115 protein-coding genes, 3 tRNA genes and 2 pseudogenes (2 of these 120 cut by a window edge) are annotated in these 108,592 nt (G+C 62.6%); 54 read left to right on the forward strand and 66 right to left on the reverse strand.

Annotation, left to right across the window (positions count from 1 at the left end; translation table 11 throughout):
* The 8 genes from ACWNZ3_RS09725 to ACWNZ3_RS09760 all read left to right on the forward strand — a co-directional run.
* Window positions 1-689, forward strand: partial view of a substrate-binding domain-containing protein gene (locus tag ACWNZ3_RS09725; protein ID WP_269366187.1) — the 3' portion only. 352 nt of this gene lie to the left of the window's left edge; only the last 689 of its 1,041 coding nucleotides appear in the window; its start codon lies beyond the left edge, outside the window; it ends in the stop codon at window positions 687-689.
* Between the two features lie 91 nt (window positions 690-780).
* Window positions 781-2,253, forward strand: coding sequence for a phosphate ABC transporter permease subunit PstC (gene pstC, locus ACWNZ3_RS09730; RefSeq protein ID WP_496899830.1), 1,473 nt, complete (start codon window positions 781-783; stop codon window positions 2,251-2,253).
* Complete coding sequence (pstA, locus tag ACWNZ3_RS09735) at window positions 2,253-3,587, forward strand: phosphate ABC transporter permease PstA (RefSeq protein WP_269366183.1); 1,335 nt, start codon at window positions 2,253-2,255, stop codon at window positions 3,585-3,587. The genes pstC and pstA overlap by 1 nt, the downstream gene beginning before the upstream one ends.
* 12 nt (window positions 3,588-3,599) lie before the next feature.
* Complete coding sequence (gene pstB / locus ACWNZ3_RS09740; protein WP_496899831.1) at window positions 3,600-4,397, forward strand: phosphate ABC transporter ATP-binding protein PstB; 798 nt, start codon at window positions 3,600-3,602, stop codon at window positions 4,395-4,397.
* A 4-nt stretch (window positions 4,398-4,401) separates the two neighbouring features.
* The gene (phoU, locus tag ACWNZ3_RS09745; protein WP_114277132.1) at window positions 4,402-5,109 is read left to right on the forward strand and encodes a phosphate signaling complex protein PhoU; all 708 of its coding nucleotides are present in this window, start codon (window positions 4,402-4,404) and stop codon (window positions 5,107-5,109) included.
* A 2-nt stretch (window positions 5,110-5,111) separates the two neighbouring features.
* The gene (gene phoB, locus ACWNZ3_RS09750; RefSeq protein WP_114277133.1) at window positions 5,112-5,801 is read left to right on the forward strand and encodes a phosphate regulon transcriptional regulator PhoB; all 690 of its coding nucleotides are present in this window, start codon (window positions 5,112-5,114) and stop codon (window positions 5,799-5,801) included.
* A gap of 217 nt (window positions 5,802-6,018) precedes the next feature.
* Window positions 6,019-6,459: a type II 3-dehydroquinate dehydratase gene (aroQ, locus tag ACWNZ3_RS09755; RefSeq protein WP_496899832.1), complete on the forward strand. Its 441-nt coding sequence runs from the start codon at window positions 6,019-6,021 to the stop codon at window positions 6,457-6,459.
* Window positions 6,456-7,211 carry a helix-turn-helix transcriptional regulator gene (locus tag ACWNZ3_RS09760; protein ID WP_269366178.1) on the forward strand — a complete coding sequence of 252 codons (756 nt, stop codon included), beginning with the start codon at window positions 6,456-6,458 and terminating at the stop codon, window positions 7,209-7,211. The genes aroQ and ACWNZ3_RS09760 overlap by 4 nt, the downstream gene beginning before the upstream one ends.
* Window positions 7,212-7,617: 406 nt before the next feature.
* On the opposite strand, the gene tsf is transcribed toward ACWNZ3_RS09760, so the two are convergent.
* Window positions 7,618-8,493, reverse strand: coding sequence for a translation elongation factor Ts (gene tsf, locus ACWNZ3_RS09765; protein WP_269366177.1), 876 nt, complete (start codon window positions 8,491-8,493; stop codon window positions 7,618-7,620).
* Between the two features lie 87 nt (window positions 8,494-8,580).
* Window positions 8,581-9,468 carry a 30S ribosomal protein S2 gene (rpsB, locus tag ACWNZ3_RS09770; protein ID WP_269366175.1) on the reverse strand — a complete coding sequence of 296 codons (888 nt, stop codon included), beginning with the start codon at window positions 9,466-9,468 and terminating at the stop codon, window positions 8,581-8,583.
* Between the two features lie 229 nt (window positions 9,469-9,697).
* On the opposite strand from rpsB, the gene ACWNZ3_RS09775 reads away from it, so the two are divergent.
* On the forward strand, window positions 9,698-10,261 hold the full coding sequence (locus ACWNZ3_RS09775) for a PA14 domain-containing protein (RefSeq protein WP_496899833.1): 564 nt from the start codon (window positions 9,698-9,700) through the stop codon (window positions 10,259-10,261).
* Between the two features lie 21 nt (window positions 10,262-10,282).
* On the opposite strand, the gene olsA is transcribed toward ACWNZ3_RS09775, so the two are convergent.
* The 3 genes from olsA to ACWNZ3_RS09790 all read right to left on the reverse strand — a co-directional run bounded on the left by olsA (window position 10,283) and on the right by ACWNZ3_RS09790 (window position 12,213).
* The gene (gene olsA, locus ACWNZ3_RS09780; protein ID WP_496899834.1) at window positions 10,283-11,116 is read right to left on the reverse strand and encodes a lyso-ornithine lipid O-acyltransferase; all 834 of its coding nucleotides are present in this window, start codon (window positions 11,114-11,116) and stop codon (window positions 10,283-10,285) included.
* Window positions 11,113-11,877 carry an L-ornithine N(alpha)-acyltransferase gene (gene olsB, locus ACWNZ3_RS09785; RefSeq protein WP_114277140.1) on the reverse strand — a complete coding sequence of 255 codons (765 nt, stop codon included), beginning with the start codon at window positions 11,875-11,877 and terminating at the stop codon, window positions 11,113-11,115. The genes olsA and olsB overlap by 4 nt, the downstream gene beginning before the upstream one ends.
* A 150-nt stretch (window positions 11,878-12,027) precedes the next feature.
* Window positions 12,028-12,213, reverse strand: a complete 186-nt coding sequence (locus tag ACWNZ3_RS09790; protein ID WP_114277577.1) for a DUF3553 domain-containing protein — start codon at window positions 12,211-12,213, stop codon at window positions 12,028-12,030.
* 30 nt (window positions 12,214-12,243) lie between these two features.
* Here ACWNZ3_RS09790 and ACWNZ3_RS09795 point away from each other — a divergent pair, with 30 nt between their 5' ends.
* Window positions 12,244-12,843: a histidine phosphotransferase family protein gene (locus ACWNZ3_RS09795; protein ID WP_269366166.1), complete on the forward strand. Its 600-nt coding sequence runs from the start codon at window positions 12,244-12,246 to the stop codon at window positions 12,841-12,843.
* Between the two features lie 123 nt (window positions 12,844-12,966).
* Here the strand turns inward: ACWNZ3_RS09795 and ACWNZ3_RS09800 are convergent, their stop codons facing one another.
* From ACWNZ3_RS09800 to ACWNZ3_RS09845, 10 genes are all read right to left on the reverse strand, one after another.
* Complete coding sequence (locus ACWNZ3_RS09800; protein WP_496899835.1) at window positions 12,967-14,232, reverse strand: glutamate-5-semialdehyde dehydrogenase; 1,266 nt, start codon at window positions 14,230-14,232, stop codon at window positions 12,967-12,969.
* 33 nt (window positions 14,233-14,265) lie between these two features.
* Window positions 14,266-15,372, reverse strand: coding sequence for a glutamate 5-kinase (gene proB / locus ACWNZ3_RS09805; RefSeq protein WP_269366162.1), 1,107 nt, complete (start codon window positions 15,370-15,372; stop codon window positions 14,266-14,268).
* Window positions 15,360-16,394 carry a GTPase ObgE gene (gene obgE / locus ACWNZ3_RS09810; protein ID WP_496899836.1) on the reverse strand — a complete coding sequence of 345 codons (1,035 nt, stop codon included), beginning with the start codon at window positions 16,392-16,394 and terminating at the stop codon, window positions 15,360-15,362. The genes proB and obgE overlap by 13 nt, the downstream gene beginning before the upstream one ends.
* 22 nt (window positions 16,395-16,416) lie before the next feature.
* On the reverse strand, window positions 16,417-16,947 hold the full coding sequence (locus ACWNZ3_RS09815) for a GNAT family N-acetyltransferase (protein WP_443069617.1): 531 nt from the start codon (window positions 16,945-16,947) through the stop codon (window positions 16,417-16,419).
* A gap of 32 nt (window positions 16,948-16,979) precedes the next feature.
* Window positions 16,980-17,585, reverse strand: a complete 606-nt coding sequence (locus tag ACWNZ3_RS09820; RefSeq protein WP_114277146.1) for a LysE family translocator — start codon at window positions 17,583-17,585, stop codon at window positions 16,980-16,982.
* Window positions 17,585-18,142, reverse strand: a complete 558-nt coding sequence (locus ACWNZ3_RS09825) for a GNAT family N-acetyltransferase (RefSeq protein ID WP_496899837.1) — start codon at window positions 18,140-18,142, stop codon at window positions 17,585-17,587. Before ACWNZ3_RS09825 ends, ACWNZ3_RS09820 begins: the two co-directional genes overlap by 1 nt.
* A 93-nt stretch (window positions 18,143-18,235) precedes the next feature.
* Window positions 18,236-18,505, reverse strand: coding sequence for a 50S ribosomal protein L27 (rpmA, locus tag ACWNZ3_RS09830; RefSeq protein WP_067295692.1), 270 nt, complete (start codon window positions 18,503-18,505; stop codon window positions 18,236-18,238).
* A gap of 11 nt (window positions 18,506-18,516) precedes the next feature.
* Window positions 18,517-19,245, reverse strand: a complete 729-nt coding sequence (locus ACWNZ3_RS09835; protein WP_496901898.1) for a 50S ribosomal protein L21 — start codon at window positions 19,243-19,245, stop codon at window positions 18,517-18,519.
* Window positions 19,246-19,439: 194 nt separating this feature from the next.
* Complete coding sequence (locus tag ACWNZ3_RS09840) at window positions 19,440-20,252, reverse strand: DUF2059 domain-containing protein (RefSeq protein WP_496899838.1); 813 nt, start codon at window positions 20,250-20,252, stop codon at window positions 19,440-19,442.
* The gene (locus ACWNZ3_RS09845; RefSeq protein WP_496899839.1) at window positions 20,252-21,097 is read right to left on the reverse strand and encodes a DUF2059 domain-containing protein; all 846 of its coding nucleotides are present in this window, start codon (window positions 21,095-21,097) and stop codon (window positions 20,252-20,254) included. Before ACWNZ3_RS09845 ends, ACWNZ3_RS09840 begins: the two co-directional genes overlap by 1 nt.
* Before the next feature lie 144 nt (window positions 21,098-21,241).
* Between ACWNZ3_RS09845 and ACWNZ3_RS09850 the strand changes: the two genes are divergently transcribed.
* Window positions 21,242-21,331: transfer RNA gene (locus ACWNZ3_RS09850), tRNA-Ser, on the forward strand.
* A 745-nt stretch (window positions 21,332-22,076) separates the two neighbouring features.
* On the opposite strand, the gene ACWNZ3_RS09855 is transcribed toward ACWNZ3_RS09850, so the two are convergent.
* The 3 genes from ACWNZ3_RS09855 to ACWNZ3_RS09865 all read right to left on the reverse strand — a co-directional run bounded on the left by ACWNZ3_RS09855 (window position 22,077) and on the right by ACWNZ3_RS09865 (window position 24,220).
* Window positions 22,077-22,649 carry a hypothetical protein gene (locus ACWNZ3_RS09855; protein ID WP_496899840.1) on the reverse strand — a complete coding sequence of 191 codons (573 nt, stop codon included), beginning with the start codon at window positions 22,647-22,649 and terminating at the stop codon, window positions 22,077-22,079.
* A gap of 134 nt (window positions 22,650-22,783) precedes the next feature.
* Entirely contained in the window at window positions 22,784-23,506 is a 723-nt protein-coding gene (locus ACWNZ3_RS09860; protein WP_496899841.1) for an RlmE family RNA methyltransferase, read from the reverse strand.
* A gap of 57 nt (window positions 23,507-23,563) precedes the next feature.
* Entirely contained in the window at window positions 23,564-24,220 is a 657-nt protein-coding gene (locus ACWNZ3_RS09865; protein WP_496899842.1) for a winged helix-turn-helix transcriptional regulator, read from the reverse strand.
* 94 nt (window positions 24,221-24,314) lie between these two features.
* Between ACWNZ3_RS09865 and ACWNZ3_RS09870 the strand changes: the two genes are divergently transcribed.
* Window positions 24,315-24,662 (forward strand): DUF1428 domain-containing protein, encoded by a 348-nt coding sequence (locus tag ACWNZ3_RS09870; RefSeq protein ID WP_269366143.1) that lies wholly within the window; start codon window positions 24,315-24,317, stop codon window positions 24,660-24,662.
* Window positions 24,663-24,794: 132 nt separating this feature from the next.
* Here the strand turns inward: ACWNZ3_RS09870 and ACWNZ3_RS09875 are convergent, their stop codons facing one another.
* The 3 genes and pseudogenes from ACWNZ3_RS09875 to ACWNZ3_RS09885 all read right to left on the reverse strand — a co-directional run.
* Complete coding sequence (locus ACWNZ3_RS09875) at window positions 24,795-25,916, reverse strand: Ppx/GppA phosphatase family protein (protein WP_496899843.1); 1,122 nt, start codon at window positions 25,914-25,916, stop codon at window positions 24,795-24,797.
* Window positions 25,917-26,278: 362 nt separating this feature from the next.
* The gene (locus tag ACWNZ3_RS09880; RefSeq protein ID WP_496899844.1) at window positions 26,279-27,043 is read right to left on the reverse strand and encodes a Stf0 family sulfotransferase; all 765 of its coding nucleotides are present in this window, start codon (window positions 27,041-27,043) and stop codon (window positions 26,279-26,281) included.
* A 597-nt stretch (window positions 27,044-27,640) separates the two neighbouring features.
* Window positions 27,641-27,742: pseudogene (locus ACWNZ3_RS09885) on the reverse strand (integrase core domain-containing protein); the annotation flags it as partial.
* Window positions 27,743-27,927: 185 nt separating this feature from the next.
* On the opposite strand from ACWNZ3_RS09885, the gene ACWNZ3_RS09890 reads away from it, so the two are divergent.
* The 10 genes and pseudogenes from ACWNZ3_RS09890 (at window position 27,928) to ACWNZ3_RS09935 (ending at window position 35,493) form a co-directional block, all read left to right on the forward strand.
* Window positions 27,928-28,224 carry a virulence factor gene (locus tag ACWNZ3_RS09890; protein WP_114277156.1) on the forward strand — a complete coding sequence of 99 codons (297 nt, stop codon included), beginning with the start codon at window positions 27,928-27,930 and terminating at the stop codon, window positions 28,222-28,224.
* Window positions 28,225-28,252: 28 nt separating this feature from the next.
* Entirely contained in the window at window positions 28,253-29,182 is a 930-nt protein-coding gene (locus ACWNZ3_RS09895) for a methylenetetrahydrofolate reductase (protein ID WP_496899845.1), read from the forward strand.
* Between the two features lie 21 nt (window positions 29,183-29,203).
* Window positions 29,204-30,283 (forward strand): methyltetrahydrofolate cobalamin methyltransferase, encoded by a 1,080-nt coding sequence (locus ACWNZ3_RS09900; protein ID WP_274578124.1) that lies wholly within the window; start codon window positions 29,204-29,206, stop codon window positions 30,281-30,283.
* 198 nt (window positions 30,284-30,481) lie between these two features.
* Entirely contained in the window at window positions 30,482-30,757 is a 276-nt protein-coding gene (locus ACWNZ3_RS09905) for an STAS domain-containing protein (RefSeq protein WP_269367860.1), read from the forward strand.
* Complete coding sequence (locus ACWNZ3_RS09910) at window positions 30,754-31,119, forward strand: response regulator (protein ID WP_114277159.1); 366 nt, start codon at window positions 30,754-30,756, stop codon at window positions 31,117-31,119. Before ACWNZ3_RS09905 ends, ACWNZ3_RS09910 begins: the two co-directional genes overlap by 4 nt.
* A 13-nt stretch (window positions 31,120-31,132) precedes the next feature.
* Window positions 31,133-33,373 (forward strand): chemotaxis protein CheA, encoded by a 2,241-nt coding sequence (locus ACWNZ3_RS09915; protein ID WP_496899846.1) that lies wholly within the window; start codon window positions 31,133-31,135, stop codon window positions 33,371-33,373.
* Entirely contained in the window at window positions 33,370-33,825 is a 456-nt protein-coding gene (locus ACWNZ3_RS09920) for a chemotaxis protein CheW (protein ID WP_269367858.1), read from the forward strand. The genes ACWNZ3_RS09915 and ACWNZ3_RS09920 overlap by 4 nt, the downstream gene beginning before the upstream one ends.
* On the forward strand, window positions 33,822-34,670 hold the full coding sequence (locus ACWNZ3_RS09925; RefSeq protein ID WP_496899847.1) for a CheR family methyltransferase: 849 nt from the start codon (window positions 33,822-33,824) through the stop codon (window positions 34,668-34,670). The genes ACWNZ3_RS09920 and ACWNZ3_RS09925 overlap by 4 nt, the downstream gene beginning before the upstream one ends.
* Window positions 34,671-34,729: 59 nt before the next feature.
* Window positions 34,730-35,116 (forward strand): annotated as a pseudogene (locus ACWNZ3_RS09930) (response regulator).
* Window positions 35,117-35,130: 14 nt separating this feature from the next.
* Window positions 35,131-35,493, forward strand: a complete 363-nt coding sequence (locus tag ACWNZ3_RS09935) for a hypothetical protein (RefSeq protein ID WP_496899848.1) — start codon at window positions 35,131-35,133, stop codon at window positions 35,491-35,493.
* A gap of 46 nt (window positions 35,494-35,539) precedes the next feature.
* Here ACWNZ3_RS09935 and ACWNZ3_RS09940 read toward each other — a convergent pair whose 3' ends face one another.
* From ACWNZ3_RS09940 to ACWNZ3_RS09960, 5 genes are all read right to left on the reverse strand, one after another.
* Window positions 35,540-36,052, reverse strand: coding sequence for a chemotaxis protein CheD (locus ACWNZ3_RS09940; protein WP_269367855.1), 513 nt, complete (start codon window positions 36,050-36,052; stop codon window positions 35,540-35,542).
* On the reverse strand, window positions 36,049-37,149 hold the full coding sequence (gene cheB / locus ACWNZ3_RS09945; protein ID WP_496899849.1) for a chemotaxis-specific protein-glutamate methyltransferase CheB: 1,101 nt from the start codon (window positions 37,147-37,149) through the stop codon (window positions 36,049-36,051). The genes ACWNZ3_RS09940 and cheB overlap by 4 nt, the downstream gene beginning before the upstream one ends.
* A gap of 200 nt (window positions 37,150-37,349) precedes the next feature.
* Window positions 37,350-39,551, reverse strand: a complete 2,202-nt coding sequence (locus tag ACWNZ3_RS09950) for a hybrid sensor histidine kinase/response regulator (RefSeq protein ID WP_269367853.1) — start codon at window positions 39,549-39,551, stop codon at window positions 37,350-37,352.
* The gene (locus ACWNZ3_RS09955; RefSeq protein WP_443288732.1) at window positions 39,541-40,707 is read right to left on the reverse strand and encodes an FIST N-terminal domain-containing protein; all 1,167 of its coding nucleotides are present in this window, start codon (window positions 40,705-40,707) and stop codon (window positions 39,541-39,543) included. The genes ACWNZ3_RS09950 and ACWNZ3_RS09955 overlap by 11 nt, the downstream gene beginning before the upstream one ends.
* Window positions 40,708-40,735: 28 nt before the next feature.
* Entirely contained in the window at window positions 40,736-41,416 is a 681-nt protein-coding gene (locus tag ACWNZ3_RS09960; protein WP_496901899.1) for a response regulator, read from the reverse strand.
* A 201-nt stretch (window positions 41,417-41,617) separates the two neighbouring features.
* Here ACWNZ3_RS09960 and ACWNZ3_RS09965 point away from each other — a divergent pair, with 201 nt between their 5' ends.
* Complete coding sequence (locus ACWNZ3_RS09965; protein WP_269367851.1) at window positions 41,618-42,127, forward strand: SRPBCC family protein; 510 nt, start codon at window positions 41,618-41,620, stop codon at window positions 42,125-42,127.
* Between the two features lie 826 nt (window positions 42,128-42,953).
* Here the strand turns inward: ACWNZ3_RS09965 and ACWNZ3_RS09970 are convergent.
* From ACWNZ3_RS09970 to ACWNZ3_RS09990, 5 genes are read right to left on the reverse strand one after another with little or no spacing between them, the layout of a single operon-like run.
* Window positions 42,954-43,535, reverse strand: coding sequence for an amino acid synthesis family protein (locus tag ACWNZ3_RS09970; RefSeq protein ID WP_496899850.1), 582 nt, complete (start codon window positions 43,533-43,535; stop codon window positions 42,954-42,956).
* Complete coding sequence (locus ACWNZ3_RS09975) at window positions 43,528-44,358, reverse strand: UPF0280 family protein (RefSeq protein ID WP_496899851.1); 831 nt, start codon at window positions 44,356-44,358, stop codon at window positions 43,528-43,530. The genes ACWNZ3_RS09970 and ACWNZ3_RS09975 overlap by 8 nt, the downstream gene beginning before the upstream one ends.
* Window positions 44,355-45,788 (reverse strand): 6-hydroxynicotinate reductase, encoded by a 1,434-nt coding sequence (locus tag ACWNZ3_RS09980; RefSeq protein WP_496899852.1) that lies wholly within the window; start codon window positions 45,786-45,788, stop codon window positions 44,355-44,357. Before ACWNZ3_RS09980 ends, ACWNZ3_RS09975 begins: the two co-directional genes overlap by 4 nt.
* Window positions 45,785-48,532 (reverse strand): molybdopterin-dependent oxidoreductase, encoded by a 2,748-nt coding sequence (locus tag ACWNZ3_RS09985; protein WP_496899853.1) that lies wholly within the window; start codon window positions 48,530-48,532, stop codon window positions 45,785-45,787. The genes ACWNZ3_RS09980 and ACWNZ3_RS09985 overlap by 4 nt, the downstream gene beginning before the upstream one ends.
* Window positions 48,529-49,377 (reverse strand): FAD binding domain-containing protein, encoded by an 849-nt coding sequence (locus ACWNZ3_RS09990; protein ID WP_496899854.1) that lies wholly within the window; start codon window positions 49,375-49,377, stop codon window positions 48,529-48,531. Before ACWNZ3_RS09990 ends, ACWNZ3_RS09985 begins: the two co-directional genes overlap by 4 nt.
* Before the next feature lie 68 nt (window positions 49,378-49,445).
* Between ACWNZ3_RS09990 and ACWNZ3_RS09995 the strand changes: the two genes are divergently transcribed.
* Window positions 49,446-49,877 (forward strand): MarR family winged helix-turn-helix transcriptional regulator, encoded by a 432-nt coding sequence (locus tag ACWNZ3_RS09995; protein ID WP_269362061.1) that lies wholly within the window; start codon window positions 49,446-49,448, stop codon window positions 49,875-49,877.
* Window positions 49,878-50,331: 454 nt separating this feature from the next.
* On the opposite strand, the gene ACWNZ3_RS10000 is transcribed toward ACWNZ3_RS09995, so the two are convergent.
* From ACWNZ3_RS10000 to ACWNZ3_RS10025, 6 genes are all read right to left on the reverse strand, one after another.
* Entirely contained in the window at window positions 50,332-51,027 is a 696-nt protein-coding gene (locus ACWNZ3_RS10000; RefSeq protein ID WP_496899855.1) for an ABC transporter ATP-binding protein, read from the reverse strand.
* Window positions 51,027-51,719 carry an ABC transporter ATP-binding protein gene (locus tag ACWNZ3_RS10005; protein ID WP_274575674.1) on the reverse strand — a complete coding sequence of 231 codons (693 nt, stop codon included), beginning with the start codon at window positions 51,717-51,719 and terminating at the stop codon, window positions 51,027-51,029. The genes ACWNZ3_RS10000 and ACWNZ3_RS10005 overlap by 1 nt, the downstream gene beginning before the upstream one ends.
* The gene (locus ACWNZ3_RS10010) at window positions 51,716-52,660 is read right to left on the reverse strand and encodes a branched-chain amino acid ABC transporter permease (protein ID WP_269362056.1); all 945 of its coding nucleotides are present in this window, start codon (window positions 52,658-52,660) and stop codon (window positions 51,716-51,718) included. Before ACWNZ3_RS10010 ends, ACWNZ3_RS10005 begins: the two co-directional genes overlap by 4 nt.
* Entirely contained in the window at window positions 52,657-53,583 is a 927-nt protein-coding gene (locus tag ACWNZ3_RS10015; RefSeq protein WP_269362055.1) for a branched-chain amino acid ABC transporter permease, read from the reverse strand. The genes ACWNZ3_RS10010 and ACWNZ3_RS10015 overlap by 4 nt, the downstream gene beginning before the upstream one ends.
* Window positions 53,584-53,629: 46 nt before the next feature.
* Complete coding sequence (locus tag ACWNZ3_RS10020; protein ID WP_496899856.1) at window positions 53,630-54,910, reverse strand: ABC transporter substrate-binding protein; 1,281 nt, start codon at window positions 54,908-54,910, stop codon at window positions 53,630-53,632.
* 115 nt (window positions 54,911-55,025) lie between these two features.
* Entirely contained in the window at window positions 55,026-56,402 is a 1,377-nt protein-coding gene (locus ACWNZ3_RS10025) for a hypothetical protein (RefSeq protein ID WP_496899857.1), read from the reverse strand.
* A 29-nt stretch (window positions 56,403-56,431) separates the two neighbouring features.
* Between ACWNZ3_RS10025 and ACWNZ3_RS10030 the strand changes: the two genes are divergently transcribed.
* From ACWNZ3_RS10030 to ACWNZ3_RS10040, 3 genes are read left to right on the forward strand one after another with little or no spacing between them, the layout of a single operon-like run.
* Entirely contained in the window at window positions 56,432-57,202 is a 771-nt protein-coding gene (locus ACWNZ3_RS10030; RefSeq protein WP_496899858.1) for a copper chaperone PCu(A)C domain-containing protein, read from the forward strand.
* A gap of 56 nt (window positions 57,203-57,258) precedes the next feature.
* Window positions 57,259-59,316 carry a hydantoinase/oxoprolinase family protein gene (locus ACWNZ3_RS10035; RefSeq protein ID WP_496899859.1) on the forward strand — a complete coding sequence of 686 codons (2,058 nt, stop codon included), beginning with the start codon at window positions 57,259-57,261 and terminating at the stop codon, window positions 59,314-59,316.
* On the forward strand, window positions 59,313-60,962 hold the full coding sequence (locus ACWNZ3_RS10040; protein WP_496899860.1) for a hydantoinase B/oxoprolinase family protein: 1,650 nt from the start codon (window positions 59,313-59,315) through the stop codon (window positions 60,960-60,962). Before ACWNZ3_RS10035 ends, ACWNZ3_RS10040 begins: the two co-directional genes overlap by 4 nt.
* Window positions 60,963-60,969: 7 nt before the next feature.
* Here the strand turns inward: ACWNZ3_RS10040 and ACWNZ3_RS10045 are convergent, their stop codons facing one another.
* From ACWNZ3_RS10045 to ACWNZ3_RS10060, 4 genes are read right to left on the reverse strand one after another with little or no spacing between them, the layout of a single operon-like run.
* A complete protein-coding gene (locus ACWNZ3_RS10045) occupies window positions 60,970-61,701 on the reverse strand; it encodes a proteasome-type protease (protein WP_269362048.1) in 732 nt (243 codons plus the stop codon).
* Window positions 61,702-61,733: 32 nt separating this feature from the next.
* Window positions 61,734-62,534, reverse strand: a complete 801-nt coding sequence (locus ACWNZ3_RS10050) for a transglutaminase family protein (RefSeq protein WP_274575667.1) — start codon at window positions 62,532-62,534, stop codon at window positions 61,734-61,736.
* Window positions 62,535-63,476, reverse strand: a complete 942-nt coding sequence (locus ACWNZ3_RS10055; RefSeq protein ID WP_274575666.1) for an alpha-E domain-containing protein — start codon at window positions 63,474-63,476, stop codon at window positions 62,535-62,537. It lies immediately after the preceding gene.
* A 1-nt stretch (window position 63,477) separates the two neighbouring features.
* On the reverse strand, window positions 63,478-64,902 hold the full coding sequence (locus tag ACWNZ3_RS10060) for a circularly permuted type 2 ATP-grasp protein (protein ID WP_496899861.1): 1,425 nt from the start codon (window positions 64,900-64,902) through the stop codon (window positions 63,478-63,480).
* Window positions 64,903-65,190: 288 nt separating this feature from the next.
* Here ACWNZ3_RS10060 and ACWNZ3_RS10065 point away from each other — a divergent pair, with 288 nt between their 5' ends.
* Window positions 65,191-65,676, forward strand: coding sequence for a flavodoxin family protein (locus ACWNZ3_RS10065; protein ID WP_496899862.1), 486 nt, complete (start codon window positions 65,191-65,193; stop codon window positions 65,674-65,676).
* A gap of 41 nt (window positions 65,677-65,717) precedes the next feature.
* On the opposite strand, the gene ACWNZ3_RS10070 is transcribed toward ACWNZ3_RS10065, so the two are convergent.
* Window positions 65,718-66,161, reverse strand: coding sequence for an SRPBCC family protein (locus ACWNZ3_RS10070; protein WP_496899863.1), 444 nt, complete (start codon window positions 66,159-66,161; stop codon window positions 65,718-65,720).
* 130 nt (window positions 66,162-66,291) lie between these two features.
* The gene (locus ACWNZ3_RS10075) at window positions 66,292-66,777 is read right to left on the reverse strand and encodes a winged helix-turn-helix transcriptional regulator (RefSeq protein ID WP_114277186.1); all 486 of its coding nucleotides are present in this window, start codon (window positions 66,775-66,777) and stop codon (window positions 66,292-66,294) included.
* Window positions 66,778-66,865: 88 nt separating this feature from the next.
* Between ACWNZ3_RS10075 and ACWNZ3_RS10080 the strand changes: the two genes are divergently transcribed.
* The 4 genes from ACWNZ3_RS10080 to ACWNZ3_RS10095 are packed head-to-tail and all read left to right on the forward strand — an operon-like array spanning window position 66,866 to window position 68,789.
* Window positions 66,866-67,210 (forward strand): VOC family protein, encoded by a 345-nt coding sequence (locus ACWNZ3_RS10080; RefSeq protein WP_274575661.1) that lies wholly within the window; start codon window positions 66,866-66,868, stop codon window positions 67,208-67,210.
* A gap of 38 nt (window positions 67,211-67,248) precedes the next feature.
* A complete protein-coding gene (locus ACWNZ3_RS10085) occupies window positions 67,249-67,890 on the forward strand; it encodes a dihydrofolate reductase family protein (RefSeq protein ID WP_496899864.1) in 642 nt (213 codons plus the stop codon).
* Window positions 67,891-67,906: 16 nt separating this feature from the next.
* Window positions 67,907-68,230: a YciI family protein gene (locus ACWNZ3_RS10090; RefSeq protein ID WP_496899865.1), complete on the forward strand. Its 324-nt coding sequence runs from the start codon at window positions 67,907-67,909 to the stop codon at window positions 68,228-68,230.
* A gap of 28 nt (window positions 68,231-68,258) precedes the next feature.
* Window positions 68,259-68,789 (forward strand): dihydrofolate reductase family protein, encoded by a 531-nt coding sequence (locus tag ACWNZ3_RS10095; protein WP_496899866.1) that lies wholly within the window; start codon window positions 68,259-68,261, stop codon window positions 68,787-68,789.
* Window positions 68,790-68,878: 89 nt separating this feature from the next.
* On the opposite strand, the gene ACWNZ3_RS10100 is transcribed toward ACWNZ3_RS10095, so the two are convergent.
* A complete protein-coding gene (locus ACWNZ3_RS10100) occupies window positions 68,879-69,358 on the reverse strand; it encodes a carboxymuconolactone decarboxylase family protein (RefSeq protein ID WP_496899867.1) in 480 nt (159 codons plus the stop codon).
* Between the two features lie 129 nt (window positions 69,359-69,487).
* Between ACWNZ3_RS10100 and ACWNZ3_RS10105 the strand changes: the two genes are divergently transcribed.
* From ACWNZ3_RS10105 to ACWNZ3_RS10130, 6 genes are all read left to right on the forward strand, one after another.
* Window positions 69,488-70,375 (forward strand): sigma-70 family RNA polymerase sigma factor, encoded by an 888-nt coding sequence (locus tag ACWNZ3_RS10105; RefSeq protein ID WP_496899868.1) that lies wholly within the window; start codon window positions 69,488-69,490, stop codon window positions 70,373-70,375.
* 270 nt (window positions 70,376-70,645) lie between these two features.
* Complete coding sequence (locus ACWNZ3_RS10110; RefSeq protein ID WP_496899869.1) at window positions 70,646-71,347, forward strand: TetR/AcrR family transcriptional regulator; 702 nt, start codon at window positions 70,646-70,648, stop codon at window positions 71,345-71,347.
* Between the two features lie 194 nt (window positions 71,348-71,541).
* Window positions 71,542-71,973 carry a VOC family protein gene (locus ACWNZ3_RS10115; RefSeq protein ID WP_496899870.1) on the forward strand — a complete coding sequence of 144 codons (432 nt, stop codon included), beginning with the start codon at window positions 71,542-71,544 and terminating at the stop codon, window positions 71,971-71,973.
* Window positions 71,970-72,446: a VOC family protein gene (locus tag ACWNZ3_RS10120; RefSeq protein ID WP_496899871.1), complete on the forward strand. Its 477-nt coding sequence runs from the start codon at window positions 71,970-71,972 to the stop codon at window positions 72,444-72,446. Before ACWNZ3_RS10115 ends, ACWNZ3_RS10120 begins: the two co-directional genes overlap by 4 nt.
* A gap of 182 nt (window positions 72,447-72,628) precedes the next feature.
* The gene (locus ACWNZ3_RS10125) at window positions 72,629-73,006 is read left to right on the forward strand and encodes a DUF1428 domain-containing protein (RefSeq protein WP_496899872.1); all 378 of its coding nucleotides are present in this window, start codon (window positions 72,629-72,631) and stop codon (window positions 73,004-73,006) included.
* A 145-nt stretch (window positions 73,007-73,151) separates the two neighbouring features.
* Window positions 73,152-73,577 (forward strand): SRPBCC family protein, encoded by a 426-nt coding sequence (locus ACWNZ3_RS10130; RefSeq protein WP_269362017.1) that lies wholly within the window; start codon window positions 73,152-73,154, stop codon window positions 73,575-73,577.
* 293 nt (window positions 73,578-73,870) lie between these two features.
* Here the strand turns inward: ACWNZ3_RS10130 and ACWNZ3_RS10135 are convergent.
* Window positions 73,871-73,947: transfer RNA gene (locus ACWNZ3_RS10135), tRNA-Arg, on the reverse strand.
* Between the two features lie 336 nt (window positions 73,948-74,283).
* On the opposite strand from ACWNZ3_RS10135, the gene ACWNZ3_RS10140 reads away from it, so the two are divergent.
* On the forward strand, window positions 74,284-75,810 hold the full coding sequence (locus tag ACWNZ3_RS10140) for a peroxidase family protein (protein ID WP_496899873.1): 1,527 nt from the start codon (window positions 74,284-74,286) through the stop codon (window positions 75,808-75,810).
* A gap of 37 nt (window positions 75,811-75,847) precedes the next feature.
* Here ACWNZ3_RS10140 and ACWNZ3_RS10145 read toward each other — a convergent pair whose 3' ends face one another.
* The 9 genes from ACWNZ3_RS10145 to iscR all read right to left on the reverse strand — a co-directional run bounded on the left by ACWNZ3_RS10145 (window position 75,848) and on the right by iscR (window position 84,351).
* Complete coding sequence (locus ACWNZ3_RS10145; RefSeq protein WP_496899874.1) at window positions 75,848-77,068, reverse strand: cysteine desulfurase; 1,221 nt, start codon at window positions 77,066-77,068, stop codon at window positions 75,848-75,850.
* Window positions 77,068-77,646, reverse strand: coding sequence for a YIP1 family protein (locus tag ACWNZ3_RS10150; protein ID WP_274575585.1), 579 nt, complete (start codon window positions 77,644-77,646; stop codon window positions 77,068-77,070). The genes ACWNZ3_RS10145 and ACWNZ3_RS10150 overlap by 1 nt, the downstream gene beginning before the upstream one ends.
* Window positions 77,643-78,131 carry a YIP1 family protein gene (locus ACWNZ3_RS10155; protein ID WP_496899875.1) on the reverse strand — a complete coding sequence of 163 codons (489 nt, stop codon included), beginning with the start codon at window positions 78,129-78,131 and terminating at the stop codon, window positions 77,643-77,645. The genes ACWNZ3_RS10150 and ACWNZ3_RS10155 overlap by 4 nt, the downstream gene beginning before the upstream one ends.
* Complete coding sequence (gene sufD, locus ACWNZ3_RS10160; RefSeq protein WP_496899876.1) at window positions 78,131-79,411, reverse strand: Fe-S cluster assembly protein SufD; 1,281 nt, start codon at window positions 79,409-79,411, stop codon at window positions 78,131-78,133. Before sufD ends, ACWNZ3_RS10155 begins: the two co-directional genes overlap by 1 nt.
* Window positions 79,411-80,166, reverse strand: a complete 756-nt coding sequence (sufC, locus tag ACWNZ3_RS10165) for a Fe-S cluster assembly ATPase SufC (RefSeq protein ID WP_269362007.1) — start codon at window positions 80,164-80,166, stop codon at window positions 79,411-79,413. The genes sufD and sufC overlap by 1 nt, the downstream gene beginning before the upstream one ends.
* Before the next feature lie 54 nt (window positions 80,167-80,220).
* Window positions 80,221-81,141, reverse strand: a complete 921-nt coding sequence (locus ACWNZ3_RS10170) for an FkbM family methyltransferase (protein ID WP_496899877.1) — start codon at window positions 81,139-81,141, stop codon at window positions 80,221-80,223.
* The gene (gene sufB, locus ACWNZ3_RS10175) at window positions 81,141-82,676 is read right to left on the reverse strand and encodes a Fe-S cluster assembly protein SufB (RefSeq protein WP_496899878.1); all 1,536 of its coding nucleotides are present in this window, start codon (window positions 82,674-82,676) and stop codon (window positions 81,141-81,143) included. The genes ACWNZ3_RS10170 and sufB overlap by 1 nt, the downstream gene beginning before the upstream one ends.
* A 15-nt stretch (window positions 82,677-82,691) precedes the next feature.
* Window positions 82,692-83,789 (reverse strand): cysteine desulfurase family protein, encoded by a 1,098-nt coding sequence (locus tag ACWNZ3_RS10180; protein WP_496899879.1) that lies wholly within the window; start codon window positions 83,787-83,789, stop codon window positions 82,692-82,694.
* 103 nt (window positions 83,790-83,892) lie between these two features.
* Window positions 83,893-84,351, reverse strand: a complete 459-nt coding sequence (iscR, locus tag ACWNZ3_RS10185; RefSeq protein WP_269362003.1) for a Fe-S cluster assembly transcriptional regulator IscR — start codon at window positions 84,349-84,351, stop codon at window positions 83,893-83,895.
* 187 nt (window positions 84,352-84,538) lie between these two features.
* Here iscR and ACWNZ3_RS10190 point away from each other — a divergent pair, with 187 nt between their 5' ends.
* The 4 genes from ACWNZ3_RS10190 to ACWNZ3_RS10205 all read left to right on the forward strand — a co-directional run bounded on the left by ACWNZ3_RS10190 (window position 84,539) and on the right by ACWNZ3_RS10205 (window position 87,393).
* Window positions 84,539-85,192: an alpha/beta hydrolase gene (locus ACWNZ3_RS10190; protein ID WP_067291253.1), complete on the forward strand. Its 654-nt coding sequence runs from the start codon at window positions 84,539-84,541 to the stop codon at window positions 85,190-85,192.
* Between the two features lie 13 nt (window positions 85,193-85,205).
* Window positions 85,206-85,445, forward strand: coding sequence for a hypothetical protein (locus ACWNZ3_RS10195; protein WP_274575578.1), 240 nt, complete (start codon window positions 85,206-85,208; stop codon window positions 85,443-85,445).
* Window positions 85,442-86,035, forward strand: coding sequence for an HD domain-containing protein (locus ACWNZ3_RS10200; RefSeq protein ID WP_274575577.1), 594 nt, complete (start codon window positions 85,442-85,444; stop codon window positions 86,033-86,035). The genes ACWNZ3_RS10195 and ACWNZ3_RS10200 overlap by 4 nt, the downstream gene beginning before the upstream one ends.
* A 143-nt stretch (window positions 86,036-86,178) precedes the next feature.
* Window positions 86,179-87,393, forward strand: a complete 1,215-nt coding sequence (locus ACWNZ3_RS10205) for an NADP-dependent isocitrate dehydrogenase (protein ID WP_114277216.1) — start codon at window positions 86,179-86,181, stop codon at window positions 87,391-87,393.
* Between the two features lie 88 nt (window positions 87,394-87,481).
* Here the strand turns inward: ACWNZ3_RS10205 and ACWNZ3_RS10210 are convergent, their stop codons facing one another.
* On the reverse strand, window positions 87,482-88,276 hold the full coding sequence (locus ACWNZ3_RS10210) for a class II glutamine amidotransferase (protein WP_269361996.1): 795 nt from the start codon (window positions 88,274-88,276) through the stop codon (window positions 87,482-87,484).
* A 3-nt stretch (window positions 88,277-88,279) separates the two neighbouring features.
* The gene (locus ACWNZ3_RS10215) at window positions 88,280-88,486 is read right to left on the reverse strand and encodes a DUF6356 family protein (protein WP_269361995.1); all 207 of its coding nucleotides are present in this window, start codon (window positions 88,484-88,486) and stop codon (window positions 88,280-88,282) included.
* Between the two features lie 112 nt (window positions 88,487-88,598).
* Between ACWNZ3_RS10215 and ACWNZ3_RS10220 the strand changes: the two genes are divergently transcribed.
* The 3 genes from ACWNZ3_RS10220 (at window position 88,599) to typA (ending at window position 91,346) form a co-directional block, all read left to right on the forward strand.
* Window positions 88,599-89,057 (forward strand): Lrp/AsnC family transcriptional regulator, encoded by a 459-nt coding sequence (locus ACWNZ3_RS10220; protein ID WP_269361993.1) that lies wholly within the window; start codon window positions 88,599-88,601, stop codon window positions 89,055-89,057.
* A 9-nt stretch (window positions 89,058-89,066) separates the two neighbouring features.
* Window positions 89,067-89,402, forward strand: a complete 336-nt coding sequence (locus ACWNZ3_RS10225; RefSeq protein ID WP_269361992.1) for a DMT family transporter — start codon at window positions 89,067-89,069, stop codon at window positions 89,400-89,402.
* A gap of 126 nt (window positions 89,403-89,528) precedes the next feature.
* Window positions 89,529-91,346, forward strand: coding sequence for a translational GTPase TypA (gene typA / locus ACWNZ3_RS10230; protein WP_114277221.1), 1,818 nt, complete (start codon window positions 89,529-89,531; stop codon window positions 91,344-91,346).
* Window positions 91,347-91,413: 67 nt separating this feature from the next.
* On the opposite strand, the gene ACWNZ3_RS10235 is transcribed toward typA, so the two are convergent.
* From ACWNZ3_RS10235 to recA, 3 genes are all read right to left on the reverse strand, one after another.
* The gene (locus ACWNZ3_RS10235; protein WP_269361989.1) at window positions 91,414-91,701 is read right to left on the reverse strand and encodes a DUF1330 domain-containing protein; all 288 of its coding nucleotides are present in this window, start codon (window positions 91,699-91,701) and stop codon (window positions 91,414-91,416) included.
* A 1-nt stretch (window position 91,702) separates the two neighbouring features.
* Window positions 91,703-94,360 (reverse strand): alanine--tRNA ligase, encoded by a 2,658-nt coding sequence (gene alaS, locus ACWNZ3_RS10240; protein ID WP_496899880.1) that lies wholly within the window; start codon window positions 94,358-94,360, stop codon window positions 91,703-91,705.
* 143 nt (window positions 94,361-94,503) lie between these two features.
* The gene (gene recA, locus ACWNZ3_RS10245; RefSeq protein ID WP_269361985.1) at window positions 94,504-95,574 is read right to left on the reverse strand and encodes a recombinase RecA; all 1,071 of its coding nucleotides are present in this window, start codon (window positions 95,572-95,574) and stop codon (window positions 94,504-94,506) included.
* Between the two features lie 202 nt (window positions 95,575-95,776).
* Here recA and ACWNZ3_RS10250 point away from each other — a divergent pair, with 202 nt between their 5' ends.
* Complete coding sequence (locus ACWNZ3_RS10250) at window positions 95,777-96,370, forward strand: gamma-glutamyl kinase (protein WP_496899881.1); 594 nt, start codon at window positions 95,777-95,779, stop codon at window positions 96,368-96,370.
* Between the two features lie 93 nt (window positions 96,371-96,463).
* Here the strand turns inward: ACWNZ3_RS10250 and ACWNZ3_RS10255 are convergent, their stop codons facing one another.
* The 4 genes from ACWNZ3_RS10255 to ACWNZ3_RS10270 all read right to left on the reverse strand — a co-directional run bounded on the left by ACWNZ3_RS10255 (window position 96,464) and on the right by ACWNZ3_RS10270 (window position 102,059).
* A complete protein-coding gene (locus ACWNZ3_RS10255; RefSeq protein ID WP_496901900.1) occupies window positions 96,464-98,668 on the reverse strand; it encodes an ATP-binding response regulator in 2,205 nt (734 codons plus the stop codon).
* A gap of 247 nt (window positions 98,669-98,915) precedes the next feature.
* Complete coding sequence (locus ACWNZ3_RS10260) at window positions 98,916-100,082, reverse strand: RsmB/NOP family class I SAM-dependent RNA methyltransferase (RefSeq protein WP_496899882.1); 1,167 nt, start codon at window positions 100,080-100,082, stop codon at window positions 98,916-98,918.
* A 56-nt stretch (window positions 100,083-100,138) separates the two neighbouring features.
* Entirely contained in the window at window positions 100,139-101,587 is a 1,449-nt protein-coding gene (gene guaB, locus ACWNZ3_RS10265) for an IMP dehydrogenase (RefSeq protein WP_274575570.1), read from the reverse strand.
* A gap of 106 nt (window positions 101,588-101,693) precedes the next feature.
* Window positions 101,694-102,059 (reverse strand): hypothetical protein, encoded by a 366-nt coding sequence (locus ACWNZ3_RS10270; RefSeq protein ID WP_496899883.1) that lies wholly within the window; start codon window positions 102,057-102,059, stop codon window positions 101,694-101,696.
* Window positions 102,060-102,146: 87 nt separating this feature from the next.
* Here ACWNZ3_RS10270 and ACWNZ3_RS10275 point away from each other — a divergent pair, with 87 nt between their 5' ends.
* The 4 genes from ACWNZ3_RS10275 to ACWNZ3_RS10290 all read left to right on the forward strand — a co-directional run bounded on the left by ACWNZ3_RS10275 (window position 102,147) and on the right by ACWNZ3_RS10290 (window position 105,930).
* Window positions 102,147-102,680 carry a hypothetical protein gene (locus tag ACWNZ3_RS10275; protein WP_496899884.1) on the forward strand — a complete coding sequence of 178 codons (534 nt, stop codon included), beginning with the start codon at window positions 102,147-102,149 and terminating at the stop codon, window positions 102,678-102,680.
* Complete coding sequence (locus ACWNZ3_RS10280) at window positions 102,680-102,886, forward strand: helix-turn-helix domain-containing protein (protein ID WP_274575566.1); 207 nt, start codon at window positions 102,680-102,682, stop codon at window positions 102,884-102,886. Before ACWNZ3_RS10275 ends, ACWNZ3_RS10280 begins: the two co-directional genes overlap by 1 nt.
* A 159-nt stretch (window positions 102,887-103,045) precedes the next feature.
* The gene (locus ACWNZ3_RS10285) at window positions 103,046-105,091 is read left to right on the forward strand and encodes an ASKHA domain-containing protein (protein WP_496899885.1); all 2,046 of its coding nucleotides are present in this window, start codon (window positions 103,046-103,048) and stop codon (window positions 105,089-105,091) included.
* Window positions 105,088-105,930 carry a class I SAM-dependent methyltransferase gene (locus ACWNZ3_RS10290; RefSeq protein ID WP_269361971.1) on the forward strand — a complete coding sequence of 281 codons (843 nt, stop codon included), beginning with the start codon at window positions 105,088-105,090 and terminating at the stop codon, window positions 105,928-105,930. The genes ACWNZ3_RS10285 and ACWNZ3_RS10290 overlap by 4 nt, the downstream gene beginning before the upstream one ends.
* A gap of 108 nt (window positions 105,931-106,038) precedes the next feature.
* Here the strand turns inward: ACWNZ3_RS10290 and ACWNZ3_RS10295 are convergent, their stop codons facing one another.
* The gene (locus ACWNZ3_RS10295) at window positions 106,039-106,413 is read right to left on the reverse strand and encodes a VOC family protein (protein WP_496899886.1); all 375 of its coding nucleotides are present in this window, start codon (window positions 106,411-106,413) and stop codon (window positions 106,039-106,041) included.
* A 70-nt stretch (window positions 106,414-106,483) separates the two neighbouring features.
* Between ACWNZ3_RS10295 and ACWNZ3_RS10300 the strand changes: the two genes are divergently transcribed.
* A tRNA-Gly gene (locus tag ACWNZ3_RS10300) sits at window positions 106,484-106,557 on the forward strand.
* On the opposite strand, the gene ACWNZ3_RS10305 is transcribed toward ACWNZ3_RS10300, so the two are convergent.
* On the reverse strand, window positions 106,524-107,006 hold the full coding sequence (locus tag ACWNZ3_RS10305) for a MerR family transcriptional regulator (protein WP_496899887.1): 483 nt from the start codon (window positions 107,004-107,006) through the stop codon (window positions 106,524-106,526). The genes ACWNZ3_RS10300 and ACWNZ3_RS10305 overlap by 34 nt on opposite strands.
* A 42-nt stretch (window positions 107,007-107,048) precedes the next feature.
* Between ACWNZ3_RS10305 and ACWNZ3_RS10310 the strand changes: the two genes are divergently transcribed.
* Together ACWNZ3_RS10310 and ACWNZ3_RS10315 are read left to right on the forward strand one after the other, a co-directional pair.
* Window positions 107,049-107,687, forward strand: a complete 639-nt coding sequence (locus tag ACWNZ3_RS10310; RefSeq protein ID WP_496899888.1) for a GyrI-like domain-containing protein — start codon at window positions 107,049-107,051, stop codon at window positions 107,685-107,687.
* 18 nt (window positions 107,688-107,705) lie between these two features.
* Window positions 107,706-107,966, forward strand: a complete 261-nt coding sequence (locus ACWNZ3_RS10315; protein ID WP_274575560.1) for a zinc ribbon domain-containing protein — start codon at window positions 107,706-107,708, stop codon at window positions 107,964-107,966.
* Window positions 107,967-107,969: 3 nt separating this feature from the next.
* Here the strand turns inward: ACWNZ3_RS10315 and ACWNZ3_RS10320 are convergent, their stop codons facing one another.
* On the reverse strand, window positions 107,970-108,592 hold the 3' portion of the coding sequence (locus tag ACWNZ3_RS10320) for a long-chain-fatty-acid--CoA ligase (protein WP_496899889.1). It continues 997 nt past the right edge of the window; only the last 623 of its 1,620 coding nucleotides appear in the window; its start codon lies beyond the right edge, outside the window; it ends in the stop codon at window positions 107,970-107,972.

The following is a 108,592-nucleotide window of genomic DNA, read 5'->3' on the forward strand; positions in this document are numbered from 1 at the left end:
AGATCAGCGGCCCGGCCTTCGAAGCCTTCGAGCCTGCCGACATTTTCAACGCCATCGGCGCGAAGGTTCTGAAAGACGGCGCCATCGTCGACAACGATTACAGCAGCTGGGCCGAGTTCAACAGCGACCTGCCCGATGCCGAAATCGCAATGTTCATCCCCGGCACCAAGCACGGCACACGCGAAGTCTTTGAAGACAAGGTGCTGCTGAAAGGCTGCGAAGACACCGGCGCAATGCAGGCCATGCTGGATGGCGGCATGAGCGAAGACGACGCCGAAGACGCCTGCCTGGACGTGCGTCAGGACGGCCGTTCGGTCGACATCGACGGTGACTATACCGAGACCCTGGCCCGTATCGACGCCAACACCAATGGCATCGGCGTGTTCGGCCTGGCCTTCTACGAGAACAACCAGGACAAGCTGAAAGTGGCGACCATGGGCGGCGTGGCCCCCTCGACCGAAACCATCGCTTCGGGTGATTACCCGGTGTCCCGTCCGCTGTTCTTCTACGTCAAGAAGGCACATATCGGCGTGATCCCCGGCCTTAAGGAATATGCACAGTTCTTCATCTCCGACGAACTGGCAGGTCCTTCCGGCCCGCTGGCCAACTATGGCCTGGTGTCCGACCCGCAGCTGTCCGACACGCAAAAATCCGTCAATGAAGAAGCGACAATGGGCTCCGGCTCCTGAGCCTGTCGCTGACCTTACGTAGCCGGGGGCGGCCCGACGCCGCCCCCGCGCAGTTTCGATAAAGAAATTCCACCCACAGGCGGGGCACGACATGCCGATACTCTGGCTCTTTCTCATCGTTTCAGGCATCGCCATCGCCGGATATTACATTGGCACGGCGCGGGTGATGCGCAGCGCGGGCGGTGACCGGCGTCACATGCATTCGCTGCCTTCCTACTACGGGGGCAATGTGGCGATCAAAGCCGCCGTTCCCGCCCTTCTTCTGATGCTGGTCTGGCTGCTGGTGCAGCCGATGATCGTGAACAATTCCGTCTCTGCCCTGATCCCGGACAGCGCCATTGCCGACAGTTCTTCGCGCGGGCTGGTCCTGTCAGAGGTACGCCGCGCGGCTGACGGCATGGACCGAGCGCTGGCCCAGGGCACCATGGATGCCAATATGGCAAATGACCCGCAGGCCGACCCGGATGAGGTCACCAGCCGCCTGCAGGACGCGGGCGCCATCGTGACATCGCAGATCACCCAGCCGGTTCTGAACGCCGCACAAAGCTACCGGATGCAGAACCAGCGCGGCAACCAGTTCATGAGCGGTGTTGTCATTATCCTGGCATTGTTGGGCGCGCTTTGGGGCCTGCGCGGTGCTCAGGCCGATTTCCGGGCGCGCAACGTGGTTGAATCGGCGGTAAAGATGCTGCTGATCGGTGCCGCCTCCATCGCGATCCTGACGACACTGGGCATCGTGCTGTCGCTGGTTTTCAACACCATCGAATTCTTCCGCCTTTACCCCGCCAGCGACTTCTTTTTCGGCACCAACTGGGCACCGAGCTTTTCGGGCAGGGGGGGCAGTTCCGACCTGGGTGTGCTGCCGCTGCTCTGGGGCACCTTCTATATCTCGCTGGTGGCGCTGGCGGTGGCGATCCCCATCGGGTTGTTCGCGGCGGTCTACCTGTCGGAATATGCCAGCAACTCCGTGCGCTCCGTCGCCAAGCCGCTGCTGGAGGTGCTGGCCGGCATTCCAACCATCGTCTACGGGCTTTTCGCGCTGCTGACGGTTGGTCCGCTGCTGGTCTCGGTCTTTGGCCGCGACGGGCTGGGGATCATGCAGGCGGGCACCGCCGTGATCACCGCCGGTCTGGTCATGGGCGTGATGCTGATCCCCTTTGTCAGCTCGCTGTCCGACGACATCATCAATGCCGTGCCGCAGGCGATGCGCGATGGCTCATATGGCCTTGGGGCGACCAAGTCGGAAACCATCCGCCAGGTGGTCCTGCCCGCCGCCTTGCCCGGCATCGTCGGTGCGATCCTGCTGGCAGCCTCACGTGCCATCGGCGAAACCATGATCGTGGTGCTGGGGGCAGGGGCCGCCGCACGGTTATCCCTGAACCCCTTCGACGCGATGACCACCGTCACCGCCAAGATTGTCAGCCAGCTTACCGGGGATGCGGATTTCGTCAGCCCCGAGGCGCTGGTGGCCTTTGCGCTGGGGATGACATTGTTTGTCATCACCCTCGCCCTCAATGTTTTCGCGCTCTACATCGTGCGCAAGTACCGGGAGCAATATGACTGATGTCTGATGCAAGCCTCAGCAGCGGCGCTGCACCCAAACCGCGCGGAAAATCCCTGCTGGTGCAGGATGCGCGTACCCGCAAACGCAACGCAGCCGAAAAACGGTTCCGGGCCTATGGCATGACCGCCATCCTGATCGGGCTGTTCTTTCTGGTGGTCCTCGCGGTTTCGATCATCCGTTCCGGCGTGCCGGCCTTTACCCAGACGGTTGTGGATGTGGACTTTACCCTGACGCAGGAACAATTCACCGCCGCCGAAGGGGAATTGTTCAAGACCAAGGCCTATGAGGGGCTGCTGATCGAACAGATCCGCGACACCCTGGAGGCGCGCGGCCTTGAGGTGGCGTTCGACGCGGGCGCGATTGAACGCCTGCTGGGCAAGCCCGGCGGCACCCTGCGCGAACATTACCGCGCAAACGAACAGGATCTGGGCAGCCCGGTGAACTTCAAGCTGGCGGCAGCATCACGGGTCGACGGCTATCTGACCGGCCGCGTCACCCGCGAGGCACTGCAGGACAGCCGTTTCATGCAGGCCTCCGACCTGGACCTGATCGACGCGCTGGTCAGTGCCGATATCATCACCCGTGCCTTCAACTGGAACTTCATCACCGGGGCGGATTCGGGCGTGGACAACCCCGGCGGTGCCGGCATCGGCGCCTCGGTCATCGGCTCCTTCTTCATGATGCTGGTGGTGCTGGCGCTGTCGCTGCCGATCGGTGTCGCGGCCTCCATCTATCTTGAGGAATTCGCGCCGCAGAACCGGTTCACCGATCTGATCGAAGTCAATATCTCGAACCTCGCGGCGGTGCCTTCCATCGTCTTTGGTATCCTTGGTCTGGCGGTCTTTATCCAATTCATGCATCTGCCGCAGTCGGCACCGCTGGTGGGTGGTCTGGTGCTGACGCTGATGACACTGCCGACCATCATCATCTCCACCCGCGCCTCGCTGAAATCCGTGCCCCCCTCGATCCGGGACGCGGCGCTGGGGGTCGGGGCCTCAAAGATGCAGGCGGTGTTTCACCACGTGCTGCCCCTGGCCATGCCGGGCATCCTGACGGGCACCATCATCGGCCTGGCGCAGGCCCTGGGAGAGACGGCACCCCTGCTGCTGATCGGCATGGTCGGCTTTGTCGCGCGGGGCTATCCCGATGGCGTGCTGGCCGGTTTCACCGAACCGAACTCGGCCATGCCCGCGCAGATCTACACCTGGGCCGCCCGTGCGGACGCCAGTTTTTACGAGAAAGCATGGGGCGGGATCATCATTCTTTTGATATTCCTGCTGACCATGAACATCATCGCCATCATCCTGCGCCGCCGTTTCGAGCGCCGCTGGTAAGGAGACAGTCCGATGAAAGACAATCATATTGCGGAGAATGAAGTGGCCACCAAGAACATCAAAATCGCGGCCCGGGACGTTCAGGTCTATTATGGCGACACCCATGCGATCAAGGACGTCAACGTCGAGATCGAGGACAAGAACGTCACCGCCTTCATCGGGCCGTCGGGCTGCGGCAAATCGACATTCCTGCGCTGCATCAACCGGATGAACGACACCATCGACGTCTGCCGCGTGGTCGGCGACATCCTGATCGACGGCGAGGACATCTATGACCGCAAGGTGGACCCGGTGCAGCTGCGTGCCAAGGTCGGCATGGTGTTCCAGAAACCCAACCCCTTTCCCAAGTCGATCTACGACAATGTGGCCTATGGGCCGCGCATTCACGGGCTGGCCCGCAACAAGGCCGAACTGGACGACATCGTGGAACGCGCCCTGCGCCGCGGTGCGATCTGGAACGAGGTCAAGGACCGGCTCGATGCGCCGGGCACCGGCCTGTCGGGCGGCCAGCAACAGCGCCTGTGCATCGCGCGCGCCGTGGCCACGGAACCCGAAGTGCTGCTGATGGATGAACCCTGTTCGGCGCTGGACCCGATTGCAACCGCACAGGTCGAAGAGCTGATCGACGAGCTGCGCCAGAACTATTCGGTGGTGATCGTCACCCACTCCATGCAGCAGGCCGCCCGCGTCAGCCAGAAAACGGCCTTTTTCCACCTGGGCAACCTTGTGGAATTTGGCGAGACCGACAAGATCTTCACCGCCCCCGAAGACCCGCGTACCGAAAGCTACATCACAGGCCGGATTGGATAATATCATGCAAGATCAACACATTGCGTCAGCCTTTGATCGCGATCTGGAAGCGGTTCAGGCCCAGATCATGAAGATGGGCGGATTGGTTGAAGATGCCATCCGCAACGGGGCCTTGTCCCTTGAAAGCCGGGACGAGGAACTGGCCGAAAAGGTCAGGGCAGGGGACAAGGTTATCGACAACCTTGAAATCATGATCAACGAAAGCGCCGCCCGGGTCATCGCCCTGCGCGCGCCCACCGCGATTGACCTGCGTCTGATCCTGAGCGTGATCAAGATCAGCGCAAACCTTGAGCGGATTGGCGATTACGCGAACAACATGGCAAAGCGGACCGGCGTGCTGTCGCAGATTGCCCCGGTCAACGACAGCGCCGGTGCCATCCGCCGCATGGCGCGCACGGTCGAAGCCATGCTCAAGGACGCCCTGGACGCCTATATCCAGCGCGACGCCGAACTGGCGGCCGACATCATCGAGCGTGACCAGGAAGTGGATCAGATGTACAATGCGCTGTTCCGCGAATTCCTGACCTTCATGATGGAAGATCCGCGCAACATCACGGCCTGTATGCACCTGCATTTCATTGCCAAGAACGTCGAACGCATGGGTGATCTGGTGACCTCCATCGCCGAGCAGGTGATCTATCTGGTCACCGGCCAGCACCCCGATGAAGACCGGCCCAAGGCCGACCACACATCCATGCCAGCCGGGAGTTGAAGATGTCCGTGACCCAACCCCAGGTCCTGCTGGTCGAAGACGAACCGGCGCAGCGCGAGGTCCTGGCCTATAACCTGGAAAGCGAAGGCTTTGCCGTGCGCCGTGCCGAGAACGGCGAAGAAGCGCTGCTGATGGTGTCAGAGGCGCGTCCGGACCTGGTGATCCTCGACTGGATGATGCCGCTGATGAGCGGCATCGAAGTCTGCCGCCAGCTCAAGACCCGGGACGAGACCCGCGACATTCCGATCATCATGCTGTCGGCACGCTCCGAAGAAGTCGACGCGGTGCGCGGGCTTGAAACCGGGGCGGATGATTATGTCGTGAAACCCTATGCGCTGCGCGAGTTGATGGCGCGCGTGCGCAACCAGCTGCGCCGGTCACGGCCGGCAGCCAGCGGTGCCGAGCTGACCTTTGACGACATCCGCCTTGATCCGGAACGCCACCGCGTGAACCGCGCCGAAAAGGAACTGAAGCTGGGGCCGACCGAATACCGGCTGCTGGTGACCTTGCTGGAGAAACCCGGCCGCGTGTTCAGCCGCGATCAGCTTCTTGACCATGTCTGGGGTCGCGACATCTATGTCGACACGCGCACGGTGGATGTTCACATCGCAAGACTGCGCAAGGCGCTGACGGTCCACGGCGGGCAAGACCCGATCAGAACCGTACGCGGCGCAGGTTACGCGCTGGGCTGAGCCGCTGTTTTCAGCGGCCAGTTGCGCGCAAAGGCATGTTTTGCGGCCTCAGGGATAATCATTTATTTACATAATACTGATTATAGGATTTGTGGACACCGTTAAAGGACCGTCAGAAGACATCTGTTCGATCCCATCCTGACCTCTCCGCTTGTTGAATGCTGGACTTTTTGACGCTTCCATCGTTAATAATGCACATCTCATCAAGGGTTTGTGTATGCCGTCTGTCCTGATCCTCAATGGTCCGAACCTGAACCTGCTGGGCACACGCCAGCCGGACGTCTACGGCGCGACGACCCTGGCCGACATCGAGAAGATCTGTGCCGAGGCGGCAGCGGCACTGGGGCTTGAGGTCGCCTTCCTGCAAAGCAACCATGAAGGCGCGCTGCTGGACGCGATCCATGCCGCCAAGGGCGTTCATGGCGGCATCGTGCTGAATGCCGGTGCCTATACCCATACCTCTGTTGCGCTGATGGATGCCATTGCCTCTGTCGAATTGCCGGTTGTGGAGGTTCACCTGAGCAACATCCACGCCCGCGAGACCTTCCGCCATCATTCCTACATCGCCCCCGTGGCCATCGGACAGATCTGCGGCTTTGGCGCCAAAGGCTATCTGATGGCACTGGACGCAATTTCAGAAAGGCTTGTAACATCATGAGTTTACGCGAGTATCTTCATGCCGTTGCCCGCTGCCCGAGCCTTGAGGAGCTTTGGGATCTGCACACCAGCAAGATGGACAGCTACGGTTTCGACCGGCTGATCTATGGCTTTACACGCTACCGCACCTCGACATCCCTGGGCGATCCGGAAGATTTTGTCATCCTGACGAACCACAGCCGCGCCTATACCGATGAATTCCTTGGCGGTGGCCTCTATTTCCACGCGCCCATGGTGCATTGGGCGCTCAAGCATGAAGGTGCCTGCAGCTGGACCGTCCTGCACGACATGGCGCGCGAACGGGCCATGACCCCGGCAGAGGAACGCGTGATCGAGTTCAACCGCCGCATGAACGTCACGGCGGGCTATACCGTCAGCTTCAAGTCGATCTCGGCCCGCTCCAAGGGGGCCATCGCCCTGACCGCGAAACCGGGCATCTCGCAGGATGAGGTTGATGCGCTTTGGGCCCAGCATGGCAATGACATCAAGCTGATGAACGAAATCGCCCATCTGAAGATCCTGACCCTGCCCTACCACTCGCAGCGCCGCGCCCTGACACCGCGCCAGCGCGAGGCTCTGGAATGGGTCGGTGACGGCAAGACGATGCAGGACATCGCGGTGATCATGGGGCTGACATCGGCCACCGTGGAAAAACACCTCAGACTGGCCCGCGAGGCGCTGGCAGTGGATACGACGGCCCAGGCCGTACTCAAGGCGTCATTTTCGAACCAAATGTTTGTTCTGGACGCATAGATTCTGACGAATCTGACGCGTCGCGTGAAATATTCCCCTTGATTTGACCACAAGGTAAGGAATCCCTGACTGGCTCAAAGTCACGACTTGACCCAAAGTAACATTGTTCCTGGCAAACGGTTTGACCGCAGGGACAAGGCCTGTAAACCCTTGTTATAACAAGGCTCTTTGCAGGTGCCGGTTACAGTCGGGCGTATTCTTCCGCCCGGCTGTCCGGGGTCATAACGCCCCTGCTCCTCCCCGAGCGTTCCGTCACCGGGCGTTGGGCGGACCTTGAACATCAAGGTCCGCCCGCTTTCCCTCAGCAGCTCCGCCAATCTCCCGCACAGATGCAAAAAGGGCGGCACCCTGCGGCACCGCCCTTTTCAATTCCGATCGCTTCGCCGTCCATCTCGGGACGCGGTGCTTAGCCTTTGGCGGCCTTGGCCACTTCGGCGGCAAAGTCTTCCTTGACCACTTCGATGCCTTCGCCCACTTCGAGACGCACGAAACCGGTGATGGTGGCGCCAACTTCCTTGGCAGCGTCGCCCACGGTCAGATCCGGGTTCACAACAAAGGACTGGTTCAGCAGCGTGACTTCGGACATGTACTTTTTCATCCGGCCCACGATCATCTTTTCGATGACCTGCTCGGGCTTGCCGCTTTCGCGCGCAATGTCCATCTGAACCTGCTTTTCCTTCTCGACCACGGCCGGGTCCAGATCGTCTTCGGACAGGGACGCGGGGTTGACCGCCGCGATGTGCATCGCAACCTGCTTGCCGAACGCATCGTCGCCGCCGGTCATCGCGACCAGAACGCCGATCTTGCCCATGCCGGGTGCTGCCGCGTTGTGGACATAGGAAACCACGGTTTCGCCGTCCACGGTCGCCATGCGGCGCACGGACATGTTTTCACCGATCACGGCAACCGCGTCTGTCACGGTCTGCTCGACGGTCTTGCCGCCCATGTCCGCCGCTTTCAGCGCGTCGACATCGGAAACGGAAACAGCGACATCGGCGATGCCCGCGACCATTTTCTGGAAATCCGCGTTCTTGCCGACGAAATCGGTTTCGGAGTTCACTTCAACCGCGACGCCATGGCCACCCTCGACCTTGACCGCAACCAGACCTTCGGCGGCGGTACGGCCCGATTTCTTGGCGGCTTTCGCCAGACCCTTGGTGCGCAGCCAGTCAACGGCGGCTTCCATGTCGCCGTCGTTCTCGGTCAGTGCCTTCTTGGCGTCCATCATGCCTGCGCCGGTGCTGTCGCGCAGTTCTTTTACCATAGATGCTGTGATTGCCATCTTTGGGTGCTCCTAATTTCTATCAAACGATTGGGGCAGGTTTCCCCTGCCCCATATGTCAGGCGTATGTCAGTCTCGTGACAATACTCAGCCTTCGGCTTTCTCAGCGGCCTTGGCTTTGGTTTCCTGCTTGGATTCCAGATCCAGCGGCGCGTCCTTGGCCATTGCGTCGTCCGACACGGTCTCGGAGGAGGCATTGCCGACCTCGACACCGGTGCTTCCCTCGGTCAACGCTTCTTCGGCCGGGGCTTCTTCCATGGCGCCGATGTCGACACCTGCGGCACCCAGCTGGGCCGACATGCCGTCAAGTGCCGCGCGCGATGCCAGATCGCAATAAAGCGCGATGGCACGGGCCGCATCGTCGTTGCCGGGGATGATATAGTCGATCCCGTCGGGCGAGCAGTTGGTGTCAACCACGGCCACAACCGGGATGCCCAGCTTGTTGGCTTCGGCAACCGCCAGCGCTTCTTTCTTGACGTCGATGACAAAGATCAGGTCAGGGCGACCGCCCATTTCGCGGATACCGCCAAGCGAGGCTTCAAGCTTTGCCTGATCGCGTTCCATGCCCAGGCGCTCTTTCTTGGTCAGACCTTCAAAGCCACGCTCGGATTGCTCGTCGATGGACTTCAGACGGTTGATCGACTGGGACACGGTCTGCCAGTTGGTCAGCGTGCCGCCCAGCCAGCGGTGGTTCATGTAGTATTGCGCGCATTTCTCTGCCGCTTCCGCGACGGGCTGCTGCGCCTGGCGCTTGGTGCCGACGAAAAGAACGCTGCCGCCCTTGGCGACGGTATCGCGGATCGCCTGCAGCGCCTGGTCCAGCATCGGAACAGTCTGCGTCAGGTCCATGATGTGGATGCCGTTGCGCGCGCCATAGATGAAGGGACCCATGCGGGGGTTCCAGCGCTGCGTCTGGTGGCCGAAGTGTACGCCTGCTTCAAGCAATTGGCGCATGGAGAACTCAGGAAGAGCCATGTCTTTATACCTTTCCGGTTTAGCCTCGTCGGGGGTATGACAGCACATGCTGACAACCGGCGGACGCTTGAGGATGTCTCCCTCAAGGGCCCAACCCCGACTGCGGGATTAAGTGGCCGTGCTATAGGCCAGCAGCGCGTGCTGTGCAAGGGATAAACTCTATGTCATCGGCATAGACAGGCCATGTGCTTTGCCGCAAACTCAAATCAAAAAATCAAGGGAGTATCCAATGTTGAAATCCACCGCGCTGCTGGCAATTTTCGCCCTGGCCGCACCCGGCTTTGCCCAGACGCTGACCCTGACACCCGCGTCTCCGCAACCTGCCGACGGGTCCCTGAAACAGGGGCTGGCCGTTGATTATGCCTATTACAGCGTCCGGTCGCTGGACGAGGCAAGGGGCAAGCTGGACCATGCCAAGGCCGGGCCGCCGCTGGCCGGGTTTTCCTATCTCGATACCGATCCGGGCGATAACGCCCTGACCTCGACCAGCGCCGAAAAGGTACTGGCCGCCATCCAGGGCTATATCCGGTTTGACGCCCCCGGCACCTTTGACATCGAATTCATCAGCAACGACGGGCTGCAGGCCAGCATCGGCGGACAGCAGGTGGCCCTCTTTGACGGTGTGCATGGCTGCGAATCCGCTGGCGTGACCTCGGTCGCGGTGCCGCAGGCCGGCTGGTACGAGGTCGAGGCCACCTATTTCCAACGCAAGGGCTCTGCCTGCCTGCTGATGGACTGGGGCCAGTCGGGCAATATGGAACCGGTGCCGGACAGCGCCTTCGCCCACAAGTAATTCACCAGCGGCAATGCGGTATCAGCCGCGGCCCAGAAGAACTTGATGGCCCGCGCGCACCGCCTGTTCACAGGCCAGGGCAAGCGCCTTGCGGTCCGGCATCTCGCTGACGCGCAGCGCCGGGTGAAACACCACCTGCACCCTGCCCTGCTTTGCGGGCGCCAGGGTGTGGATCAGATGGGTCCCGAAATCCATGTCGCCCCACCAGCCGTAGAACCGCGCATCGGTGCCCTGTGGCGCATGATAGACCACGCTCACCGGCTGCACCTGGATCTGATCGCGCAATTCCGGCGCGAAAAAGCTCTGGAACAGCGTGGTCTTGAACGGCAGCACCTGCCTGCCATCGGTGCTGGTGCCCTCGGGAAAGAACAGCAGCTTGTGACCCGCCAGCAGGCGTTTTTGGAACAGCACGGTCTGTTCGCGTGCCCGTGCCGGATTGCGTTCGATGAAAACGGTCCCGGTGGCGCGCGCCAGCCAGCCGATGCCGGGCCAGCCTTCCACCTCTGACTTGGACACGAAATAGACCCGTTTGGCCGAATTCAGCACAAAGATGTCCAGCCAGGAGGCATGGTTGCACACCACCGCCCCGCGCCCCGTCATCGGGTGTCCCGAGACCTCGTGACGCAATCCGATGATGCGCAGCGACATGCGACAGACCCATTGGGTCACATGGGGGGTCACGGGCCGGTTCGCCCCGCAGACCGGCCGCTCCACCGCGCGCAGGATCAGTTTGATCAGCAAGCCGCCGAAAACCACCACGATCAGGGCGATGACCCGCAGCACCACCCGAATCCAGCCCGATATCGTGATCCGGGGATAGGCCGGCGGTACACCGCTGTCCCATGCGGTTGTCATGCGCCGGTGGCCCCATAGATGCGGGCCTGCCGGGTGTTGATCTGGGTGGTGTCCATGATCAGGCAGACATCGACCGTGTTGAAGGCATGATCCACAAACGCCCCCTCGCCCACGCATCCGCCCAGCCGCAGATATGCCTTGATCAGACTGGGAATCTGGCGCATCGCCGCCTTGCGATCAAGTTGAGCTTCGTCCAGCAGGTTCATGCTTTGAAAGGATTTCTCCAGCGCACGAACCCGCAGTTCCGGCGGCGCCAGATGGCGTTCATGCAGCAGGCTCAGCGGTGCGGCCAGCCGGTCCATATCGGTGCCGTGAAAGCTGGCCACCCCGAACAGGATCTCGACCCCGTTCGCCTTGACGTATTGCGCAAGTGCGGACCACAACACATGCATCCCGACCCCGCCACGATAGTCTGGATGCAGGCAGGAACGACCCAATTCCAACAGGTTACGACCCGAAGCTAACAAAGGCGACAGATCGTATTCCGCGGCCGAATAGAACCCGCCAGCCTCGACCGCCTTTTCCGCCCGCATCAGGCGATAGACGCCCACCACCTTGTCCGAGCGGATGTCCGTCAACAGCAGGTGTTCAAAGAACGGGTCCAGGTGATCGCGCTCAAGCTTCTCATCATGATCGACCAGCGGGCCGCTGCCGCCCAGCTCGGTGACAAAAACATCATAGCGCAGGCGCTGTGCCGCATGCAGATCTGCAGGCGTTTTCGCAAGACTGACCGAAAAATCCGCCGCATGTGCCTGAGCCATCTGCCTGCCGTCGCTGTTGAAATACCCTGGCCGTCTGATAGGCAATGCGCAGGCCAAGCGCAATCCTTGTGCCCTGGCAGCAAATGCCGCATCATTAACTTGTGGTTGCAGGACTTGTTATGTGTTCCCGCGTTAACCTTTTGAAAAGGATCATGGGTCATCAAAGACCGGCATCAACCCGACCCGAAAGCTGTCTATGACGATTTTGCCCACATCCCTGAAATTTACCGTCACTTTGCCGCCGATGTTGCTTTGCACCTGTCCGATCCCCCAATCGGGCCGCTCGGGATGGGTCACCAGCATGCCGGGGGTCAGAATGGCATTCAGATCGTCCATGGTTCTGCCCCTTTCGGAAAGGCCGTCATGATGTCCGACACGCATTTTGATCTTGTCGCTTTGATCGGCAGCCGGATCTGCCATGATCTGATATCGCCTATCGGCGCGATCAACAACGGGCTGGAACTGCTTCAGATGGCGGGCAGCGCCACCTCGGGCCCGGAAATGTCCCTGATCGGTGAAAGTGTCGGCAATGCCTCTGCCCGGATAAGGTATTTCCGGGTCTGCTTTGGCGTGGCGGGCGATCAGCTGATGGGCCCTTCGGAAATCACCTCGATCCTGCGGGATCTTTACGGCGCAACCCGGCTGAGCGTGGAATGGCAACCAGATCAGGCACAGGCCCGCGCTGCGGTGCAGCTGGCCTTTCTCGCGATCCTCTGCCTGGAAAGCGCCCTGCCCTATGGCGGGCATGTCACGGTCGCGCAGGATCAGGGGAACTGGACACTGACAGCCCTGGCCGACAAGCTGAAGGTCGATCCGGCGCTTTGGTCATTGCTTGCCCCGGGCAACGCACGCAACGGCCTGCAGCCCGCACATGTGCAATTCGCGCTGCTGCCCCTGATTGCTGCCGACGCGGGGCGGCAGGTGGCGCATCAGGTGACCGACACCAGACTGACCATCAGTTTCTAAATCGTCATGCGAAAAACCTGGCTGACGTAACGCTGCCTGAAATCGAAGATTTCAACGCGTTACGCAATGCCTGATGGTTCTGGTATTTCGTCAGAGGCTATTGGCAGAGCCGCCCGAAACGCCTTAGCTTCGCACGGTTCCGTCGCCGGTGACGATGTATTTGAACGAGGTCAGCTGCGCCGCGCCCACCGGGCCGCGCGCATGCATCTTGCCGGTTGCAATGCCAATCTCGGCCCCCATGCCGAATTCGCCGCCATCCGCAAACTGGGTGGAGGCGTTGTGCATCAGGATCGCTGAATCGAGCCGCTCCATAAAGGTCTGAAGCGCCGCCGCATCCTCGGTCACGATGCAATCGGTGTGGTTCGACCCATAGCTGCGGATATGGGCGATGGCATCCTGCACGTCATCGACCACGCGGGCGGCCATGATCATGTCCAGGTATTCGCGGCCCCAGTCGTCTTCCTGTGCAGCGATGGTGCCCGGGATCCTGGCCAGTGCCGCATCCACACGCATCTCCACCCCGGCATCCACAAGGGCGCGGATGATGCCCTGGCCGATGGTGTCGGCGACATCGCGGTGGATCAGCAGGCATTCGGCAGCGCCGCAAATGCCCGTGCGCCGCGTCTTGGCGTTCAGGACAATGCGCAGCGCCTTCTCCGGATCCGCCGCCGCGTCGATGTAGATATGCACGATCCCTTCAAGGTGGGAGAAAACGGGCACACGCGCCTCTCGCTGGACCAGCCCCACCAGCCCCTTGCCGCCACGGGGCACGATCACGTCGATGGTGTCGGTCATGGTCAACATCTCGGACACCGCCGCGCGGTCCCGGGTCGGCACCAGTTGCACCGCATCTTCGGGCAGTCCCGCCGCGCGCAGCCCTTCCTGCAGGCAGGCATGGATGGCGCGGGCGGAATGAAAACTTTCCGAGCCGCCGCGCAGGATCACCGCATTCCCGGCCTTGAGGCAGAGCGCACCGGCATCCGCCGTCACATTGGGCCGGCTTTCATAGATCACGCCGATGACACCCAAAGGTGTCCGCACCCGTTTGATATGCAGGCCAGAGGGCTGATCCCACTCCGCAAGGGTCTCTCCCACGGGGTCGTCCTGTGCGGCAACGCTGCGCAGCCCCGCCACCATGCCCTGAATGCGGGGCTCATCCAGCATCAGCCGGTCCAGCATCGCCTCTGACAGGCCTTTTTCCCGGCCAAAATCCATATCCCGGGCATTGGCCGCCAGAATCTCCGCCCGCGCGGCCCAGACCGCATCCGCAGCGGCATTCAGCGCGCTTTGCTTGGCCGCAGAGGGGGTCGAGGCCAGCTCTGCCGCCGCCGCCTTGGCCCGCTTGCCGATATCCGCCATCAGTTCAGAGATGTTTTCCATATCTTTCATGGCCTTACGCCCATACCCTAAAGTAACGCACCATCACAGTGCCATATCGTCACGATGAATCAAAGCAGCCCGACCGGGATAGCCCAGAATTTCCTCGATCTTTGCGCTTTGATGCCCCTTGATCTGCGCCGCCTCAAGCGCCGAATAGCGCGTCAGACCGGTGCCGATGCTGTGGCCCCGTGAATCCAGCATCGAAATGCTGTCCCCCCGCTCGAACGTGCCGGTTACCCCCGTGATGCCGGCAGGCAGCAGGGATTTGCCGCGTGACATTGCCGCCACCGCACCCGCATCCAGCGTCACGGAACCACGCGGTTTCATCGCGGCAATCCAGCGCTTGCGGGCCGCCTGCGGGTCGGAATGGGCGGTAAACCAGGTGGCATTCGCCCCGTTCTGCAGGGCCAGCAGCGGGCGCTGCACGGAGCCTTCGGTGATCGCCATGGCACAGCCCGCCGCCGTGGCGGTGCGTGCCGCCATCAGCTTGGTCTTCATCCCGCCCTTGGACAGGCCCGACCCGGCATCGCCGGCCATCGCCTCGATCTCCGGGGTGATCTGTTCAATCGTGTCATAGCGCGTGGCCTTGGGATCATCGGCGGGATTGCCGCTATAGAACCCATCGACATCCGACAGCAGGATCAGCTGATCGGCGCCAACCGTCACCGCGATCTGCGCCGCCAGACGGTCATTGTCGCCAAAACGGATTTCATCTGTGGCCACAGTGTCATTTTCATTCACGATCGGCACAACACCCAGGCCCAGCAGGGTTTCCATGGTTGCGCGGCTGTTCAGATAGCGCCTGCGGTCGGCGGAATCCTCAAGCGTTACAAGGACTTGCGCCGTGGTGATGCCATGGGGCTGCAACGCCTCCTCATAGGCGCGGGCAAGGCGTATCTGGCCCACGGCCGCCGCCGCCTGCGATTGTTCCAGCGCCAGCGTCGTCAGGGGCAGGCCCAGCACCCCGCGCCCAAGGGCGATGGAGCCGGAGGAAACCAACACAACATCGGCCCCTAACCCTTTGAGCCAACGCACATCTTCCGCAAGGGCATGCAGCCAGTCGGCGCGCAGCTGGCCGGTGGCCCGGTCCACCAGGAGGGCCGAGCCGATTTTGATTACCACACGTCTGGCAGCGGTCAGGGTTGCCATGGCGCGACCTCTTCCGCGGGTTTGTGCCGCAGGCGGTCATCGTCGATCTGACCCCGCAGGCTGCGCAGCACCTCTGTCACGCCTTCGCGGGCCACACCGGACATCTGCATGACCGGCCCGCCGCTTTCTTTTTCCAATATTTTACAAGCCTCTGCGCGCTCTTCTTCATCCAGCGCATCAATCTTGTTCAGCACGGTGACGCGGGGTTTATCCGCCAGATCGCCGCCATAGGCCTGAAGCTCGGTGATGATGGTCCTGTAATCCTCCGCAAGGGTGCCGGAGGTGCCGTCGACCAGATGCAGCAGCACCGCGCAGCGCTCGACATGGCCCAGGAACAGATCGCCCAGCCCCCGCCCTTCGGAGGCCCCTTCGATCAGGCCCGGAATGTCGGCCACAACGAATTCGGTGTTGTCCACGCCCACAACCCCCAGATTGGGATGCAAGGTGGTAAAGGGGTAATCCGCAATCTTGGGCCGCGCGTTGGAGGTGGCCGCCAGAAACGTCGATTTCCCCGCATTGGGCAGGCCCAGCAGCCCCACGTCCGCAATCAGCTTCAGCCGCAGCCAGAGCGTGCGTTCGACACCATCCTGCCCCGGATTGGACCGGCGTGGCGCCTGGTTGGTGGCGGATTTGAAATGCAGGTTGCCCCAGCCGCCATTGCCACCGCGCGCCAGTTCGACGCGCTGGCCCAGTTCGGTCATATCGACCAGCACCGTTTCCTGATCCTCGTCCAGGATCTCCGTGCCCACGGGCACCCGCAGCACGATGTCCTCGCCATCCTTGCCGGTGCGTTGCTTGCCCATGCCGGGCTGGCCGTTCTTGGCAAAGAAATGCTGCTGGTAGCGAAAGTCGATCAGCGTGTTCAGCCCGTCCACCGCCTCGGCCCAGACCGAGCCGCCACCGCCGCCGTCGCCGCCATCCGGCCCGCCGAATTCGATATACTTCTCGCGCCGGAAAGACACGCAGCCCCCGCCGCCCGCGCCGGAACGGATATAGACTTTGCACAGGTCGAGAAATTTCATGGCGGGGCCTTTCGGGACGACGCTACAGCTTGCGGCTATAGGTCCATGTGGGTACGGCAGCATCGCGTGCCAGACAATAGGTTTCGGCATCGCCGAGATAGACAAATCCGGCGTTGGTCAGCACCTTTGCCGATGCCGGGTTGTCATGGAAGACAGAAGCAAACATCGCCTGATTGCCCTGCGGGTTTGCGGCAACCAGCGCCTGCACCGCTTCGGAGGCCAGATGGCTGTTCCAATAGGCCGGTGCCACCCAATAGCCGACCTCGGACTGGCCGCGGTCCAGATGGGTGAGCGATATCAGCCCCATCACCTCTGCGCCGCCGGTCTTGAGACCATCCATCGCCCAGACATCCTCGACCCGCGGGATCGCCAGCGACCGCGTGATGAAGGCATCAATCGCGCCGGGGGGCAGCGGATGCGGGATGCTGGACGTGGACAGCGCCACGCGCGGATCACCCGCAAAAAGCTCGATCAATCCCTTGTCGGACCGCCGCAGCGGACGCAGGTCAAACCGCGCCGTTTCGATCACGGGTTGGTTGATGATGGGTTCCATTTGCACAATCATGTTCCTCCTCCGAACATCACTCAAACTGCCCGGCTTGCGAACAGAACAAAGAGAACAGAAGCAACGGTCAGCGCTGCCAATGTCCACATCAGATAGGGTTCCGCAGGGCTGCCTGCCAGGGTTCTGGCAATCCTGTCGCCCGCCAGGGTCCACAGCGGGTGCAAGATGACCTGCAGCGCCAGCAGTATGGCCGCAATGGTTAACGTCGCATTAAGCGGTGGCGTGCCGGGACCGACAAAGGCGGTAAATCCGCCGATGATCATCGCCCAGGCCTTGGGATTCAAAGGATGCACGATCAGCCCGGCGACAAAGCCCGGCGGCTTGCCCAGATCACGCCCCTGCCCCAGCCGCAGGTTGGCGACCTTCCAGGCCAGCCAGATGATATAGGCCGCCGAAACATACTTGAGCACCTCAAAGACCCAGGGCGCGCGGGCGCTCAATTCCATCAGGCCAAAGCCGACGGGCCAGATCACGAATTGCTTGCCCAGGGCCACACCGGCGACAAAGGGCAAAGCGGCGCGAAAGCCAAAGCGCGCGCCGGTGCCCATCAGCGCCATGTTGGCAGGCCCCGGGGTGCCGATCTGGCTGGCGGCAAAGACGACAAAGGAAGTTACAGCAACAGACATCAGGCCGCCGCCCCCTTGGAAAAGTCAGGGGCCAGGACCCCCATGATCACGTCATCGTGCCAGCTGTCGCCCACCCGCGCGGCCTGACGCTCCCGGCCTTCTTCGACAAAGCCGGCCTTGCGATAGGCAGCGATGGCACGGGCGTTATAGGCCAGCACACGCACCGACACCCGGTGCAGCGCCAGCGCGCCAAAGGCATGGGTCAGCAGCAGCCTGACGGCCCGTGTCCCCAGCCCCTTGCCCAGCAGTTTCGGGTCCAGAATCCCGATCGCCAGGCTGGCCCGGCGGTCGTGGTGGTCCAGCGAATGCAGACGCAGCGCGCCGATCATCCGGCGTTTGTGCTCGATCACCCATGCCAGCGGCTCAACCTCTTGGGCATAAAGCCACTTTTCCGCATGTGCCTTGGTGATTTTCGGCACATTTTCAGGATCGGCACCGAACATGTGATGGATTTCCGGCGTGTTGCCCAGCTTCAGCCGGGCCGCAGCATCCTGCGGCCGGGGCGGCCGCAGCCGCAGAATGCCATCGCTCAGAACGGGGCGTTGTGATGTGGTCATGACACCGCTCCTTTCTGGATGGCGGTCAGAGACAAAAAAGGGACCGGCGTTTCCGCCGATCCCTGAAATTTTTTCAAACCTTGCGGGTACGGCTTATTCAGCGGCCTCGGCGCGTGGCAGGACCGAAATGAACGTGCGGTTTTTCAGACCCTTGTGGAAGGTCACGGCACCATCGACGGTTGCAAAGATCGTGTGATCCTTGCCCATGCCGACACCGGCCGCCGGCCAGAACTTTGTGCCGCGCTGACGCACGATGATGTTGCCGGGAATGACGGCTTCGCCGCCGTATTTCTTGACGCCAAGGCGACGACCGGCTGAGTCGCGCCCGTTACGGGATGAACCGCCTGCTTTTTTATGTGCCATTTGGTCTCTCCTTAGCCTTTGGTCAGTTCGTTGGCCTGTGCGATCCAGTCTTCACGACCGACACGACCCTTGAACGACAGTTTCTCTTCAATAGCTTCAACGTCCGCTTCTGTCCATGCGGCGATCTGCGCGAAGGTTGTGATACCTTCACCGTGCAGCTTTTCGACAATCACGGGGCCAACGCCGGAAATCTGCGTCAGGTCATCGCCTGCCGCTTCGGCTTTCTTGGCCTTGGGCGCGGCTTTCTTCTCTGCCTTGGCAGGTGCCTCTTCCTTGGCCGCTTTGGCCGCCTTGGCGGGCGCATCGGCTTTCTTGGCTTTTGCGGGCTTTGCAGCCGCGTCTGCCGATTTGCCGGAGAGCGCTGCAACAGCTGCTGCCGAAACAGAACCGGTGCCGACCGCTGCCATCACCTTGGATTTGCCAGCGCCGGAGGCCATGATCTCGGTGATCTTGACCAGCGTCAGCTTCTGACGGTGTCCCTTGGTGCGCTTGGAAGAGTGCTTCCGGCGACGCTTGACGAAGTGGATGACCTTTTCGCCCTTGATCTGATCAACGACTTCGGCCTGAACGGCAGCGTCCTCGATCAGCGGCGCGCCAACCTGGGGGGAATCGCCGCCCAGCATCAGAACATCATTGAATTGAACAGTTTCACCGGCACTTGCCGCAATACGTTCCACCCGAAGCATATCGCCAGAGGCTACTTTATATTGCTTACCGCCAGTCTTGATGACCGCAAACATCGCGTCTTCCTTCATTTTGCCGCGTCCTGTGGTCCCCGGCTCCGGGTGTTTCGGACCGGCATCGCAGCCGCATCCACCTCGAACAGCGCGCCCTTGGGGCGTCATTAAAACAGATCCCACGCGAGAACCCTCGCCGGGATGCGGGCTTATCGGTGGATCGGGGCCTCAAGTCAAGCGGGTTTTTACCGCCGACGTCAAAGCTCCTGCGCCGTCATGTTCAGCGCCACCGCGCGTCCCAGCGCATAGGAAATATCCTCATAGGCCGCACCGAATCCGTCGAACAGACCACGGTTCATCGCCTGGCCTGCGGCGGTGTTGCCAAAGTCGATATAGGCCTGCATCTGTTCGTCCGTCAGCGGCGAATAGGACATCAGCAGATAGCCGAAAAGCCAGCCTTCGGTATCCTCGCGGATCGCCTCGGCCTCGCCGTTGACATCGGCCAGCATCTCCTCCTCTGACATATCCAGCCCGTTGCCATCCGCAAGGCCACGCATGAACTGGAAGTTGGAGTTCATGGCGGTGGTCACGTTACGCTCCAGCATGTCGCCATCGGCCACCAGGCGGCGCAGCATCGCGAGGCGCGGGTCATCGGTCTGTGAAAGCTCGGCAAAGCGCAGGCGCGCGGCCTGTTCGACATCCGGGTCCCGGATCGTCACGCGGGCAGAGTTTTCAAGCGCAATGATCTGGCTGCCCAGGTCGGAGGCGAAAAAGTCTATCGCCTGCTCCAGCTCCTCACCTGACAGCTCTTGCCCCAGGGCCTGCCGCACAGCCTCCACGATGCGGGCCGGGTCATAGATCGCCTCGACCTGCACCTGCCAGCCCGCGCCGCCCTGCCCGTTCAGCATGTCGGCATTCAGGTCTTCGGCGCTGTCCAGCCCTTCGTCGCGCAGGATCACCGCAATTTCGTCCAGGCGCAGCACATCGACCAGCACCGACAGGCGCGCATCCGCATGGGCAGGCAGCGCCAGGGCCAGAAGCAGCGGCCAGAGCAGGAAGGCGCGGCGCATCACAGGTCCGTGCTCGGCTGCATGCCGGGCAGGCGCGCGGCCACGGCCTCGAACCGGTTGGCCATGATTTCATACTGGACCGCGTTCATCAGCGCATAGACCTTTTGCATCCGCGCGTCCTCCAGTGCCTCGGCATAGGCTTCGACCTCGGCGTCGGAAAAGGCCTGATAGGTATAGGCGGCATTGATCAGCGCGCTGGCGGCGAGCGACTGGCGCATCTCGTCTTCCTGGCTGCGCATGGCTTCGCGCAGGTCGGCCTCATCCATCTGCAATTCGATCACCCCGGCACCGGCCGCGGCCATCAGGAAACGCACCTGCACCTCCTGGATCGCCCTGAGCGAGGCGCCTTCGGCATCCGTCGCCTGTGTCAGCCGTTCCAGCAACGCGATGCGCGGGCTGTCGATTTTCCGCAACCCTTCCATGATCGCGGCACCGCTTTCGGTTTTCAGACCGTCCTGTTCCTCCATATGGCTGTCGTTTTCGACCGCAACCAGACGCTGGCCCAGGTCACTGGCATAGAAATCGGCGGCATGGGTCAACAGATCGTCGCTGAGCGTCTCGCCCAGGATGTCCATCGCCATCTCCTGCATGGTCTCCGTTGCAAAGACCTCGTTCACCAGCCGCGACCATTCGGAGCCGAAGGCATCCGCCTCGATCCCCAGCATGGCGGGCGCGTTGTCTGCCGACAGGCGAATGCTCTCCAGCGCCACGTCAAAGCCGGTGATCTCAAGATATTCGCGCAGCTTTGCCGCATCAGCGGCCCGTGCAGGCGGGGCAAAGGCCATCAGGGCAAGGGCGATTGTGGTGGTCAGGGCAATCAGCGAGGGGCGCAGCGCGGCAAGCATGGGACAAGTCCTTTCGTTCGGTTACCCTGAACTTAGGCCGTCTTGCCGCCGCCGCAATGAAAATTCCCGTGTGGGCAGGCAACCGGCAGATGCCCCCTTGCCTGCGCGTCCAAACCCCACTAAACGGGCGCTCCAGACCCCCGCGGAGAGGTGCCGGAGTGGTTGAACGGGGCGGTCTCGAAAACCGTTGAGGGTGCAAGCCTTCCCAGGGTTCGAATCCCTGTCTCTCCGCCATTTGGCCAGATTGACCTGTCAGAGTTCAGGCCAGACCGGTTTTGTATCGGATCACTGACCCAACGCACCGGCGCCATGTGCAAGGCAGATGTTCACGGCTGTCGCAGTGGAGGTCCGGGAAGAGACCTTTCCGCTTTCCCTCGCGCGGAATCAAGGCCGCAGGCCGCCGCGCATCGCCGGGCCGTCCCCTGGCACGGCGATTTGGCTGCTGTTATGCCACATCGTTATGTAGGATGTGCTTGGCTGCCATTAAGTGCCAGTCACTGAGGTCGGATCGCCGCACCACGGCCCGTCGATGCGCAGCTTGACGTTTCGCAGCAAACGGCAATTTTGTCCGCTCTGCCGACTTTGACCCACACCGCGCCGCAGGTCCGCTATGGTCGCAACCGCTTGCCATTCGGGTCAGGAATTCCCGGCTAGAGGACCAGACCCCGCACAATGAAAGCGCGAAGCTGCCGCGCCTGCGCCAAACTAAGGGCCCTATCGCATTGCAATGATCGCGCCAGAAACAAAGGCGCAGGCATGACAAAGGTTCATGATCAGATATCGTCCGGACGGGCCAGACTTTTCGAGTTGCACCGGCAGTTGCTGCGGGCGGGTGATGCCGTGCAGGCCGCAAAGCGCCATCGCATTCCGCTGCTGGACGACGCCAGCGCCAGCCGGTTCAGGGACGCAGCAATTGCATCCCTGAAAGCCCGGGACCCGGCGGCGGCAACCGGCACCCCTGGGGAAATGCGCGGCATTCTCAGTAAAAGGCGCTGGCGGCCAGACCAATTGTGACCGCGCCGATCACCTCGCCGCTCGCAGGGTCCGTGAGGGTAAAGGAAACCTGCCCCTGATAGGTCTGGGTGCTTTCGTCCAACTCGATCTCATCGACAAAAACGGCCCCGGCACCTGCGCCGAATGTCTTTTGAAACTTGGCTTCATCGCCTTGCCAATAGTCCGATGTCACCGCGCTGGTCGCGACATTCAGACCGCGGTTGTCCATGACAAATGCCTCGGTGATGCGCCCCTCTGCAAGCGCCACCTGCGCGCGCAGGAAATCGGACAGCGGATTGTTCAGCACCGGGGCGATCACCGGCGCGTCGGCGACGCCCACCTGCCCGCGCCAGGCGGTATCCATCGCCTCGATGTCGGCAGCGCTCAACCCGGCGTGACGGCCATTCTGGTCCAGCACCGCGGCGACGATCCGGGGCGCATTGATCCAGCTTGCCAGATCGCCGGCGATGTAATCGGCCATGGCCGGTGGCACCTCTGCGGCATGGCAAAGGGTTGCTGTCAGGATCGACAGCGACAAACAGGTTGAACGCAGAAACATGAGGGCATCCTTGATCAAACGCCCGATACGGATAGACCGGGCCAGCCCTGCGGAAGCTAGCCTGCAGTGTTTAAACTTGGGTAAATGAAATCCGGCAAGGCAGCGTCACGCGGGGCTTGAAGGGGCTCACCCGATCAAATCTGCCCCTTGAACCCCGTCGCCACGACAAATTTTTCCGAACTGTCGGACCGGCTGGCCGGGGGTTTGATGTTGGCCACCTTGGCAAAGCGCTGCTTGAGCAGTTTCTGCAAGTCCCCTTCGGCACCGCCTGCCAGCACCTTGGCGACAAAGGTGCCGCCCTCTTCCAGCACGTCAAAGGCGAAATAGGCTGCCGCTTCGCACAGGGCGATGATCCGCAAATGGTCGGTCTGCTTGTGCCCCGAACTGCTGGCCGCCATGTCCGACATCACCACATCGGCCTTGCCGCCGAGCCAATCCTTGACCTGCAGATCCGCATCATCTGCCATGAAATCAAGCACATGCAGCTCGCAGCCCGCGATCGGCTCCATCTCTTGCAGGTCAATGCCCAGGATCGTGCCGACCTGTTTGTCGGACCGCTCCCCCAGCACGTTGCACCGTTTGACCGCAACCTGGCACCAGCCGCCGGGTGCCGCGCCCAGATCAACGATACGCGCCCCCGGCACCAGAAAGCGGTACTTGTCGTCCAGTTCCATGATCTTGTAGGCCGCGCGCCCGCGATAGCCTTCGGCCTGCGCCCGCTTCACGTAGGGGTCGTTCAGCTGCCGTTGCAGCCAGCGGGTGGAGCTGAGCTTGCGCCCGCGCGCGGATTTGACCTTGACCTTGAGCTCGCGCTGTCCGCGACCTGAGGTGTTCTTGCCCGAGGGTGTCTTTGCCATGCTACCAATCCGAGTTTCACGCCACCCATAAAGGCTTTGCGCGGTTTTCACCAGAGGTCAGCCGCGCGGAACCGGTGCCGGCAGCACAAAGAAGCTGGCAAAGCGGCGCAGCAGCGCAGGGTCGCCGGTGACCTGCAGCCCCTCTGCCGCCTCGGGTGCGAGGCCGCCGTAAACCACAGCGGCCAGCGCGGTGGGGTCACCGGACAGGTGCAGGTCCGCCGCCGGTGCCGTGCCGGCCTTGACGCAAAGCCGCCCCTCCGAAATGCGCAGCACCTGTGGCCGGCCGTCAAGATCAAGCTGAACCACCATCTGAACATCCCCTGCCCGCGCCGGGTCGAACATGGTTTCGAACGACATGCCGACCGATGCGGCACTCATCGGCCTGCCCCCCGCCATCTGCGGCGAGCGCACCGCCCAGCGGCCCAGTTCCATGATCAGCGGTTTCAGCGCCGCGCCCCAGTCGGTCAGGGCATAGACGGTGGTATTGGCCGGATGTGGCAAGCCGCGCCGGGTGATGATGTGGTCGTGTTCCAGATCCGCAAGCCGGGTGCTGAGGATATTGGAGCTGATGCCGGGCAGCGCCGCCTTGATGTCGGAAAAGCGAAGCGGCCCCGGCACCAGTTCACGCACGATCAGCAACGCCCAGCGTTCGCCGACAAGCTCCAGCGCATGGGCTGTTGCACAGCCGTCGTCATAGGGTTTCTTGCGCGCCATTCCGCTTGCCTGGTTGTTGATCAAATTCTGGTGGTTGTTTTTTTGAACCATGTAGGTCTTTATTTGAACATAACCATTCTGAACGGAGCATCCAATGGCCTATTACGATATTTTCCTTGCCCCTGTATCTGCGGAAAAACGCGCGGATTATGACGCGTTCCTCAAGGCGTCACATGCCATGATCCTCGGATATGGTGCCACGCAGGTCGTGGATCTCTGGGGGGATGACGTGAACGATGGCAAGCTGACCTCCCTGCCGATGGCGGTCAAGCTGGAGGAGGGAGAGGCGGTGACCGCCGGTTGGATCATCTGGCCTTCGAAAGAAGTCCGCGATGCCGGTTGGGGCAAGATGATGTCGGAAGAGCCCGAGATGGAACTGCCTTTCGATGGCAAGCGCATGATCTTTGGCGGTTTTGCCGAAATGCTGGTCTCGGGCAGCTGACCCGGACGAAACGGACCCGGCTGGCGGCACGCCCAGTGGCTGCGCCGGGTCACCCTCACGCCCGCCTTTCGGGGGCAGGCGTGGCAGCGGCGCCGGTTGCACGATCATGAAGCAGACCATGCTTCAATGCTCTCAGTAGGCGCCGTCCTCCAGCACCCCATCCGCGCTCATCTGGGCATAGAGCAACCCTTCGCGCAGGCCCCTGTCGGCGACCGACATCCGGTCGGTGGGCCAGCACCGCATCAGTGCCTGCAGGATCGCGGCGCCCGACATGATCAGGGCGGACCGGTCCTGCCCGATGCGCGGATCGGCGCGCCTTCCGCCCGGCCCCATCGCAAGGTAGGAATGGATCACCCGGTCGATCTGGTCCGAGGTCATGCGCAGCCCGTCCACCTTGGTCCGGTCATAACGCTTCAACCCCAGATGGCTGGCCGCAACCGTCGTGACGGTGCCCGAGGTGCCGACAATCTGGAAATTCTCCTGCGGCTGGGCCGATTGGTACGGGGTGAAATCGGTCAGGTTCTCCTCGAAAAACCAGCTCATCAGGGCGAAACGCGCGGCATCGTCCTCCACATCGGAGAACTGGTCGCGCAGGGTGGCCACACCCAGCGGCACGCTGATCCAGTCCACCACCCGCGCGGCGGGGATGTCGGATACCGCCTGCTGGAACCCGGTGTGCAGGCGCATGATGGATTGCGCGCGGTCCTTGCGCGGCACCTTGGAGATGTCGATCCAGACCAGTTCGGTCGAGCCGCCGCCGATGTCGACCACCAGCAGGTTCTCCGTCTTGCGGTTGACAAGCGGGGCGCAGGAAATCACCGCCAGCCGCGCCTCTTCCTCGGGTTTGATGATGTCCAGCCGCAGACCGGTCTCGCGCTGGATGCGCTTCATGAAATCGGCACCGTTCAGCGCCCGGCGGCAGGCCTCGGTCGCGACCAGACGCATGCGCCTGACCTTGTTGCGGCGCAATTTCTGCTGACAGATGCGCAGGGCCTGTATGGTGCGCGACATGGACCCGCGCGACAAACGCCCGGTTTTCTCCAGACCCGCGCCAAGCTGGACGGATTTGGAAAAACTGTCGACCACATGAAAACCGCTGCCCTTGGGCTGGGCGATCAGCATGCGGCAGCTATTTGTACCCAGATCGAGCGCGGCATAAAGCTCGGTCGAACCGGGCGTAACTGGCGCGGGGCTCAGAGCCGGTTGGTATCCTTTGTCGAGCGCGCCCGCACCTTTGGGACGCTGTGGCGCCATGGTGTTCGCGCCTTGTATAACGAGTTGATGACAGGCTAATCCCTGCGCCGTCCCTGCGCAAGGGCTAGGTCGTGTTGACATTCATTGTCGCCCACCCGCGCGAGACGGATTTTGCCGCTGGCGCCCTGATGTGAGCGCAGCAATGTGATCATTGGAAGCGAACATCCGGGATGGCAGAGGCAAAATCCGCCGCGCCCCGCAGGGGTTTCGCCAAAATTGCCCATTTCTGCGTTAAGAGAGCTTGAAATAGCTGGCTATTCCTGCGCTCTCTTGCCTGGAACTGAGCAATTTTGGACTGAAACGGGTGGGCGACAATGAATGTCAACACGACCTAGCAACTGTCTCGGGATGCCGCGTTGCTGTCAGGCGCGGCCCGCCTCGGCCCTGTAGCGCGCGATCCAGGCGGCGCTGGTGGCATCTGCGAGCTTGCGGGTGCCGGGGGTGATATCCGCGGCGCACCCCGGGTCAAGACCGATGAACGCCAGCACCTGCGCAAGCGTCTTTTGCGGGGCTTCCGACAGGTTTTCATAGCTCAGCCGCAGCGGCGCAATGCCATTGGCGTCAAACCAGACGGGCCAGGCCGCATCCAGCGCCTGCAATTCGGTGATGCGCCGGGTGAGCGCTGCTGCATCATAGCCCGGTGGCCCGGCAGGCGGCAGTTCCTCAAGCGCGCTGCCATCGGGGCGGCTGTGCCAGAGCCCGCTCTGTTCGGCCCTGAGAAAGGACACCGCCTCTGCCAGCTTGTCCGTGCGGCTGAGATAGATGAAGCGGACCGGTCCGAACGCGGCGGCAAAGCGGGCGGCGTCATCGGGCAGGCCGGGGTGCCTGCGGCCCAGCCAGGCGCAGGCCGAGCCCAGATCAGGCCCCATCAGCCGCAGACCGAACAGCGCGGTGCCGCCCTGCCCTTCGCGGCGCATGGCAGCGAAATATTTTTCGGTAAAATGCGCATCATCCGGGTCAACAGCTTCGGTGATGCCCCAATCGGCGCACCAGTCGGCCAGATGCTGCGCGCCAAAGAACGAATCCGGCCGCCCCGCAACGCCGGTTTGCGCCAGCATGTTGCACAGCAGCGTGGTGCCGCTGCGCGGGTTGCTGCACAGGACGTAGGATTGAGGTTTATCGTTCATCCCGGTATTTTAGTGCTGGTGATCACGCAATCCAACAGCCATGATCCGGGATTTTCAACATAGCCAGTCAGCCTGGATCGACACGCCCGGTCGGCATAGTCATTTTGAACGCGCACCTTCATCGACAAGCTGACGAATAGCTGCTGAGCAGACATTGCTGCCGTTCGCAACAAAACGTCGAGCCGCGCATTGACGGGCCGTGGTGCGGCGACCCGACCTTGGTGACTGGCACTTTATGGTAGCCAAGCACATTCTACCCGTCTGTCAGGCCTAACAGCAACCAAATCGCCGTGCCAGGGGACGGCCCGGCGATGCGCGGCGGCCTGCGGCCTTGATTCCGCGCGAGGGTAGCGGAAAAGGCTCTTTCCCGCCCGTCGCTGCGATCTGCGCGAAGGTTTGGATTCGGAAGCAAGGACAGCAATCCTGTCGATTGGCTTGCGCAGCTAAGTCGGCGCTTGCTGCAAAGCACTGTCGGTTTATGCTGAAAACTGATGATGGTTTTGCTGTTGATCAGCATGTTAACGCGGCAGGGTCAGGGTAACCATCCATGGCTTCACCCGATAGTCGGGCGACCGGGATTGGTTGCGCCTTGATGTGCTATGCCTGATCAGGCGCTGGCCCGTCCAGCGATGAATGCGGTCTTCTCGTGTTGTAGAAAGCCAGATATCTGGCAATGCCACTGCGTGCGGCTGCCACGCTGTCCCGCTCCATGCAGCAAACCTCACAACCTTGTTGAGAATTATGAGTACCCCTGCCCCTCGCCCTGCACGCGCCGGCAGGCTACAAGGCGCAGGTCGCGGATGGGGTCCCGATTGTCGAAAAACGACGACGGGAAAGACGCGACTGCCGATAGAAGGCCACAAAGCGCAACGGAGGAATCACCCATGCCGGACGTCACGATCGTATATTGGCGCGACATCCCCGCACAGGTGATCGTCGGCAAGGGCCGTCGTGGCTCCAAACGCCAGTTGCCGGAACGCTTTGAGCAGGCCATCGACCGTGCCGCCATGAAAGTGGGAGCCGAAGACACCGATGCCTATCTCGCTGAGTGGCGCAAAGCCGATCCTTACGAGGTTGAAGGAGACCCCGACGCCGTGGCCGACGCTGAGGCCGCCCGCCTGGACACCGAATACGACAAGGACCGGATCAAAGCGCTGATCGCCAACGACGGCTGGGCCTGAGGGCCGCCCCATGTTCAAGGATAACATCATGTCTTTGCTGAACTTCCGCCGCAAGGAAGCGCCCCAGGCGCCCACAAACAGCCCAGAAGTCGAGGCGTTCCTGCAAGATTACTCCATCGAGGTGATGCCCCGCACCGCCGAGAAGGTCGAGGATTTCCGCGATCTGCTGCCCGCAGGCACCCGCGTCTATATCGCCCATATCGAAGGCACCCCGATCGAGGACATGGTGGCCACGGCCAAACGCCTGAACGCCGATGGTTACAAGGTCATGCCGCACTTTCCCGCGCGCATCATCAAGGACCGGGCGACACTGGCGAACTGGATCGCCATGTACCAGGGCGAAGCCGATGTGAAACAGGCGCTGCTGCTGGCCGGTGGCGTGACCACCCCGCACGGCGATTTCAGCGACTCCATGCAGCTGATGGAAACCGGTCTCTTCGACGAGGCAGGCTTTGAACGCCTGCATGTCGCGGGCCATCCCGAAGGCAACCGCGACATCGACACCGACGGCACCCGCCTGCGGGTGGACGAGGCGCTGCGCTGGAAGAACGACTTCCAGAGCCGGACCGATGCGAAGATGGCCATCGCCACGCAATTCGCCTTTGAGGCGCAGCCGATCATCGAATGGGCCGACAGCCTGAAATACGCGGGCATCACCCTGCCGATCCACATCGGCATCGCGGGGCCTGCCAAGCTGCAGACCCTGATCAAATTCGCCATCGCCTGCGGCGTCGGCCCCTCGCTCAAGGTCCTGCAGAAACGCGCGATGGATGTGACCAAGCTGCTGCTGCCCTATGAGCCGACCGATGTTGTGACCGAACTGGCCCGTCACAAGGCCGAGAACCCCGAATTCAACATCAGCCATGTGCATTTCTTCCCGCTTGGTGGCATCAAGACCAATGCCAACTGGGCCATCCAGAACGGGGGCGACGCCGCTGCCCCCGCAAACGCCGAATAACGCCGAACAAAGGACCTTTTCATGACCCGTACCGTTGTCGAATCCAAGACCAAGACCGCCATCATCGGCTTTGACGAGCCGTTTTGCGTCATCGGCGAACGGATCAACCCCACAGGCCGCAAGATCTTGGCCGAAGAACTGGAGCGCGGCGATTTCTCTCGTGTCGAAGCCGATGCGGTGGCGCAGGTCGCGGCGGGTGCGAACATTCTGGACGTCAATTCAGGCGCGGTCTTTTCCAACAAGATGGCCGAAGATCCGCGCTATGCCGACAACAACTTTGTCGAGCCGATGCTGATGCCCGAGATGATCAAGCGGGTGCAGGCCGTGACCGACTGTCCGATCTGTATCGACAGCTCCGTGCCCGGCGCGCTTGAGAACGGCCTGCAGGCCTGCGAAGGCCGCCCGCTGCTGAACTCGGTCACCGGCGAGGAAGAGCGTCTGGAACTGGTCCTGCCGCTGGTCAAGAAATACAACGTGCCGGTGGTGGCAATCTCCAACGATGACACCGGCATTTCCGAAGACCCCGAGGTCCGCTTTGCCGTGGCCAAGAAGATCGTGGAACGCGCCGCCGATTTCGGCATCCCGGCCCATGACATCGTGGTGGACCCACTGGTCATGCCCATCGGCGCCATGGCGACGGCGGGCCATCAGGTCTTTACCCTGGTGCGCCGCCTGCGCGAGGAACTGGGCGTGAACACCACCTGCGGTGCCTCCAACATCTCTTTCGGCCTGCCCAACCGTCACGGCATCAACAACGCCTTCCTGCCGATGGCGATGGGCGCCGGCATGACCTCTGCCATCATGAACCCGGTGGCCCTGCCCGTGAACCAGACCAAGATCGCCGAGAAAAAGGCCGAGCTGGAAGCGCTGGGCGTGATTCTGCCGGAAGGCATGGATGACGAAGTATTCGTGCAGCTTTTCGGCATGGGCTCTTCGCTGCCGCGTCCGGGCAAGGAAATGGAAGCGATCCGGGCGGCGAATTTCCTGTTCAACCGCGACCCGCATGGCGGCGCATGGATCGAATTCAACAAGCAGGCCCCGAAAGCGGGCCACGAGGGGCGCGGCCGAGCCGGGCGTACCGGCGGACGCCGCCGCCGCTGAGGCGCGCTTGCTGATCCCATGACATTCAAGGCTCCGTGGCACCCTCCACGGGGCTTTTTCATGCGGGTCTCAGGGAAATCCTGCGCAGGGCGCGCAATGTAACGCAGAATTAACGGACCGCACGCTACACCGGGCTGACAAAGCTGAACTGGAGTTGCGTGATGAAGTCTGCTCACCCCTTGCAGGGCCAGTCCCAAGATGGCTGAGCCGTTGATCCCGGAAAGTCGGCTGAATGTGACGCAGGCCGCTGGCCTGCATGCCGCCCTCATGGCCCGCGCCGGTCAGGATGTCACCCTGGACATGGCGGAGGTGACCCAATTGGGGGCCCTTTGCCTTCAGGTTCTTGTCTCCGCCGCCAGATCGCTGCGCGCGGCTGGTGCCGCGCTGCATCTGGTCAATGTGCCCGACAAGGTGCTGGCCCAGATGACGGCCATGGGCATGTCCCCCGAAACCATAGTGGAGGGGCAGGAATGAGCCTGGAAATACTTGCCGTCGACGACAGCCGCACGATGCGCGACATGATCCGCCTGGCCCTGCTGCCCGCCGGTTTCACCGTCCATACCGCCGATGACGGCGTGCATGGTGTCGAGGTGCTGGATGGCATCGAACCCGACGCCATCATCACCGACATCAACATGCCCCGCATGGACGGGTTCGGCTTCATCGACGCCGTGCGCGGTCAGGACAGGCACCGCGCGACGCCGATCCTGGTGCTGACAACCGAAGCCGCGCCAGAGCTGAAACAGCGCGCCCGTGCCGCCGGGGCGACCGGCTGGATCGTGAAACCCTTTGACCCTGAGAAACTGGTCAAGGCCCTGCAGATGATCGCAAGTTGAGGGGGTCGATGAGATGAGTGAACAGAACGATCCCATGGCAGAGATCCGCGCCTCCTTCTTCATCGAATGCGAGGAACTGCTGGAATCCCTGCAGGATGGCCTCCAGATCATGGATGACGGTGCCGACGACAGCGAAACCATCAATATCGTCTTTCGCGCGGTCCATTCCATCAAGGGCGGCGCCGGCGCCTTTGGGCTGGAATTCCTGGTGCGCTTTGCACACCGCTATGAAACCGTCCTGGATGAAGTCCGCGCCGAAAGGCTGACGGTCACGCCGGAGGCGCTCAAGGTCTTTTATCAGGCGGCGGACCATCTGTCTGATCTGGTGCGGATCAGCCGTGACAACCTGCCCGCCCCGGAGGAACGCACACAAGCGCTGCTTGAAGCCCTGAGCGCATTTCTGGGCGACAGTGACGAACTCGCCGATGCGCCGGAAGAAGAGATTGATTTCAAGCCGATGGGCATCTCGCTGGACCTCGGCACCGACGGCGGTGACGGCCCGGACCTTGCCGATCTTGAGGACCTGCCGCCCTTGCCCCCCCTGCCCGGGCTGGATGAACCCGACAGGCGACACTACCGGATCCGGTTCACCCCGACGGCGGAGCTTTTCGAGACCGGTAACGAACCGGCATTGCTGCTGCGCAACCTTCAGGCGCTGGGTGAGATGCATGTGACCTGCGACACCTCGGCGGTCCCGGAGCTTGCGCAACTGGTTCCCGAGGTTCCTCATCTGACCTGGGACATCACGCTTGAAACCGAAGCCGAAGAGGCGGAAATCGCCTCGATCTTCGAATTTGTGGAAGGATTGTGCCGCCTTGACATCATATCCGATGCCGATGCCGATGCCGAACCTCCGGGCACCGTCATCGCAGCGGCGGAGCCCACAGCGCCGGAAATGCCAGAAGCGGCTGAGGCCGAGGTGCCTCAGACACCCGAGGGGCTCGCTGCCCCCGAACCACTGCCGGAGCAGGAAAAGGAACCCGCGGTAAAACCCGCACCGGCCCCGCCCAAACCCGCCGCGCAGGCACCGCCAGCAGCCAAGACCGTTGTGCGGGTCGATATCGACAGGATCGAACGGCTGGTCAATCTGGTTGGCGAACTGGTGATCAACCAGGCGATGCTCAGCCAAAGTCTGGAGCAATCGGGGCTTTCGCCGCACTCCGACGCCATGAACGGGCTTGAGGAATTCCAACGCCTGACCCGCGACATCCAGGATTCGGTCATGATGATCCGCGCGCAGCCCGTGAAATCGCTGTTCCAGCGCATGTCGCGCATCGTCCGCGAAGCCTCCGGTGCGGTGGACAAGGATGTGCGCCTGATTGTTCACGGCGAAGACACCGAAGTCGACAAGACCGTGATCGAACGGCTGGCCGACCCGCTGACCCATATGATCCGCAACGCGGTGGATCACGGGTTGGAAAGCAAATCCGCCCGCCTCGCGGCGGGAAAACCCGAACAGGGCCAGGTCAACCTGTCTGCCGCCCATCGCTCGGGCCGGGTGATCATCGAGATTTCCGACGATGGTGCCGGGATCAACCGACCCAAGGTGCAACAGCTTGCCATCGACAAGGGGTTGATCCCCCCAGACGCGGTGCTGAGCGATACGGAAATTGATAACCTGTTGTTCATGCCCGGTTTTTCCACGGCGGACAAGGTCTCTGACCTCTCGGGCCGTGGCGTGGGCATGGATGTGGTCCGCACCGCGATCCAGGCCCTTGGCGGGCGTATCACGACCACCTCGCATCCTGGCGAGGGCACGACATTCTCGATCTCGCTGCCGCTCACGCTTGCGGTGCTCGATGGCATGGTGGTCGAGGTGGCGGATGAAACCCTGGTCCTGCCGCTGAATGTTGTTGTCGAAACCCTCACGCTGGAGGCCGGCGATGTCCAGATGTTGCGCCCGGGCAGAAACGTCGTGCGGGTGCGCAGCGGTTTTGTACCGTTGCTGGATCTTGGCGGCGCATTGGGCTATCGCGCCCCGCTTGAGGATATGACCGGCGCCGTTGTGCTGCTGATCGGCCAGGAAGACGGCAGCAATGCCGCCCTGATGATCGACAATATCGTCGATCAGCGGCAGGTCGTGATCAAGGGGCTCGACGAGAGCTTTCATCGCGCCCCCGGCATTGCCGCCGCGACGATCCTCGGGGATGGCCAGATCGCCCTGATCCTCGACCCCTCCGACATCATTTCCAACGCCATGTCCGCGCATCTGACCGTGGCACCCCAGACCCGCGCCGAAGGAGCCATCGCATGACCGAAACGAATCCGACAAGCAGCATCGAACTGCTGACGTTCCAATTGGCCGAGCAGGAATATTCCCTTGATATCATGTCCGTGCGCGAAATCCGGGGCTGGACCCGCGCCACCCCGCTGCCCCAGGCGCCGCATTACATGAAAGGGGTGATCAACCTGCGCGGCACGGTCCTGCCCGTGATGGACCTGGCCGAACGCCTGGGCCTGCCGCCGCGCGCCCAAAGCGACCGCGCCGTGATCATCGTGGTGAAACATGACGAATGCATGACCGGCCTGCTGGTCGATGCGGTCTCGGACATCATCGCGCTCACCTCCGACGATCTGCAACCGCCGCCGGACGGCTCCGCCGGTGGCGGCGGTGTGGTCAGCGCGCTGACCCTGATCGACGACCGGATGATCCGGGTCCTTGACCTGGGTGCGACCATCAACGTGGGCGAAGGCCTGGCCGCATGAACGCGCCCCGGCTGACCTCGACAACGCTGGATCCCGACAGCTTTCGCGCCATCGCGGATCTGGCGTACCGGGAAAGCGGCCTGATCCTGGCCGACAAGAAAGCGACGATGATCCAGTCACGCCTGCGCCACAGGTTGCGCAATCTTGGCCTGTCGGATTTCGCCGCCTATTGCTCCTATCTCCAGTCGGAGGATGGGCGGGAAGAACACCAGCATCTGATTTCCGCGCTGACCACAAATGTCTCGCATTTCTTTCGCGAAAGCCATCATTTCGACACGCTGGGCAAGCTGGTGGCGAAACGTCTGCCCGAGCTGCGCGCCGGTGGATGCCTGCGCATCTGGTCGGCCGGCTGTTCGAAGGGACAGGAACCTCTGTCGATCGCCATGACCCTGCTGGATCATGCGCCTGATATGCACAAGCTCGATCTGCGCATTCTCGCGACCGACATCGATTCCACCGTGATCAATTTCGCCCGCGAAGGGATATACCCCGACCGGCTGATGAGCGGTGTATCCGATGAGATGCGCGCGCGGTACTTCACCCGTCAGAGCGCCGGTGCCGGTGGAGAGGCGGGATATGCCGCGCATTCAGACATCAAGAGAATGATCAGGTACAACCCTTTGAACCTGCTCAGGGAATGGCCGATGCGCAGCCAGTTCGACGTGGTTTTCTGCAGAAATGTCGTGATCTATTTCGATCTTGAAACACAATGCAGGCTCTGGCCGCGCATGCATCAGCTGCTGCGCCCTGACGGCATTCTTTTTCTGGGTCATTCCGAACGCATCGCGCAGCCGGAGAAATTCGGCTTCCGCGTGGGCGAGCCCACGACATATCGACCGATCTGAACCGACAACAGACCGCACGTGCCTGGCGCGTCGCCCGAAACCAACGAGGAAATCCCAATATGGCCTTGCGTGACCAAATCCACATCATGGTTGTCGACGACATGTCCACCAGCCGTGGCCTGATCACGCAGGCGCTGGATTCTTTCGGGGTGCGCAATGTGTTCACCGCAGAAAACGGTAAACAGGCCCTGCAGGCATTGACGGCAAAACCGGTGCATCTTGTCATTTCCGATTACAACATGCCCTAAATGGACGGGCTGAAACTGCTGCATTACCTGCGCGCCACCCCCAAGACCAAGGGCATCGGCTTTGTCCTGATCACGGGCCGGGCCGAACAGCAGATCATCGACCACGGCAAGAAGCTGGGCATGAACAATTATCTCAAGAAGCCTTTTGAACCCAACGACTTGCGCAATTGCATCGAACAGGTAGTTGGACGCCTGTAAGGGGGGGCGGATCAATGCAGGAACCTGACCTTGGGGTCATCTTGCAGCGTGTCTCATCGCACGTGGCAGGGCTGGCCGAAATGGTGAACTGGGCCGAACATGCCATCGGCGACAGGCTTGATCTGTCGCGCGAGGATGCGGGTGTGATCGGGCAACTGCAAAGCCTCGACTATCTGCGGCAGTCGCTGGAGGATCTGACCGCACTGACAGCAGCAATCGGGTGCCAGCCCGGTGTGAACACCATCGGGGTGGCGGGCCTGGCGGATGCCTGTTCCTCACTGCGGCTGGCGGACACGCGCGCATTGTTTCAAGCGCAGCACTGTCAGGGCGCCGCCCCACTTCCCACCCGCTCGCCGGGAGATCTGGACCTGTTCTAACCACCCACCGCTGTTGCTGTCGGCCATCGACACGACATGCCGCGGGTCAGAACAGTTCGATTTCCCGGTTCGCCATTGGTGCCGCTGGCACCGCCTCGGTGACCGCGGCGCGGGGTTTGGTCTTTTGCCGGGCGATCCCGCGCGCCGGCAGATAGATGAGATGCCGCGCCGTATCGCCGCCGACGGATTTTGACAGACAGGGAATATTCTCGCTTTCAAGGAAATTCAGAACAAAGGCCGCATTTGCGCCGCCGATGTCGGACAGTCCGGTCACCATTTTCGCCCCGCCGAACAGCTTTGCCTGCATCCGCGATTTCTGGGCCCCCAGTTTGAGCATGTCGTTGATCACCAGTTCCATCGCATTCAGACCTTCCGGGTCGAAACGGGTGGACTGCCGGGCATTTGCGGCAATCAGGATATGGTTCATCCCGCCGACACCGACCAGAGGATCGTGCAGGCAACAGGCCACACAGGAGCCAAGCAGGGTGGAAATGACCACACCGGGGTCATCGGAAACCGCATATTCCCCCTGTGTGATCACCCTGGTCGTTGTGGTCATTGTCTTGCCCTCACCAATCGTGCCCGGTGCCGCGCCGCCGCTTGATTGAGGGCCTGCGACATCTCCGCCAGTGGAAACTGGCGTTCCACGGCATCGATTTCCCAGGCGGCGCGCGGCATGCCGTAGACGGTGCTGCTGTCCTGGTCCTGGCCAAAGGTGGTCGCGCCCGCATCGCGCAGGGCCTTCAACCCGCGCGCACCGTCCTGACCAAGACCGGTCAGGATCGTCGCGATCACGTCGCGGGCATGGGGCACTGCCGAGTGAAACAACTGATTGATGGAGGGGCAATGCCCTGCCCCTTCGCCATCGGATTGCAGGCGGATTTCCCATTGCCCAAGGCTGCGCGTCACCTGCGTATGCTGGCCCAGGGCCGGGGCCAGCACGATCTGACCAGGTGTCAATGCCATGCCGGGACGCGCAAGCAGGACATCCTGATCAAACCTGCGGTCCAGAAGCTGCGAAAAACTGACCAGTTGCATACCCGGCATGTGTTGAACGATCACAACCGGCGGGCCAGCAGGATCCAGCCCGCCAATAAGCGTGTCCAGGGCTGCAACACCCCCTGTCGAGGCCCCGATCAACACGAGAGGTTCCATGCCCTGATGCCGGACAGCAGGTGCAGACGTGCTGGCGGCACGGGCGCGCGGCGCTGTCTGTATCCTGCTGCAGGCGGCGGCAAAGACACGTCGCGAGATGGTGTCGCGCAAGCGCCGGCTGGTCCCGTTTTCGGGCTTTTCCAGACAATCCACCGCCCCCAGCATGAGCGCCCGCACGGTCGTCTCGCAATTTGCGCGGGTCACGCCGGAAAACACGACCACCGGTAAGGGATTGCGGAGCATCAGTTTTTCCAGAAATTCCAACCCGTTCATTCCCGGCAGTTCGATATCGAGGGTAATCACATCCGGGCGCGTCGCCTTGATGACCGCGCCTGCCTCTCTCGCGTCGCTGGCTTCGCCCACGACAACAAGACGGCGATTGCCCTCCAGCACCAAGCGCAACCACCGCCGCAGCAAGGGCGAATCGTCCACGATCACCACGGTCTTGCGCTGTTGAAAGCGCGCAGGATCCATCCCCATGGAGGGCGGTGCATCCGTCACCGCGCTTTTCCCACAAAGATGCCACTCATGACCATTTCCCGCTGGAAAGTTAACGAAACCCTGCGCGCGTCCCCGGCGGGGGCACCCCTCTTCTATGACGGCAGATCATGAACAGCGCTTTAACCGGATGCGAAAATCCGGTGCCCGTGGGCAGCATCTGCGGCGCAATTCCGGGCGCATCCGGTGGCCGGGCGGCACGCCTAGCTGTTCAGAAACGCGAATAACTTACTTTTATCAATGGGTTTCGGCAGCAGGTTCACGCCAAGCTCCCGGCAGGCACGTTCCAGTTCCAACCCGCGGTCGGCAGATATCAGGCGCACCGGCACATCGCCATGCAGCGCGCGGATCCGGCACAGCAGATCCAGGCCGGACATGCCCTCGCCAAGCTGGTGATCCAGCACCAGCGCATCGGGTCTGAGGTCGATGTCGGCCAGCAGTTTCAACGCGTCCTCGCCGGTGCGGCTGTGGATCACCTCTGCCCCCCAGCCTTCCATCATCAGGACCAGCGCATTGGCAAGATTTTCGTCGTTTTCCACCAGGAACACGATGTCGCCCTTGCGTTCCAGATCAGAGGTTTCGGGCCGCTCGCGGGCCAGCACGATCGGGTCCTGCCGCCCTTCGACAACCGGCACATCCACGCAGAACAGGCTGCCCCGGCCCGGTGCCGAGGTCAGCTGCAACCGGTGGCCCAGCGATTTGCATGCGCGCTCCACAATCGCCAGACCCAGGCCCAGGCTATGTTCCTTCTGATGCGCAGAGAGCCGCTGGAACTCCTGAAAGATCGCTTCCTGTTCCTCTTCGGCGATGCCCGGTCCGGTATCCCACACCTGAAGCTGGGCCATCCCGCCGCGCCGCCGCACCCCCACCAGCACGCGGCCGGTTTCCGTATAGCGCACCGCGTTGGATACCAGGTTCTGCACGATCCGGCGCAGGTAGCCGGGATCGGAGCGTACCGACAGCCCGCAATCGACCACAGAGAGTTCTATCCCCTTGGCCTGCGCCACCGGTGTCAGCTCATCGCGCAGGGGCGCCAGAATGGCGCTCAGATGCACCGGCTGGATGTCAAAGGTCGGGTGTTCGGCATCCAGCCGAGAGATGTCCAGCAGTGCCTCGATGATCTGCTCGACCGAGGCCAGCGCCGTCTCTGCCTTTTCGACAATCCCGCGCTGGTCCGGTGCCTCGATCTGTTCGGAGAGGGCCGAGACAAAGAGCTTTGCCGCCGACAGGGGTTGCAACAGATCGTGGCTGGCCGCCGCGACAAAGCGCGACTTGGAAGCATTGGCCCGTTCCGCCTCGGAGAGCGCAATCCCCAGCTCGCGGGTCCGGCTTTGCACCCGGCGTTCAAGCATCTCGTTCATCTCGGCGAGCGCCCGCGCGGCCCCTCTTTCGGCGGTGACATCGGTAAAGCTGATCACGAAACCCCGGTCCGGCATTTCCTGGGCAAAGATGCTCAGCACCTTGTTGTTGTCGCCCGTCACCTCAAAGGCGATGGGCCTGCGCCCGCTTTCCTGCCCGGCCCAGTCGATCAGCATCTGGCTGTCGAAACTGTCCTGGAAGGTCAGTTGCCGGTTCAGCCGCTCCAGCAGGACCACAAAATTGCGGCCCAGGTCGGTATCCTGCGGCGGCAGGTCCAGCAGGTAGTCCATGCGCCGGTTCCAGCCGATCAGCTTGCGGTGCCGGTCAAAGATGCAGACCCCCTGGTCGAGGTGATCCAGCGTGGCCCGCAGGATCTGGGCCTGTTCATCGCGCAGTTTCTCGCGCTCCTTGCGTTCCAGCCGGATGATATTGGTCACATCTGTCTGCAAAATCACCGTGCCGCCGCGCGCGGTCCGGTGTTCGCTGACCTGCAGCCAGCGGTCATGGATCAGGCTGACATTGAACACCACATGGTTGTCGCGGTGCCGCCGGGTGCGCTGTTGCGCCCATTTCTGCGGGGTCACCTCTGCGGTCAGGGACAGGTACCTGCTGGATGAAATCAGGTCGACATAGGCGTCAAAGGACAGCCCCTCGCACAACTGCGGTTCGATGTCGGACAGATCGCGGCAGAACCGGCTGTTGAACAGCACCAGCCGGTCACTGGGATCAAACAGGGCAAATCCTTCGCTGATGGTTTCAATCGCTTCGGTCAGGTTTTCGCGCGCGATGGCGGTTTCGCGGTTGGCCACTTCGAGCCGGGCATTCGACTCCTGCAAAAGTTCAAGCGTTCGTTCCAGGTCGATGGTCCGTTCGCGCACCTGCACTTCCAGCAGGGCGGCGCGTTCAAACTGGGCATAGGCGACGCCGGATTGTTCGTTCTTCTGTTCCACCCGGCGCATCAGGGCCTGGGTGATCTGCAACAGTTTCTCGTTCTGCCGCTCGATCGAATCTGCGGGGTTGATCACCGACACCGGGTCACTCCGCATCTTCCTCCGGCGCATAGATCGCCACGCCGGTCATCGTGTGATTGACATGCAGCGCGCCGATCTGTTCCCCGTAGGTGGAAAAGCCGATCACACGGTGATCGGCGAGCACCGCCGACACCGCGCGGGTGGTTTGTTTCTGCTCGGCCTCGATCCGGCGCAGCAGGCAATCGCAGCCGACGATATCGGTAAGCGCGCCTGCATCCGCCAGCTCGTCCAGCTTGCGCCGCAGGTGGTCGACCATGTCCAGAGGGTCGGCCAGGGTCAGCACCATCCCCTCGTCTATGGCGGAGAAGAACAGCAGTTCGCCCCCCTCCTTGACCTGCTGGATCGCGCGCACGTGATGGTTTCTACCAATGCGCACTACCACGGGATGGGAGGCAAAGGTGAACTGGTCCAACTGCTGGGGGTCCTTGCCCACAAGCCGCGCATATTCCTGCGCGGCAGGTTCCGCATTGATCGACTTGACGATGCGCCGGTCCGGGTCGGCGCCGGTCACAACCATCTGGCGGTCGGTCGGGACCAGGTGGTCGATGCTGAAGACCTTCACCCGCAATGCGCTCTGGATCAGGGTCAGCACCGCCGCATTTTCGCAGGCACGACCATTCAGCGCGACGCGCGTATGGCCGAAATCCACGCCATCCGCTGCCGAACCGCCGAACAGTGCCATGTCACGCAGCGCCGGCGCGATGGCCACGGTCAGCATGTCCTCGCGCAGCGACAGCCCGTCCACCAGCAGAAAGGCAAAGCCATGACGCTTGTCCGGATGCGCCTCCTGCAGGGCGACGCGTTCCAGGGCGATACGGTCCTGCAGGGCCTGCGAAGAACCTCCGCCCAGATCCTCGATCAGGATCGAGGTGGCGGCGAAATGGGCCTGCGGGAAACCGATGGCGATGACCGTGTTCTCGGCATAACCCCCCGCCCCGATTTCTCCGGCGGTCGTGCAGGCCACCACCTCGGCCTCGCCAAAGGCGGCATCGGCCTCGCGCACAAGCCTGTCGAAATCGGCGGCGGGTGAAATGAACAGCGCCACCACCGCCAGGGGTGCTGGGCCCAGAGCTTGGCGGAGCACGCCGATGGGATCGGGATGGGACGCATCGACCTGGCCGCGGCACAATGCATGCCGCACCCCCGTCAGCGGTTCAACCTCTTGCTGAATTGCCACATCGCGCCTCCCTCAACGCAGACTAGCGGCGCTCTTCGTCACTTGGCAACTGGGATGTGAACTGGGCTTCATGGGCGACCAGAACCGCCTGTGTCCGGTTCTGCACGCCAAGTTTGCGCATGATCGCTGTCACATGCGCCTTGACGGTGGTTTCCGCGATCGACAGCTCATAGGCAATCTGCTTGTTCAGCTTGCCCGCGCAGATCAATTCTAGGATGCGGGCCTGCTGGTTGGTCAGCGAGGTGAGGCGGCGCAGGTTCGCGTTGTCTTCTGCCGCGCCCTCCCCGGCGACAAACCCGCTGGGCGTAAAGACCTGACCCGAGCGGATGGCGTCGATGGCCTCCTTGAAGGTGCCCCGGCTGCTGTGTTTCGGCACAAATCCCGATGCTCCGGCCGCGATGGCGCCATTGATCACCGCGTTGTCGGTGACCGAGGTCACGATGATCACATGGGCATCCCCGACCTGCCGCCTGAGCCGCAAAAGACCGTCCAGCCCGCTGACATCCGGCAGGTTGAGGTCGAGCAGCACAAGGTCCGGTGGTGCGGCCTGCCCCAGTTCCTCCAGCGCAGAGGCCAGCGAATGCGTCCTGCGCACGTCGGTATAGGCGGCCACGGATCTGAGCGTCAGCTCCAGCGCGTCGCAGAACAGGGGATGATCATCCACGATCAGGGCCCATTTGCCCGGGGTCTCGGGGGTGAGCATATCCGTCATCGGCATTTCATCTGTTTTCATGAGCAAAGATTAGCAGCATTTCCCGCGCAGGTATCTAGCCAAAAGGTCTTAGGCTCATGCCCCTGCCCCCAACCAAAGTCCAATAGCGCGTTGTGGCCTCCGCCCCTAGTACATCTGCCAGACCCGTCAGGATTCCGCGTGGGGAAACATGACGAACAAGGGAGACAGCAGATGAACCTGAGCGATCAAAAGACCATAGATGCCGACCGCGACAGCGTTTTCGCGGCGCTTCTTGACCCCGAAGTCCTCAAGGTCTGCGTCCCCGGCTGCCAGGAGATGTCAGGTTCAGCCGAACAGGGGTTCGAGGCCACGGTGGTGCAAAAGGTCGGGCCGGTAAAGGCGACCTTCAAGGGGGCCGTATTCCTCAGCAACATGGCAGCGCCGGAAAGCCTGACCATCAGCGGCGAAGGCAAGGGCGGCGCCGCCGGTTTTGCCAAGGGCGGCGCGCAGGTGCGCCTTGAGGCGCAGGGCGACAAGACTATCCTGCACTACGAGGTGGATGCCAAGGTGGGCGGCAAGCTGGCGCAATTGGGCAGCCGGATCATCGACGGCTTTGCCAAGAAGATGGCCGACCAGTTCTTTTCCAACTTCCAGCAGGCGCTGGGCGGTGCTGAACCTGTCGAGGCGGCTACGGACGCGCCGGTCAAGAAAGGCTGGTTCGGACGTCAGAAAAAGGTCTGAGGGCCTTTGAAAAACGGTTGCTGCCGACCGGCCGGCGGCGGCGCACCGCGGCATACCATATCGTGCGACGGCATTGCCGAAGTCCTGTTTCCGCGTCTGCAATCAGGATGACATGTCAAATATGACATGTCAGGCTGCTGAAAAAGCACGTTCCTGCACCCGTTCCCCCCGAAACAACGAAATCGTTCTTCCACGACGCCAGCCACAAGCCTTGGCCCGGGTGTCAGCCCGGGCCGCGCCCGACCCTCCCGTCAAACCGAAGGTTTGCCTCCGGCAAAACGGGAGGGCGCTTTTGGTGACTTCTCGTATCACACTGACAACATTGATATTTGTTAGGGAGGCGCTCCGAATGCGCGTCTCAATGCGCCCTCCCAGGCTCGGGCGCGGCCCTTCGTTCGAAAACGTAACGCTGAGCGCAGAAGAACGATTTACCTCCGGCGGCAGCCGTTTCCGGGTTTGTCAGCAATCTGACATGTCAAATATGACATGTCTTTTATGACAGGTCATATCGCGCAGTTCATATCATGCAGGCTTGGGATATTGAGCGTGTCACCCTGACAGCCCCGGCAGCAGAGCGATCAACCTCGCGTCTTTGTCACCTATCCAATGTTGCCCCGGGTTGCCTCTGACACGCCTGCGAACCTACCGCAAAAGATGACCTGTCAAATATGACATGTCATATTTGACAGGTCTCAAACGCGGTCCAGCGGCAACCGGCCACAACAGACGAGCCGGGCCGGGAATTGCTCCAGCCGGGCCTGCTCCCCCTCCTCAGCGTCCCGCGAAACACCCGGACATGTGGAAATGAAAAGACCGCCAACCGCCGCTACCGCAGCCCGTCTTCCCCCTTCACCTGCCAGACCTCCAGCCCGCCCATGCGCGAATGCACCCGCCCGCCGCAGGACATGGCAAGGGCAAAGACGATCTCATCCGCGCGCGGCCCGTCGGGCAGGCCCACCTCGATCCCGTCGAAATGGCTGCGGACATAGGCCGCGTTGATATGGCCCAGCGGCACGTCCAGCCTGCTGCCCACGCCGCCGCGCTTCATGCAGGAGGGCACGATGGCATTGGACTGCCCCAGCAGCCCGCGCATCGCATAGCCCCCTGGCACATGCCAGAGTGCGGCATGCTCCAGCTCGCCGTTTTCGCCGACGATGGCCCCCTTGCCATAACCGTCGATCCCCTCCTTGCCGCCAAGTGCGGCGACCAGGCGTTCGCTCATCTCCGCCCCCAATGGCTTCAGATCCTCCATGGCCGGTTGCAGATCCGCCTCATAGCGTCCGGCAAAGGGGTTCTTCACACAGGCGAAGATGGCCCCCAGCTTGCGCGGGACCTCGGGCAGCGGGCCGCCGTCGTGATGGACCTCTTCCAGGATCAGTTGCATCTTGCGGATGGGAAAGTCAGACATTTGGGATGGCTCCTTGGGTATGGGTGGCATGGACGGTCCGGCCCGCAAGGCCCAGCACCGCCTGATCAATCAATCCGCGCCGGCAAAGGCTGTTGGCCAGGGCCTGTCCACGGGCGAGGGCCGCGACGATTTCGGCTGCATCCAGCGCCCCGACATCGGTGGTGACAAGCCTGTCGCCAAGGTCGCTGTCGGGGCTGAGCGCACGGGCCGGGACCCGCCTGATGGCCGGGTGATCCGGCAGATCCACGGCATTGGCGATCAGTGTTGCTGCCACATCCGCGGCCGCGGCTGTCGTGGCGGCCACGGTGACCGCATCGGCAATGCCCAGCGAATGGCTGCGCCCACGCCAGCCGGAGGTCGCAAGCCCGCGCGCGGAATCCGCGGCGGTGATGTGGATCGGACCCGCGGGCCCCTCTGCGGTAACCTGATGCCCCGTTTCCAGGTGGAACGCCACGTCGCCGCCGTTGTTGACATAGATCTTGCCGGCGTGGTGTTCGGCCAGAACAGCCGCCAGGATTTCATCCGCCACCGCCCCCGCGACAGCAGCCATCGGCGTGACAAAGGTATCCTCGTAAGGTCTGACCGCCTGCACCATGCGCCGCGCCACCGGGTCGGTGACCCTTGTGCCGACATCAACGGGTCTGCGCAGCACCGGCAGTTCCGCCACCAGCCCCGAAAGCAGGGTCTGAAACCGCGCCGTCGCCGTTGCGTAACAGGTGGTGGCATCGCCCCCGGTCACCTCGATGATCAGGTCGATGGGGCCATGGTTCAGGTGCAGCCGCCGCCCGTCCGGCAGGATATGCGCCTGGGGTTCCGCGCTCACGCGCCATCCCCCAGTACCCGCGATGCGCGTCCGTATTCGCCGCCCCGTGCCAGCACGTCCTTCAGGTCGCGCACCTGGGTGCCGTGCCCGCCAAGCGCCTCGTAATCGGCGCGGCGCACGGTAAATTCCAGCGGCGCCACCAGCGCCGGGGTTGGCACATAGCCGAAGGCCCCCGCAGGCACCTGGGTGACATCCACCATCACCGTGATCCCGCCCCCCGGCCAGCGATAGGTCGGCGCGCCGCCAATGGTCACGCGGGTGCGGTCCTGTTTCACCGAATTGGTCAGATGGATCGGGTTGCGCGTGACCCCCGAGCGCAGCGAGCCTCCCGCGCCCCCCATGAACAGCACGGTGCAAAGCGCAGGCTCGCAATTTTCCGCAATCAGATCGACCGAGGGTTTCAGCGCCTCGGGCATCGTTTGCGGTTCTGGTTCCAGATCGTCGTTGAGCACGTAATAGGCGGAATGCTCGCCCGTGGTGGAGACCATGAGCAGCGACAGACCGGGCCGCGCGCCCTTGGCCGCGCGCCAGGGGCCGAGAATCTTCAGCGGGTCGTCGATATCGGTGCCGCCCCAGCCCAGGCCGGGTTCGGCCACCTTGAAATAGCGCCCCGGGGTGGAGCGTCTGCCATTGATCTTGATGCCGGTCTCGGGCCAGTCGATCACCTTGCCCGCCTGATGTTCCGACACGACCCCGGTGATGTGGTCGTCCACCACCACCACCTCATCCACCAGCCCCTGCCACTGCACCGCGAACATGCCGATGGTGGCAGAGCCACATCCGACCCGCATCCGGCTTTCCTGCTGGCCGTCCACGATGGGGGCCGCACCGGCCTGCACCACCACGGTGGAACCACCGTCGATGCTCAGCTCCACCGCCTCGCCGTTGCACAGGCGCAGCAGCGTGTCGCAGGTGACGCGCCCTTCGGATTTTTCACCGCCCGTCAGGTGATCGACCCCGCCCAGCGACAACATCTGCGAGCCGTATTCGGAGGTCATCACATGGCCCACCGCCTCGCCCTTCGCGCGCACGGTGGCAGCTTCGGCCCCCAGGTGGCGGTCGGTGTCGATCTTTACCTTGACCCCGCAATAGGAAAAGATCGCCTCCGTCACCACGGTGACAAAATCCACCCCGTCAATCTCACGGCTGACAATGAAAGGGGCCGGCTTGTAATCCGGATAGGTGGTTCCCGCCCCGATGGCAGAGACAACCACATCGTCGCCCGACGCCGATGTGCCGTCCCAGTCGGCGGCGAGAAAGGGTTTGACTGCGTCGCCCTTGGCAATCCGCCGGTCCAGGATGGTCAGGGGATCGCACCGGATGATCTGCCCGTTCTCGTTTGCATAACGGTCGCAGGCCCCGGCCCGGCCTTCGGCGATGTAGCACATCACCGGACAGGCATCGCAGCGGATTTTCTCTGGCTTGGTCATTGGCGTGACGCCTTGATCGCGGCCAGCACCCGATGGGGCAATGCCGGCACTTTGGTGATTTTCGCCCCCGAGGCATCGCGGATCGCATTCAGGATCGCGGGTGCGGTCGGGATCAGCACATGTTCGCCCAGCCCCTTGGCCCCCATCGGGCCTTCCGGGTCCGGCTTTTCGATCAGGATCGAGGTCACCGGCGGCATGTCCCCGATGGTGGGGATCAGGTAATTGTGCAGGTTCTCGGTCTGCCCCGGCAGGTATTCCTCCATCAGCGCCAGTCCAAGACCCTGGGCAATCCCGCCCTCGATCTGACCTTCGGCGAGCAGCGGGTTGATGACCCGGCCCACATCATGGGCGGCGACGATATGGCGGACCTTTGTGGTGCCAAGGGCCATGTCCACCTCGACTTCGGCCATCTGCGCCCCATAGCCGTAAAGCGCATAGGGGGTGCCCTGCCCGTCCGCATCCAGCCCGGTGGTGGGCGGATCATAAGTTTCCTCGGCAGCGATGACATATCCCTGTGCATCCGGCACCATGTCTGACAGGCCGATCTCGCGGGTTTGCCCGCCTTGTGTGACCGTCAACCGGCCATCGCGCAGGGTGATCTGCTCGGCCTCGGCCAGGTTGGTCTGGCGCAGGATCGCCGCGCGCAGGGCACGTCCTGCCGCCTCGGCCGCGCGCCCGGTGATGAAGGTCTGGCGCGAGGCAGAGGTCTTGCCACAATCCGGCGTCAGGGCGGTGTCGGGGCCGATGATATCGATGGCTCCGATGGCAATGCCGATGGCATCCGCCGCAATCTGCGTGATCACGGTATTCGACCCCTGCCCGATGTCCGTGGCCCCCTGATGCAGCTTCAACCGCCCCTCGGCGGTGATGCCGATGCGGATGGTCGACGGGTTCGGCAGGCCGGTATTGCCGCAGCCATACCAGCAGGAAGCGATGCCGATGCCGCGCTTGCGCGTGTCAGAGGCCGCGTTGAAGGCCGCAACCGCGCGCTGCGCCGCTTCCCAATGCGGTTGCAACGCCTCCAGGCATTCCACCAGCCCGACCGATTGCATCACCTGCCCGCAGGGTGACTTGTCGCCATCGCGCAGGGCATTGCGCAGGCGAAAGGCCAGCCGGTCCATGCCGCAAGCCTGCGCCAACTCGTCATAGAGCATTTCCTGCGTGATCGCCGCCTGCGGCACGCCGAAACCGCGAAAGGCGCCTGAGGTGGGGCCATGGGTATGCACCGCGCGGCTGGTGGCGCGGTAATTTGGCGTGAGATAGGGGCCCGAAGCATGAACCGGCACCCGCGTGGCCACGGTTGGCCCCCAGCTGGCATAGGCCCCGGTGTTGAAATCGCCGTGAAAGGTCATCGCGGTGATGCGGCCTTCCGCATCGGCCCCGATGCGCGCCTCCATCGTGCCGGGATGGCGTTTGGTGCTGGCCTGCATGGATTCCGTACGGCTGAAGACCATGCGGCAGGGCTTGCCGGCTTTCAGCACCGCCAGCCCCAGCAAGGGCTGCAGCGTCACGTCCAGCTTGGAGCCGAAGCCCCCCCCCGCCGCCGCCGGTATGATGCGCAGCCGGTCATGCGGCAGGCCCAGAACCCGCGCCGTGTCCTCCAGGTCCATGACCGGGGCCTGGGTGCAGGCCTGGATCACCAGCGTGTCGCCCTCCAGCCAGGCCGCCCCTGCCTCAGGTTCGATATAGGCGTGTTCGACATAGGAGGTCTCGAAATGTCCGGTAACCACATGGGCCGATTCCGCCAGAGCGGCATCCGGCGCGCCGCAGGCCACGCGGCCGCGGATCAGGGTGTTTTCGGGCCTGTCGCCATGCAGCTGCGGCGCATCGGCGGCCATGCCCTCTGCCTCCGTCAGTGTATGGGGCAGCGGCGACCAGGTGACGGGAAAGCTGTCCAGATCCAGCGGTTCGACCGCCTCAGGCGAGCCGACCACCAGCGCCACGGCCTCTCCCCTGTAGCGGGCGAATTCCTCGGCCAGTGCGGGCTGATCGGCCAGCGGCGGGATCACACCATAGCGGTTCTCGCCCCTGATATCGGCGGCGGTGATCACGCAGGCAATCCCGGGAATCTGCGCGGCCCAGCTTTCCGTATCCCCAAAGCTGAAACCGGCATGGTAATGCGGACTGCGCACTGCGCGGACCAGAAGCGCGCCTTCGGGTGCATAATCGGCGCCAAAGATCTCTGTCCCTTCCACCTTGCGCGCTCCGTCGAGCCGGGGGATGGCGCGGCCCACGGCGGCACCTGCCTGGGGCATGTCCTGCATCTGCGCGGGCGTGGTGGCGGCCATGACAGCCGCGATGATCTTGCGGTATCCGGTGCAACGGCACAGCACCCCGGCAAGCGCATCCTCGACCTGGGCTTCGTCGGGTGTCGGCGTGTCGCGCAGCAATTCCATTGCCGCCATCATCAGGCCCGGCGTGCAGATCCCGCATTGCGCGGCCCCCTTGGCCAGAAAGGCCTGCTGAAGCTGCGCACGCAGCACCGGTTCAGCCGTTTCCAGGGTTTCGACGGTCCGGCCATCGGCCTGTGCCGCCGGGACCAGACAGGCACATTCCTGCCGCCCGTCGATCAACACCGTGCAGGCCCCGCAATCGCCTGCGTCACAGCCGATCTTGACGCTTTTCAGGTTCAGATCCTCGCGCAGGACCTCTGACAGGCGCCGACCCGGCGCGGTGTCAATGCGGCGGGAGGCGCCGCCGATGGTCAGGGTGATCTCTTGGCCCTTGGCCCTGTGGATGTTCATGCCGGCTCCTCCACTTGCAGTGCGGCGAGGGTGCGGCGCAGCAGTTCGGCGGCGCCGGTGCTGCGATAACCGGCCGTGGCACGCATGTCGTCCATCGGGCGCAGCGCAGCGGCGACGGCGCTGTCTGTGATCGCTGCGGGGGCCAGTGGCTTGCCGATCAGCGCCGCCTCCACCCCCGGCAGACGGGTGGCGACCGGACCGCAGGATCCGACAGCCAGCGCGGCCTGCACAACCACCCCGTCCTGCAGAACAATCCGCGCTGCGGTCATGGCGATGGAGATCACAAGGTACTGCCGCGCCCCCAGTTTCAGGAAATGCCCCTGCCCGGCCAGCGCCGCCTCGGGAATCACCACGGCAGTCACCATTTCACCGGGGCCAAGTGCGGTCTGGCGCGGCCCCGTGATGAACTCGGCCAGCGCGATGCTGCGGGTGCCCCTTGCAGATGCCACTTCGACCACCGCGTCCAGGGTCAGCAGGGGCGGCACCCCGTCAGCTGCGGGCGATGCATTGCACAGGTTGCCCGCTATCGTGCCCCGGTTCTGGATCTGTTTTGCACCGACCTCGCGCGCCGCCAGCTTCAGGCCGTCGCAGGCCGGTGGCAGATCGGCACAGATCAGATCGGACCAGGTGGTCGCCGCACCGATGCGCAGGCCCGCCCCGGCCCGGGTGATGCCGCGCAACGCGCCGATGGCGGTGATGTCGAGAATCGATCCGCCGAGCGCCTTGTGCTGGGTTGTGGGAAACAGGTCGGTACAGCCCGCCGCGATCCGGCAATCGCCCTGCGCCAGCCGGGCAAGAGCAGCTTCCAGCGTGTCGGGGCGGTGATAATGCGCGGTATCGGTCATGTCATTCCCGATTGTTGGTGTACAAGCAGATGTTGCGGGAGCCCGCGCAAACTGTCAATAATTTCCCTATGAGTGAAACAGAGATCACGGATGAAGCCTATCAGCTGTCCACACAGGTTGGATTCAACCTGCGTCGGGCGAACCAGCGGCATGTGGCAATCTTTGCCCGCCATGTGGACGGGCTGACGCCAACGCAATTCGCCGCCCTGGCGCGGCTGTTCGAACAGGGCCCCCTGTCGCAGAACCGGCTGGGCCGGGAGACCGCCATGGACAGCGCCACCATCAAGGGCGTGGTGGGGCGGTTGAAGGCAAAGGGTTTGGTGACCTCGCGGCCCGACCTGAACGACCAGCGGCTGCGGCTGGTGGATTTGACCGCCGAAGGCAAAGCACAGTTCAAACGTGCCGAAGCACAGGCGCTGGCCGCACGGGCAGAGACCATGGCCCCCCTGAGCACCGAAGAAGCGGCAATCTTCGAGGCTTTGCTGGCCAAGCTGGTCTGAGCCTGTCGATAGCCCCGTTTTCTTTGAAGAAACCGGTCCGGAGTTTTTGAAAACTCCGGCTTCTGCACGCCAGCGTTTTTCCCAAATAACCGCAGGCCGCTGCCACGCCGCCAACGACGCTGCGCAATCCCGTTTTCTTTGAAGAAAACGGTCCGGAGTTTTTGAAAACTCCGCCTTCTACACACCCAGGTATTTCCCGAACAGCCGCAGACCGCTGCCACGCCGCCAACGACGCTGCACAACCCCGTTTTCTTTGAAGAAAACGGGCCGGAGTTTTTGAAAACTCCGCCTCCTACACGCCAGCGTTTTTCCCAAACAACCGCGCGTCACTGCGCAGCGGATCGGGGGCCTCCGCGTAACGACTATCGCCCTGCTCACCCTCGCCACAAAACAACGCTGCAAGCCATCGTTTTCTTTGAAGAAAACGGGCCGGAGTTTTTGAAAACTCCGCCTCCTACACGCCCACGTATTTCTCGAACAACCGACGGTCACCACGCAGCTGTTCGGTGTCCACCACCTCGCGACCATGGCCGTTCTCGATAAAGGCGACGCGATCGGCGATCTGCAGCACGGCTTCGATCCGCTGTTCTACCAGAATGATCGCCACCCCCGCCTCCCGCATCTTTTCCACCGTCTCGCGGATCAGCTGGATCATCGACGGCTGCAACCCCTCCGTCGGCTCGTCCAGCAACAGCACCCGCGGCTCCAGGCACAGCGCGCGCGCCGTGGCCAGCATCTGCTGCTCACCGCCCGAGAGCGTCTCGGCCCGCTGGTCCAGCCGTTCGCGCAGACGCGGAAACATGTCCAACACCCGTTCGCGGGTCTCTGCCCCCTTGCCCCGTGTCATGAGCCCGATCTGGATGTTCTCGGCCACCGTCATCTCGGTGAACAGCCGCCTGCCCTGCGGGATATATCCGATGCCCTGGCGCGGCACCTCATGGGCGGGCAGCGTGCTGATCGGCGTGCCGTCCAGGCTGATCTGCCCGCCGCTCAGCGGCAACAGGCCCATGATCGCCTTCATCGCCGTGGATTTTCCCGCACCGTTGCGCCCCATCAGGCACAGCACCTCACCGGCGCGGACCTCAAGGCTGAAATCGAACAGCACCTGGATCGGGCCGTATCCGGTGGATATCTGGTCGAGCTTCAGCATCATCCGGTCCCCAGATAGGCATCTTGCACCGCGCGGTTGGCGTGGATCTCCGCCGGTGTGCCGGAGGCCAGGATGCGGCCCATGTCCAGCACCGTGATACGGTCGGCCAGGGCCATCACCACATTCATGTTATGCTCGATCAGCAGGATGGTGGTTTCCCCGGCAAGTTCACGGATCAGGGCGTTGAACCCTTCGATCTCGCTTTCGGCCAGGCCCTGGGTGGGTTCGTCCAGGATCAGCAGCCGGGGTTTCTGCGCCACGCCCATGGCGATTTCCAGCAGGCGCTGGTGGCCATAGGCCAGATCGCCGGTCATCTGGTCGGCGCGGTCGGCCAGCCCGACCCGGTCCAGTGCGGCCAGCGCCGCCCCCCGGTCCCGGCTGCGCAGCGCCAGCGCCAGGTTGTCGGCAAGCGAGAGCCGCGCATAGACCGCCGTGATCTGGAAGGTATAGGCCATGCCGCGCCGGATCCGCGCATGGGCGGGCAACGGAGTGACATTCTGCCCGTCGAACCAGACCTCGCCCGAACTGGCCGGAATACGGCCCGAAATCATGCCGACAAAGGTGCTCTTGCCCGCGCCATTCGGCCCGATCAGCGCATGCACCTCACCTTTCGGCAGGGCGAAATCCACCCCATCCACCGCTGTCAGCCCGCCATAGACCCGTGTCAGCCCCTTTGTCTCAAGTAGGATCATGGCAGCCACGCCACCCAGCGTTTGCGGATCTCGCCCACCAGGCCGGCCCGCGCAAACAATGTCAGCAGCACCAGCACCACGCCTGCAATCAGCATATAGGCATTGGTCAGCCCGCTGGAATAATCAATCAGGTAGAACATGAAGAGCGTGCCGACCAGTGGCCCGATGGTGGTGCCCGCCCCGCCCAGCAGCACCCAGAGCAGCGGAAAGATCGAATATTGCACCGAGGTGAAGGTCGCCCCGACATAGCCGAAGAGCACCGCATATCCCGCCCCGGCAGCGCCGGAGATCGTGCCGGAGATGATCACTGCCGCCAGCTTGTGTCGGAACACGTCATAACCCAGCATCCGGGTGCGTTCCTCGTTCTCGCGCACGCCGATCAGCACACTGCCAAAGCTCACCTGCATCATCCGCGCGGTGATCAGCAAGGCGGCGGAAAACAGCAGCAGCGCGGCCAGGTAGCGCGTGGTCGGCGCTGTCAGGTCCAGCCCCGCGATCTGGCGGGCCGATTGCGCGATGACAAAGCCTTCGTCGCCGCGCGTCCAGGCCCCGAAATAAAGCACGGTCAGATAGCCCGCCTGCGCGAACATCAGTGTCACGATCATGAAGGCAACCCCGATGGTGCGCAGTGCCAGCAGCGCCACCACAGCCGACAACGCTGCTGCACAGATCAGCGCAACCGCAAAGGCCGGGATCACCCCCAGCCCGCCGTATTGCATCGCCAGCCCCAGCCCGTACATGCCCGCGCCAAAGAACATCGCATGACCAAGACTCAAGAGCCCGGTATAGCCGAACAGCACGTTATAGCCGATGGCATAGGTCGCCAGCACCATGATCCGTGCGAGGTTGCCCTGGTGATAGCTGGGCAGCACGAAGGCCAGCACAAACAGCAGCGCGATAAGGCCAAGGTGAAGGAATGTGGATCGAGTGCCGATGCTCATGCCGGTTTCTTTCCGAACAGGCCCTGCGGGCGGAACACCAGCACCAGCGCCACCAGCAGGGTGGCGATGATCTTGGACAATGTCGGGCTGAGAAAGACGGAGATGATGCCGTCGGACATGCCGATCAGCACCGCCGCCAGGACAGTCCCGCGAATGGAACCCAGCCCGCCGATGATCACCACGATGAAACTCAGCAGCAGCGGGTCATGGCCCATCAGGTAATGCGCCTGCTGGATCGGGACGATCAGCACGGCAGCCAGCGCCGCCAGCCCCGCGCCAAGGCCAAAGACGATGGAATAGACCCGCGAGACCGGGATGCCGAAGGCCAGCGCGGTTTCGCGGTCAAGCTGCGTGGCGCGCATGATCAGCCCCGCCTTGCTGCGGGTCATGATCAGCCAGAAGGCCAGCAGGATCACGATGGCGGCGCCGATCACGAACAATTTGTAGCTGTTGGTGCTCAGCCCCCAGGGATAGAACATGGCAAAGCCGTTCTCGCCCCATTCGAACCAGGGCAGCGCGATGCGGTGGCTGAAGGGCGGCTCGACGGGCCGCGCCTCGGGGCCATAGGTCATCAGCGCGGTCTGTTGCAGGATGTAAAGCACCCCGATGGTGCCGACGATGGTTGCTTCGGGGTCGTATTTCACCGGCTTCAGGATCAGACGGTCCACCAGCACCGCCACCAGCCCCGCGATCAGCGGCGCCAGCGCCAGCGCAGCGACAAAGCCAACCGCCGGGTGTCCGCCGATGGAGGTGGCCACAAACCAGGCGCTCACCGCGCCCAGCATGAAGAATTCGCCATGCGCCACGTTGACCACGCGCATCACGCCGAACACGAGGCTGAGGCCAAGCGCCGTAAGTGCCAGCACCGCAGCGCCAACGGCGCCTTCCAGCACGGCAAGAAGAAGGTGAGGTCCGAAATCCATATGTCAGATGATATGCGCCGGGGTCCGAAACCCCGGCGCGGGCTCCTCAGAAGGACATCGAGGTGTAATCGACTTCATCGGGATAGAGCGTATCCTCGATGGAGGTCGTATGCACCTTGACCAGTTTGCCCTCTTCGACTCTCGAGATGTATTGTACGCCGAAAACCTGGTGCGTCTTGCCGTTGAAGCGTTTCGGCCCCTGCGGGTGCGCATCGCTTTGCGGCATGTCGGTCATCGCCTCGACTGCCTCGATCAGCTTGGCGCGATCTTCGGGGCCCTGGTAACCGGCGGCCTCCATCCCGGCCTTGATGATGTGCAGGGTTTCCCAGCAGCCGAACATATGGGCATAGGTCGAGACATCCTTGGGGTCCGACACGGACGCGCCGTTGGCATCCACGCCCACCGCCTCGCGGAACATCTTGTCATGGCTGGTCTGGTCTTCCTGCGCGTAGCGCGGGTTGCCCTCCCAGAAATAGGTGCCTTCGAGGAATTCCAGCCCCGGCGACGCCAGATCAACCGCTTCGAGCGAGTCGATGAAGCCAAAGATCTCGGGCCGCGAGGGGCCAAAGAATTCGCCCAGCTCCTTGACGAAGGTCAGAACGGCAGGGCCGACCATCACGTGATAGATCACTTCCGTATCGCGCGGGATCTTGGGGAAATACTTGGTAAAGGAGGTCTCGGTCGGCGGGATCGCGATCATCTCCAGCACCTCGCCGCCCTGCTCCTTGATCGCCGCCGAGAAATAGTCGCGGTGGTCATGGCCAAAGGCAAAGTCGGGATAGATCATCGTGACCTTCTTGCCCAGATTCTCCGACACGTAGGGCGCCATCGCCTGGACCTGGCTTTTCACGTCGGTGATGCCGGGTTGCAGGGTATAGCGGTTCAACATGCCGCTGGCGACGTGATGCCCTTCGGAAACCACGAAATAGGGCAGTTTCAGCTCGCCCGCGGCCGGGGCGGAGCCAATCACCACATGGCTGAACAGCGTGCCGAAAGCCACGTCGCAGCCCGACTGGTTCGCGAATTTCTCCAGCACTTCCGCGCCGCGCTTGGGGTCTGTGCCGTCATCCTCGGCCACGATCTCCACCGGCCGGCCATTGATGCCGCCCGCGTCGTTGATCATCTTGACGGCGGCCTCGGTGGTGCGCCCGTACCAGCGGCCATAGGCGGCGCCGATGCCGGTCGAATGCTGCTGAAAGCCGATCTTGATCGGTGCGCTAGATTGCGCGCTGGCAAAGCGGGCGGCCAGCGGTGCGGCGGCCAGAAGCCCGCCAGCGGCAGCACCCTTCAGTACGCTACGGCGATTTGTCATCAGTTTAGGTGTCATTCCAACTCTCCCTGTTGGGCGGGACCATTTTCGGTTTCCCGTTTGTCCCTGAATGTTGTTTGCATACATGCAATTTGTCCAGAAATTTCTGAACATCGCATTCCGGTAAGGCGATTCATGCCCCTTTTGGCGCGGCCAGCAACCACAAACCGAGCATTGTGTAGGCAATCATGAAGATCGAGAGCGGCAGCGTGGCCATGGCGGCGCGCGGCCCCTCGCCGAACAGCCGCAGCGCGATGCGATGCGACAGCAGGACCGACCAGACATGCCCCAGCACCACCAGCCCCGCCTGCGTCACCCAGATCACCCGCACGCTGTCGATGCTGTTGAAGAACCCGGTGGTCACCCGGAACGGCTGGATGCCCAGCCAATCCGCCCCGCGCGCAAAGGGATCGCTGAGTGCCGCGACGGCATATTGGATCTGGACCAGAAAGGAGGTGAGGTAATGGGCAATGTGATAGACCAGCGCAATCGGCAACAGGCTGAGGGCGAGCCAGCCGAAGGCCTGTGCATAGCGCACCTCTGCCCGGGCAAGGCGCAGGCCCAGCCAGACCGCCAGGGCAAAGACACCCAGAAGTGCTGCAAACGCCAGCGCCAGCCCGGTCAGCGTCTGCACCACCACGGCGGAGCGGCCCGGAAATTCCAGCGGGTTCACGCCGATCCGGCCAAGCCACCAGAATGTCCCGTTCAACCCGTCGAAACTGCCCACGGCCAGCAGGGTCAGGGCGAAAATCCCGGCGGCCGGAGCGGGCCTGTCCGCCAGCAGCCGCCAGCCCGGCCCGCCCAGCCCGGCACGCCCCGAAAGACGCAGGGGCGCGAGGCTGGCAAAGGCCGCAAAGACCGCATGCCCCAGCTCCGCATGCGCTAGCCAGCGCCGCCCGCACAGGATCATGCCCGCAAAGGTCACCAGCCAGTAGATCGCAACAAAACGCGCCAGCCGCGCCGGATCGTCCGGCGCGATATCCGCCAGCAAGAAGGCGGCAAAGCCCAGCAGCAACGCCACAGCAGGCCAGCGGCCCAGCCCCGCAGGCAGCTTCAAGACAGGCCGAAGCGGCCCCAGCAGCTGGTAAAGCCCGGTCCAGGGGTTGATCCAGCGCCAGAGGTTGCCCAGAACACCCGACAGGCTGACTGCTGCCACCCAGCCCAGGGTCCAGAAGCTGAGCGGCATCAGGTTCGACAGCGGGTCGCGCGGCCCGGTGACGCCAAGATAGAGCACAAAAAACAGGCAGATCAGCGAAACAAGGCTGCTTATTTGCTGCGCGCGCTCGAAGTGTCGCGGTGCAAGCGGGCGGTGCGCAAAGAGCCCCCTGACCGCACCGCCGGGCAGCGCAAACAATGCCAGCACCGTCAGCGTCACCGCCGCCACACCTGCCGCCGTATAAACTTCGGTCGGCAGCAGCAGGACAAATCCCTGCTCCGACACATGCGCCTGTGCCGCAGCGGGCAGCAAGGCGCCCAGCTTGACGCCTATGACGATCTCACGCAGTCTCATGGCGGCACTCTGGCGACGGGAAACGGGATTTGAAAGCGGCTTTTGTTCTTGTGGCCCTTGCGGCGCTGTCGCTTGCGGTCTGGCTGGCAGGCTTTGGCGGTGCCGCCTCCCGGTTGCTGATCGAGAATGCGGTGGCCCAGCCGATGGATGACGGCCACCTTGGCGCTTTCCTGAGCATCGACAACCAGGGCGCGCCCGACCGGCTGCTGTCGGTGTCCAGCCCGGTGGCGGCGGCGACGCTTTACAGCCCGGCCAGCGCGGAGGGGCTGCCGGTGCCCAGCGGACATTCCGCCCTGGCGCTGGATGCGGCCCATATCAGCATCCGCCAACCCGAAACCCCCTTTGCACATGGCGCCCTGGTGCCGCTGGTCCTGAGCTTTGCCAATGCGGGGGACGTGACCGTCAAGGCGCGCATGTCGGACCCGGCACAGGCCGGGGCCGCGGGCGAAGTGGGCCTTTTCGGCATGGGCGACATCTGCATCGTGGGGGACGGCGAACCGGCGCCGGAGATCACGATCGGGGCCACGCCCGAGGGCGATGGCTGGCAGGTGCGGATCACGGCAAGCGACTTCACCTTTTCCGAAGATCTGATGGGGCTTTACCATGTGCCCGGCACCGGACACGGCCATATCTATGTGGGCGGGATGAAGCTGGGGCGACTCTTTGCGCCCGAATACCACATCGGCCCCCTGCCCCCGGGGTCCCACGAAATCCGGGTGACGCTGAACACCAATGACCACCGCGCCTATGTGGTCGGCGACACCCCCGTCACCGCCAGCACCATCATAACGGTTGACTAAACGCGGCGCTTCGCGATTTTATTGGTACACAAGTGAGTTTGGCGAAAGGCACCGGCGTGAAACACTCCGAAACGAGGGGCAGCATCATTGGTGTGGATGTCGGTGGCACCTTTACCGACCTGGTGATGGTGGACAGCGCAAGCGGCACCATGCGCATTGCCAAGACACCGACAACCCTTGATAATCAGGCCTTTGGCGTGCTGGCGGCACTGGAACAGGCCGAAGTCGATCTGGGCGAGGTCGGCTTGATCGTGCATGGCACCACCACCACCACCAACGCGGTGCTGGAACGCAAACTGTCGCGCACCGGGCTGATCACCACCGCCGGATTCCGCGATGTGCTGGAACTGGGGCGGCGCACGCGCCCGCAGGCCTACGGGATGAAAGGGCAGTTCACGCCGATCATCCCCCGCGACCTGCGGCTGGAAGTGCCCGAACGGATGGACGCCCAGGGCAATGTGCTGATCCCGCTGGACGAGGACGCTTTGCGCGCCGCGATCAGGCAGTTGGTCGGCACGGGCTGCGAGGCGCTGGTGATCCATTTCCTGCATGCCTATGCAAATCCGGCGCATGAGCTGCGCGCCGCAGAAATCGCGGCGGAGACATGGCCAAACAGCTACATCACCACCGGCCACAGCCTGCTGTCGGAAAGCCGCGAGTTCGAACGCGGTGTGACGGCGGCGGTCAATGCTTCTGTGCAGCCGCTGCTGGAGCGCTACGTCGCGCGGCTGCGCGATGAGCTGGCGGCCAAGGGGTATCGCGGCGATGTTCTGGTGATGAACGGCAATGGCGGCATGGTGTCCTCGCGCCTTGTCGCGCGCGAGGCCGCCAAGACGGTGATGTCCGGCCCCGCCTCTGGCGTGATGGCCGCCGCCTATACCGGCAGGCGCGCGTCGGAGCCGAACCTGCTGACCTATGACATGGGCGGCACCAGCACCGATGTGGCGCTGATCCGCGACGGCACGCCGCCAGTCTCGAACGAGATCGAGGTGGAATATGCCATGCCGATCCATGTGCCCATGGTCGATGTGCGCACTGTGGGGGCCGGTGGCGGCTCCATCGCGCGGGTCAATGCGGCGGGGCTGCTTGAGGTCGGACCGGAAAGCGCAGGTGCCGATCCGGGGCCGATCTGCTATGGCAAGGGCGGCACGCGGCCGACGATTTCGGATGCCAACATGCTGCTGGGCCGTCTGAATACCGCCAAGCTGAACGCGGTGGCGGGCGGCGTCGGAATGGAGGAGCTTGCCGCGGTCTTTGCCCGCGAACTCGGTGCGCCGCTGGGGGTTGATGCCCATGGCGCGGCGGATGCGGTCATTCGCATGGCCAATGCCAAGATGGCGGGAGCAATCCGCATGGTGTCGCTGTCGCTGGGGGCGGACCCGCGCGACTTTGCCCTGTTTGCCTTTGGCGGCGCAGGGCCGCTGCATGCCGCCGCTCTTGCGCGTGAGCTGGGCGTGCCCCGCGTGCTGGTGCCAGCCCGCCCGGGGATCACCAATGCGCTGGGCTGTGCCGTGGCCGACCTGCGCCATGATTTTGTGCAGACCCTGAACCAGCCGCTGGACGATCTGGACATTCCCGCGCTGCACGCCGCATTCGCCGGGCAACTGGCCGAAGGTCAGGCGGCATTGGCGCGTGAAAATGTCACCGTCACCCGAGTCGAACACCATTTCAGCGCCGACATGCAGTTCCTGGGTCAAAGCCATGTGGTGCGTGTCCCGCTGGCGGATGCGACACCTACGGCAGAAACCCTGCGCAGCCGCTTCAACGAGGTCTACTGGCAGCGCTTCAAGGTGGCGCTGCCGGAGATCCGCGCGCGCATCGTCAATGTGAATTGTTCGGTCATCGGGGTCTGCGCGCCGGTGGACCTGTCGCGGCTGATCGACGCTGCGGGCAGGCAGGCCCATGCCACGCCCACCGGCCACCGCAGCGTCTATTTTGATGGCAGCCCCCATGACACGCCGATCTACTGGCGCGATCACCTGCCGGCAGATGTGACGCTGGATGGCCCCGCGATCATTGAACAGCTTGATTGCACCACCCTGATCCCGCCCGGTGACCGGGTTACCGGCGGCGTCGACGGCAACCTGATGATCCATATCGGAGCGGCGGAATGAGCAGTATCGACCCCATCACCCTTTCGGTCATTCAGGCGGGCCTGCAACAGGTTTGCGACGAGATGGACCTCAGCTTCTCCCGCGCTGCCTTCTCTCCCGTGATCGCAGAGGCGAACGACCGCTCCGACGGGATCTATGCCGCCGAGGATGGCGCGCTGATTGCCCAGGGCGCGGGCGGCTTGCCGGTCTTTGTCGGCACCATGCAATATTCCACCCGTACCCTGATCGAGATGATTGCGGCGGGCACCGCCCCTGCCCCGCAGCCCGACGACATCTATATCGTCAATGACCCCTACCTTGGCGGCACGCATCTGATGGATGTGCGCTTTGCCCGGCCTTTTTACCGCAATGGTGAAATTTTCTGCTGGCTCAGCAACACGGGGCATTGGCCCGACACGGGCGGTGCCGTGCCGGGCGGCTTTTCGGCCTCTGCCACATCCGTGGAACAGGAAGGGCTGCGCCTGCCGCCGGTGCGCCTGTTCAAACAGGGTGTGCTGGACCCGGAAATCTACGCGATCATCTGCTCCAACATCCGGGTGGCCGACCAGCGCATCGGCGACGTCAAGGCGCAGGCCGCCGCGCTGATGGTGGGAGAGGAACGGCTGAACGCGCTGCTGGACCGCTACGGCGACGATGTGGTGCGCGCGGCAATCGCGGAGCTTCGCAAGCGGGCCGAAGCCCAGATGCGCAGCCTGATCGACGAGATCCCGGATGGGGAATATACCTCCACCGCCTGGATCGACAGTGACGGGGTGGTGAACGAACCGCTGGCGATCCGGCTGAAGGTGACCAAGACGACCGGCCATCTGACGTTCGACTTTGCGGGCAGCAGCCCGCCCTGCATGGGGCCGATGAATTCGGTGCTGGCGACCACCTTGTCCTCCGTCTACCTCGCGATGCGCCACATCTTTCCGCAGGTGCCGATCAGCGCGGGCGCGTTTGAACCGCTGGAGGTGATCCGCCCCAGAGGCACCTTCCTGGATGCGCATTACCCCCGCCCGGTCTCGGGTTGTGCCGCGGAAGTCAGCCAGCGCATCGCTGAAGCCGTCTTTGCGGCTCTGGTCGAGGCGCTGCCGCACCGCGTCACCGCCGCGCCCGCAGGCACCAGCGGCAACTTTGCCCTGGGCGGGCATGACCCGCTGACCGGGCGCGATTTCGTGATGTACCAGCTTTCGGGCGGTGGCTATGGCGGCAATGCGGATCATGACGGCATCGCCAACGGCTGTTCCACCATCGGCATTTCCAAGGCCCCCCCGGTCGAGATCATGGAGCAGAATTTTCCGGTGCTCTACCACCGCTATGCCCTGCGCGAAGGATCAGGCGGAGCGGGGCGGCATCGCGGCGGTCTGGGGCTGGATTACGAGTTGGAACTCAGGCGCGGCGACGCGCGGGCGAGTTTCGTGATGGACCATGGACGCTTTGGCCCGCAAGGCGCGCTGGGCGGTGCCGATGGCGCGGTGAACGAGGTCGAAGTCTGGCGCGACGGTATCCGCTACATCCCCGAACACCTGTCCAAGGAACAGGATATCGCGCTGAAAGCGGGTGACCGGGTGCGGGTGAAAACCCCGGGCGGCGGCGGCTTTGGCCCCGCGTCCGAACGTGACCCCGCCCTGAGCGAAGAAGATGCGCGGCTGGGCCGGAGCTGACGCCCCGTCAGACCGAATAGCTGGGCAGCAGCTGGAAGGCATCGCGCAGCGCGTCGCCCCAGCCGGTGGAGATGGATTGATAGACAGGATCATCCTTGCCCACGCGCTTTTGCCGCGATGTGTCGAAGGAATCGGTCTCATACACCATCAGGTCGAAGGGCAGCCCCACCGACAGGTTCGATTTCACCGTCGAATCGAATGAAACCAGCAACAGCTTGATCGCCTCTTCAAAGCTCATGTTCCGGTCATAGGCCCGCACGAGGATCGGTTTGCCGTATTTCGTCTCTCCGATCTGGAAGAAAGGCGTATCGTCGGTGATCTCGATGAAATTGCCCTGGGGGTAGACCAGGAACACGGTCGGCGGCCCCTCCCCGATCTGGCCGCCCACGATGACCGAGGCGGCAAACTGGTCGTCGGAAGTCTGCCCGGTGGGTGAACTATCCACGATCACTTCCTTGAGGGTCGCCCCCACCAGCCGCGCCACCTGAAACATGGTGGGCTGGCGCAGGATGCTCGGGTCGCGGTCCTCGGGCGACTTGGAGCGTTCCTCCAGCAGGCTGATCATCGCCTGGGTGGTGGCCAGGTTGCCTGCGGTCATGATCGTGATGGCCCGTTCGCCCGGCGTGGACCAGGTGAACATCTTTTTGCTGGTTGCAAAATTATCGACACCCGCGCTGGTGCGGGTATCCGACATGAAGACCAGACCCTTGTTGATCCGCATCCCGATGCAATACGTCATCCGATTTTCCGATTACGAGGTTCAGCCCAGAATTACTGCTGCACCTGCAAAGATACAATCAATTCTTCCTCTGCCGACCCCAGCCGCAGCCCTTCGATCGGCGAGGCGTCGCGTGCGTCGCGCCCGATGGCGATGCGCACATAGCGTTCGTCCGGCGAATAGCCGTTGGAGATGTCGAAACCGACCCAGCCCAGCCCGTCCACATGCGCCTCTGCCCAGGCGTGGGTGGCATCCTGATCCACCCGGTCGTTCATCATCAGGTAGCCGCTGACATAGCGCGCCGGGATGCCCGCAACCCGCGCGGCAGAGATGAAGATCTGCGCATGGTCCTGACAGACCCCGCCGCCACCGCCGGTCAGCGCCTCTTCGGCGGTGGTGTGGCTGTGGGTGTTGCCCAGCACATATGGCACCCGTTCCAGGATCGCGGCGGACAGCCCGTGCAGCCCGTCCAGCGGATTGTCATAGCCTTTCAATATGCCAGAGATATCGCGGATTTCAGGGCCCGGTTCCGTCGAAAGGGTCGGCTCCCTGAAGTGCCACAGCGGCGCGCGGGTATAGACCTGGCCCAGCACGCCACTGGCGTTTTTGGTCTCCACCGTGCCGGAGGCCATGATCGACAGCGCCTGCCCGCCGGGGTCGAGGCTGACCAGATCGACATGGTTGCCATAATGGTCAAGATACTGGTTCTCGACCTTGCCGCCCTTGACCACGATGTTCCAGTCAATGACCTCCTGCACCGCAGAGGAGAGCGGACGCAGGCGCACCTTTTGCAGCGCGTAGCTGACCGGCGCGGTGTAAAGATACTCGGTGGTATGGCTGATCTGGATCTGCATCTATCCGTTGAACCTGTAATCCTGCTCGATCTGCCAGGCAAGCCGGGCCGTGTCGTCGATCACCGTCTCGACGAATTCGTGCAAACCTTCGTCAAAGATCGACCCGATGTCACGGCCCTTGAGACGCGCCAGCAGTTCTTCGGCCAGGTCGTTGGAGGGTTTGCGCATCTGGTATTCCTCTGCCAGCAGGCCCAGGTTCGCGGCGATCTGGCTGGCGCAGAAATTCAATGACCTTGGCATCCTGGAATCGAGGATCAGGAAATTCGCGATGGCGGGGGCGGTAAAGTCGTCTTCCACCGCCCAGCGGAAGGACCGGTGCGCCGAAACGGAGCGCAAGACGGTTTCCCATTGCACGTTGTCCAGCCGGCTGCCGACAAAGGAGGGCGACGGCAGCAATGAATAATATTTCACGTCGATGATGCGCGCGGTGCTGTCCATCCGTTCGATTGCAATGCCAAGACTGCAGAAGTCATAGATGTCGTTGCGCAGCATTGTCCCATGCAGTGCGCCGCGCACCAGCGCCGCCTGCTGCCGGATCACGGAGAGCACCCGGGGCACCTCGGTTTCCGGCACGGGGTTCTTCAACAGCTCGGAAAACATCATCCAGGTGTCGTTGACCGCATACCAGACCTCGGTGGTCAGCGCGGTGCGTGTCAGCCGCGCATTGTCGCGGGCGGCCTTGATGATCGACAGGACCGAACTGGGGTTATGCGCCTCGCGCAGCAGGAAATTGATCACCTGGCTGCTGTCATAACCCTCATGATGTGCCTCGTAGGTGTCCTGACTGGCCGAGGTGACGATCACCGATTTCCATTCGGCCTCCGCGTCGTTGGAACGGGTCAGCGCGATGCGGAACCCCGCCTCCACCAGTCTGGCGATGTTTTCGGCCCGCTCAAGGTAACGAAACATCCAGTACAATCCACCCGCAGTCTTTCCCAGCATATCAGTCGTCCAGAACCCAGGTGTCTTTGGTGCCGCCGCCCTGGCTGGAGTTCACCACCAACGACCCCGCCTGCAGCGCGACCCGTGTCAGGCCGCCCGGCGTGATGTTGATCCCCTTGGGCGAGACCAGCGCAAAGGGGCGCAGGTCCACGTGGCGCGGGGCCAGACCGCTTTCGGTAAAGATCGGCACCGTGGAGAGCGCCAGCGTTGGCTGCGCGATATAATTGTTTGGCCGCGCACGCAGTTTTTCGGCAAAAGCGGCGATTTCCTTTTTGCTGGCGGCAGGCCCCACCAGCATCCCGTAACCGCCCGAACCATGGACCTCCTTCACTACCAGATCGGCAAGGTTGTCCAGCACGTAATTCAGGCTGTCGGGTTCCGAGCAGCGGTGCGTTTCCACGTTCTTCAGGATCGCCCGTTCACCGGTGTAGAATTCAACGATGTCAGGCATGTAGCTGTATATCGCCTTGTCATCCGCAACGCCGGTGCCGGGCGCATTGGCAATGGTGATATTGCCCGCACGGTAGACATCCATGATCCCCGGCACACCCAGCATGGAACTGGGGTTGAAGGTCAGCGGATCGAGGAATGCGTCATCGACCCGGCGGTAGAGCACGTCGATCACCTTGTAGCCCTGGGTGGTGCGCATGGTGATATGGCCATCCACAACCCGCAGGTCGTGCCCTTCCACCAGTTCCACGCCCATCTGATCGGCAAGGAAACTATGCTCGTAATAGGCGGAGTTGAAGATGCCCGGCGTCAGCACCGCCACGCAGGGCCGGCCGGTGCAGGAAGCCGGGGCCGTTGCCTCAAGCGCGCGGCGCAGGTTCTTGGGATAGTCGCTGACCGGCTGCACGCGGATCGTGCTGAAGAGTTCCGGGAACATCTGCAACATGGTCTCGCGGTTTTCCAGCATATAGCTGACCCCGGAAGGCGTGCGCGCATTGTCCTCCAGGACAAAGAAATCGTCCTCCCCGGTGCGCACCACGTCGGTGCCGACGATATGGGTGTAGACGCCGCCCGGCGGGGTAAAGTCGATCATCTGCGGCAGGAAGGCGTCGTTGCGCGCGATCAGTTCCGTCGGGATGATCCCTGCGCGCAGGATTTCCTGGCGGTTGTAGATGTCATGCAGAAAGGCATTCAGCGCCGCCACCCGCTGTTCGATCCCGCGCGACAGCTTGGTCCACTCCCGGCTCGACAGGATGCGGGGGATCAGATCGAAGGGGATCAGACGTTCCTCGGCATCCGTCTGACCATAGACATTGAAGGTGATTCCCGTCCGGCGAAAAAACGCCTCGGCCTCGGCCGCCTTTTGCGCAAGGCGCTGGTTGTCCTGGGCCGCAAACCACGCATCGTAATAATCATATGGGGCACGCGCACCGGCGTCTGAAAGCATTTCATCGAAGGGAAAGACTTTTGATTTCATGGGTAAAACATATGACAAACCGGCCACCTGGCAATCTTGCACATGAATTCCGAACGGCTGCTTTGCACAAAACATCGTCGCAGGCGGCAATATGCTCAAAAACAAGGCACATGCGTGCGGTGCCGCACCTGATGCCCCGGCTCACGCAGGCGTCGAAGCCGCCCGGGACCGACCGGCGCGCTGCCTCCGGCAGTTTTCCGGTTGCGCCCACCGCCCTGTCGGACAACCCTTGGGCCGGGGCGGCATGCAGCGCCTCAGCACCCGAACCCGCGGTCAGACAGGCATTCGATGACAAAGCTCCTTGTGGTCTATCATTCAAAAACCGGCGGCAGCAGGCAGATGGCCGAAGCGGCGGCAGAGGCGGCGCAGGCCGAGACGCCCACCACCCTGCTGACCGCCGCCGAAGCAGGCCCGGAGGATCTGCTGGCCGCTGCCGGCTACATCTTCTGCGGCCCGGAGAATCTCGCGGCGATTGCAGGTGTGATGAAGGATTTCTTTGACCGCTGCTATTACCCGGTGCTGGGCCGGATCGAGGGCCGCCCCTATGCGCAGATGATCTGTGCCGGGTCAGACGGGGAGAACGCCAAGCGCCAGACCGCCCGCATCGCCCAGGGCTGGCGCCTGAAAGAGGTTCAAGCGCCCATCATCATCTGCACCAATGCCCAGACGCCCGAGGAAATCCTGGCGGAAAAGACAATACCGGAGAAGGACCTTGCCCTGTGCCGTGACCTTGGCGCGGCTATGGGTGCTGGGCTGAACATGGGCATGTTCTGACGCAGCCCGGCACCACGACGGCAGCACCAGCCTCGGGCACCTTACTGGTTGATCTCCGGTTCCACGAGCTTTGCCAGCTTCCGCAGGCTGTCCTGCCAGCCCAGATAGCAGGCTTCGAGCGGGATCACCTCCGGAACGCCGTCCTGCACGACGGACATTTCCGTGCCGACAGAGACAGCCTTCAGGTCGACGGTGATCGTCATCTCGCCGGGCAGGTTTGGATCGTCGAACCGGTCGCTGTAGACCAGCCGCGGACCCGGAACCAACTCCTTGTATTCGCCGCCGAATGAATGGCTGTCACCGGTCGTGAAATTGCGGAATGACATGCGGTGCGTCCCGCCGACCTCGGGCGTCAGTTCGTGGACCGTGCAGAGAAACCCATAGGGCGGCAGCCAGCTGGCCACGGCGTCGGGTTCCAGAAAGGCCCGATAGACCTTTTCGGGTTTGGCGGCGATGACGCGGTGCAGACGGACCGTGTTGGGCATGGCGATATCCTTTTCTTGCTCATCTTGTTTGAAGATTCTTGCTCGCCTTATTTTACGGACATCCTGCCATCCCATCGCTCGAAAACGTATGGAATTCTTGTCACGCTGCGATCTGCGCGGCAGTCCGCTGTCATTCGGCAAGTGCCGCCAGATAGGCTTCGGTCAATTCCGCAATCACCGAACGCGCCGGCGGTGCCGCGCCAAGATGCAGGCTCCGCAATTCCGCCATGAACGCCTCCCACATCTCGGGACCGCCCTCTTCCAGAAGCTGCGCGCGGATCGACAGTTCCCGCGTGACCGGCGTAAAGCGCCGACCCCATGCGCCCATCTGCGCAAGCAGCGGCACCAGCTGGATCGCGGGTTCCGTCAGGCTGTAGACCGTCTTTTGCTTGTGCGACGGGTCCGGACTGGTGGAGAGCAGACCCGATTCAGTCAGCTTCTTCAGCCGGTCCGCCAGGATGTTCGAGGCGATGCCTTCCTCGGAATTGTTGAGCAGGTCGCGATAGTGCCGGCGGTTGCCGAACATGATGTCGCGGATGACAATCAGGCTCCAGCGGTCGCCCAGCGTTTCAAGCGTCAGGTTGATCGGGCAACCGGAGCGGATAGGTTTGTCCATGTGGGGCCTCCGTAAACTGCTTGCAATATACATACGGTTCTGGTAATTCACAACTGCTTGCAAAACACATACAGAAAGGAAGGCAAAGATGCCTATAGTCAAGTTCTACGCCCAACTAAGCTGTTCCGACCTGAGCCAAAGCCTGCCTTGGTTCGAAAAACTGTTCGCACGCGGGCCTGATGACCGACCGATGGACGGTCTTGCCGAATGGCATCATGGCGACGATGCTGGCCTGCAGCTATTCGAGAACAAGAAAGATGCCGGTCATGGCACTCTCACCCTTATCGTCGAGGGCCTGCGCGACGAACGCCAGCGCCTGAATGAGGCCGGTCTTGCGCCCGGCCCGGTTGAACCAGCGACCTCAACCAGTCTCGTGAAGCTTGTCGACCCTGACAACAATACCGTTGTCCTCGCCCAGCCGGGCCGGGCCTAAGTCAGAGCAAACAATCTTCCAACAGCAAGGACGCAGTCATGACCAAGGTAATCGTTTCGGGGTTTTCGCTTTCCATCGACGGCTATGGCGCCGGGCCGGACCAAAGCCTTGAGAACCCGCTCGGCAAGGGCGGCGAGACGCTGCATACCTGGATGATCGAAACCAGCATGTTTCACACAATGCTGGGCAAGGATGGCGGCTCGCGGGGCGTCGACAACGATTACGCGACCCGCTCAATGGTAGGCTTCGGTGCCTTCATCCTGGGCCGCAACATGTTCGGTCCCATCCGTGGTGACTGGCCGGATGACAGCTGGAAAGGCTGGTGGGGCGACAATCCCCCGTATCACGCCCCGACCTTCATCCTCACCCAATATCCGCGCGACCCTGTCGAGATGGAGGGCGGCACCGTCTTTCACTTCGTCACCGAGGGGATCGCGGCCGCGCTTGAACAAGCGAAGGCGGTGGCCGGGGAACAAAACGTCAAGATCGGCGGCGGCGTCTCGACGGTGCGGCAATATCTTCAGGCAGGTCTTGTCGACGAGATTCACCTTGCCATCTCGCCGGTGGTCCTGGGCCGGGGCGAGGCGCTGTTCGCAGGGATTGACCTGCCGGCGCTTGGCTTTTCCGTCACTGAAACTGCCGCGACCGAGGCGGCGACCCACATCGTGCTCGCAAGATAGGAAAGACCTTCGCATCATGCCCAAATTCATCACCATCGGATATGGCGATCAGGACGGCTATGACCGCACGCCTCAGGCCGTCAGGGAGGCCGCACATGCGCAGGACGCCAGACTGGTTTCCGAAGGCGCTTTGGTCGGGATTGCCGGGACACCGGTCCAGGTCCGCAATCCGAATGCCTCCGGCGTGACAACGCGCGAAGGTGCATTCATGTCCTCCGACCTTCCGGTTGCAGGTTTCGCGGTGATCGAGGCCGCCAGCCTGGCAGAGGCCATCGACAAGGTCGCGCAGGTTCCCTGTGCCGTCGCCCATGGCGTCGTCGAAGTCTGGCCCCTGAAATAGCCGATCATCACAAGGAGGGAGCAAGGGCATGGCAAAGCTCGTATTCGGAATGAATGTGTCACTGGACGGCTATGTCGACCATGAGCGGTTTGCGCCGGACCCCTGTCTTTTTCGTCATTTCATCGAAGAGGCCGAGGGTCAGCTGGGCAGCATCTATGGTCGCAACATCTATGAAATCATGCGCTATTGGGATGAGGACCACGAAGACTGGGAACCGGAGGGCGCGGCGTTTGCGGCGGCCTGGCGGAAACAGCGGAAATGGGTTGTCTCACGGACACTGGAAACGGTCGGCCCCAATGCGACCCTTGTCGGGGATGACCTGGAAGGCGCGGTGCGGCGGATCAAGGCAGAACACGCCGGAGAGATCGAAGTTGCCGGTCCGACCCTGGCACAAAGCCTGACCGAACTGGGGCTGATTGACGAATACCGGATGTACCTTCATCCCGTGGTGCTTGGCCATGGCACGGGTTATTTCGCGGGTGCCCGGCCGCCCCTCACCCTGCTGTCGCATGAGCGGATTGGCGATAACGTGCTGCGGCTGGTCTATGCCCCCGCTTGATCACCCGACAGACCCGGCGGCACCTTGCGGCCTGCCGTCACGGGGGAAGACGGCAATCTTCCCCCGCGTCTTTTTGCGCCGTTGCTATCTTAGTACCAGCGCACGCCCGCCACCTGCCGGATCCCGGCGTTGAGGCGGTTCCAGACGTTGATCTGCGCGATCTGCAGCAGCAGTGCCGCCCGTGCGGGTTTGTCGTAATGCCGGGCCACTTCCGACCACAGCTCATCGGAAACCGCTTCGGGGCGATCCGCGAGGCGGGTCAGTTCCTCCGTGAGGGCAAGGGCGACCCGTTCCGCATCGGTAAACCAGGGGGCCTCGCGCCAGGCGGCCACGGTATGGATGCGTTTGTCATCCTCGCCAGCGTTCTTGATCTCCTGCGCATGCATGTCCACACAAAAGCTGCAGCCATTGATCTGGCTGGCACGCAGATGAACGAGGTAGCAGGTCACCGCCGGAAGCCCGTCGGCGGTGGCGGCCTTGCCAAGCGCCAGCAGCGCTTTCATGGCTTCGGGCAGAACGAGGACCGGATGCTTCATCCGGGCTTGCATGGTTTCAACTTTATCGAGCATGGTTTCTTCCTATCTGTTCAGGTTCCCGGGGTCTTGGGCCCGGTGCGATGACATAGCGGCCGCCCGCTGTCACATCGGGCCTGAACCGTTCGTCATAAGCATGACGGAACGCAAACAAGGAATGTGACAATGCGTGGCAAAAAATTTTTGTTGGACGAATTCGAGGCCCACCGGGCGCGGCTGAACGCGGTTGCCTACCGCATGCTTGGCTCCCGGGCCGAGGCGGAGGATGCGGTTCAGGAAGCCTGGCTTCGGCTCAACCGCTCCGAACCGGACAGTATCGCCAATCTTGGCGGCTGGCTTACCACCGTGGTGGGCCGGCTGTGTCTGGACATGCTGCGCACCCGGAAATCGCGCCAGGAAGAATCGCTGGACGGGATGCTGGACAACACGCTTCGGCCAGACCCCTCGTTGACGGCGACAAATGCCACCCCCGAAGAAGAACTTGCCATGGCCGATTCCGTCGGTCTGGCCATGCTGACCGTGCTTGAGACCCTGACACCGGGCGAGCGGGTCGCTTTTGTACTGCATGATGTTTTCGCCGTCCCGTTTGACGACATCGCAGGGATTGTCGGGCGTTCGCCGGATGCAACCCGGCAGCTTGCCAGCCGCGCGCGGCGCCGGGTGCAGGGCGCACAGACCGCCGACAGGGTCGACAATGCCCGCCGGCGCGAAGTGGTGGATGCCTTTCTTGCCGCTGCACGCGGGGGTGATTTCGATGCTTTGATGACAATGCTCGATCCCGATGTGGTCCTGCGCGGAGATGCGGTTGCCGTGAAACTCGGCGGACATGCAGAACTGCGCGGCGCTCCGGCGGTTGCCGCATTCTTCAAGGGCAGCGCCCAGGCGGCCAGACCGGCACTGGTGGACAATGTGATGGACGTTGCCGTCGTCCCCGGCGGTCAGCTTCTTCTTCTGCTGCGCCTCGACATTGCTGGCGACAGAATCACGGGCATGAATGTCATTGCAGAGCCCGAAGACATGGCGGCGTTCGACCTGTCGATTGTCGAAGACTGACGGTCAAGCCGTGGTTCGGGCTTTGCTCAGGCCTCGATCACCGATGCCCTGAAGCAAAGCCGGGACACACCTGCCGAGTTGCCGGGATTGTCCGGGCGGGCCGCCCGTTTGGGTGGCGCCTGCCCCCTGCCCGGCTTGGGCCGGGCGTCGCCTGTGTCCCGCCCATTACCCTTTGTACGGCTCGCAAAAATCTCCGCTCATTGCACCCGTCAGCACCCATCATATCGGACATCTTGACATAGATACCGACCGGATGGTATTTATATACCCATGCCAAGACCAACCAAACAAAATCCCGAACGCGGCGACGCCCGCACCAGGCTGCTTGAAGCGGCACGAGACGTGATCCGGTCCCAGGGTTTCGCGGCCACCACGCTTGATGACCTCTGCAAGTCGGCTGGCGTGACCAAGGGCGCGTTTTTCCATCATTTCGAAAACAAGGAAGCGCTGGGCGTCGCTGCCGCCGCTTTCTGGGCTGAGACGACATCGGCGTTCTTCGCCGAAGCACCCTATCACGACCACGACGATCCACTCGACAGGCTGCTTGCCTATGTCGCGTTCCGCAAGGAGATCATCGAAGGCGATCTTGCCGAGTTCACCTGTCTTGTCGGCACGATGACGCAGGAGGTCTATCTCTCGCATCCGGCGATCCGCGATGCCTGTGCGGCGAGCATCTTCGGCCACGCCGCCACGCTGGAACCGGATATCGAAGCGGCCATGAAAGCGCATGGAATTGCGGCAGACTGGACACCGGCGAGCCTTGCCGCCCACACCCAGGCCGTGCTGCAGGGCGCCTTCATTCTGGCCAAGGCGACGGGCGACCGCACCATCGCGCGCGACAGCGTCGATCATCTGCAACGCTATCTGCTGCTCCTGTTCGGGAGGGCACCACGCAGCGATAGGCCAGACGTCCTCCAAGGGAACACCGCAGACCAAGCCCTACCAACAGTGGCGAAGGCACGACGCATATGACTGACACATCTCGCCAATCAACGCGCGTACACGCCAGACCAAACATCACCATCTTCGAACGCGCGCCCGATGGCGGCACGGGCCGGGCACGCGGACCCATGACGCCCAACGCGACTTTTTCAACAGCAGCACTGCCGGTTGAGTGATGCCGGACAATTACAACAATACTTCAGGATCAAGGGAGGACCCAAGACATGGAACCTGCAATCTATCTCTTCTTCAAAGGAAACTGCCTGGAGGCGATGAGCCATTATGCCGAGGTGCTGGGCGGTGAAATCACCGGTGTTTTCCGCAACGCCGATGCCCCGACCCCCGAAAACCGCATGCCCGGCGGCGACGACATGGTGATGAACATGGCCATGAAGCTGGGCAGCGCCCTGGTCATGGCCTCTGACAACAACGACGAGATGTATGACAAGCCGCAGGGCTTCCGCATCTCGATCTCGCCAAGGTCGCTGGCGGATTTCGACCGCATCTACGACGCGCTTGCCAAGGATGCGGCGCGCGTCGAAATGGAACCCGACGAAACATTCTGGGCCGAACGATTTGCCATGTTCACCGACAAATACGGAACGCCCTGGATGCTGATGTTTGCAGGCAGCAAGGCGCAGGGAGCATCGTCATGACCGAACTTGTCACCTGCATGTGGTACGACCACGGCGAAGCGAAAAAGGCGGCGGAGTTTTATGCCGCCACCTTTCCGGACAGCCGCGTGGACCGCGTGAACACCGCGCCGGATGACTTTCCGGGCGGCAAGGCCGGGAATGAACTGACCGTCGAATTCACTGTGCTTGGCCGCAAATGCGTCGGGCTGAACGGTGGTCCGAACTTCAAACCCAACGAGGCCGTCAGCTTCATGGTCGTGACCGAAACCCAGGAAGAGACCGACCGCTACTGGAACGCCATCGTATCCAACGGCGGACGGGAAAGCGCCTGCGGCTGGTGCAAGGACCGTTGGGGCCATTCCTGGCAGATCACACCGCGATTGCTGCTCGACCTGACAACAAGCACCGACAAGGAAAGGGCCAAACGTGCATTCGGAGCGATGATGACAATGACAAAGATCGACATTGCGGCGCTCGAAGCCGCCGTCGCTTAACGCAGTGCGCATGGGAGTCCTAGGATGAAACTCTACTACGCCGCGGCGATGAACTCGTACAAAACCTGCGCGCCATGTCGCGCTCGATATCGACTTCCATTGCCTTGATCTGAGCAAGAGCCTGAGCCACGCGCGCAGGCAAGACTTAAACCCAGGAACCATCATATTCAGGGAGTGACAAGATGGGCTACATAGACGGTTTCGTGATCGCCGTGCCGACGGCGAACAAGCAGAAATTCATCGACCACGCCAAACTCGGCGACAGCGTTTTCAAGGATCTCGGCGCCACGCGCATCCTGGAATGCTGGGGCGACGATCTGCCCGATGGCAAGCTCACCGATTTTCGCAAGGCCGTTCAGGCAAAGGAGGATGAGACTGTTGTCTTTTCCTGGATCGAATGGCCCGACAAGCAAACCCGCGATGCGGCCTTTGACAAGATGAAGGACTGGATGGAACATCCGGAAAACGCCGATCCGCGCATGAACCCGGAAAAGAACCCGATGCCCTTCGATGGCGCACGGCTGATTTATGGCGGGTTCATACCGGTTGTGGAGGTCTGACGTAACCGGGACGATAACCTGTCACATCATCGACATGCGCGGAGCCATAGATCAGGCTTTGGAACAATGTCGCCCGTCGCCAAGGCATCGCGGGTCCGGTGATCAACCGTTTCGATAAAGAAGGCTCAGCACAGAGGATAGGCTTATGAGCACACAGAAAATCACCATCGACACCGTGATCGACGCGCCGGTCGCACGTGTATGGCAGGCATATTCGACCCCCGCCGACATCACGCAATGGAACTTCGCCTCTGACGACTGGTGCTGCCCAAGCGCCAGCGCCGATCTGAAAGTCGGCGGTGCATATTCGGCGCGCATGGAAGCAAAGGACGGCAGTTTCGGTTTCGATTTCGACGCGGTTTATGAAGAGGTCGAACCGAACAAGGCGCTGACCCTGGCCATGAGCGACGGCCGCAAGGCACGCACGACATTCGAGGTTGAGAACGGAAAGACGAAAGTCACGACAACCTTCGATGCCGAAGACCAGAATCCGGTCGACATGCAACGGGACGGCTGGCAGGCGATCCTGAACAATTTCAAGCGTCATGTAGAAGGTGAAGACTGCGTCTGACGAACGTCCTGAAACATCAGGCATCGCGTAACGCATAGGACCACAGAAAGAGGCAGCGAACAAGTATTTCAGATCTATCCTGAACCCCTTCAGCAAGGGTCTCTCTCGCCCCCTGCGCGCGGCACCAACCAAGCAAAAACCTTTATTAACAATGCGTTGGGTTCCCCGCGGGGAACCCTCCAACTTCTCATTTCTGCTGACCAGCCGAAAGACGCCACCAGACCGCAGCGCTGAAACCGGCAACGGCCTTTCGCTGCAAGTTGTCAAAGGAGTTGAAACCGGTGGAAGAGGTATGGCGCACCCATCAGGATTCGAACCTGAGGCCTCTGCCTTCGGAGGGCAGCGCTCTATCCAGCTGAGCTATGGGTGCTTACCGTGTCGCAATGCTGTGGCAATGCTTACGTGAACTTTTCGCGAGTTGAAAGATCAGAAAGAGGGCCTCGCAAATCCCGTTCCGATAATCCTTTTCTTCTCCTCTTTGTCCCCCCGGCCCCTTCGCATCTGCCATCCGAAGGCAATGCTCTGGCCGAAGAGCTGGTTCACAGATGCTCCTATACATAAGCCATCCGGCCCCCGCAATGCCTCCGGGTATGGTTTTCCGGACTTATGCGACGGGGCGGTCATGCATCAAGATACCCGCAATAAGGGAATCTGTTAGCCAGTAGCCTTCAGTACCAAATTTTTTTTCAAAGAAATGGAGATTATCATGACCAAGCAATATCACGGGCTGTCGCGTCTCGACCAACTTGCCAAGACCTGCCTTGAGGGCAACGGCCCCAATGCCGTCTTTCCCCGCGTGCTGGACCGGATGCTCAAACGCAACCCGGTGCATATCGAGAACATCAGCCATGCCGATGTGATCGACGCGCTGACGGACCTTTCCGTGACCATGGGCAAGGACGAACAGACCGATGGCCCGGCAGAGGCCGGGATGACCTTTCTCGGACAATTCGTCGACCATGACATCACGCTGGATGCCACCAGCGCATTGGGGTCGCGCATCGACCCTGCCACCATCACGAATGTGCGCACCCCCAACCTGGACCTTGACTGCGTCTATGGCGCGGGGCCCGAAGCCTCGCCGCATCTCTATGGCAACGGGGCAGCCGAACAATTCCTGATGTTCGGCCGCGAGGAAAACCACCTTGATCTCGCGCGCACCTGTGCCGGCAAGGCATTGATCGGCGATCCGCGCAACGACGAGAATGTGATCGTGGCGCAGATCCAGAGCATTTTCATCCGCCTGCACAACATCCTGATGACCTACCGCAAGGAGGACGGCGACAAGGCCAGGGACATCAAGGCCTGCGCCATGGCGGGCATGGAGCCGGAGGTCTGGAAAGACCATGTTGTCCCCTCGCTGGAAGACTTCGAACAGGTCCGCCGCTTTATCCGGCTGCATTATCAGTACATTGTCTGGAACGAACTGCTGCCGTCCTTTGTCGATCAGGCTTGCCTGAAAGCGGCCTGGCAGGGCGATCTGCTGCCGCCGATGGCGCCGGTCATGCCGGTGGAATTCACCGGTGCGGCTTACCGCTTTGGCCATGCGACAACGCAGTTCCAGTACAAGCTGCGCAAGGGGGACGAACCGATGGGCCTGTTCTCGACCCTGGGGTTCGGCCCGCGGCCCGAAAGCGCCAATATGGAATATGACGTGATGTTCCGCATGAAGGGCGGCTCGGCCCATCAGCACGCGCGTCCCGTCGGCACCGGGCTGGGTCTGCCGCTGCTCAACCTGCCCTTCGTGCATGATCCCATCCACCTGAAGGACATCGACCACACCCTGACGCTGGACCAGTCCCGCAACCTGGCCCTGCGCAACATGATCCGCGACCGCTATACCTATGAGCTGGCCAGCGGCCAGATGGCGGCGGATCATTTCAAGGTGAGCAAGCGGCCCCCAGTGCCCGCCCCCCTCAAGGACAAGGGCTTCAGGAAAACCCCGCTGTGGTTCTACTGTCTGCAGGAAGCCGAGGACTTTGGCGCAGGCAAGCTGACCGGCGTCGGTGGCAACCTGGTTGCCGGGGTGTTCGCAAACCTGCTCAAGCGGGACAAGGCGAGCTTCTATCACCTGCCGCATTTCAAACCCTGGCACGGGTTCGGTGGCAACCACAGCGTGCTGGCAGGCATCATCGCCTTTGTCGAAAAGCACTATGGCGACGTGGAATACGCCAAGCACCTGCGCTGCGGTCCGACCGAAGCGGCATGGAAGGCCAATACCCCGGCCGATTGATCCGGCAAGATCCGGTCTCGGGGGTCAGCCCCCGAGATCAGGCAAACAGATCATGAGCCAGTTCAAGCGCCTCGACCAGCACATCGACTTCCTGCGTGGTGTTATAAAGGCCGAATGAGGCCCGGCAGGTCGCGGTCAGGCCAAGGTGATCCATCAACGGCCCCGCACAATGGTGCCCTGCCCGCACCGCGACGCCCTTTTTGTCCAGAATGGTCGATATGTCATGGGCATGGGCCGCCCCATCCAGCGAAAAGCTGAAGATCGCGGCCTTGTCCGGCGTCGTGCCCTGCAGTTGCAACCAGTTCAGCCCGGACAGTTTGGAAACCGCATAGTCGCGCAGGTGATCTTCATGGGCGGCAATATTCTCCATGCCAAGCGCCATCATGTAATCCAGCGCGGCGCCCAGGCCGATGGTCTGCACGATGCCGGGCGTCCCCGCCTCGAACTTCATCGGCGGATCGGCATAGGTCACGTTTTCCTTGCTGACTTCGCGGATCATGTCACCGCCCCCGATGAAGGGGCGCATCTCGGCCATCCGCTCCTTGCGGATGTAGATCGCGCCGGACCCGGAGGGACCATAAAGCTTGTGGCCCGTGATGGCGTAGAAATCGCAGCCCAGGTCGCGGACATCGACCGGCATATGCACCGCCCCCTGCGAGCCATCGACCAGCACCGGCACGCCCTTGGCATGGGCCGCCGCCGTGATCGCCTTCACATCCACCTTGGTGCCCAGCACGTTGGACAGCTGCGTGACTGCCACCAGTTTGGTCCGCGGGCCGATGGCATCAATCACCGCCTGCGGGTCCAGCGCGCCGGTGCTGTCGGTATCCACCCATTTCAGCACCACGCCCTGCCGTTCGCGCAGGAAATGCCAGGGCACGATATTGGCATGGTGCTCCATCACGCTCAGCACGATCTCGTCGCCCGCTTCCATGCGTGGCATCGCCCAGCCATAGGCAACCAGATTGATCCCCTCGGTGGTGCCGGAGTTCAGCACGATCTCATCCTCGGAGCCGGCATTCAGGAACCGCGCCACAGTGCCACGCACCGCCTCGTATTTGTCTGTCGCGAGGTTGGACAGATAATGCAACCCCCTGTGAACATTGGCATATTCCATCGAATAGGCATTCGTGACCGTATCGATCACCACCTGCGGCTTTTGCGCCGATGCGCCGTTGTCCAGATAGACCAGCGGCTTGCCGTTCACCTCGCGCGCGAGGATCGGAAAATCCCGGCGGACCGCGTTTACATCATACATCACGTGACTCCCTGGGCGCCCAGCCCGATTAACGTCAACAGGATTCCAAGGCCGATTATCAGCCCGACTGCCGCCGCGACCAGCACCGCAAATGCCTGCCAGATGGAGGCAAGATGCAGCGCAGCGGCCACGAAATTCAGAAAGATCCAGAACCCCCAGACCGCAACGGCCAGTGACAGCAACAGCGCCAGCGCCGGCAGGAGAAAGGACATCACGATGATCGCAACTTGTGCCAGCGCGCGCAGGGCCTGGAACCAGATCACCAGCGCCAGCACATCGTCCAGCGATCCCGACCCACCCAGGGCCAGCCCGGCCCAATACATGCCATGCACATAGATCACCATCATCCCGGCGATGATCACAAACAGCGCAAGGGGCCGTTCAACATAGCCCGGCAAGGGGAATTCGGTATCGGAGGTCTGGAATATCACGAAAAGCAAGGCGGCATTGCCGACAGCAACCAGCGCCAGCGCCGTCCAGAGCACATCGCGCGTCAGCCGCAGCGCCATGATCTGACCTGCCGCGTCACGCGGGGCGCGCAGGGTCGTCCGCACCAGTTCTACCAATGCCGGGTTCATCCCGCCTGCTCCGCCATGGCGGCGCGGTATCCGGCAGCCCAGAACCATCCAAAGACGCCCAGCCAGACCAGCCCCACCAGGTTCATCTCGATCCCCGGGCCGACAAAACCCGCCGTCAGCCCCCAAAGCAACATCACCGGGGCCGCCGCCAGCAGCGCCCAGAACAGCGCGATCCGCGCGCCATAGCCCCCCGGACCGCGCCCGAAGGCACGTCCGGCCAGCTGGCTCAGCGCGGCAACGGCGTAAAGGATCAGCGGCGCGATGAACAGCCACGCCAGCAGCGTGCCGCCCATCAGCATGCCCAGATCCTCACCGGTGACATAGGCCTGCCGCGCCAGACGCGGGGTCTGTGCCACAAAGACCAGCAGGCAGCCGATCATCAGATAGAGCAGCGCCCGGTCCTCGCGCGTGCCCTGCCCCAGCAGCCGGCGCACCACACGCCCCGGCCCCCGGTAGGTGGCCACGATATCGCGTGTCGCCGCCATCAGCCGCGACGACGGCCCAGCCAGGCGGCCATACGGGTGTTGATCTCGTCCCGCAGGGTCTCCGCTTCGATTTCTTCCACCGCTTCGGCCAGGAAGGACAGGGTCAGCATATCCGTGGCCTCGGCCTGCGGCACCCCGCGCGACCGCAGGTAAAACAAAGCATCCTCATCAATCGCACCCGAGGTGGACCCATGCGAACAGGCCACGTCATCGGCATAGATTTCAAGCTCCGGTTTGGCGAGGAACTGGCTGTCCTCGTCCAGCAACAGCGATTGGCTGATCTGGTAACCGTCGGTTTTCTGCGCGCCTGCCTTGACCAGGATCTTGCCCTGGAACACGCCGGTCGCACCGTTGCGCAGCACTTTCTTGAACACCTGGCGGCTTTCGCAATTCACCGCGTCATGGGTGATGAACACCGTGTCGTCATGGTGAAACGCCCCATCGCCCACACAGGCTCCGGCCACATGCGCCGAGGCGTCATCGCCGGTCAGTTCGATCACGCAGTCATTGCGCGTCATGACGCCGTTGACGGTCAGCGTGAAGCTCTTGAAGGTCGATTCCGCACCCAGCCGGGCAAAGACATGCGTGGCCGCGCGCCGTTCATGGTCGCGGCCCTGCGCGCGCACATGATGAAAGGATGCACCGTCTCCCACGTCGACTTCCATCACCTTGTTGAACCGCGCCGCCGCCGGTCCGTTTTCGAGCACCGTCAGCTCGGTCCCCGCGTCCAGCTTGATGAGGTGATGCAAGATCACATCGGAAGTGGTTGATTCATGGCGATAAACGATGCTGATCGGCTTGCTTGCCGCACCGGTCACATGGATCAGAATGCCATCGGTCGCAAAGGCCGTGTTCAGCGCCGCAAGGGGCCGGGCCACGGGCGTCTGCCCGTTGGTTTCCAGCGTCCCGTACAGATCGCGCGCCCAGTGCAGATCACTGTTCGCCTCTGCCAGCCGCTCGATCCGCAGGCCTTCAAGGCTCAGATCATCGGAGGCTTCGGCATCAAAGACACCGTCGACAAAGACGATCTTCACCCGGTCCATGCCGTCAAACAGCGGTGCCTCGTCATTCTCAAAGACCGCCGCCGGTTCCGGCGTGACCTGGGTCAGCGTATCGGGGCGGGTGTATTTCCAGTATTCATCCCGGCGTTCCGGCAGCCCCATGGCCCGCAGGCGGTTCACCGCATCTTCACGCGCCGGCACCGACCAGCCCCTGCCCGGTATGCTCAGGGCCGCAATCCGTGCGTCCGTCAGGTTGGTCTTTTCCGCAGCCTGGGCCATTACGCCACCTCTGCGAGGATATCGGCATAGCCATTGTTCTCGACCTCAAGCGCCAGCTCGGGGCCGCCGGTCTTGACGATGCGGCCATCGGCCATGATGTGCACGACATCCGGTTTGATGTGATCCAGCAGGCGCTGATAATGGGTGATGACAAGGAAGCCACGCCCTTCGGAGCGCAGCGCGTTCACGCCTTCGGCCACCAGTTTCATCGCATCCACGTCCAGACCTGAATCGGTCTCGTCCAGGATGCACATCTTCGGCTCCAGCATGGCCATCTGCAGGATTTCATTGCGCTTTTTCTCACCGCCGGAGAAGCCCATATTGACGGGGCGCTTCAGCATCTCCGCGTCGATCTTGAGGTCCTTGGCCTTGGCGCGCACCACTTTCAGGAAGTCAGCAGCCGACATTTCCTCTTCGCCCCGCGCCTTGCGCTGCGCATTCACAGCCGTGCGCAGGAAGGTCATGTTGCCCACACCGGGAATCTCGACCGGATATTGGAAGGCCAGGAACAGACCCGCCGCCGCACGCTCCTCGGGCTCCATGTCCAGCAGATCTGTCCCCAGCAGGGTGGCGGATCCTTCGGTCACCTCATAGCCGTCCTTGCCGGACAGCACATAGGACAATGTCGATTTGCCGGAGCCGTTCGGCCCCATGATCGCATGGACCTTGCCGGCCTCGACCTCCAGATCAACGCCTTTGAGGATCTGCTTGTCCTCTTCTTCCAGTTTCACGTGCAGGTTCTTGATGCTCAGCATGTCGTCGTCTCCTTCTTGGCCGTCACGGCCCTTATCCATTTGAAAATCAGCAGCTTATGCCGGTTTTCTCATCCATTTCGGTAGCTTGTTGAAAAAATCTTTCGGCACATCCGGTGCAAGGACGCCCCGTGTGGCAAGGTGATCGAGGCAGGCAATCACCAGATCATAAGACCCAAACACCCCCGCCGCCGCGATCGCCAGTTGCGCAACCTGTGCCTCGGGCCATTCATCCATGTCGCGCGGGTCGCGGATATAGACGGCATCCCCATCCAGCATCTGGCTGCGGAAATGTTCCGTCTTCATCGCGCTGCGCATGGAGTTGCCCAGCGGGACCGACTTGATCGCCGCCATCTTGTGCAGGACAAACCCCTGATCGCGCAGTTCCAGATCAACCTCGGCCCACATCGGCTCATTCGCGTACATCTGGGCAAAGCGGACCTCGGGGATCACCGCAACCGCCGCGCTCAGCGTGTCACGGCCATGTTCCAGCACATCCAACTCGCTGCCCTGGATGTCCATCTTCAGCACATCCGGACGCGGCAGTTCATCGCGCGGAATGTCATCCAGCGCAATCAGGTCAATCTCCACGCCCGCGCCCTGATTTGCAAACCAGCCGGGCCGGCCCAGATAGGTGACCGAGCGTTCGTCCATCTTTAACAACGACCCCAAACCGGTTGATTTATGGGGATAAAACATACCCCTCCCGGTCTTGCCAAGGGCGCGCTGGACGAAATGTGTGTTGGGTCCGGCCTGCGCCTGCAATGCGGCAAAGGCCTCCGGCTCCGGCTCGAATCCCCAGACCTCACAGCCGCCGATGTCCAGCAGCTCCTTGTAGTCCGGCACATTGACCGGGTTGGCCCCCACATCCGCGATCCGCAGCAGACGGTCCACCCCCGTCACGGAACGCAGGTACGCGATCCGTCCGCCCAGCTGCCGCAGGGCCGATTTGGGCATATCCGACGCCCCGGTTGTCATCAGCCGACGGACCCTTCCAGCGAAATCGCCACCAGCGCCTGCGCCTCCATGGCGAATTCCATCGGCAGCGCCTGCAGCACGTCCTTGCAGAACCCGTTGACCACCAGTGCCACGGCTTCCTCCTCGTCCATCCCGCGCGAGCGGCAATAGAACATCTGATCATCGTCCACCTTGGATGTGGTCGCCTCATGCTCCACGCGGGAGGAGTTGTTCCTGACCTCGATGTAAGGCACCGTATGGGCCCCGCACTTGTCGCCGATCAACAGGCTGTCACACTGGGTATAATTGCGCGATTCCTTGGCCTTGGGGTGCATCGACACCAGCCCGCGATAGGTGTTCTGCGCCTTGCCCGCCGAAATCCCCTTGGACACGATCCGCGACTTGGTACGCTTGCCCAGGTGGATCATCTTGGTCCCGGTGTCGGCCTGCTGCATGTTGTTGGCAATGGCGATGGAATAGAATTCGCCCTGGCTGTCGTCACCGCGCAGGATGCAGGACGGGTATTTCCAGGTCACGGCCGATCCGGTCTCGACCTGCGTCCACATCACCTTGGCCCGGTCACCCCGGCAATCGGCGCGTTTGGTGACAAAGTTATAGATCCCGCCCTTGCCGTTCTCATCGCCGGGATACCAGTTCTGAACGGTGGAATATTTCACCTCCGCGTCTTCTTCGATGATGATCTCGACCACGGCGGCATGCAGCTGCGATTCATCGCGCTGCGGCGCGGTGCAGCCTTCGAGGTAGGACACGTAAGACCCCTTGTCGGCGATGATCAGCGTGCGTTCGAACTGGCCGGTATTCTCGGCATTGATGCGGAAATAGGTGCTCAGTTCCATCGGGCAGCGCACCCCCGGCGGCACATAGACAAACGAGCCGTCGGAAAACACCGCCGAGTTCAGCGTGGCATAGAAATTGTCCGACACCGGCACAACCGAGCCGAGGTATTTCTTCACCAGCTCGGGATGTTCGCGGATCGCTTCCGAGATCGAACAAAAGATCACGCCCGCCTTCTTCAGTTCCGCCTGGAAGGTCGTGCCGACGGAGACGGAATCAAACACCGCATCCACAGCCACCTTGCGGCCCTCGGCGGGCGCATCCTCTGCCCCCTCGACCCCCGCAAGGATCATCTGCTCTTTCAGCGGAATGCCAAGTTTCTTGTAGGTTTCCAGCAGCTTGGGATCCACGTCGTCCAGCGACTTGGGCTTTTCGGCCATGCTCTTGGGCCGGGCATAATAGAACTGATCCTGAAAATCGATTTCAGGATAATCCACCATCGCCCATGTGGGTTCCGTCTTGGTCAGCCAGCGGTCATAGGCTTCCAGCCGCCAGTCGGTCATCCACTGCGGCTCTTCGTTCTTTTCGGAAATCAGCCGCACGATGTCGGGCGACAGCCCCTTGGGCGCGTAATCCATCTCGATGTCGGTGGACCAGCCATGTTTGTACTTGCCGCCCACTTCGCGCACCGCATCGACGGTATCCTGATCGACGCCTTCCTTGACGTTGTCCTGCTCTTTCACGATGTCCAAAGTCATCATCCTTTCCCTGGGCGCTTACGCGGCCCGTTGTGCATGTCGTTCGAGTTTCGCGGCCCATGCCTCGGCAAAGCGCAAAACATCGTCCTCGGTTGTCTCCAGCCCCAGCGAGACGCGGATCGCGCTTGCCGCCTCTGTGTCGTCATATCCCATGGCGCGCAACACGTTGCTTGCCTTGACCTTGCCACTGGAACAGGCCGACCCTGCGGAAATGGCAAATCCGGCAAGGTCCATCTGCATGACCTGGGTTTCACCCTTCCAGCCTTCGGTCAGGACGCAGGAGGTATTGGGCAGGCGCGGCATCTCTTTCCCGACAAAAATAGTCTTCTTTGACGCCCCCGCAAGGGCCACCTCCATAAGATCGCGCAGCTGCGCAACCCGGTCCCAGGCGCCTGCCGCCACATCCCGCGCCGCCGCCTCTGCCGCCGCACCAAACCCGGCAATCCCGATGATGTTCTCCGTGCCCGACCGGCGGTTCATTTCCTGCCCGCCACCGCGCAGGATCGGCTCCGGGTCCGAGGCGGTAAAGTTGATCAATGCGCCGACGCCCTTGGGCCCGCCCAGCTTATGCGCCGACAGGATCGCATAGGAGGGTGTTTCAGCCTCGTAGATCACCGGCATCTTGCCCGCCACCTGGGTGATGTCGCAGATCACCGAATGCCCGGCCCCGCTGCCCGCCACCTGCCGAACCGGCAACATCACACCGGTTTCGCTGTTCGCCGCCGAAACCGCCACCAGCCCCTCCGGCAGCGCCGCGCGCCAGTCAGGCGCCATCCGTCCCTCACGATCATAGGCCGACGCCAGATCCCGTTCACCCCACACGGCCAGACAATCATGCTCCGTCGGCAGCGCCGCAAATGCGCCGCCATGCCGCGCCTTCTGCGCCACGGCAAGGGCAGCCGCCTCGGTCGCGCTGCCGGTAAAGATCACCTGCGACAGCTTGCAGCCGACCAGCGCCGCAACCTGAGCCCTTGCACGCTCTACCAGAGCTTTTGCCGCGCGCCCCTCGGCGTGTACGGAAGACGGGTTCCCGGCAAGATCCATCGCCGCAATCATCGCTGCCCGCGCCTCCGCCCGCAAAGGCGTGGTGGCATTATGATCCAGGTAGGTTCTCATCGTTTCTTTTTGGCCCCAAATATTCCCAGGGGGTTTGGGGGACAGCGTCCCCCATCCATCCCTGGATCGCGTCGCGCTTGCGCGGCATTCAGATCACACCGCATCACTCATCCACCACGGCAAAGAGGTTCGGCACCGCCGGACAGGGCGCCAGTTCGTTCGAGATCACATCCGACAGGCGGGTCTGGTGCAGGAAGACATAGACATGCGCGCTCAGCCCCTCCCACAAACGGTTGGTTAGCGATTGCGCACGGCTGCCGGACAGCCCGCCAGAGGCCCCGGCCCCCTTGTGCATCGCATCCACCTTTTCATCGACCGCCGACAGGATATCGACCACCCGGATATCCGACGGCGGCCGCGACAGCCGATAGCCGCCGCCGGGGCCGCGCACCGACGCCACCAGTTCGGCGCGGCGCAGCTTGACGAACAATTGCTCCAGATAGGGCAGTGAAATCGACTGCCGCTCAGCGATGTCGCCCAACGAGACCAGCCTGTCACCCGGTTGCAGCGCGATATCGGCCAGCGCCACCATCGCATAGCGTCCCTTTGTCGATAGTTTCATATCCAGCCGTCCCCATTATGCCCGCATTGATTGACGCGGACGCGTGATGCGCATACATCCCTTTTCTGATCCGGTCCTACGGTCCGGCCCATACAGATTAGAACCGTTCTAAAGTGCCTGAGTGAAGTCGTCAACTATAGACCGCGCCATTCTGCCAGCCATTTGGAACCCGCAAACAGGGACGCCCATGCCAGAGGTTATCTTTCCCGGACCAGAAGGCCGCCTCGAAGGCCGCTATCACCCGCAAAAGGAACGCGACGCGCCCATCGCCATCGTGCTGCATCCGCATCCGCAATTTGGCGGGACGATGAATCACAAGGTTGTCTACAACCTGCATTACGCCTTCTACAACATGGGCTTTACCGTGCTGCGGTTCAATTTCCGTGGCGTCGGCCGCAGCCAGGGCGAATACGATCAGGGCATCGGTGAATTGTCTGACGCCGCCTCGGCGCTGGATTACCTGCAGTCGATGAACAACAATTCCAAACACTGCTGGGTCGCCGGGTTCTCCTTTGGCGCATGGATCGGCATGCAATTGCTGATGCGGCGCCCGGAAATCACCGGCTTCATCTCGGTCGCGCCCCCCGCCAACATGTACGATTTCAGCTTCCTCGCCCCCTGCCCGTCTTCCGGCCTGGTGATCAACGGCACCGCAGACCGCGTGGCACCGCCCGCCGATACGGTCAATCTGGTCAGCAAGCTGCACGAACAAAAGGGCATCACCATCACCCATGAACAGGTCGAAGGTGCCGGGCATTTCTTTGAAGAGCCGCATATGGACACGCTGATCGGGACAACAACCGATTACGTCAAGCGCCGCCTGACCGAAACCACCCGCTGACAGGAGCACCCGCATGGCCGATCCGGTCGTCATCGAAATGGCCAACAAGCTGGCCGAAGAATGCCTGGCGGTCCAGAACGAAACCGGAGAGGACCGGCTGTTCATGGAGGTCGGGAACGTGCTCGGGGCCTCATCGCAGACCCTTGAAGAGGCGTTCCTGACCGCCATCCGCACCCGGATGGCCAATGATCAGGGCCGCGCCTTCCTGCGCAAAAAGCTCAAGTCGCACCGCGAAGCGCATCCCAAGGCATGACGGAAAAGACCCGTCTCGACCGGCAGATCGACTTTCTGGTCGAGGCCGACAAGCTCAAGAACACCATCCGTGCGACCGAACTCTGCGACGGGTCGCGCTATGAAAACTCCGCTGAACATTCCTGGCATCTCACGCTCTATGCCCTTGTGCTGGCCGATCAGGCCGGCCCGGAGGTGGAGATCAACTTGGTGATCAAGATGTTGATCCTGCACGATCTGGTGGAAATCGACGCGGGCGACAATCCGATCTTCGGCCAGCTGGACCATGCCGCGATCGAAGCGGCAGAACAGGCCGCCGCCGACCGTATCTTTGGCCTGCTGCCGGAGGACCAGCGCGACCACCTGCGCGCCATCTGGGAAGAATTCGAAGCCGCCCGCACCCCCTCCGCGCAATTCGCCAAGTCGCTGGACAGGTTCCAGCCGCCGATGCAGAATCTTGCCAGCGGTGGCGGCAGCTGGACCGATTACGACGTGACCGAAGCGCAGATCCACGACCGCGTCGGCAGCAAGATCGCCATCGGCGCACCGGGCCTGTGGGACTATGCCAAAGCCCGGATCGCCGCGTTTTTCGCCGCACATAAATCCACCTGACCGCCCGAAGGGCACATATTCGCGGCAGTTGCGCCGGAATCTGCAGATCAAGTTCTGTATACTATCGTATACCGCTTTCCCCTGCCCGCGTTTTGCGCTATGCGCGGCGCAACAGTTCTCCATAACCGAAAGGGATAGGCTTCATGTCAAAGATCAAGGTAGAAAACCCCGTCGTCGAGCTTGACGGCGATGAAATGACCCGGATCATCTGGGATTTCATCAAGAAAAAGCTGATCCTGCCCTACCTCGACATCGACCTGAAATACTACGATCTCGGCATCGAGGCGCGCGACGAGACAGACGATCAGATCACCATCGACGCCGCCGAAGCGATCAAGAAATACGGCGTTGGCGTCAAATGCGCGACCATCACGCCGGACGAAGCCCGGGTCGAGGAATTTGGCCTCAAGAAAATGTGGCGTTCGCCCAACGGCACCATCCGCAACATCCTGGGCGGCGTCGTGTTCCGCGAGCCGATCATCTGCAAGAACGTGCCGCGCCTTGTGCCGGGCTGGACCAAACCCATCGTCATCGGCCGTCACGCCTATGGCGACCAGTACCGCGCCACGGACATGAAATTCCCCGGCGCCGGCACATTGTCGATGAAATTCGTCGGCGAAGACGGCACCGTGATCGAGGAAGAAGTGTTCAAGGCCCCGGCATCGGGTGTCTACATGGCGATGTACAACCTTGATGAATCGATCAAGGATTTCGCCCGCGCCTCCATGAACTATGGCCTGCAGCGCGGCTGGCCGGTGTACCTGTCCACCAAGAACACGATCCTCAAGAATTATGACGGTCAGTTCATGATCCTGTTCCAGCAGGTCTTTGACGAAGAATTCGCCGACAAGTTCAAGGAAGCGGGCATCACCTATGAGCACCGCCTGATCGACGACATGGTTGCCTGTGCGATGAAATGGAACGGCGGCTATGTCTGGGCCTGCAAGAACTACGATGGCGACGTGCAGTCCGACACCGTGGCACAGGGCTTTGGCTCGCTGGGCCTGATGACCTCCATCCTGATGACCCCCGATGGCCAGACCGTCGAGGCCGAAGCGGCGCATGGCACGGTGACACGTCACTACCGCCAGCACCAGAAGGGCGAAGAGACATCGACCAACTCCATCGCGTCGATCTACGCCTGGACCGGTGGCCTGAAGCACCGCGGCAAACTGGACGGCAACGAGGCGCTGACCAACTTTGCCACAACGCTTGAGAAAGTCGTGGTGGATACGGTCGAATCCGGTCACATGACCAAGGACCTCGCCCTGCTGGTCGGCCCCGACCAGAAGTGGCTGACCACCATGGGTTTCCTCGAAAAAGTGGACGAGAACCTGAACAAGGCCCTGGCAGGCTGAACATTCAAGGGCCGCGCAACTGCGCGGCCCTTTCCTTTTCACCGGCATTTTTTGCGAAAGACGGCCAGGTTTTCCGGGGCAGCCGATCTCAGGCGGCGCGCGCCACCGTTTCGGGTGCAAATCCCGTGATCTCGCAGCCATCAGGCGTGAACCGGCAGAAACTGCCCTGCGGCACCTCTGTCCAGCCTGTCTGATCCAGATCATAGGGCTCAGAGACGACGGCCCAGCCCTGCCAGTCCGCACACCAGCGATAGAACAAGGACGGCGCCAGATCGTCCGAGGCATAGCGCAGGGCGTAGAGCGTATGCCCATCCGACAGCGCCGCGGCCATGCGCATGTGCGGGCCTGTCCCCTGGGCGCGCGACAGCGCCTCGAAACGCGCGACGCTGCGGGCCATGGCGCCCTGCGGATCCGTGTCGATGCCCAGGCCGCAGGCCACCAGAAACAATGCCTCGCTGTCCGTGGCACCCTTGCGGTGCGGATAAAGCGCATCCTCGATCATCATGTCGGCAGATTTGCGGAACCGTTCGAACCCGCCCACCTGTCCGTTGTGCATGAAGCTCCACCGCCCCTGCACGAAGGGATGGCAGTTGTTGCGGCTGGTCGCCGTCCCGGTGGAGGCGCGCACATGCGCCAAGAACAGCCGCGCCTGCACCTGTTCGGCCAGCGACCGCAGGTTCGGGTCCGACCAGGCCGGATAGACATCACGATAAAGCCCCGGCTCCGGCCGCCGGTCGTACCAGGCCAGACCGAACCCATCCGCATTGATCGCGGTCTTGCATTCGGTGGCATCGCGCGACTGGCGGATCAAGGAATGATCCGGGGCCGAGATGATCTCGCTCAGGAACAATGGCGCGCCCTGCCAGGCCGCCCAGCGGCACATGGGTTACTGGCCCCGGTTGTGGGTGCGGGCGTAAAGCCTGGCGATGATGCCGCTCGCCGTCTTTTCGAACAGGCAGGGGATCAACGCATGCACCAGCGCCGCACCGGCCGCCGCGAACAACAATGCGGAAAACCGCAGCGCGAACAGCATATGTTCGAAAAAGCTCTCATCGACCTTGGCGGGGTGGTCCAGAAATACGCGTGCGAACATCAAACTCTCCTTGGTTGGTTGCCGCCAACCTAAGCCATCCGGCACAAGAAGTTTTCCCAAAGATATCGAATTTTGCCTTGATCATGGGATATCCTCCCATCATTATCCGATCATGCATAACATCGACAACATAGACCGCCGTATCCTGGTGGAACTGCAACGCGACGCGGGGCAATCGCTCGAAACCCTCGGCGCGACGGTGGGCCTGTCGCGCAATGCCTGCTGGCGGCGCATGCGCCAGATGGAGGAGGCGGGCGTGATCAAGGGGCGCGTGGCGCTGCTGGATGCCGCGCGTCTGGGCCTGCCGCTCACCGTCTTTATCCAGGTCCGCACCAATGCCCATGCGCCCGACTGGCTGGAACGGTTCTCCACCGCCACCCGCGCCATGCCGGAGATCATGGGCGTCTACCGGATGTCCGGCGAGCTGGACTATTTGATCCGGGCGCAGGTTGCGGATATGGCGGGGTACGACCGCCTTTACCAAAGCCTGATCCGCAAGGTGCCGCTCTCCGATGTCTCGGCCAGTTTCGTCATGGAAGAGATCAAGGAAACAACCGCCCTGCCCCTGTAAGGACCGCCCATGCCGCTGCATTATCTCTGGCTCTTCATCGCCATCCTGACCGAAACCATCGGCACCACCGCCCTGCAGGCCAGCCAGCAATTCACCCGGCTTTGGCCTTCGGTCTGCGTGGTGCTGTTCTATGGTGCGTCATTCTATTTCATGGCGCTGGCGCTCAAGGTGATGCCGGTAGGCATCGTCTATGCGATCTGGTCCGGCCTCGGGATCGTGCTGATCGCGGGGATCGGCTATGTCCTGTTTGGTCAGCGTCTCGACCTGCCTGCGGTGCTGGGGCTGTCCCTGATCATCGCGGGGATACTGGTGATCCATCTCTTTTCCACCGCCTCGACCCACTGAACGCCCCTGACGCTGCGGCACAGGGCCGGCAGATGCCATGATGAAAGGGCTGAAACTGCTTTAGGGCTGGCCTTTGCTGCGTCTGCACGGTATGGCGCGCGCAACTCCCGCAAAAAGGCTGACCCCATGGACCTGCGCAATATCGCAATCATCGCACACGTTGACCACGGCAAGACGACTCTGGTGGACGAATTGCTCAAACAATCGGGCACCTACCGCGAAAACCAGGCGACCACCGAACGCGCCATGGACAGCAACGATCTGGAACGCGAGCGTGGCATCACGATTTTTGCCAAGCCGACTTCGGTCGAATGGAAGGGCACGCGGATCAACATCGTCGACACCCCCGGCCACGCCGATTTCGGCGGCGAGGTGGAGCGTATCCTGTCCATGGTCGATGGTGTGGTGCTGCTGGTGGATGCCGCTGAAGGCCCGATGCCGCAAACCAAATTCGTGACCTCCAAGGCGCTGAAACTGGGCCTGCGGCCCATCGTGGTGATCAACAAGGTCGACAAGCCCGACGGCGAGCCGGACCGCGCCCTGGACGAGGTGTTCGACCTTTTTGCCAACCTCGACGCCAGTGAAGAGCAGCTGGATTTCCCGGCCATGTATGCCTCCGGCCGCGCCGGCTGGGCAGATCATTCGCTGGACGGTCCGCGCAAGGGTCTGGACGCATTGTTCGAACTGATCCTCAAACATGTCCCGGCGCCCAAGCAGCTTTCCGATATCGACCAGCCCTTCACCATGCTGGCCACCACCCTTGGCGGTGACCCCTTCCTGGGGCGCCTGCTGACCGGCCGGGTCGAATCCGGCACGCTGAAGGCAGGCCAGACGATCAAGGCGATGTCGCGCGACGGCAAGCTGATCGAGAATTTCCGCTGCACCAAGATCCTCGCCTATCGCGGGCTGGAGCAGACCGCCATCGACGTGGCCGAGGCAGGTGACATCGTCTCCATTGCCGGCATGACCAAGGCCACCGTGGCCGACACCCTCGCAGACCAGAGCGTGACCGAGGCGATCCCGGCCCAGCCGATCGATCCGCCCACCATCACCGTGACCTTCGGCATCAACGATTCCCCGCTGGCCGGGCGCGATGGCAAAAAGGTGCAATCCCGCGTCATCCGCGAGCGCCTGCACAAGGAAGCGGAATCGAACGTCGCCATCAAGATCAGCGACACACCCGGCGGCGAAGCCTTTGAGGTTGCCGGACGGGGCGAATTGCAGATGGGCGTGCTGATCGAGAACATGCGCCGCGAAGGGTTCGAACTGTCGATCTCCCGCCCGCAGGTGCTGTTCCGCGACATCGACGGCGAGCGGCACGAGCCGATCGAGGAAGCCACCATTGACGTGGACGACGAATATTCCGGTGCGGTGATCGAAAAGATCACCGGCGTGCGGCGCGGCGAACTGGTCGAGATGAAACCGGCGGGTGCGGGCAAGACACGTATTGTGGCCCATGTCCCCTCGCGCGGGCTGATCGGCTATCACGGCGAATTCCTGACCGATACCCGCGGCACCGGCGTGCTGAACCGCGTGTTCCACAGCTGGGCGCCACACAAGGGCCCGATCCCGGGCCGCCGCGCGGGCGTCCTGATCTCGATGGAGAACGGCACCTCGGTGGCCTATGCCCTGTGGAACCTCGAAGAACGCGGCCGAATGATGATCGGCGCCCAGGCCGACGTCTATACCGGCATGATCATTGGCGAACATTCCCGCGACAACGATCTGGAAGTGAACCCGCTGAAGGGCAAGAAACTGACCAACGTGCGCGCTTCCGGCACCGATGAGGCGGTGCGCCTGACCACGCCGATCACGCTCTCGCTGGAAGAAGCCATCGCCTATATCGACGATGATGAGCTGGTTGAAGTGACGCCAAATGCGATCCGGCTGCGCAAGCGCTTCCTGGACCCGCATGAACGCAAGCGGATGGCAAAATCGGCCTGACGGGAGATTCCGGGGCGCTGCCCCGGACCCCGGGAATATTTAAGGCCAAAAAGAAAGCAGACCAGCGTTATGCGCTGGTCTCCACAATCACCAGTTCACGTTCAGATGCGCCGCGCGCATGGCTCAAAGCCGCTTGATAGGCATCTGAATGATAACATTTTTCCGCTGATTCCAGGTCCGGAAAACGGGCCACGACATTGCGCGGGCGCGCCTTACCTTCGAGCTGCACGAAGCGCCCCCCCCGCGCGATGAATTCGCCGCCATGATCGGCGATGGCAACCGTCGCGCCTGCGGCGTATTTCTTGTAGGCCTCTTCGTCCGTGACGGTGACATGAGCGATCCAGAGTGCAGGCATGTTATCCTCCCATTACCTTTTCCGCAGCGGCAATCGCCGCCTGCGCGTTTTCAGTGCTGGCACCGCCGCCCTGCGCCATGTCAGGCCGTCCGCCGCCGCCCTTGCCCCCCAGTTCGGCCACTGCGGCCTTGAGGATATCCACCGCAGACAACCGGTCCGTCAGATCCGCCGTCACCCCTGCGGCAACAGCAGCCTTGCCGCCCGCATCGGCGATCAGCAGCACAGCGCCCGTGCCCAGCCGCGCCTTGTGTTCGTCCACCAGCGCGGGCAGATCCTTGCCCGTCACGCCGCTCAGCACCTGGGCGATGAACTTGATCCCGCCGACCTCGCGGGTATCCGGCGCGGCCGCACCGCCCCCCGACATGGCCAGTTCACGGCGCAGCTGCGCCACTTCATTCGCCAGGCTCTTGCGTTCATCCATCAGGCTGCGGACCCGGTCCGGCACATCACCCGGCGCGGATTTGAGCGCCTCTGCGACACGCGACAATGCCGATTGCTGTTCGCGCAGCCAGGCCAGCGCCTCCGCCCCCGTCAGCGCCTCGATCCGGCGCACACCGGCACTGCTGGCGCTGTCGCCCAGCAGCACAAAGGCCCCGATGTCGCCGGTCTGGCGCACATGGGTGCCGCCGCAGAGTTCGAGCGAATAGGTGTTCCGGTCATTCCCCTTGCCCGATCCGGCCTGATGGCCCATCGAAACCACACGCACCTCGTCGCCGTATTTTTCGCCAAACAGCGCCTGCGCCCCAAGCCCGCGCGCGTCATCCGGTGTCATGATCCTGGTATCGACAGTGGCATTCTGGCGGATGAAGCTGTTCACCTCCGCTTCGACCTGCGCCAGTTCAGCGGCGGTCAGCCCCTTGGCATGGCTGAAATCGAACCTCAGCCGGTCCGGCGCATTGAGCGAGCCGCGCTGTGCCACGTGATCGCCCAGGGCGCCGCGCAGCGCCTCGTGCAACAGGTGCGTCGCCGAATGGTTGGCCCGGATCGCCGTGCGTCGCGCATGATCCACTTCCAGCACGGCCGCCTGCCCCACCTTGACCTCGCCCTTTGTCACCTTGCCGAAATGGGCAAAGACGCCTGCCGCCTTGCGGGTATCCGTGATGGTGATTTCACCGGTGCCGGTGCGGATCACACCCGTGTCACCAACCTGGCCACCGGATTCCGCATAGAAAGGCGTCTGGTTGAGGGCGACCTGGATGCTGTCACCCTCGCGGGCCAGTTCCGTCAACACGCCTTCCATCACCAGCGCCTTGATCTGGCCCTCTGCGGTTTCGGTCTCATAGCCCAGAAACTCGGTCGGGCCGTTCTTTTCGGCCACGTCGAACCAGACGGTTGCATCCGCCGCCTCGCCAGACCCGGCCCAGGCCGCGCGGGCCTTGGCCTTCTGCTCTGCCATGGCAGTGTCAAAACCTTCAATATCCACCGCGCGCCCCTGCTCGCGCAGCGCATCCTGCGTCAGGTCCAGCGGGAAGCCGAAAGTGTCATAAAGTTTGAAGGCCGCCTGCCCCGACAGGTTCGCCCCCTCCGGCAGGCCGCTGACCTCGTCCTCCAGCAGGCGCAGGCCCCGGTCCAGCGTTTGCTTGAACCGGGTTTCCTCGTTCAGCAGGGTTTCGGTGATCAGCGATTGCGCCTGCCCCAGTTCAGGGTATGCCGCGCCCATCTGGCTGACCAGTGCCGGCACCAGACGGTGCATCAGCGGGTCCTGGACCCCCAGCAGATGCGCATGGCGCATCGCCCGGCGCATGATCCGGCGCAGCACATAGCCGCGCCCGTCGTTGGCGGGCATGACCCCGTCCGCGATCAGGAAGGAGGTGGAGCGCAAATGATCCGCGATGACCCGGTGGTGCGTCCGGCCCGGCCCGTCCGGATCGGTGCTGGAGGCATCTGCCGAGGCCTCGATCAGGGCGCGCATCAGATCGGTGGCGTAATTGTCATTGGTGCCCTGCAACAGCGCGGCAACCCGTTCGATCCCCATGCCGGTGTCGATCGACTGGTTTGGCAGGTCGCGGCGGGTGCCGTCCTCGAATTGTTCGTATTGCATGAAGACGAGATTCCAGATCTCGACAAAGCGGTCGCCATCCTCCTCCGGGCTGCCCGGAGGGCCACCCCAGATGTGGTCGCCGTGATCATAGAAGATCTCGGTGCAGGGGCCGCAGGGCCCGGTGGGACCGGCCGACCAGAAATTGTCATCCGTCGCGATGCGGATGATGCGGTCATCGCTCAGACCCGCATGTTTCTTCCAGATCGCCACCGCTTCGTCATCGGTATGATAGACCGTCACCAGCAGGCGCTTTTCGTCGATGCCGAACACCTTGGTCAGCAGGTCCCAGGCCAGCGGGATCGCTTCGGATTTGAAATAATCGCCAAAGCTGAAGTTGCCCAGCATCTCGAAGAACGTGTGGTGGCGCGCGGTATAGCCTACATTGTCCAGATCGTTGTGCTTGCCGCCTGCGCGCACGCATTTCTGCGCGGTGGCGGCACGCGTGTAGTCGCGGGTTTCGACCCCGGTGAACAGGTTCTTGAACTGCACCATGCCCGCCGCCGTGAACATCAGCGTCGGGTCGTTGCGGGGCACCAGCGGGCTTGAAGGGACAACCTGGTGTCCGTTCTTGTCGAAATAGGACAGGAAACTGGAGCGGATTTCGTTCAGGGTCTTCATCGGTCAGGCCTTCCGGGGCAAATACGCGTCTTTGTCAGATAGCCTTGGCAGGCTTGCCTGTCCACAGGTCCGGCATGGAAAAAGGGGCGCTGCCCGTCGGCGCGCCCCTGATGTCTTGCAGCGATTGCAATCTGGTCCGGGCCTCAGGCCTCCAGAATGTCCGCATCATCTGTGTCGGAACCGTTGAAATCCAGGCCATGCGCCGCGCGGATCTTGTCTTCGATCTCCATCGCCATGGCGGTGTTTTCCTTCAGGAAGGCCTTGGCGTTTTCACGGCCCTGCCCGATCCGCTCATCCCCGTAAGAGAACCAGGAGCCGGATTTGTCGACCACGCCGGCCTTGACGCCGAGGTCCAGCAGCTCACCCATCTTGGAGATGCCTTCGCCATACATGATGTCGAATTCCACCTGTTTGAAGGGCGGCGCGACCTTGTTCTTCACGACCTTGACGCGGGTTGCATTGCCCACCACCTCGTCACGGTCCTTGAGCGCGCCGATGCGGCGGATGTCGAGGCGGACCGAAGAGTAGAATTTCAGCGCATTGCCGCCCGTTGTCGTTTCGGGGCTGCCGAACATGACGCCGATCTTCATCCGGATCTGGTTGATGAAGATCACCGTGCACTGGGTCCGGCTGATCGAGCCGGTCAGCTTGCGCATGGCCTGGCTCATCAGGCGGGCCTGCACGCCGACGCTGCTGTCGCCCATGTCGCCCTCAAGCTCGGATTTCGGCGTCAGCGCGGCAACCGAATCGACAACAACCATATTTACCGCGCCGGAGCGGACCAGCGTATCGGTGATCTCAAGCGCCTGTTCGCCGGTATCGGGCTGCGAGATCAGCAGCTCGTCGATGTCCACGCCCAGCTTGCGGGCATATTGCGGGTCAAGCGCGTGTTCCGCATCCACAAAGGCACAGACGCCGCCCGCCTTCTGCTGCTCAGCAAGGCAGTGCAGCGTCAGCGTTGTCTTGCCGGAAGATTCGGGGCCGTAGATCTCGACAATCCGGCCCATCGGCAGGCCGCCGATGCCAAGCGCGATGTCCAGCCCCAGCGATCCCGTGGAACTTGCCGTGATGTCCTGAATCGCACCTTCCGCGCCCAGTTTCATGATCGAACCCTTGCCGAACTGCCGTTCGATCTGGGCCAGGGCGCTGTCCAGCGCCTTCTGCTTTTCCGCCGACTTCTTGTTGTCCATTGTCAATAAATCTGCCGTTGCCATATGCCCGTTCCCTTAGTGTCATAGTGGCGCGGGATCGGCAATCGCCGTCCTGCGCCGGTTTTTTGTTCCGCTAATGTTCTCTATGGGACCAAAAGTGGAACATTTCAATCACTTTATTTCTTTCCCCATCTTTTATGGGAATGGGTTAAGAAGTAGTTTACGGCGACAACCCGGGATGATCCAACGCGCGAGGCCGCCTTAAATGCTTGTTTTCTTTAAGGAACGCCTGGCCTTCCTGTCGGTGCCGAAAACCGGGACAACCGCCTATGAAAGTGCGCTTGCGGCGCGGGCGGACATGGTGATCTCCGACCCGCCGATGCTGAAACATGCGCCTGTCTATCGCTACAATCGCTTCATCCGGCCCATGTTCGAAAGGGTCTGCGGGGTCGAACTGGAAGTCATGGCGGTGATGCGCGAGCCGGTCTCCTGGCTGGGCAGCTGGTATCGCTACCGCCAGCGCCCCTTCATGGAGGGCAAGCCGAATGCGACCCATGGCATCAGTTTCGACGATTTTGTCCTGGCCTATATGAAGGGGAACAAACCCGGTTTTGCCGATGTGGGCAGCCAGGCCCAGTTCATGAAAAGCCAGCCGAACGGCACCGGGGTCACCCATTTCTTCCGCTACGAAGACCAGCCGAGGCTCAAGGCCTTTCTCGAAGAACGTCTGGAGGTGACATTGTCCCTTGCCCGCGAAAACGTCTCCCCCGCGATGGCGCTCAGGCTTTCTCCGGAGGTCGAGGAGCGGTTTCGCCGCAAATGCGCCGAGGAATTCGCGCTTTACCAGTCCATCCCGTAGCGCCGGTGCCAAAGGTGGTTCAGGGGTCGCTGCCGGCCATATTCGTCCGGACCGGACCGTAGCTCACACCTCCCCCAATTCGAAGCACCCGGCTCAATGCATCTGCTTGTGCACCATCTCGGTCAGTTCGTTCAGTGAAAACGGTTTCGGCAGGAAAACGGAATTCGGTATCCTGCTTTGCTCCTCTCCGAAACTGTCTTCGGCATAGCCGGAGACAAAGACGACCCGCACGTCCGGCCGTTCCTTCAGCGCCTCGCGCACCCAGCTGGGGCCATCCATGCCGGGCATCACCACGTCGGTCACAAAGACATCCACGGTAAGGTTTTCGTCTTCCAGGGTCTTTAACGCCGCCTCTGCCGATTCAGCCTCAAGGACGGTAAAGCCGCGCAGACGCAGCGCCCGGCTGGCAAAGGCGCGCACCGGGGCCTCGTCCTCCACCAGCAGGACGACGCCGTCCGATGCATCGGACGCGTTTGACCGCTCCGCGACATCGGGCCGCGGCGACACCTCCGGACTGTGGTCATGCACCGGGAAATACAGCACGAAGGTAGTGCCGACGCCGGGCTGGGAATCGACAAAGATGAACCCGCCGGTCTGCTTGACAATGCCATAGGCGGTCGACAGGCCGAGGCCGGTCCCCTCGCCCGTGCGCTTGGTGGTGAAAAACGGCTCGAACACCTTTTGCAACTTGTCCGAAGCAATGCCCAGCCCGCTGTCAATCACTTCGACGGTCACATAGTCACCGGCCGGCACGGTGACGCGGTCCCGTGTCAGCGGCTCTTCCAGCGTCAGGCATTCCGTGACGATCCTGATCTCACCGCCCGCCGGCATGGCGTCGCGGGCATTGACCACGAGGTTCATCAGAACCTGTTCGAGCTGACGCTTGTCGGCGCGGATCGGGCGCAACACCGGATCATGGCTGAGCGTGAGGGTCACCTTTTCGCCGACCAGCCGGTTCAGCAGATGGGTCAGATCCGCCAAGGTGTCGCGCAGGTCCAGCGTTTCCGGCCGCAGGGTCTGTTTGCGCGAAAAGGCCAGCAGCTGGCGCACCAGCCCGGCGGCACGGTTGGCGTTCTGGTTGATCTGGATCAGGTCGCCATAATCGGCATCGCCCTGATCGTGGCGCAGCAGCAGCAGGTCGCAATGGCCCGAGATTGCTGTCAGCAAATTGTTGAAATCATGCGCGACACCGCCTGCCAACTGGCCGATTGCCTGCATTTTCTGGCTTTGCACGAATTGCGCCTCCAGTGATTTCAGTTCCGTTGCGTCGTGCAGCACGGCAATAAGCGCCGGTTCGCCGTCTTCCATAATCCGATTCAGCACCACTTGCACGAAAGTTTCCTTGTCGGTGCGGGTCAACCGCAGGAATTCCGACTTCTGGACCATCCGGTTGGACAGCGTGTCATTCAGCCAATCCGCGATCGGACGGCCCAGCCCCTCCATCAGTTGCGAAATATTGGCGCCTTCAACCAGCTTGGTGCCGATCAGCCCCGCCGCCATCCGGTTGAAGGAGCGCACGGCACCGTCGGGTGCCACCTTTATCATCGGCACAGGCATGTCCTGAAAGGCCTGCCACCCCTGCATCGGCGCCTCCAGGGACGCCTCCGGCGGCGGCAGCAGAAAGATCACGCGGCGCCCTGCCCCGGCATCCATTTCCGCCACCAGCATCCGGCGCGGCCCGTCAGGGCAGGATACTTCTGCCAGCGTCCCGGGCACGACGGGCAGCTCCGTGAATATGCGATCAAGGGTCTTGACCCGTCCGCCAAGCAGCCGCCGCGCGGCATCATTGGTAAAGAGCACCGCGCCGCTGCGCCCCAGCATCAGCATCGGCAGTTGCACCCCGTCGTGCGGGGTGCGCGCAGCGGTCCGCGCGCCCATGTTCTCAAGCCGCCACAGGAACCGGTCCTGCGCGATCTCATGAACCGCCACGCGCAGATGCCCGGCCCGTGTTGCGACATCCTCCTGCGCGGCACCGCTGGCATCGGCGCGCGATTGCAACCGGTAGAGAATGCCCGCCGGATTCGCGAAGGTTTCGGTCAGGGCCGCGCCCAGCGTCGTGAAACTGTCGCGCTCGAACAGGCGATGCGCGGCGCGGTTCGCGCCGTGAATCAGACCGTCCCTTTCGGCAATGAAACAGGGGGTGGTATCATGTTCGATAAAGGTCTCGATGGTATCGACCAGCCCGGACCGGCGGACGGCCTGACCCGCCGCGCGCAGGCCCAGAACGCCGCCCACCATCACCAGTGTCGCCCCTGAGCAGAACAGAGCCAGCGCAAATATCCGCTGCGACACGAACATGCCCACAGCGACCAGCACCGCCCCCAGGATCACCAGCAGCCAGGTTTGTCTGTTGCGCACCCGCAGCGGCGCCGCGCCAACCGGCGGCACCGGCGGCCGCGGTTCGGCAATAACGTCCGGCGCGTTCTGCCCCAGCGATACAGACAAAATCTATCCTCCGACGGCCCTCGAATCGTCCTCCATTAAGCGTCTCCCGGGTTAATCGAACCTTAACCACAGCAGAGATGCATCCCAAAGTTGAGTATGATTAGCCTGATACCCGCGTCAACTGCGCAGTATAGAATCCGTCGCCCGCCGCATCGACGGCAAAACGATGCGCAAAGCTGCAGGTCCAGCCGGGGTTTCGCGACAGAAAGGCCGCCAGCCGGTCCTCGTTTTCCGCCCGCAGAACCGAGCAGGTGGCATAGGCCAAAAGACCCGACGGCCCGACTAGCGCTGCGGCGCGGTCAAGGATCTCGTCCTGGAGCGCGGTCAATTCAGCGAGGCGCGCAGGTGTCAGGGTCCATTTCCCCTCGGCGGCGCGGCGCCAGGCCCCCGAACCGGAACAGGGCGCGTCGCAAAGCACCACATCAAAGGGGGCGGCATCTGCCAGCGTCGCGGTTTCGGCAAGTGCCACGGTGACACCCGCCCGTGCCGCGCGGGCGGGCAGATCGGCCATGCGGGCGGGCGCGATGTCATGGGCGGTGACCTGCCGCGCCGGGTCCATCGCCAGGGCCAGGGCCTTGCCCCCGCCGCCTGCGCAATAATCCAGCACCCGTCCGCCCGTCGGCAGGGCGGCAACAACGGCCTGGCTTGCGGCATCCTGAAGCTCGATCAACCCTTCGGCAAAGGCGGATGAATTGCGGATACGGCGCTGCCCTTCGGTCACGGTCAGGGCCGCCTCTGCCAGCGGGTTCACCGTGGTCTCCACCCCCTGTTCGCGCAGCATGTCTGCGGCGGCCTGCCGCTCGATGCGGGCAAGATTGACGCGCAGCACAATCGGGGCGCGCGCCTGAAGCGCGCCGGCAGTGCGGGCGGCATCCTCCCCCAGGGAGGCTTCGAATGGGGCCACCAGCCATTCCGGCAGGCACCACAGGGTTGGACGGTCTTCGGGCGGCGCGGGAAAATCAAGTTCTGCCGCGGTTGCGGGTTCGGGGGCATGGCCATCGCCGGTGAATAACGCCGCGATATCAGCCTCTTGCAGATGAAGCAGCCCCAGCATGAGCTGGCGTCCGGCCTCACCGCGCCCGAAATGCGCCGCCAGCGAACGGCAGCGCAACACGTCAAAGACATGGTCCCGGATTGCCGCACGGTCCTTGGAACCGGCAAAACGACTGCGCCGGGCCCAGCGGGTCAGCGCCTGTTCTGCCGCCTGACCGCCCTGGATATCATCAAGGATTTCAATCGCCGCCGCGACCCGCGCCCCCGGGGTCATCGGGCTGCATTCACATCAAGAACGCCACGCAACAGATTGAAATTCATGATATTCCCCTATCCGGCGCGGTAGTTGGGTGACTCGCGGGTGATCTGAACGTCATGCACGTGGCTTTCCTTCAGCCCCGCCCCGGTGATCCTGACAAAGCTGCAGTTCTTGCGCATCTCTTCGACGGTGGCACAGCCGGTATAGCCCATCGCAGCCCGCAGACCGCCGACCATCTGGTGCACAACGGCCGCCGCGCTGCCCTTGTAGGCCACCTGGCCCTCGATGCCTTCGGGCACCAGCTTGTCGCTCGCGGCATCCTTTTGGAAATAGCGGTCGGCCGATCCGCTGGCCATCGCGCCAAGCGAACCCATTCCACGATAAGACTTGAAGCTACGGCCTTGATAAAGAATGACTTCTCCGGGGCTCTCATCGGTGCCTGCGATCATGGAGCCAACCATGGCGCAGGATGCGCCAGCGGCAATGGCCTTGGCGAAATCGCCCGAAAACTTGATGCCGCCATCGGCGATGACGGGAATCTCACCCGCTGCCGCAGCGCAATCCATGATGGCGGTCAGCTGCGGCACGCCAACACCTGCGACCATGCGCGTGGTGCAGATGGAGCCGGGGCCAATGCCGACCTTGATCGCATCGGCACCGGCGTCGATCAGGGCGCGGGTCGCCCCGGCCGTAGCGACATTGCCCGCGACCACCTGCACCTCGTTGGACAGCGCCTTGACCCGTTTGACCGCAAGCGCCACCCCTTCGGAATGGCCATGGGCGGTGTCGATCACGATCATGTCGGCACCGGCATCCACCAGCGCCTGCGACCGTTCAAAGCCCGCGTCGCCCACGGTGGTGGCCGCCGCGACCCGCAACCGCCCCAGCGCGTCCTTGCAGGCGGTGGGGTTCAGCACGGCCTGTTCGGTATCCTTGAGCGTCAGCAGCCCGGTCAGCTTGCCCTTGGCATCTGTCACCAGCAGCTTTTCGATGCGGCGCGCCTTCATCAGGCTGATCGCCTCTTCGCGGTCCGCCGGCTCGTGCAGGATGGCAAGGTTCTCCGAAGACATCATCACCCGCACCGGGGTCTTGTCATCGCTGGCAAAGCGCATGTCGCGGTTGGTCACGATCCCCACGACACGCCCGGTGTCATCGACAACCGGAAAACCGGTGACGTTATAGCGTTCCTGCAGCGCCTTGGCATCGGCCAGGGTCTGTTCGGGGGTCAGGGTGATCGGGTTATAGACGATGCCGGATTCAAACCGTTTGACCCGACGGATCTCGCGGGCCTGTTCGTCAATGGTCAGGTTGCGGTGAACCACCCCCATGCCGCCGGCCTGCGCCATGGCAATCGCCATGCGCCCCTCGGTCACGGTATCCATGGCGGAACTCAGCAGCGGAATGTTCAGCGCAATGGATCTGGTCACATGCGTGCGGGTATCTGCGGTGGATGGCAATACAGACGACGCTGCGGGAACAAGCAATACATCGTCAAAGGTCAGGGCCTCACGAATCTCCATTTTACACCTCGGCTTGGATGGGTTCATTTGGCGGTTTCATATTTCACGGATGGTCTGGATTGGAAAGACCTATTGCGTCCATTTGCGGATGGTTCTGCATCGCGTGTCATCGGCAGGGATTCTGATGCCGGACGAACTGAAGGATCATCACCGCCGCATCCATCCTGCTTTGATCGGCGGGTCCGGGCGCGCGGGCGCTGGCGTATCGCCAGAAGTCCACCGCGTCGAACTGCCCCTGCCCCGCTGCGGCACATATGGTCGGCCTGCCAGACTGCCGGTCCTCTGCCATGGCCTGTCCGATGACCTGACGCAGGTAGACACCCAGCCTCTTCTTTTCTTCGGGATCGGTCCGGGCGCGATCCATCCAGGCGAAAAGGCGGTCAAGGCCCAACGCTGGCGCGCGTTGATCCGCTGCTGCGGGGCCTGTGCCGCAGACAAGGGCGATCAGCAGTATGGCAAGGTGGCGGCGCATTGTTTACTCCTAAACAGCAATTAATTATTGCTAAACGATAATTCATCTGCTTAATAAAGATCAAGTCCAATACCAGGGAGAGTTGAAATGGATCAGGTCAACCGTCAAAAACGCATCATGTGGTGGAGCAGGATTCTTGCCGCAGCAACACTAGTTCTGGCAGTCGCGCTTCCGCCTTTGGTGTTCATCACGGTGCTGCTGCTTCCTCTCGACATGCTCGCTGCATCTGCCCATGTCGCGCCACCGCCGTCTGCCCTTTCCTCCGGCACGCAGCTTTTGATTGCCCTTGTTGCAAGCCTGCCTGCCCTGTTGCTGTCCTGGGGACTGTGGGCGCTGCGGCCCGCGCTGATATCCTTTGGGCGCGGCGCCTGTTTCGCGCCCGTGGTGTTTGGCGCGCTCAAACGCTTTGCCGTGGCCTTGTTCGTCTCTGCCTTGATGCGGGTGGCTGTGGTCCCGCTGACCGGCGTGATCCTCTCAATTGGTCAAGAACAGGGCGCGCTGAGCCTGCGTTTCGGCATGGGTGATCTGCAGACGATGCTCCTGGCCGCCGGAGTCTGGATCCTGGCCTGGATCATCGTCGAAGCGGCGGCATTGGATGCCGAAAACAAGCAGTTCGTCTGATGCAGATCGAGGTACATCTTGCCGTGATCCTGGCGCAACGTGGCGTGAGCGGGCGCGCATTGGCCGAACACATCGGCATTACTCAGGCCAATCTTTCACTGCTGCGGCAGGGCAAGGTCAAAGGGGTGCGTTTCGAGACGCTGGCAAAGATCTGCGATTACCTTGACTGCCAGCCCGGCGACCTCTTCACCTTTCGCCGCGACTGATCGCGGGGGTTCCCCGGGGGCTGACACGCGCGAAAATCGTCGCCGTGACGGCAAAGGGATGGCGCAAATGACGCCCAGCGTTCATTTATTGCCGCCCTTTGGCTTCCACCTGCCGCAGGGGGCGCTATGGTGGCCAAAAGCAGTTAAGGACGGCACGAGATGAGCAGCGATCCCCTGGTGATCTTCACCCCCTCTGGCAAGCGGGGAAACTTCCCTGTCGGCACGCCGATCCTGACGGCGGCGCGGCAGCTGGGGGTTGACCTGGATTCGGTCTGCGGCGGGCGCGGCATCTGCTCGAAATGCCAGATCACGCCCAGCTACGGCGAATTTTCCAAACACGGCGTTACCGTCAGCGGCAACGCGCTGAGTGAATGGAACTCGGTGGAGCAGCGCTACAAGGACAAGCGCGGGCTGAAGGAAGGGCGCAGGCTGGGCTGTCAGGCAACCGTGCAGGGTGACGTGGTGATCGACGTGCCCCCCGAAAGCCAGGTGCACAAACAGGTCGTGCGCAAACGCGCCGAAGCGCGCGAGATCGTTCTCAACCCCTCGACCAAGCTGTTCTATATCGAAGTGGCCGAACCGGACATGCACGACCCCTCGGGCGATCTGGAACGCCTGCGCGATGCGCTGCGCGAACAATGGAGCCTCGAAAAGGTCAATGCAGACCTGCACATCCTGCAAATGATGCAACCGATCCTGCGCAAGGGCGAGTGGAAGGTGACTGTCGCCGTGCATCTGGGCGATGCGGAAAACCCGCCCCGCATCATGCATATCTGGCCGGGATATTACGATGGCACGGTCTATGGGCTGGCGGTCGATCTGGGGTCAACCACCATCGCCGCGCATCTGTGTGATCTGCAAACCGGCGCGGTGCTGGCCTCGTCAGGGGTGATGAACCCGCAGATCCGCTTTGGCGAAGACCTGATGAGCCGGGTCAGCTATTCGATGATGAACCCCAGGGGTGCCGAGGAAATGACCCGCGCGGTGCGCGAAGGCATGAATGCGCTGTTCACCCAGATCGCAACCGAAGGCAATGTGGACAAGAACCTGATTGTCGACGCCGTCTTTGTCTGCAACCCGGTGATGCACCACCTGTTTCTGGGCATCGACCCTTTCGAGCTGGGTCAGGCGCCCTTTGCGCTGGCCACCTCCAACGCCATGCGCCTGCGCGCCGATGATCTCGACCTCAACATTCACCCCTCGGCGCGGGTCTATCTGCTGCCCTGTATCGCGGGCCATGTGGGCGCGGATGCCGCCGCCGTCGCGCTGAGCGAGGCACCGGACAAATCCGAGGATCTGGTGCTGGTGGTCGACGTGGGCACCAACGCGGAAATCCTGCTGGGCAACAAGACCAAGGTGCTGGCCTGTTCCTCGCCCACCGGCCCGGCCTTTGAGGGCGCGCAGATCAGCTCCGGTCAGCGCGCCGCCCCCGGTGCCATCGAACGGGTGGAGATCGACCCGGTGACCAAGCTGCCACGCTTCAAGGTGATCGGCAGCGACCTGTGGTCCGATGACCCCGGTTTCGAGGCCGAAATCGCCACCACCGGCGTCACCGGCATCTGCGGCTCCGGCATCATCGAGATGGTGGCAGAGATGCGCATCCACGGCATCGTCGACGCCCCCGGCCTGATCGGCACGGCAGAGCAGACCGGATCACCTGCGGTCTTTGCCGACGGGCGCACCAATTCCTACCTGGTCTATGACGGCACCGGCAATGGCGGCCCGCTGATCACCGTCACCAACCGCGACATCCGCGAGATCCAGATGGCCAAGGCGGCGCTGTATTCCGGGGCGCGGCTGCTGATGGATAAATTCGGCGTCGACAAGGTGGACCGCATCGTGCTGGCCGGTGCCTTCGGCGCGCATATCAGCACCAAACATGCGATGGTGCTGGGCATGATCCCCGATGCGCCGCTGGACAAGGTGACATCGGCCGGAAACGCCGCCGGGACCGGCGCGCGGATTGCCCTGCTGAACACCGACGCGCGGGCCGAGATCGAACAGACCGTGCGCGACATCCACAAGGTCGAAACCGCGATTGAACCGCGCTTTCAGGAGCATTTCGTCAATGCTTCCGCCATCCCCAACGCGGTTGAACCCTTTCCGATCCTCCACTCCATCGTCACCCTGCCGACAGCCACCTTCAACACCGGGGGCGATCACGGCGGCGATTCCGGCGGCAGACGCAGGCGGCGCCGGGGATGAGCAACGCAGAGCAACAGGAATTCTGGAACGCTCAGGCAGGCCCGATCTGGGTGGCCCAGATGGAAAACATGGACCGCGCCCTTGCACCGGTGCTCGACCATGTGCTTGGCGCGGCGCATATCCGGCGGGGCGACAGGGTGCTCGACATCGGCTGCGGTGCCGGCACCAGCACAGCAGCGGCGGCACGGCTGGCCGGACACGATGGCAGCGCCTGCGGGCTGGACATCTCTCATGCGCTGCTGGCCCATGCCCGCCTGTCAACGGCGGATGCCCCCGGCCTGACGTTCATCCAGGGCGATGCGCAGACGTTCGACTTCGAGCCGGATCAGTTCGACGCGATGATTTCCCGCTTTGGCGTGATGTTCTTTGAAAACACCCAGGCGGCCTTTGCCAATATTGCCAGCGGGTTGCGCCCTGGTGCGCAGTTGAGCTTTGCTACCTGGGGTGACATCGCGGAGAACCCCTATTTCACCATGCCTGCCGCCATCGCAAAGACGGTGATCGGCGCGGTCCCCAAGACTGATCCGGATGCGCCCGGACCCTTCGCCCTGCGCGACAGGCAAAAGGTTGTCGCATTGCTGGACGCGGCGGGACTGGTGGAGATCAAGGCCCGCGTGCTGCCCTTGGACCTGACACCGCCGGGCGACGCGGCGCAGGTGGCGCAATTGCTTTGCGACATCGGCCCGGCCCAGCGGGCCCTGACCCATTTCGAGGCGGATGACGCCGACCGCGCACGGCTGGTTGACGCGTTGATTGCAGGTCTGGAACCCTTCGAGACGCCAAAGGGTATCCGCATTCCCGCGCAGATCAACCTCTTCACCGCCCGGACCAAGGGCTGATCCCGCCTATAGCGTTTCCAGTTCATGTCGTATCGCCAACACCCTGCCGCGCCTCCGGCGCTCCCGGGACATTGGCGATGCTTCGTTTCAACGAAAACCGGAAACGCTTTAATCCAGCTGCCGGGAGATCCACCAGGTGACGCCATTGGCATCCCGCACCCCGCCGCGCAGGTCGCCTTCGCCCTTGTCCGTCAGCGGCTGCACCTCCGTCCCGCCAGCCGCCAGCGCACGGGCAAAGGCCGCTTCCGCCTCTGCCACATAGACATGCACATGGGCTTCGGTGCTTTCCGGCATTTCGCCCATCATGATCACCGTATCATCCACAAGCGCCTCTGCATGCATGATCCCCTTGCCGCCCTCGCCCGGGATCACCCGCAGCCGGGTGGCGCCGAAGGCGGCTTCCAGAAAGCCCAGGGTCGCATTGGCATCGCGGACCATCAGATAGGGCGACGCGCTGTTGTATCCGTCAGGTTTGTAACTCATCCTGTCCTCCGCTTTGTGCGCGCCGCCCCCTTGACGGCGCTGCGCCCCGCGCATATCCAAACGCAGGCGCGCGGGTATGGTGAAAAGGTATCACGGCAGCTTCCCAAGCTTTAGTTACGAGTTCGATTCTCGTTACCCGCTCCACTTTCAACTTCATTCAATCCATCCAGCGGCGCGCGCGCAAGCGCCTGTCTGGTCTGTTGCAGCAGGGTCAGGAAACGCTGGCTCGCCGTCAGGCGGGTCGCGACCTCGGCGATCTTGTCGTCCAGAAAGCGCTCCATCTCCTCCGCACCGCCGCCCTGCGCCATGAACTGGCCTACAAACAAGGTGATGTCGGCGATACTCAAACCCGCTGCCTGGGCGTCGCGGATCACTTCTAGGGTCAGAATCGCATCCTCGGGGTAAATGCGATAGCTGTTTGAGGCCTCGGGGTCGGTGTCAGACCGGATCAGCCCGTGGCGTTCGTAGAAACGGATCGTATCGCGGCTGACCTCCGCCCGCCTTGCCAGTTCACCGATGCGCATCATGCCCTCAAAACCGTTGACAATGGTCCACAGTTTATAGTTTGCTTCGACCTGCAGGGCAATCGGCAATCTAAGGCGATGACCCGTAAACCGGGCGGAACGGGCTTCACGATGAAGAAGATCGACTTCAAAAAGACGATGAAACAGCTTTATGGCCCCGCTGCCGGGCCATTTGCAGAGATTGACGTGCCGCAGATGCATTTTGTCAAAGTGGATGGCGCAGGTAATCCGAACACTTCGGCCGAATACCTGCAGGCGGTTCAATGCCTTTATGGCGTCAGCTATGCGATGAAATTTGCCGTCCGGGCGACGCTGTCACAGGATTATGTGGTGCCGCCGCTGGAAGGGCTGTGGTGGGCGGATGATCCAACTGCCTTTGCCGCGCGCAGAAAGGATGAATGGCAGTGGACGATGATGATCATGGTGCCGGATTTCGTGACATCCGCGATCTACGAGGCCGCCCGCGACAAGACCAGGCGCAAACTCGGCAGCCTGCCCGAAACGCTGCGGCTTGAACGCCATGACGAAGGCCTGTCGCTGCAAACCCTGCATCTGGGCAGCTATGATGACGAAGCGCCGGTGCTTGCGGATCTTCATCACCGGGTGATGCCCGAACGCGGGCTGACCTTTAACGGGCCGCACCACGAGATCTACCTCAGCGATCCGCGCCGGACGGCACCTGCCCGGCTGAAAACCATCCTCAGACAGCCGGTCCGTGCCGATCCCGCGTCCCTGACCCGCTGCGCCTGACCCTTTCGGAGAATCCAGATGGCCACATCCTCCTGTCAAAGTTGCGGCATGCCGCTCGGCAAGGACCCCCAGGGCGGCGGCACCGAGGCTGACGGCAGCCTCAGCACCACCTATTGTTCGATCTGCTATGCCGAAGGCGCGTTCCGGCACCCGGATGTCACGGTGACCGAATTCCAGCAGCACTGCGTCGAGGCGCTGATGCGGTCGGGCATGCCGAAGATCATGGCATGGCTCTTTACCCGCGGGATCCCGCGGCTGGAACGCTGGAAAGGGGTCTGACCCCTATCCGATCAGCACCTCGCCAAATTCTTCGCGCAGGTTGCGTTTCAACACCTTGCCCGTCGCATTGCGCGGCAGCACATCGGTGAACACCACCTTGTCCGGCACCTGCCACTTGGCAATCTTGCCGTCGAACACGCTCAAGACCTCTTCTTCGGACGGGTCCTGCCCTTCGGCCCTGACCGCGACCAGCACCGGGCGTTCGTCCCATTTCTCGTGCCGCGCGCCGATCACCGCGGCATCGGCCAGCTGCGGATGCGAGATGGCGATATTCTCCAGCTCGACAGAGCTGATCCATTCGCCGCCCGACTTGATGATGTCCTTTGAGCGGTCCTTGATCGTGATATAGCCGTCCGGGTCCATGGTGGCGACATCGCCGGTGTCGAACCAGCCGTTGGTCAGGGTCTCTTCCGAGGTTTTCTTGAAATAGGCATCCAGAATCCAGTGCCCGCGTGTCACCAGATCGCCCTGCGCCTTGCCGTCATGCGGCAGTGGCTTGCCATCGTCGTCCAGGATTTCCAGCTCCACCCCGAACACCGGACGCCCCTGATTTTCGCGCAGGCGGTGCTGTTCCGCCTCCGGCAGGTCGGCGTGTTTGGCCAGCGGGCGGTTGACGGAGCCGACGG

Source organism: Sulfitobacter sp. IGS-18 (genome assembly GCF_059628195.1).

What these genes read in the sequence shown, in the direction of transcription:
- ACWNZ3_RS10010 (WP_269362056.1), bottom strand. Translation starts at nt 52,660, where the DNA reads ATGAGCATCGGCACTCGATCCACATTCCTTCACCTTGGCCTTATCGCG.
- ACWNZ3_RS09845 (WP_496899839.1), bottom strand. Translation starts at nt 21,097, where the DNA reads ATGCTTGCCGCGCTGCGCCCCTCGCTGATTGCCCTGACCACCACAATC.
- ACWNZ3_RS10155 (WP_496899875.1), bottom strand. Translation starts at nt 78,131, where the DNA reads ATGGCGGCGACACGCGATATCGTGGCCACCTACCGGGGGCCGGGGCGT.
- guaB (WP_274575570.1), bottom strand. Translation starts at nt 101,587, where the DNA reads ATGGAGATTCGTGAGGCCCTGACCTTTGACGATGTATTGCTTGTTCCC.
- ACWNZ3_RS09965 (WP_269367851.1), top strand. Translation starts at nt 41,618, where the DNA reads ATGAACCTGAGCGATCAAAAGACCATAGATGCCGACCGCGACAGCGTT.
- sufD (WP_496899876.1), bottom strand. Translation starts at nt 79,411, where the DNA reads ATGGCCCAGGCTGCGGAAAAGACCAACCTGACGGACGCACGGATTGCG.
- ACWNZ3_RS09840 (WP_496899838.1), bottom strand. Translation starts at nt 20,252, where the DNA reads ATGCGCCGCGCCTTCCTGCTCTGGCCGCTGCTTCTGGCCCTGGCGCTG.
- ACWNZ3_RS10285 (WP_496899885.1), top strand. Translation starts at nt 103,046, where the DNA reads ATGAGCAGCGATCCCCTGGTGATCTTCACCCCCTCTGGCAAGCGGGGA.
- ACWNZ3_RS10130 (WP_269362017.1), top strand. Translation starts at nt 73,152, where the DNA reads ATGAGCACACAGAAAATCACCATCGACACCGTGATCGACGCGCCGGTC.
- obgE (WP_496899836.1), bottom strand. Translation starts at nt 16,394, where the DNA reads ATGAAATTTCTCGACCTGTGCAAAGTCTATATCCGTTCCGGCGCGGGC.
- ACWNZ3_RS10270 (WP_496899883.1), bottom strand. Translation starts at nt 102,059, where the DNA reads ATGCGCCGCCACCTTGCCATACTGCTGATCGCCCTTGTCTGCGGCACA.
- ACWNZ3_RS10105 (WP_496899868.1), top strand. Translation starts at nt 69,488, where the DNA reads ATGCGTGGCAAAAAATTTTTGTTGGACGAATTCGAGGCCCACCGGGCG.
- aroQ (WP_496899832.1), top strand. Translation starts at nt 6,019, where the DNA reads ATGCCGTCTGTCCTGATCCTCAATGGTCCGAACCTGAACCTGCTGGGC.
- ACWNZ3_RS09890 (WP_114277156.1), top strand. Translation starts at nt 27,928, where the DNA reads ATGCCGGACGTCACGATCGTATATTGGCGCGACATCCCCGCACAGGTG.
- ACWNZ3_RS10040 (WP_496899860.1), top strand. Translation starts at nt 59,313, where the DNA reads ATGAGCAGTATCGACCCCATCACCCTTTCGGTCATTCAGGCGGGCCTG.
- ACWNZ3_RS10050 (WP_274575667.1), bottom strand. Translation starts at nt 62,534, where the DNA reads ATGCAGATCCAGATCAGCCATACCACCGAGTATCTTTACACCGCGCCG.
- ACWNZ3_RS09915 (WP_496899846.1), top strand. Translation starts at nt 31,133, where the DNA reads ATGAGTGAACAGAACGATCCCATGGCAGAGATCCGCGCCTCCTTCTTC.
- ACWNZ3_RS09935 (WP_496899848.1), top strand. Translation starts at nt 35,131, where the DNA reads ATGCAGGAACCTGACCTTGGGGTCATCTTGCAGCGTGTCTCATCGCAC.
- ACWNZ3_RS10085 (WP_496899864.1), top strand. Translation starts at nt 67,249, where the DNA reads ATGACCAAGGTAATCGTTTCGGGGTTTTCGCTTTCCATCGACGGCTAT.
- ACWNZ3_RS10060 (WP_496899861.1), bottom strand. Translation starts at nt 64,902, where the DNA reads ATGAAATCAAAAGTCTTTCCCTTCGATGAAATGCTTTCAGACGCCGGT.
- ACWNZ3_RS09905 (WP_269367860.1), top strand. Translation starts at nt 30,482, where the DNA reads ATGGCTGAGCCGTTGATCCCGGAAAGTCGGCTGAATGTGACGCAGGCC.
- ACWNZ3_RS10150 (WP_274575585.1), bottom strand. Translation starts at nt 77,646, where the DNA reads ATGAACCCGGCATTGGTAGAACTGGTGCGGACGACCCTGCGCGCCCCG.
- ACWNZ3_RS10280 (WP_274575566.1), top strand. Translation starts at nt 102,680, where the DNA reads ATGCAGATCGAGGTACATCTTGCCGTGATCCTGGCGCAACGTGGCGTG.
- iscR (WP_269362003.1), bottom strand. Translation starts at nt 84,351, where the DNA reads ATGAAACTATCGACAAAGGGACGCTATGCGATGGTGGCGCTGGCCGAT.
- ACWNZ3_RS09790 (WP_114277577.1), bottom strand. Translation starts at nt 12,213, where the DNA reads ATGGACGATCTGAATGCCATTCTGACCCCCGGCATGCTGGTGACCCAT.
- ACWNZ3_RS10225 (WP_269361992.1), top strand. Translation starts at nt 89,067, where the DNA reads ATGCCGCTGCATTATCTCTGGCTCTTCATCGCCATCCTGACCGAAACC.
- ACWNZ3_RS09835 (WP_496901898.1), bottom strand. Translation starts at nt 19,245, where the DNA reads ATGTTTGCGGTCATCAAGACTGGCGGTAAGCAATATAAAGTAGCCTCT.
- ACWNZ3_RS09980 (WP_496899852.1), bottom strand. Translation starts at nt 45,788, where the DNA reads ATGACCAAGCCAGAGAAAATCCGCTGCGATGCCTGTCCGGTGATGTGC.
- alaS (WP_496899880.1), bottom strand. Translation starts at nt 94,360, where the DNA reads ATGAAGACCCTGAACGAAATCCGCTCCAGTTTCCTGTCCTATTTCGAC.
- phoB (WP_114277133.1), top strand. Translation starts at nt 5,112, where the DNA reads ATGTCCGTGACCCAACCCCAGGTCCTGCTGGTCGAAGACGAACCGGCG.
- olsB (WP_114277140.1), bottom strand. Translation starts at nt 11,877, where the DNA reads ATGGCTCAGGCACATGCGGCGGATTTTTCGGTCAGTCTTGCGAAAACG.
- ACWNZ3_RS10275 (WP_496899884.1), top strand. Translation starts at nt 102,147, where the DNA reads ATGGATCAGGTCAACCGTCAAAAACGCATCATGTGGTGGAGCAGGATT.
- ACWNZ3_RS10315 (WP_274575560.1), top strand. Translation starts at nt 107,706, where the DNA reads ATGGCCACATCCTCCTGTCAAAGTTGCGGCATGCCGCTCGGCAAGGAC.
- ACWNZ3_RS10250 (WP_496899881.1), top strand. Translation starts at nt 95,777, where the DNA reads ATGCTTGTTTTCTTTAAGGAACGCCTGGCCTTCCTGTCGGTGCCGAAA.
- ACWNZ3_RS10255 (WP_496901900.1), bottom strand. Translation starts at nt 98,668, where the DNA reads ATGTTCGTGTCGCAGCGGATATTTGCGCTGGCTCTGTTCTGCTCAGGG.
- rpmA (WP_067295692.1), bottom strand. Translation starts at nt 18,505, where the DNA reads ATGGCACATAAAAAAGCAGGCGGTTCATCCCGTAACGGGCGCGACTCA.
- ACWNZ3_RS09970 (WP_496899850.1), bottom strand. Translation starts at nt 43,535, where the DNA reads ATGTCTGACTTTCCCATCCGCAAGATGCAACTGATCCTGGAAGAGGTC.
- ACWNZ3_RS10110 (WP_496899869.1), top strand. Translation starts at nt 70,646, where the DNA reads ATGCCAAGACCAACCAAACAAAATCCCGAACGCGGCGACGCCCGCACC.
- ACWNZ3_RS10125 (WP_496899872.1), top strand. Translation starts at nt 72,629, where the DNA reads ATGGGCTACATAGACGGTTTCGTGATCGCCGTGCCGACGGCGAACAAG.
- ACWNZ3_RS10075 (WP_114277186.1), bottom strand. Translation starts at nt 66,777, where the DNA reads ATGGACAAACCTATCCGCTCCGGTTGCCCGATCAACCTGACGCTTGAA.
- ACWNZ3_RS09940 (WP_269367855.1), bottom strand. Translation starts at nt 36,052, where the DNA reads ATGACCACAACGACCAGGGTGATCACACAGGGGGAATATGCGGTTTCC.
- ACWNZ3_RS09990 (WP_496899854.1), bottom strand. Translation starts at nt 49,377, where the DNA reads ATGACCGATACCGCGCATTATCACCGCCCCGACACGCTGGAAGCTGCT.
- ACWNZ3_RS09920 (WP_269367858.1), top strand. Translation starts at nt 33,370, where the DNA reads ATGACCGAAACGAATCCGACAAGCAGCATCGAACTGCTGACGTTCCAA.
- ACWNZ3_RS09895 (WP_496899845.1), top strand. Translation starts at nt 28,253, where the DNA reads ATGTCTTTGCTGAACTTCCGCCGCAAGGAAGCGCCCCAGGCGCCCACA.
- ACWNZ3_RS10215 (WP_269361995.1), bottom strand. Translation starts at nt 88,486, where the DNA reads ATGTTCGCACGCGTATTTCTGGACCACCCCGCCAAGGTCGATGAGAGC.
- ACWNZ3_RS09910 (WP_114277159.1), top strand. Translation starts at nt 30,754, where the DNA reads ATGAGCCTGGAAATACTTGCCGTCGACGACAGCCGCACGATGCGCGAC.
- pstA (WP_269366183.1), top strand. Translation starts at nt 2,253, where the DNA reads ATGTCTGATGCAAGCCTCAGCAGCGGCGCTGCACCCAAACCGCGCGGA.
- ACWNZ3_RS09760 (WP_269366178.1), top strand. Translation starts at nt 6,456, where the DNA reads ATGAGTTTACGCGAGTATCTTCATGCCGTTGCCCGCTGCCCGAGCCTT.
- ACWNZ3_RS10210 (WP_269361996.1), bottom strand. Translation starts at nt 88,276, where the DNA reads ATGTGCCGCTGGGCGGCCTGGCAGGGCGCGCCATTGTTCCTGAGCGAG.
- ACWNZ3_RS10055 (WP_274575666.1), bottom strand. Translation starts at nt 63,476, where the DNA reads ATGCTGGGAAAGACTGCGGGTGGATTGTACTGGATGTTTCGTTACCTT.
- ACWNZ3_RS10090 (WP_496899865.1), top strand. Translation starts at nt 67,907, where the DNA reads ATGCCCAAATTCATCACCATCGGATATGGCGATCAGGACGGCTATGAC.
- ACWNZ3_RS10180 (WP_496899879.1), bottom strand. Translation starts at nt 83,789, where the DNA reads ATGAGAACCTACCTGGATCATAATGCCACCACGCCTTTGCGGGCGGAG.
- ACWNZ3_RS09960 (WP_496901899.1), bottom strand. Translation starts at nt 41,416, where the DNA reads ATGCTCACCCCCGAGACCCCGGGCAAATGGGCCCTGATCGTGGATGAT.
- ACWNZ3_RS10145 (WP_496899874.1), bottom strand. Translation starts at nt 77,068, where the DNA reads ATGTATGATGTAAACGCGGTCCGCCGGGATTTTCCGATCCTCGCGCGC.
- ACWNZ3_RS10025 (WP_496899857.1), bottom strand. Translation starts at nt 56,402, where the DNA reads ATGAGACTGCGTGAGATCGTCATAGGCGTCAAGCTGGGCGCCTTGCTG.
- ACWNZ3_RS10200 (WP_274575577.1), top strand. Translation starts at nt 85,442, where the DNA reads ATGACGGAAAAGACCCGTCTCGACCGGCAGATCGACTTTCTGGTCGAG.
- ACWNZ3_RS09855 (WP_496899840.1), bottom strand. Translation starts at nt 22,649, where the DNA reads ATGTTTCTGCGTTCAACCTGTTTGTCGCTGTCGATCCTGACAGCAACC.
- ACWNZ3_RS09880 (WP_496899844.1), bottom strand. Translation starts at nt 27,043, where the DNA reads ATGAACGATAAACCTCAATCCTACGTCCTGTGCAGCAACCCGCGCAGC.
- ACWNZ3_RS09925 (WP_496899847.1), top strand. Translation starts at nt 33,822, where the DNA reads ATGAACGCGCCCCGGCTGACCTCGACAACGCTGGATCCCGACAGCTTT.
- ACWNZ3_RS10190 (WP_067291253.1), top strand. Translation starts at nt 84,539, where the DNA reads ATGCCAGAGGTTATCTTTCCCGGACCAGAAGGCCGCCTCGAAGGCCGC.
- tsf (WP_269366177.1), bottom strand. Translation starts at nt 8,493, where the DNA reads ATGGCAATCACAGCATCTATGGTAAAAGAACTGCGCGACAGCACCGGC.
- ACWNZ3_RS09950 (WP_269367853.1), bottom strand. Translation starts at nt 39,551, where the DNA reads ATGCGGAGTGACCCGGTGTCGGTGATCAACCCCGCAGATTCGATCGAG.
- ACWNZ3_RS10235 (WP_269361989.1), bottom strand. Translation starts at nt 91,701, where the DNA reads ATGCCTGCACTCTGGATCGCTCATGTCACCGTCACGGACGAAGAGGCC.
- ACWNZ3_RS09875 (WP_496899843.1), bottom strand. Translation starts at nt 25,916, where the DNA reads ATGGCGCCACAGCGTCCCAAAGGTGCGGGCGCGCTCGACAAAGGATAC.
- ACWNZ3_RS10120 (WP_496899871.1), top strand. Translation starts at nt 71,970, where the DNA reads ATGACCGAACTTGTCACCTGCATGTGGTACGACCACGGCGAAGCGAAA.
- ACWNZ3_RS10020 (WP_496899856.1), bottom strand. Translation starts at nt 54,910, where the DNA reads ATGACACCTAAACTGATGACAAATCGCCGTAGCGTACTGAAGGGTGCT.
- ACWNZ3_RS10100 (WP_496899867.1), bottom strand. Translation starts at nt 69,358, where the DNA reads ATGCTCGATAAAGTTGAAACCATGCAAGCCCGGATGAAGCATCCGGTC.
- ACWNZ3_RS10005 (WP_274575674.1), bottom strand. Translation starts at nt 51,719, where the DNA reads ATGATCCTACTTGAGACAAAGGGGCTGACACGGGTCTATGGCGGGCTG.
- ACWNZ3_RS09985 (WP_496899853.1), bottom strand. Translation starts at nt 48,532, where the DNA reads ATGAACATCCACAGGGCCAAGGGCCAAGAGATCACCCTGACCATCGGC.
- ACWNZ3_RS10140 (WP_496899873.1), top strand. Translation starts at nt 74,284, where the DNA reads ATGACCAAGCAATATCACGGGCTGTCGCGTCTCGACCAACTTGCCAAG.
- ACWNZ3_RS09860 (WP_496899841.1), bottom strand. Translation starts at nt 23,506, where the DNA reads ATGGCAAAGACACCCTCGGGCAAGAACACCTCAGGTCGCGGACAGCGC.
- ACWNZ3_RS09815 (WP_443069617.1), bottom strand. Translation starts at nt 16,947, where the DNA reads ATGGAACCCATCATCAACCAACCCGTGATCGAAACGGCGCGGTTTGAC.
- ACWNZ3_RS10045 (WP_269362048.1), bottom strand. Translation starts at nt 61,701, where the DNA reads ATGACGTATTGCATCGGGATGCGGATCAACAAGGGTCTGGTCTTCATG.
- pstB (WP_496899831.1), top strand. Translation starts at nt 3,600, where the DNA reads ATGAAAGACAATCATATTGCGGAGAATGAAGTGGCCACCAAGAACATC.
- ACWNZ3_RS09775 (WP_496899833.1), top strand. Translation starts at nt 9,698, where the DNA reads ATGTTGAAATCCACCGCGCTGCTGGCAATTTTCGCCCTGGCCGCACCC.
- ACWNZ3_RS09800 (WP_496899835.1), bottom strand. Translation starts at nt 14,232, where the DNA reads ATGAAAGATATGGAAAACATCTCTGAACTGATGGCGGATATCGGCAAG.
- ACWNZ3_RS10290 (WP_269361971.1), top strand. Translation starts at nt 105,088, where the DNA reads ATGAGCAACGCAGAGCAACAGGAATTCTGGAACGCTCAGGCAGGCCCG.
- ACWNZ3_RS10205 (WP_114277216.1), top strand. Translation starts at nt 86,179, where the DNA reads ATGTCAAAGATCAAGGTAGAAAACCCCGTCGTCGAGCTTGACGGCGAT.
- ACWNZ3_RS10295 (WP_496899886.1), bottom strand. Translation starts at nt 106,413, where the DNA reads ATGAGTTACAAACCTGACGGATACAACAGCGCGTCGCCCTATCTGATG.
- ACWNZ3_RS10070 (WP_496899863.1), bottom strand. Translation starts at nt 66,161, where the DNA reads ATGCCCAACACGGTCCGTCTGCACCGCGTCATCGCCGCCAAACCCGAA.
- ACWNZ3_RS10080 (WP_274575661.1), top strand. Translation starts at nt 66,866, where the DNA reads ATGCCTATAGTCAAGTTCTACGCCCAACTAAGCTGTTCCGACCTGAGC.
- ACWNZ3_RS10310 (WP_496899888.1), top strand. Translation starts at nt 107,049, where the DNA reads ATGAAGAAGATCGACTTCAAAAAGACGATGAAACAGCTTTATGGCCCC.
- ACWNZ3_RS10220 (WP_269361993.1), top strand. Translation starts at nt 88,599, where the DNA reads ATGCATAACATCGACAACATAGACCGCCGTATCCTGGTGGAACTGCAA.
- proB (WP_269366162.1), bottom strand. Translation starts at nt 15,372, where the DNA reads ATGGCAACCCTGACCGCTGCCAGACGTGTGGTAATCAAAATCGGCTCG.
- ACWNZ3_RS09995 (WP_269362061.1), top strand. Translation starts at nt 49,446, where the DNA reads ATGAGTGAAACAGAGATCACGGATGAAGCCTATCAGCTGTCCACACAG.
- recA (WP_269361985.1), bottom strand. Translation starts at nt 95,574, where the DNA reads ATGGCAACGGCAGATTTATTGACAATGGACAACAAGAAGTCGGCGGAA.
- ACWNZ3_RS10015 (WP_269362055.1), bottom strand. Translation starts at nt 53,583, where the DNA reads ATGGATTTCGGACCTCACCTTCTTCTTGCCGTGCTGGAAGGCGCCGTT.
- ACWNZ3_RS10115 (WP_496899870.1), top strand. Translation starts at nt 71,542, where the DNA reads ATGGAACCTGCAATCTATCTCTTCTTCAAAGGAAACTGCCTGGAGGCG.
- ACWNZ3_RS09795 (WP_269366166.1), top strand. Translation starts at nt 12,244, where the DNA reads ATGTCCGACACGCATTTTGATCTTGTCGCTTTGATCGGCAGCCGGATC.
- typA (WP_114277221.1), top strand. Translation starts at nt 89,529, where the DNA reads ATGGACCTGCGCAATATCGCAATCATCGCACACGTTGACCACGGCAAG.
- ACWNZ3_RS09865 (WP_496899842.1), bottom strand. Translation starts at nt 24,220, where the DNA reads ATGGCGCGCAAGAAACCCTATGACGACGGCTGTGCAACAGCCCATGCG.
- ACWNZ3_RS09900 (WP_274578124.1), top strand. Translation starts at nt 29,204, where the DNA reads ATGACCCGTACCGTTGTCGAATCCAAGACCAAGACCGCCATCATCGGC.
- phoU (WP_114277132.1), top strand. Translation starts at nt 4,402, where the DNA reads ATGCAAGATCAACACATTGCGTCAGCCTTTGATCGCGATCTGGAAGCG.
- rpsB (WP_269366175.1), bottom strand. Translation starts at nt 9,468, where the DNA reads ATGGCTCTTCCTGAGTTCTCCATGCGCCAATTGCTTGAAGCAGGCGTA.
- sufC (WP_269362007.1), bottom strand. Translation starts at nt 80,166, where the DNA reads ATGCTGAGCATCAAGAACCTGCACGTGAAACTGGAAGAAGAGGACAAG.
- pstC (WP_496899830.1), top strand. Translation starts at nt 781, where the DNA reads ATGCCGATACTCTGGCTCTTTCTCATCGTTTCAGGCATCGCCATCGCC.
- ACWNZ3_RS10095 (WP_496899866.1), top strand. Translation starts at nt 68,259, where the DNA reads ATGGCAAAGCTCGTATTCGGAATGAATGTGTCACTGGACGGCTATGTC.
- ACWNZ3_RS10260 (WP_496899882.1), bottom strand. Translation starts at nt 100,082, where the DNA reads ATGACCCCGGGGGCGCGGGTCGCGGCGGCGATTGAAATCCTTGATGAT.
- ACWNZ3_RS10000 (WP_496899855.1), bottom strand. Translation starts at nt 51,027, where the DNA reads ATGCTGAAGCTCGACCAGATATCCACCGGATACGGCCCGATCCAGGTG.
- sufB (WP_496899878.1), bottom strand. Translation starts at nt 82,676, where the DNA reads ATGATGACTTTGGACATCGTGAAAGAGCAGGACAACGTCAAGGAAGGC.
- ACWNZ3_RS10065 (WP_496899862.1), top strand. Translation starts at nt 65,191, where the DNA reads ATGACAAAGCTCCTTGTGGTCTATCATTCAAAAACCGGCGGCAGCAGG.
- ACWNZ3_RS09825 (WP_496899837.1), bottom strand. Translation starts at nt 18,142, where the DNA reads ATGACCACATCACAACGCCCCGTTCTGAGCGATGGCATTCTGCGGCTG.
- olsA (WP_496899834.1), bottom strand. Translation starts at nt 11,116, where the DNA reads ATGACAACCGCATGGGACAGCGGTGTACCGCCGGCCTATCCCCGGATC.
- ACWNZ3_RS09870 (WP_269366143.1), top strand. Translation starts at nt 24,315, where the DNA reads ATGGCCTATTACGATATTTTCCTTGCCCCTGTATCTGCGGAAAAACGC.
- ACWNZ3_RS10195 (WP_274575578.1), top strand. Translation starts at nt 85,206, where the DNA reads ATGGCCGATCCGGTCGTCATCGAAATGGCCAACAAGCTGGCCGAAGAA.
- ACWNZ3_RS09820 (WP_114277146.1), bottom strand. Translation starts at nt 17,585, where the DNA reads ATGTCTGTTGCTGTAACTTCCTTTGTCGTCTTTGCCGCCAGCCAGATC.
- ACWNZ3_RS10170 (WP_496899877.1), bottom strand. Translation starts at nt 81,141, where the DNA reads ATGACAACCGGGGCGTCGGATATGCCCAAATCGGCCCTGCGGCAGCTG.